Below are 113,965 nucleotides of genomic sequence, written 5' to 3'. Positions count from 1 at the left end.
GCGCGCGGATCGAGCCCTGGCGGGCGCGGCCGGTGCCCTTCTGCCGGTACGGCTTCTTGCCGCCGCCGCGAACCTCGCCGCGGGTCTTGGCCGAGTGCGTGCCCTGGCGCGCCGCGGCCAGCTGCGCCACCACGACCTGGTGGATCAGCGGCACGCTGGTCTTCGCGTCGAAGACCTCGGCGGGCAGGTCGATGTCGAGCTTGGAGGTCACTTGCCCGTCCCCTTCACTGCGTCGCGGACCAGCACCACGCCGCCGTTGGGACCGGGAACCGCGCCCTTGATGAGCAGCAGGTTCTTCTCCGCGTCGATGGCGTGGACGGTCAGGTTCTGCACGGTGGTACGGGCGTTGCCGTGCCGTCCCGCCATGCGGAGGCCCTTGAAGACGCGACCGGGGGTCGCGCAGCCGCCGATCGAGCCCGGCGAGCGGTGCTTGCGCTGCGTGCCGTGCGAAGCGCTGAGGCCCTTGAACCCGTGGCGCTTCATGACACCGGCGGTGCCCTTGCCCTTGCTCGTACCGGTGACGTCGATCTTCTGGCCGGCCTCGAAGACGTCGGCGGTGATCTCCTGGCCGAGTTCGTACCCGGTGGTGTCGTCCGCCCGCAGTTCGACGAGGTAGCGGCGCGGCGTCACGCCGGCCTTCTCGAAGTGACCCGTGCGCGGCTTGTTCACCTTGCGCGGGTCGATCTGCCCGAACCCGATCTGGACGGCGCTGTAGCCGTCCTTCTCCTGGCTCTTGAGCTGGGTCACGACACACGGCCCGGCCTGGACGACGGTCACCGGAACGATCCGGCCCTCATCGTCGAAGACCTGGGTCATGCCGAGCTTCTCGCCCAGGACGCCCTTCCTCTGCGTACTCATTCTCGGTGCGTCCCTCAGAGCTTGATCTCGATGTCAACGCCGGCCGGAAGGTCGAGCCGCATCAGCGAGTCGACCGTCTTGGGCGTCGGGTCGATGATGTCGATCAACCGCTTGTGCGTGCGCATCTCGAAGTGCTCGCGGCTGTCCTTGTACTTGTGCGGCGAGCGGATGACGCAGTACACGTTCTTCTCGGTCGGCAGCGGCACCGGGCCCGCGACCTTGGCGCCCGTCCGCGTCACCGTCTCAACGATCTTCTTCGCGGAGGTGTCGATGACCTCGTGGTCGTAGGCCTTGAGCCGGATGCGGATCTTCTGTCCCGCCATGGTGGCCTCGGTGTCCTTTGCTGTAGTGCCGCTGTTTACTTCATGGTCGTGACGCGGCGGCCCGGCTCGGGGTGCCCCAGCGGCCGGGCCGCCGCGCAACGAGTGGTCTTACTTGATGACCTTGGTGACGCGACCGGCGCCGACCGTCCGGCCACCCTCGCGGATGGCGAACTTCAGGCCCTCCTCCATGGCGACGGGCTGGATCAGCTCGACGCGCATCTCGGTGTTGTCGCCCGGCATGACCATCTCGGTGCCCTCGGGGAGGTTCACCACGCCGGTGACGTCCGTGGTCCGGAAGTAGAACTGCGGACGGTAGTTGTTGAAGAACGGCGTGTGGCGGCCGCCCTCGTCCTTGGACAGGATGTAGACCTGCGCCTCGAACTCGGTGTGCGGGGTGTTCGTGCCCGGCTTGATGACGCACTGGCCGCGCTCGACGTCCTCGCGCTTGATGCCGCGCAGGAGCAGGCCGACGTTGTCGCCCGCCTGGCCCTGGTCGAGCAGCTTGCGGAACATCTCGACACCGGTGACGGTCGTCGAGGTGGACTCCGGCTTGATGCCGATGATGTCGACGGTCTCGTTGACGTTGACGACACCGCGCTCGATGCGGCCGGTCACGACGGTGCCGCGGCCGGTGATCGAGAAGACGTCCTCGATCGGCATCAGGAACGGCTTGTCGGTGTCGCGCACCGGCTCCGGCACGTTCTCGTCGACGGCGGTCATGAGCTCGACGATGGACTCGGCCCACTTCTCGTCGCCCTGCAGCGCCTGGTAGGCGGAGACGCGGATGACCGGGACGTCGTCGCCCGGGAACTCGTACTCGGAGAGCAGCTCGCGGACCTCGAGCTCGACGAGCTCCAGGATCTCCTCGTCGTCCACCATGTCGCACTTGTTCAGCGCGACGACGATGTAGGGGACGCCGACCTGGCGGGCCAGGAGCACGTGCTCCTTGGTCTGCGGCATCGGGCCGTCGGTGGCGGCGACCACCAGGATGGCGCCGTCCATCTGCGCCGCACCGGTGATCATGTTCTTGATGTAGTCGGCGTGACCCGGGCAGTCGACGTGCGCGTAGTGGCGGGCCTCGGTCTGGTACTCGACGTGCGAGATCGAGATCGTGATGCCGCGCTCGCGCTCCTCCGGCGCCTTGTCGATGTCCTCGAACGGCGTGAAGGGGTTGAGGTCCGGGTACTTGTCGTGGAGCACCTTGGTGATCGCCGCGGTAAGCGTGGTCTTACCGTGGTCGATGTGTCCAATGGTGCCGATGTTCACGTGCGGCTTCGTCCGCTCGAACTTGGCCTTCGCCACTGGTTGCTCCTTGTTGCGATCCTCGGCCGTCTAGACGACCGCTTCGATGTACGTCCTGGTGATCTGTGTGGGCAGGCCCGGGTGCTTATTCGCCCCGCGCCTTGGCGATGATCTCCTGCGCCACGTTCGCGGGAACCTCGGCGTAGGAGTCGAACTGCATCGTGAAAACAGCCCGGCCCTGGGTCTTGCTGCGCAGATCACCCACGTAGCCGAACATCTCCGACAGCGGCACCAGCGCCTTGATGACGCGCATGCCGTTCCGCTCGTCCATGGACTGGACCTGACCGCGGCGGCTGTTGAGGTCGCCGATCACGTCGCCCATGTTGTCCTCGGGCGTGGTGACCTCGACCGCCATCATCGGCTCCAGCAGCGTGGGGGACGCCTTGCGGGCGGCCTCCTTGAACGCCATGGAACCGGCGACCTTGAACGCCATCTCCGACGAGTCGACCTCGTGGTAGGCGCCGTCCCGCAGGGTGACCTTGACCCCCACCATCGGGTAGCCGGCCAGGACACCGAAGTCGGCGGCCTCCTGGCAGCCCGCGTCCACCGACGGGATGTACTCCCGGGGGATGCGGCCGCCGGTGACCTTGTTCTCGAACTCGTAGCCGTCGGACCCGCCGCCGAGCGGCTCCAGGTCGATGATCACGCGGCCGAACTGGCCGGAGCCACCCGTCTGCTTCTTGTGGGTGTACTCGACCTTCTCGACCTTGCGGGTGATCGTCTCCCGGTAGGCGACCTGCGGCTTGCCGACGTTGGCCTCGACCTTGAACTCGCGCTTCATCCGGTCGACGAGGATCTCCAGGTGGAGCTCGCCCATGCCGGAGATCACGGTCTGGCCGGTGTCCTCCTCGGTGCGGACCTGGAAGGACGGGTCCTCCTCGGCCAGCCGCTGGATCGCGGTGCCCAGCTTCTGCTGGTCGGCCTTGGTCTTCGGCTCGATCGCGACGTGGATGACCGGCGCCGGGAAGTTCATCGACTCCAGGACGATCGGATCCTTGTCGTCGGACAGCGTCTCACCGGTGGTGGTCTGCTTGAGGCCCATCACCGCGACGATGTCGCCGGCGCCCGCGCGCTCGATCTCGGTGCGCTTGTTGGCGTGCATCCGGTAGATCTTGCCGATGCGCTCCTTGCGCTCCTTCACCGAGTTCATGACGGCCGTGCCCGACTCCAGCACGCCGGAGTAGATGCGCACGAACGTCAGCTTGCCCAGGTGCGGGTCGCTGGCGATCTTGAAGGCGAGCGCGGAGAACGGCTCGTCCTCGCTCGGCAGCCGCTTGAGCACCTTCTCCTCGTCGCGGACGGCGTGGCCCTCGATGGCCTCGACGTCCAGCGGGGAGGGCAGGTAGCGGACGATGCCGTCCAGCAGCGGCTGGACGCCCTTGTTCTTGAAGGCCGTCCCGCACATGACCGGGGTGAGCTTCGCGCCGACCGTCGCCCGGCGGATGCCGGCGTGGAGCTGCTCGACGGTGGGCTCCTCGCCCTCCAGGTACAGCTCCATGATCTCGTCGTCGTTCTCGGCGAGCGTCTCGACGAGCTTGTCGCGCCATTCGCGGGCCGTGTCGGCGTGCGACTCGGGGATGTCGAGCGTGTCGTACATCTCGCCGAGCTTGGCCTCCTCGTTCCAGACGAGGGCCTTCATGTTGACCAGGTCGATGACGCCCTTGAAGTCGGCCTCGGCGCCGATCGGGAGCTGCAGCGCGAGCGGCGTCGCGTTCAGCCGGTTCTCGATCATGTCGACGCAGCGGTGGAACTCCGCGCCGACCCGGTCCATCTTGTTGACGAAGCACATGCGGGGCACGTCGTAGCGGTCGGCCTGGCGCCACACCGTCTCGGACTGGGGCTCCACGCCCGCGACGCCGTCGAACACCGCGACCGCACCGTCCAGCACCCGGAGATTGCGCTCCACCTCGACGGTGAAGTCGACGTGCCCGGGGGTGTCGATGATGTTGATCGTGTGATCGGTCTCGTCCACGGCCCAGTGGCAGGTCGTGGCCGCCGACGTGATCGTGATGCCCCGTTCCTGCTCCTGCTCCATCCAGTCCATGGTGGCGGAGCCTTCGTGGGTCTCACCGATCTTGTAGCTCATCCCCGTGTAGTAGAGGATGCGCTCGGTCGTCGTGGTCTTGCCCGCGTCGATATGGGCCATGATCCCGATGTTGCGGACCTTGGCCAGGTCCACACCGGTTTTGGTAGCCACTGTCGTCCTCGCGTCGTCTCGTCGTTGCAGTTCGCCGGGGTTACCAGCGGTAGTGGGCGAAGGCCTTGTTGGACTCCGCCATCTTGTGCGTGTCCTCGCGCTTCTTGACAGACGCGCCAAGGCCGTTGCTGGCGTCGAGCAGCTCGTTCATCAGCCGCTCGGTCATGGTCTTCTCGCGGCGCTGCCGGGCGTACACCACCAGCCAGCGCAGGGCGAGCGTGGTGCTGCGGGCCGGCCGCACCTCGACGGGGACCTGGTAGGTCGCGCCACCGACACGGCGGCTGCGGACCTCCAGGGTCGGCTTCACGTTGTCGAGCGCGCGCTTCAGCGTGACGACCGGGTCGTTGCCGGTCTTCTCGCGGGCGCCCTCGAGGGCGTCGTAGACGATGCTCTGCGCGATCGAGCGCTTGCCGTCCAGGAGAATCTTGTTGATGAGCGCGGTGACCAGCGGCGAGTTGTACACCGGGTCAGCGATCAGCTGGCGCTTGCCAGCAGGGCCCTTGCGCGGCATCAGCTCTTCTCCTTCTTCGCGCCGTAGTGGCTGCGCCCTTGCTTGCGGTTCCGCACGCCCTGGGTGTCGAGCGCACCGCGGATGATCTTGTACCGAACACCCGGGAGGTCCTTCACACGGCCGCCGCGCACGAGCACGATCGAGTGCTCCTGCAGGTTGTGACCGACGCCGGGGATGTAGGCCGTGACCTCGATCCCGCTGGTCAGCCGGACACGGGCGACCTTGCGAAGCGCGGAGTTCGGCTTCTTGGGCGTCGTCGTGTAGACGCGCGTGCAGACTCCCCGGCGCTGGGGGCTGCCCTTGAGCGCGGGCGTCTTGTTCTTGGTCACCTTGTCCTGGCGGCCCTTTCGGACCAGCTGCTGGATCGTGGGCACCGCGTCTCCGTCTTCCTCGTACCGAGCCGGTAAGTCCTATTGCTGCAATCACCACCTCAGGCGAGGCTGTGACCTGCCGGTTTCCCGACCTCTCCGACCCCCGCGGTCGGGCGTGTCGTCACCCCACGGAAATACAACCGCGCGAAACCGACACAGACCGCCCGGCCCGTCTCAGGGCCGAATCAAGCCGGGGAGTAGATGCGGCGCTGGGGCTGGCCAACCGGCCTCGCCGACGCACACGCACAGTGGCCCGCAGAGCGGGCGCAAGTGAAGAGATTACCGACCCGCACGGCAAAGTGCAAAACAGGGAGCGCATTACCGTGCGCGCCCCCTGCGGCGCAAACCGCGGAGCGGTGGGGAGCCTTCTCCCCGCAGTGGTGAACGGCCGGACGCCGAAGGATGTTCCCGGCCCCGGGCCCAGGGCTCCGGAAGGGACACCCCTCGGCATTGTGTCCCACATCCCCGCTGCTAGGGAAGATGTAGACCAACTTTTACACCCTGCCCCGCCACGGCCGGCTTCCGCCGGGCCGGGCGAGGACGGCCGCGGCCCGGTTCACGAAGAACCGGGCCGCGGTGAGCGGGCGGGCCTCTTTACATCAGGAAGGCCACCACGACGACCACGAGGATCACGACCACGGCGACGCCGCCGATGACGAGCCAGAGCATGTTCTTGCCGCCCTTGCCCTCTTCGGAGCCGGTTCCGTAGCCGGGCTGCTGGCCGCCGTACTGGGCGGGCTGGCCCTGCTGACCGTACTGGCCGGGCTGGCCGTAGGGCTGCTGGCCGTACTGCTGGCCCTGGCCCTGCTGGCCCTGCTGGCCCTGCTGGTCGTACTGACCCTGCTGGTCGTACTGGCCGTAGGCCTGCTGCTGGTACGGCTGGCCGTACTGCTCCGGCTGGCCGAACCCGCGCTGCTGCTCAGCGGGCTGCTGGCCGTAGCCCTGCTGCTGGCCGTACTGCTGCTGCGGAGCCTGCGGCTGCTGCTGGCCCCACTGCTGCTGGCCGATGTCGAGCCGGGTGCTGTCGGCCGCGGCGGGCGTCTCGGCGGCGTGCCGGCCCTGGGACGGGTCGAACGCCTCGGTCGCACGGGCGTCCTCGACACCGCTCTCGGCGGGCGGGCCGTACAGGTCGTCCACCGAGGGCGAGGGACCGGACGAGTGCGACCCGGCGCCGAAGCCCGACTCGGGCGGCGGCACCATCATGGTCCGCTCGTGGTCGGCCTGGCCCTGCTGCGACTGGCCCTGCTGGGGCGCCTCGGGCGTCCACGGCTCGGGCGTGGACGGCGGCGTCGGCGCCTGCCACGGCTCGGCCGGCGGGTCCTGCCGGCGCTCGGGGCCGGTGGCGACCGGCACGTCGGTGCCCGGCGACCAGTGCAGCGTCGCCTGGTCGTCGATCGCGGGCCGCTGCGGCTGCTCGGGCTCGGGCGCGCCGGCACCGGGACCGGGGACGATCACGGTGCGGTCGCCGACGGCGTCCTGCGGGTCCTGCTGCTGCGGGGCCTGCTCACCGGACGGGGGCGGCGCGAACGCGCCGGGCTGCTGTCCGCCGTACTGGGGCGGCTGCTGCCCGTACTGCTCCTGGGGCGCGCCGTGCATCGGCTGCTGCGGGTACCCGGACTGCGGCGGCTGCTGGCCGTACTGCGGCTGGCCGTAGCCGGGCTGGGGCTGGCCGTACTGCTGCTGCTCCCCGGGCGGAACGTACTGCTGCGGGTCCTGCGGAGGCGTGAACCCGCCCGGCGCGGGCGGCTGGCCGTAGCCGGGCTGCGGCTGCCCGTACTGCGGCTGCTCCTGCGGGCCGCCGTAGGGCGGCGGGGGCGGGGGCTGCTCGCCGAACTGCCGCATCGGCTGCTCGACCATCGTGGGCGGCGCCGCGGGCGGGGCCGGGGGCGGCGCGGGCCGCTCGTCCTCGCGCGGCTCGGGCGGCTGCGCGCCCGCCGGGCCGGCCTGGCCGGCCTGGCCGCCGAGCTGCGGAGCCCCGAACACCACGGTGCGGTCGCCCAGCGGCCGCGCGGGGGGCTCCTGGCCCTCCACCGGGCCGGGCTGCCCCTCGTCCTCCGGCAACGGCCGCTGCGGTCCCTGCGTACCGTCGTTCTCGGTCATCGTCGGGCTCCTTCAGCGCCGTCGTCCCGGGGCTCCTCAGTCCCGGAAGCCCGGAGGCGCGCGGCGCATAACGCCGCCTCCGGACCTTCACCCTTGTCACCACGTGGCGGTCCTGCCAAGCGTGGGCGTTCTCGTCCACAGCCTGCCCCGATCGCCCGGGGGATCGCAAATCACCACCCCCTGATAGACGCCGGACATCGCCCGTACGTTCCGAACGGGGGCGTCCGCGCCCATCGCCCCGTCAGGAGTGCCCGAGGACCGCGTGCGGACGGTACGGGGCCTCCAGTCGCGCGACCTCCTTGTCGTCCAACTCCAGGCCCTCGGCGGCGATCGCGTCGTCCATGTGCGTGAGTTTCGTCGCTCCCACGATCGGCGCGGTCACCCCGGGACGGCCGAGCAGCCACGCGAGCGCCACCTGCGCCGCCGACACGCCGCGCTCGCCCGCGACCTCGCGCACGGCGTCGACGACGTCGAAGTCGTCGTCGGTGTAGAGGCCGTCGCCGAAAGCGTCGTTCTGGGACCGGACGGTCTTGCGCTCACCGCCCCGCTCCCGGTTCCCGGCGAGCATGCCGCGCGCCAGGGGGCTCCACGGGATGAGGCCCACCCCTAGGTCGGCGCAGAGCGGGTTCATCTCGCGCTCCTCTTCCCTATAGAGGAGGTTGTAGTGGTTCTGCATCGAGACGAACTTCGTCCAGCCGTGCTTCTCGGCGGTGTGCTGGGCCTTGGCGAACTGCCACGCGTACATGCTGGACGCCCCGATGTAGCGGGCCTTGCCCGACCTCACCACGTCGTGCAGGGCCTCCATGGTCTCCTCGATGGGCGTCCCGTAGTCCCAGCGGTGGATCTGGTAGAGGTCGACATAGTCGGTGCCGAGCCGCCGTAGCGAATCGTCGATGCCCGCCAGGATGTGCTTGCGCGACAGCCCCTTGTCGTTGGGGCCGTCCCCCATCGGCAGGCAGACCTTGGTCGCCAGGACGTAGTCGTCGCGCCGGGCGAAGAGCTTCGGGAGAAGGCGCCCGGTGATCTCCTCGCTCACTCCCAGCGAGTACACGTCGGCGGTGTCGAAGAACGTGACGCCGCCCTCGACGGCGCGCCGGACGATCGGCTCGGCCGCCTCCTCGTCCAGCGCCCATTTCCGCACCGCGGGGTCGCCGTAGCTCATCATCCCGAGGCAGATCCGCGAAACCTTCAGTCCGGTGGTGCCGAGCCGTACCTGTTGCATGGGCAACTCCTCTCAACCCCTCCACGGTGCCGCGCCGCCCCGCGTATCACCACCCCCGCCGGACGACTTCCGCTCCGGCCCCGGCACAGCGGCCGCAACCGGAGGGCGGGCTTCGGGATAGAGGAGGGTGTCAGCATCCTCTGCCCCCGGAGAAGCACTCCATGAAGACACGCACATGCACGCGGTGAGCCGTGCCGAGAGCGAGCTGGACGATTCCCGGATCGTCGCCGCGTCGCTGGACGACCCCGAGGCGTTCGGCGAGCTCTTCCGCCGCCACGCGCCGAAGCTGCACGCCTACATCAAGCGGCGCCTCGGCCCGGCGCTCGCCGACGACCTGGTGTCGGAGGCGTTCGCGACGGCGTTCCGGCAGCGGGCGAGGTTCGACGGGCGCCGGGAGTTCGGGGCCTGGCTGTGGGGCATCGCCGCCAACCTGATCGCCCGCCACCACCGCCAGGAGAGCCGCATGTACCGGGCGTTCGCCCGGACGGGGACCGACCCCGCCGAGGACGGCGTCGCCGACACCGCGAGCGACCGCGCGTCGGCCGCCGCGCTCGGTCCGGGGCTCGCGAAGGCGCTCGCGTCGCTGAACGCGCAGGAGCGCCACGCCGTCCTGCTGCTGGCGTGGGCGGAGCTGTCCTACGCCGAGATCGCGGCGGCGCTCGACCTTCCGCTCGGCACCGTCAAGGCCAAGATCCACCGGGCCCGGAGGAAGCTCCGCAAGGCCCTGCCCGAGGAGGAGACCCATGGATGAGATCGACGCGCTGCGGGGCATGCGGACGGCGCTGGCCGAGGAGGAGGGCCCGGAGCGCCTCGCCCTGCGCACCGACTGGCGGCACGGCCCCCGGGAGCGTTCCCGGCGCGGTCTGCGGATGCCGGTGATCGCGGTCGCGGCGACCACGGCCGTCGCCGCCGGGGCGGTCACCGCCGTCGTCCTGCAGCCGGGAGGGGACGCGCCCCCCGCTCCGCACGGGACCACGGCCATCACTCCCGGCAACGCGCTGCTGGTGGCCGCGACCAACGCGCAGAAGGCGCCCGCCGGGCGGTACTGGCACACCAAGACCGTCATGGGCGACGTCTACGCGGTCGGCAAGAGCGCCGCGAACCACTACCGGGTCGACTCCCGTCAGGGAAGCGAGGCGTGGATCGGCCGGGACGGGAAGGGACGCGTCTCGCACCTCGACTTCACCGACGTCCCGCTCACCGCCCGGGACAGGGCGAAGTGGGAGGCGGCGGGCTCGCCCGCGGAGATCGACATCCCGAACCCCGAAGGGCCGGACGGCACGGTCATCCTGGACATGTCGCCGCAGGACGGCACCGGGCACCACTGGATGCCGTCCGACGACCGGTACTTCGGCATGACGGCGGCGCGGATCGCCGAGCTGCCCACGGACGCGAAGGCGCTGGAGAAGGCCCTGCTCGGTCTCAAGGGCCACTGGCACGCCGTCTCCAAGGACGGTGAGAAGGAGGAGCCGATCCGCGCCTTGCGGGGGCAGGAGCGGACCCGGGCGCTGAGCGAGGTGGCCGGAACCCTGCTGTCCACCGCGCCCGCGCCGCCGGCGGTGCGCGCGGCGGTGTTCCGGCTGCTGGCGGACCTGCCCGGCGTCAGGGCCGAGGGCCCGACGACCGATCCGCTCGGCCGGCCCGGGATGGCGGTCTCGCTGCCGCTGAAGACGACCGCGCCGCTCGGGCTGTTCACCGCTCCGAGGCAGCTCGGCACCTACCGGCGCCAGTTCATCGTCGCCCCGGACGCCGGTTCCCTGCTGGCGATCCGCGACCTGGTGGTGACGCCGCCGCACGGCAGCCGGCCGCTCCCTCCGGGGGACGACGGCAAGCCACGCTCCCTGAAGGCGAGGAACATGCCCGACCGCTTCCACAAGCCCGGCGAAATGGTCGCGTACCAGGCGTTCGAGGTCGCCGAATGGACCGACGCGAACCCCCCGGCGAACTGATTCGCCCCGGCTGATTCCCCCGGCTGATTCTCACCGTCGAGGGCCCGTCCCGTCCGAGCGGGGCGGGCCCTCTTGAATGCCCCAGATATCCGCAAAGGTGCCGTTAAGAGCCGGTTGATCACGGTTTGCGCCCTCCATCCGGGAGGGCACCCTCCGATCACCAGGTCGGCAGCGCCGTACGGCCGACCGGGAGGGGGATCACATGACGACCAAGACCGCATCGCCCATGGCACGGGAGCGGCACCGGACCTCGGGGTGGCTCGCCTTCGCCGGCACGCTCGCCCTGGTGATCGGGGCGTTCAACGTCATCGACGGCCTGGTGGGACTGTTCAGGGACGACTACTACCTCGTCGGCCAGAACCAGATTCTCGTCTTCGACTACACGACGTGGGGCTGGATCTGGCTGATCATGGGAATCGTCCAGATCGCGGTCGGCGCGGCGATCCTGTCGGGGAAGATGTGGGCTCGCGCGACCGGGGTCTTCTTCGCCGTCGTCGCCGCCATCGGGCATCTGGCGTTCCTGCTCGCCTTCCCGCTCTGGTCGGTGCTGACGATCGCGCTGTGCGTCCTGCTGATCTACGCGCTCACCGCGCCGCCGCCGGGCGCGAAGGCCGGCTGACCGGGCGCCGCCGGGGCGTCCGGCACACCGAAGGGGCCCGTCCGGGATGGACGGGCCCCTTCGCCATGCGCGCCGAGTGCGCGCGGTATGCGCGGCGGGCTCAGGCGAACGCGTGGCACTCCACGGTGGCGCGGCGCTCGGTCATGCCCTGCTGGACGGCCGCGTTCACACACGCCTGCTGCTTCTCGCTGAGCTTCGGCCGGCCGCACTCGGTGACGCTGGAGTAGGTGCGGCAGTCCTGGCGCGCGCTCTGGTCCGGGGACGCCTGGGCGACGGCCGCGCCGCCCCCCACTCCCCCGACACCGACGACGGCGGCGATCAGTGCCCCGGTCATGACCCTCTTCATCTGCTCTTCTCCCCCGTCGCGTACATCTGGCAACGGGTGCCTTCATCCCCGGCCCCCAAGACCACAAAACCAGACAAAGAGGTAAAAAACGACGTTTGACCGCAGGTCAGCTGTGCGGCCCTCCCGGATCAGCGCGCGAACTCGGCGCGGACGCCCAGCAGCCGCACCGGCCGCCGCCCCGTGAACGCGGTGAGCGCGGCGAGTGCGGCCTGCTCGATCCGGTGCGGCTCGGCCGTCGGCGCCTCCAGCGTCCGGCCATGGGTCTGCGTGATGAACGGCGCGTACCGGACCTTGACGACGACCCGGACGACGTCCCTGCCGTCCTCGGCGACATCGCCGGCGACCCGCCGCGCCAGGCGGGACACTTCGCGGCGGACGTCGTCCCAATCGTCCAGATCATGCTGGAAGGTGGTCTCCCGGCCGCACGACCGCGGGACATGGGGCGCGTCGCTCACCGGCGACCCGTCCCGCCCCTGGGCCAGACGGACCAGCCACGGCCCGGTCGCGGGGCCGACCTCCCCGGCGAGGACGTCCGGGTCGGCCGCCGCGAGGTCGGCGACCGTGGCGATGCCGAGACCCCTGAGCCGCTTGGCGGTCTTCGCGCCGATGCCCCACAGCGCATCGGTCGGCCGGTCGCCGAGCATCTCGAACCACGTGTCCGCGGTGAGGCGGAAGACCCCGGCGGGCTTCCCGAAGCCGGTCGCCAGCTTCGCCTGGAGCTTGTTCTGCCCGATGCCCACCGTGCATTCGAGCCCGGTCGCCGCGCGCACCCGGTCGCGGGCCTCCCGCGCCACGGCCTCCGGATCGTCGCCGTCGACGGCCAGGAACGCCTCGTCCCAGCCGAGGACCTCGACCACCACGCCCAGACTCCGCAGCGCGTCCATCACCTGCCGCGATGCGGCCTCGTAGGCGCCCCGGTCCACGGGCAGGAAGACCGCGTCCGGGCAGCGCCGCGCCGCCGTCCGGAGCGGCAGCCCGGAGTGCACGCCGTACTCGCGCGCCTCGTACGAGGCCGTGCTGACGACACCGCGCTTCGCCGGATCGCCGTCCCCGCCGACGACGACCGGCCGCCCCCGAAGCTCAGGCCGCCGCAGCACCTCCACGGCCGCGATGAACTGATCGAGATCGACGTGCAGCACCCAACGAGCCACACCCCCTTGTCCCCCACCACCCCCAACACACTCACACCGCGCGCGGAACGAGCTTCACGGAGAGGGACGCGTCAAGGGCCCTCGCCAACCGATCGAGCACACGAATCGTCGGTTCCGCGCCTCCAGCCTCCAGCCGCGACAGCTGTGACTGGGTCATCCCACTCCGGCGAGCAAGCTCAACCTGCGTCAAACCCAGCTCCAGGCGCCGCTCCCTCACCGCCTTGCCGAGTTCGTAGGCATAGCGGGCCGCCTGGTACTCCTCGCTCTGCCGATCCTCATCGGTGACCACCAACCTGGAGTGCTCCCCAGCCATGGACCGTCTCCCACTCGTGCTATCGATCGTAAGTCTCGTGCGCCGCGCCATGCTCCGTCTCGCACAGCTTCTTGGCCCGCCTGGCCCGGTCCACCTCGGCCCACTCGTTCGGACGGGTCTTGACGAACACGGTGAGCAGTACCACCCGCCGACCCGGCGCCAACCGGTAGGTCACACGTGTCGCTTGCCTGCCAAGGTAAAACCTCAGCTCCCGTATACCGTCTCCCAGGTGCCGGGAGTACGGCTCGCCGAGCGTCCCGGCATTGTCGGCCAACAAATCGGCATAGAACATGACATGTCGATACTGGCCCAGCGGTAGACCGTCCAGCCAAGCGCGCACCTCGGGTTCCAGCTCGATCTCATATCGCCCGCTCATAGCGCGAACGCTATATTCATCAGATGCTATCAAGCTGAGGGTTTCACGAAAATCCCCACCTCTTCCCCGAGCGAGGCAGGCCCGAGGAACAGCGGTCGGAGACCCGGCTCGGGATGAGCCGCGCGCAGGCGACGCCCCTGGTCAGCCGGGGCGTCACTGAGCCGGTGGGCGAGCGGTGGTCCGGAATCGGGACGCCGAGGCGCGCGGCTGGTCCAGACGGCCGGCGGGCGGGCCGAGCTCGACGGCGCGCCAAGCCGCGCCGTGCGGAACACGGCCGAGAGGTCGGCCAGTCCACGGGGATGCCGGCACCCGCGTCGGACAACCCACGTGTCACCGGTCGACCTTCCAGGGCGCGTCCTCTGGTGGGACGCCATGGGCAACGATGTGCCGGACGATCCGGAACGCCTCCCCCAGCGGAACCGTGTCCTGATCGGGGTATTCGTCGTCCTGGCCGTTGGAGAGGAAGAACCCGTCACTCCAGCCGCCCACCCCGGGCCCGTGGCCGCCGGCACGGCGCTGGCCGCCCTCGACGACATGAGGGCGGCGCTGATCTGGGTACCGGACGCCGTGATCGCCCTGTGGACGGCGTCCGCCGCGGGCACCGCCGTCGCCGCACTGCGCATCGTCCGCGCACGGCGGCGCAATCCTTGAACGATTGAGCACCGCCGCCGGTGATCGCCCGCCGCCCGCGCGACCCTGGGCGGCGCAGCGGGCACGACCGCGAGGAACCGGTCCAGACGGGCGGGAATCACTGAGACACGTCTCGGTCGTGCCTGGTACCGGCGCGAACAGCGCTACCGGCCGAGTCCGCGCCTGATCGCCGTCGCCACGGGCGAGGGGTCGTCTGCATGCGACTGCCGCGCCGGGGTGAGCTCGGCTGCCCCGGGAAACGCGGCCTCGTCCCGGTGTTGGGCTGCCCGGCGCGTACCAGGAACGGATGGCACAGGTAGACGTCCCCGGCGTGGACGGTCGGCCGGTGCGCGGTGGCGGCGTCCGCCCGCCGGGCGATCCGTGCTCTCGCTCGGGTTCGAGGACGCGTGCCACGTCCAGGTGGGAGCCGGGGCGCAGGCGGGTCGGACCGTCGTCCGGGCCGACATCGGAGAGCAGGAAGAACATCAGCAGCGCGCGGTCAAGGGACGCGACGTTCGCGCGCCACGTCATGTAGTCGTCCTGCGTGGAACCGGGGCCGGGGAAGCTGACGTCGACGTGCCGGCCGTCGACCACGGCCGGTTCGCCGCCCGGGAAGCGGATCACGACCCGCCGAGGCTGGTGCGGGGCGTCCAGCGTCCCTGCCGACGAGGGCATCGAACGCGGCGTATTGGCGGCGGCCACGAACGGCGGCTGCGGGTGGTCCGGGCGGGCCGCGACCGTTTTCGGCGGGGCCTTCGAGGACGGCCGTGCCGCCGAGGGCTTCTCGGGACGCAGGCGCGCGAAAAGGCCCCTCCCGGGTGGAAGGGGCCTTGCCGCGTGTCGTCAGGCACGGGTGTCCGCGAGCCGGGACGCCGCCGGAGCGGCGTCCCGGGACGGGACGCTAGCGGTTGTACTGGCCGAAGTCGTACTCCTCCAGCGGCACGGCCTCGCCGGAGCCCTGACCGAAGGCGTACTCGGCGCCGTCGTCGTAGGAGCCGACGGAGTAGACCGCCGCCTTCGCCTCCTCGGTCGGCTCGACCCGGACGTTGCGGTACTGCGGCATGCCGGTACCGGCCGGGATGAGCTTACCGATGATGACGTTCTCCTTGAGGCCCAGCAGCGGGTCGCTCTTGGCGTGCATCGCGGCCTCGGTGAGCACCCGGGTCGTCTCCTGGAAGGACGCCGCCGACAGCCACGACTCGGTCGCGAGCGAGGCCTTGGTGATGCCCATCAGGACGGGGCGGCCGGCGGCGGGCGTGCCGCCCTCGGCCACGACGTTCCGGTTCGTCTCCTCGAAGATCGGACGCTCGACCAGGTCGCCCGGCAGCAGGTCGGTGTCGCCCGACTCGAGGATGTTCACCCGCTTCAGCATCTGGCGGACGATGATCTCGATGTGCTTGTCGTGGATCGACACGCCCTGCGACCGGTACACCTCCTGGACCTCCTGGACCAGGTGGAGCTGCACGGCGCGGGGGCCGAGGATGCGCAGCACCTCGTGCGGGTTGATCGCACCCGCGATGAGCTGCTGCCCGACGCCCACGGACTGGCCCTCCTTGACCAGCAGGCGGGACCGCATCGGCACCTGGTAGGCGATCTCGTCGGAGCCGTCGTCCGGGACGACGACGACCTTGCGGGCCTTCTCCGTCTCGTCGATCTTGACGCGGCCGGCGACCTCGCTGATCGGGGCCACACCCTTGGGGATGCGGGCCTCGAACAGCTCCTGGACGCGCGGCAGACCGTGCGTGATGTCGCCACCGGCCACACCGCCGGTGTGGAAGGTGCGCATGGTCAGCTGCGTGCCGGGCTCACCGATGGACTGCGCGGCGATGATGCCGACGGCCTCGCCGACGTCCACCCGCTTGCCGGTGGCCAGCGAGCGGCCGTAGCAGGCGGCGCAGACGCCGATCTTGGCCTCGCAGACCAGGGCGCTGCGGGTGCGGACCTTCTCCACACCGGCCTCGAACAGGCGCGTCACGACCGCGTCCGACAGGTCGGTGTCGGCCGGGTAGATGACCGTCCCGTCGACGACGACGTCCTCGGCGATCGTGCGGCCGGTGAGGCTCGTCTCCGTCGTCGGCAGCTTGATCACGCTGCCGTCCGACTGCCGCTCCACGATCTCGAACGGGATCGTGCGGTCGGTGCCGCAGTCCTCCTCGCGGACGATGACGTCCTGAGCGACGTCCACCAGGCGCCGGGTCAGGTAACCCGAGTCGGCGGTGCGCAGCGCGGTGTCGGCGAGGCCCTTGCGGGCGCCGTGCGTCGAGATGAAGTACTCGACGACCGACAGGCCCTCGCGGAACGCCGACTTGATCGGACGCGGGATGGTCTCGCCCTTCGGGTTGGAGACCAGGCCGCGCATGCCGGCGATCTGGCGGAGCTGCAGCGGGTTGCCGCGGGCGCCCGACTGGATCATCATCCAGATCGGGTTGTCCTTCGGGAACGCCTTCTCCATGTCCACCGCGACGTCCGCGGTGGCCTTGTTCCAGATCTCGATGAGCTCCTGCTTGCGCTCATCGTCGGTGATCAGGCCGCGGTTGAACTCCCGCTGCACCTTCTCGGCGCGCGCCTCGTAGCCGGCGAGGATCTCCTGCTTGTTCGGCGGCGTGATGACGTCGTCGATCGCGATCGTGACGCCGGACCGGGTCGCCCAGTGGAAGCCGGTGCTCTTCAGCGCGTCGAGCGCGTTGGCCACGGCGACCTTCGGGTACGTCTCCGCCAGCTCGTTGACGATCGCCGACAGCTGCTTCTTGCCGATCTCGTCGTCCACGAACGGGAAGTCGTCCGGCAGCGTCTCGTTGAAGATGGCGCGGCCGAGCGTCGTCTCCAGCCGGTACGGCTGGCCGGGCTCGTACCCCTCCGGCGCGATCCAGTCGCGCGGCGGCGGCATGTCCTTCAGCCGGATCTGGATCTTGGCCTGCAGGTCGAGCTCGCCCCGGTCGTAGGCCATGATCGCCTCGGCGGCCGAGCCGAACGCGCGGCCCTCGCCGACGGCGCCGTCCTTCTGCGTCGTCAGCCAGTACAGGCCGATGACCATGTCCTGGGTGGGCATGGTGACGGGCTTGCCGTCCGACGGCTTCAGGATGTTGTTCGTCGACAGCATCAGGATCCGCGCCTCGGCCTGCGCCTCGGCGGACAGCGGCAGGTGCACCGCCATCTGGTCGCCGTCGAAGTCCGCGTTGAACGCGGTGCAGACCAGCGGGTGGATCTGGATGGCCTTGCCCTCGACCAGCTGCGGCTCGAACGCCTGGATGCCGAGCCGGTGCAGGGTCGGAGCGCGGTTCAGCAGCACCGGGTGCTCGGTGATGACCTCTTCCAGGACGTCCCACACGACGGGACGCGCGCGCTCGACCATCCGCTTGGCGGACTTGATGTTCTGCGCGTGGTTGAGGTCGACCAGCCGCTTCATGACGAACGGCTTGAACAGCTCCAGCGCCATCTGCTTGGGCAGGCCGCACTGGTGGAGCTTCAGCTGCGGGCCGACGACGATGACCGAGCGGCCGGAGTAGTCGACGCGCTTGCCCAGCAGGTTCTGCCGGAACCGGCCCTGCTTGCCCTTGAGCATGTCGGACAGCGACTTCAGCGGACGGTTGCCCGGCCCGGTGACCGGGCGGCCGCGGCGGCCGTTGTCGAACAGCGCGTCGACGGCCTCCTGCAGCATCCGCTTCTCGTTGTTGACGATGATCTCGGGCGCGCCGAGGTCGAGCAGGCGCTTGAGCCGGTTGTTCCGGTTGATGACCCGGCGGTACAGGTCGTTCAGGTCGGAGGTCGCGAAGCGGCCGCCGTCCAGCTGGACCATGGGACGCAGGTCCGGCGGGATGACCGGGATGCAGTCCAGCACCATGCCGAGCGGGCTGTTGCGGGTGTTGAGGAACGCCGAGACGACCTTCAGCCGCTTGAGGGCGCGGGCCTTCTTCTGGCCCTTGCCGGTGCGGATGATGTCGCGCAGCTTCTCGGCCTCGGCGTCGAGGTCGAAGTTCTGCAGCCGCGCCTGGATGGCCGCGGCGCCCATGCCGCCCTCGAAGTACTTGCCGAAGCGGTCGCGCATCTCGCGGTAGAGCAGCTCGTCGCCCTCCAGGTCCTGGACCTTGAGGTTCTTGAACCGGCTCCACACCTCGTCGAGGCGGTCGAGCTCGCGCTGCGCGCGGTCGCGCAGCTGCTTCATCTCCCGCTCGGCGCCGTCGCGCACCTTGCGCTTCTGGTCGGCCTTCGCGCCGGCCTCCTCCAGCTCCGCGAGGTCGCCCTCCAGCTTCTGCTGGCGGGCCTCGACCTGCGCGTCGCGGGCCTGCTCGATCTGCTGGCGCTCCACCGAGATGTGCGCCTCCAGCGTGGGCAGGTCGCGGTCGCGCCGCTCCGCGTCCACGCTGGTGATCATGTAGGCCGCGAAGTAGATGATCTTCTCGAGATCCTTCGGGGCCAGGTCCAGCAGGTAGCCGAGGCGGGACGGCACGCCCTTGAAGTACCAGATGTGCGTGACCGGCGCGGCCAGCTCGATGTGGCCCATCCGCTCGCGCCGCACCTTGGCGCGGGTCACCTCGACGCCGCAGCGCTCACAGATGATGCCCTTGAAGCGGACGCGCTTGTACTTGCCGCAGTAGCACTCCCAGTCCCGGGTCGGGCCGAAGATCTTCTCGCAGAAGAGCCCGTCCTTCTCCGGCTTGAGGGTCCGGTAGTTGATCGTCTCCGGCTTCTTCACCTCGCCGTGCGACCACTGGCGGATATCGTCGGCGGTCGCCAGACCGATGCGAAGCTCGTCGAAGAAGTTGACGTCAAGCAACTGTTTTCCCCTTGAGTTCTCAGACCTCGTCGACGCTCATCGCGCCCTCGTTAGGACGGCGGGACAGGTCGATGCCGAGCTCCTCCGCGGCGCGGAAGACGTCCTCGTCGGTGTCGCGCATCTCGATCGACATGCCGTCGCTGGAGAGCACCTCGACGTTGAGGCACAGCGACTGCATCTCCTTGATGAGCACCTTGAAGGACTCGGGAATGCCGGGCTCGGGGATGTTCTCGCCCTTGACGATGGCCTCGTACACCTTCACGCGGCCGAGGACGTCGTCGGACTTGATGGTCAGCAGCTCCTGGAGCGCGTACGCGGCACCGTACGCCTCCAGCGCCCACACCTCCATCTCACCGAAGCGCTGGCCGCCGAACTGGGCCTTACCGCCGAGCGGCTGCTGGGTGATCATGGAGTACGGGCCGGTCGAGCGCGCGTGGATCTTGTCGTCGACCAGGTGGAGCAGCTTGAGGATGTAGATGTAGCCGACGGAGATCGGGTCGCGGTAGGGCTCGCCGGTGCGGCCGTCGAACAGCCGCGCCTTGCCGCCGGGCTCGACCATCCGGTTGCCGTCGCGGTTCGGCAGCGTGCTCGCGATGAGCCCGGTGACGTCGCTCTCCTGGGCGCCGTCGAACACCGGCGTGGCGGTATTCGTCCACGGCTCGGCCTGGTCGGCGCCGATGGCCTTCAGAGCGCGCTTCCACTCTTCGTCGTCGCCCTCGACCTTCCAGCCGCGGGAGGCGACCCAGCCGAGGTGGGTCTCCAGGACCTGGCCCACGTTCATGCGCCCGGGGACGCCCAGCGGGTTCAGGACGATGTCGACCGGCGTGCCGTCCTCCATGAACGGCATGTCCTCGACGGGGAGCACCTTGGAGATGACGCCCTTGTTGCCGTGCCGGCCCGCCAGCTTGTCGCCGTCGGTGATCTTGCGCTTCTGCGCGACGTACACCCGGACCAGCTCGTTCACGCCGGGCGGGAGCTCGTCGCCGTCGTCGCGGGAGAACACCCGGACGCCGATGACCTTGCCCTGCTCGCCGTGCGGCACCTTCAGCGAGGTGTCGCGGACCTCGCGCGCCTTCTCACCGAAGATCGCGCGGAGCAGCCGCTCCTCGGGGGTCAGCTCCGTCTCGCCCTTCGGGGTGACCTTGCCGACCAGGATGTCGCCGGGGACGACGTCCGCGCCGATGCGGATGATGCCGCGCTCGTCGAGGTCGGCGAGGACCTCCTCGGAGACGTTCGGGATGTCCCGGGTGATCTCCTCGGGGCCGAGCTTGGTGTCGCGGGCGTCGACCTCGTGCTCCTCGATGTGGATCGAGGAGAGGACGTCGTCCTGCACCAGGCGCTGGCTGAGGATGATGGCGTCCTCGTAGTTGTGGCCCTCCCACGGCATGAACGCCACGAGGAGGTTCTTGCCGAGCGCCATCTCGCCGTTGTCGGTGCACGGGCCGTCGGCGATGACCTGGCCGACCTCGACCCGCTGCCCCTCGTCGACGATGGGCTTCTGGTTGAAGCAGGTGCCCTGGTTGGACCGCTTGAACTTCGACACCCGGTAGGTCGTCCGCGTGCCGTCGTCGTTCATGACGGTCACGTAGTCGGCGGAGACCTCCTCGATGACGCCGGCCTTCTCGGCCGTGATGACGTCACCGGCGTCGGTCGCCGCGCGGTACTCCATGCCGGTGCCGACCAGCGGCGCCTCGCTGCGCAGCAGCGGGACGGACTGGCGCTGCATGTTGGAGCCCATCAGCGCGCGGTTGGCGTCGTCGTGCTCCAGGAACGGGATCATCGCGGTGGCGACCGAGGTCATCTGCCGCGCCGAGACGTCCATGTACTGGACCTCGCGGGCGGGGACCAGCTCGACCTCGCCGCCCTTGCGGCGGACCAGGATGCGGTCGTCGACGAAGGTGCCGTCGTCGTTCAGCAGGGAGTTGGCCTGCGCGATGACGTAGCGGTCCTCCTCGTCGGCGGTGAGGTAGTCGATCTGCTCGGTGACCACGCCGTCGGTGACCTTGCGGTACGGCGTCTCGACGAACCCGAACGGGTTGACCCGGCCGAACGCGGCGAGCGAGCCGATCAGGCCGATGTTCGGGCCTTCCGGCGTCTCGATCGGGCACATGCGGCCGTAGTGGGACGGGTGGACGTCGCGGACCTCCATGCCCGCCCGCTCGCGCGACAGACCACCGGGACCCAGCGCGTTCAGCCGGCGCTTGTGCGTCAGCCCGGCCAGCGGGTTGGTCTGGTCCATGAACTGCGACAGCTGGCTGGTGCCGAAGAACTCCTTGATGGAGGCGACGACCGGCCGGATGTTGATCAGGGTCTGCGGCGTGATCGCCTCGACGTCCTGGGTGGTCATCCGCTCGCGGACGACGCGCTCCATCCGGGCCAGGCCCAGCCGGACCTGGTTCTGGATCAGCTCGCCGACCGTGCGCAGCCGCCGGTTGCCGAAGTGGTCGATGTCGTCGACCTCGATCGGCACCGGGACGGCGCCGAGGGTGGCCTCCTCCTCGCCGGCGTGCAGCCGGACGAGGTACTCGACGGTCGCGACGATGTCGTCCTCGGTCAGCGTGCCCTGGCGCATGTCCAGGTCGAGGCCGAGCTTCTTGTTGATCTTGTAGCGGCCGACCTTGGCGACGTCGTACCGCTTCGGGTTGAAGTACAGGTTCTCCAGCAGCGTCTGCGCGGACTCGCGCGTCGGCGGCTCGCCCGGACGCAGCTTGCGGTAGATGTCGAGCAGCGCGTCGTCCTGGCCGGACGTGTGGTCCTTCTCCAGGGTGACGTTGATCGACTCGTAGGAGCCGAAGCGCTCGCGGATGCGCGCCTCGTCCCAGCCGAGCGCCTTCAGCAGCACGGTGACGGGCTGCTTGCGCTTGCGGTCGATGCGCACGCCGACGTTGTCGCGCTTGTCGATCTCGAACTCGAGCCAGGCGCCCCGGCTCGGGATGACCCGGCAGCCGTAGATGTCCTTGTCGGACGCCTTGTCGAGGGCGCGGTCGAAGTAGACGCCGGGCGAACGGGTCAGCTGCGAGACGACGACGCGCTCGGTTCCGTTGATGATGAAGGTGCCCTTCGGGGTCATGAGCGGGAAGTCGCCCATGAACACCGTCTGGCTCTTGATCTCACCGGTGGTGTTGTTGATGAACTCCGCCGTCACGAACAGCGGGGCGGAGTAGGTCATGTCCTTGTCCTTGCACTCCTCGACGGAGTACTTGGGCGGCTCGAACCGGTGGTCGCGGAACGAGAGGGACATGGTTCCGGAGAAGTCCTCGATGGGACTGATCTCTTCGAAGATCTCCTCCAGCCCCGACTGGGTCGGGACGCTCTTACTTCCGGCCTTCTGGGCCGCCTCGACCCGGGCCTTCCACCTCTCGTTGCCCAGCAGCCAGTCAACGGAGTTGGTCTGCAGTGCAAGGAGGTCCGGGACTTCGAGCGGCTCCTTGATGCGCGCGAAGGAGACGCGGTGCGGACCGGTTGCGGTATTCGAGGCGTTGCGCGAGGCTGCCAAGAGTGGTCCTTCCGAGGGCTCGCGGCGTAACTGACGACACGCACGCCAGACGATCCACGTCCGAGACCTGCTTTTTCGGGGTCTACGACAGACCCCCGCAGGGGTGCTCTCACACGTGGATAGTCAGAGGGCAGCGCAAAGGGGCAGTGTAGCCGACTGGTACACCGCTCGCAACTCTAGCGCCGCAGTATGCATCACGTTGCCATGGAGCATCGCCCCTCAGCGCCTCTCAGTCAAGAGCGGACTTGGACTTTTCGGGCCCTGACCTGCAGTGAGGAAGGTTACAGTTTAAGCCCGGGGGGGCGACCCCCTGGAACCCCCGTCAGCGACGCGGGCGATCCTCACGCCGCCGTTGCGGTTTTGCGTGCCCGTGCTGGTGGGGGCGGCGTCGCTGCGGTCGCCCGCGTCGCCCGGGCATGCCCGCTCCGGGCGCTGGAGCGCCCTCCGCGTGCCTGCCCGTGGGCGCCGCTCCTGTCTCCGGTAAGACTCAGATCCGACTCCAAGAGGGTCTGTCGTGACCCGTCCAAGAGGGGCCTTGGGATGCCGGCGAAGAGAGCACCCCGTGACCCGGTCTTCGGGGCACGGGGTGTGTCGTCTCTGGGGTGCTACGAGAGGACGGTGACCTCGGAGGCCAGCCACTTGCCGTCCTTCTTGACCATCGTCATCTTGATGCGGAGCGACTCCGGGAGGCGCTGCTCCTTGTCGTCCTTGGTGGCGGACGAGCGGTTGGCGTAAACGAGGGTCACGACCTTGTCGGGGGTCGCGCTCACGACGCCGACCTTCATCACCGTCGTGTTGGAGATCGCCTGCCGCTGGACCGCGACGGCCCTGAGCTGCTCGGCGAGCTTGCCGTACTGAGTGTGGAGCTTGCCCGTCGTCAGGGCGGACGCGGCCTTCAGGTCGGAGTCCAGCGTCCGGTAGTCGTAGGACGACATCTTCTGCGCCGTGTGGGACGACGCGAACGAGGCCTCCTTGACCGCCTGCTCGGTCGCCTTCTGCTCCTTGACCTTGAGGCCCAGCACGGTCGTGCCGACGCCGAGTGCGATCGCCAGCACGGCCAGGACGGCGATCACCGTCGGGAGGCCGAGGCGGGCCCGGCGAGGTTCGTCGTCGTCCTCGTCAGCCTCGTCGTCGTCTTCGTCGTCGACCTTGGTCGCCTCGGTCGCCTTCTTGAGCTTCGGGCGCTTCGGCTTCGCCGGCTCGTCCTCGTCCTCGGTCTCCTCGGCCTCGTCCGTGTCGGCTTCGGGGGGTTCCGGGGTGGTGGAGTCGTCTTCAGACGGCGCTGATTCGTCTTCTGACGGGGTTTCGGGGGTGGGGTCGACTTCGGAGAGCTTCCCCTTGCTCTGGGGCTTCTCGGGGGATTTGGGGGGCTCCTCGGCTTCGGCGGCCTCGTCGGCGGCTATCTGGGCCAGGCGGGCGGCCTCGCGGGCTCGCTCCGCGGCCTCCTCGGCCAGTTCGGCGGCCTTCGCCGCCTTCTCGGCCTTGGTGGCCTTGTCCGACTTGGCGTCCGACTTTTTCTCGGGGCGCTTGCCCCGGCCGAGCATCGTCACGGGACCATCTCCATGTCGGAAACGAGCCAGCGGTCACCGACCCGATCGAGGTCCATCAGGTACCTGTACTTGCGCGGGACGCCGTCCTTCACCTTGGGGTTGGTCACGACGCCGTCCAGGGAGACCATCACCTCGGCGGAGTCGCCGTCGATGGACACGACCGCGGCGGTGACGTCGGTGAGCGTCGACTTCGCACCGGTCTGGGTGAGCTGGTCGATCAGCGTCTTGGCCTGGGAGCTCAGGGTGTTCTTGAAGTCGCCGGTGGCGCCCGCCACGATGCGGTCGACGTCGCGCTGGGCGGTCGCCTTGTCGAGCGTCATCAGGTTGACGCCCATCTGCCGCGCCGACTGGATCGCCTTCGCGCGCTGGTCGGCGTCGTTCTTGTTGCGGAGGGAGACGACGCCGAGCCAGCCGGACGCGATGGCCAGGGCGACCACGACGGCGCCGAGCGTGATCGCGGTGACCATGGGCAGGCGGCCCCTCATCGTGTCCGCCTCACTGGCTCAACGGTCCGAGCAGGAGCCACTTCCACGAGGATTCCTCTCCCAGCTGACGGGTTCCGGCGCTGCGCGGCATGACGTATCGCTTGCCGTCGGGCCCGTAGACCGCACCGGTCGTTGGATCGTATCCAGCGAATTCCACTGAATCGGACGGATACGAAAGGATCAGTCGGCCGTCGGCGACCTGGCCCGTCGGGGCCGCGGCCGCGGCCTTCGTCTTGGCGTCGCTCTTGCCCTTGGCCTCGGTCTTCGGGTCGCCGGTGGCGCCGCCCTCGGGGAAGCCGGCGCCGGCGGTGGCACCCGCCGGGACCTGCGGGTACGGCAGGATCTCGTCCTTGGGGAAGTTGCGGGAGCCGCGCACCGCGGTGGGCGCGTCGTGCGGGGCCTTGCACCCGGCGTCCAGGGCCGGCTTCTTCCGGGACGTGTCCTGGGGCCAGCGGTGCTTGACCTTCTCGTAGCCCTCGGTGCACGGCGGCGGCGAGTCGATGTTGAGGTCGAGGCCCAGGTGCTGGGTCCCGTCGCCGGGCGTGACGGTGAACGCGCCGGCGACCGTCACCGGGTACAGGATGAACAGCGACCGGAGGCCCGCTTGGCGGGACGAGATGACCTGCCCGGTCGTGGTGAGGTTCGCCAGGAGGACGGGCAGCGTCGGCGCAAGCTGGTTGATGGCCTTGTGCGTCTCGTCCACGGCGCCCGGGACGCCGTCGATGGTCTTGCGCAGGGCCGGGTCGTCGTTGCGCAGGGACCGGGTGAGCTCGTTCAGGTTGCGGGCGAAGCCCTGGATGTTGGCGGCCTGCCCGCGCTGGGTGTCCAGGACGGTGACGCTGTTGTCCAGGAGCTGCTTGGTGTCGGGGTACGCCTCGTTCGCCGTCTTCAGCAGCCGGTCGGTGTCGTCCAGGATCGACTGGAGGTCCTCGGCGGAGCCGGAGAACGCCTTGTTCAGCTCGTCCACGATGACGCCGAGGTCCTTGGTGTTGACCGAACCGACGAGCGAGTCGACGTTGCGCAGCAGCTCGGCGGTCGACACCGGGAGCGTGGTGCGCTCCTTCGGGATCGTGTAGGCGGCGCCCTCGTCGAGGTAGGGCCCGCTCTTCCTGGTGGGCTCCAGGTCGATGTACTGCTCGCCGACCGCGGACCGGTTCGCCACGACGGCCTTGGTGCCCTCGCGCGGGATCCGCTCGCCGCGTTCGAGCAGCAGCTTCACCCGGATGCCGTCCTTGGTCAGCTCGATCGGCCCGACCCGTCCGACCGGGACGCCCCGGTAGGTGACCTCGGCGTTGGTGAACACGCCGCCGGAGTCGGTGAGGTCGACGTAGGCGACGTACTGCTTGCCGAGCAGGCCGCGGCCGAGGCCGATGTAGTTCACCGAGACGATCGCCACGCCGACGACCGTGATGACCGCGAACGCGATCAGCTGGATGATGACGCCGCGCTTGAGGATCACGACAGGCCCCCCGTCACCAGGGTCCGCAGACCGCCGTCATCGGAGCCGAGCGAGCCCGTCCGCTCCGGTGTCGGGGTACCGGACGTCTTCTTCGATGTCGGCGTCGTCTTGGGGGCCGGCGTTGACTGGCCGGGCAGCCCCGGGATCCCGCCGGCCGTCTGCGGCAGCACGCCGAGCGGCGAGTCGGGCAGCGTGACGTTCGGGACCTGCAGCATGCTGCGCATCTGCTGGCCGCTGCCGAGCATCCCCTCCAGGTCGGTGCCGCCGAGCAGGTTCCGGGCGATGGACTCGAAGTCCAGGTCGACGGTCAGCCGGACGTTGCCGTAGTCGCCCTCGATGGTGTTCTCGAACGTGGCCGGGAACGGGAAGGTGATCAGCGACTCCAGCGACCGCGGCAGGTCGTTGCCCGCCTTGTTCAGGTTCCGCAGGATCTTGTCGACGTCCTGGAGGTTCGCCAGCAGATCGGCCTTCGACCGGTTGATCACGTTGGTGGTGGTACGGCTGAGCTTGTCCAGCGCGACCAGCATCTTGGTGAGGTCGGCGCGGTTGCGGTCGAGGACGGCGATCGCGGGCCCCGTCTCGTCGATGGTGTCCTGGATCGTCTTGCGCTCGTCCGCGAGCTTGCCGGTCAGCCGGTCGATGCTGTCGAGCGCGCGGGTGATCGCGGCGCGGTTGCGGTCCAGCGTCCCGGCGAAGGTGTTGACCCGCTCCAGCACCGACCGGATCGTGCCGGTCCGGCCGTTCATCGCGGCCTGCAGCTCGTGGCTGATCGTGGAGACCTGCTCCAGGCCGCCGCCGTTCAGCAGCAGCGACATCGCCGACAGCACCTCTTCGATCTCGGTGCCGCGGGACGTGCGGTTCAGCGGGATCAGGTCGCCGGTGCCGAGCCGGCCGTTCGGGGCCTCGTACCTCGGCGGCTCCAGCTGCACGAACTTCTCGCCGAGGAGGCTGGTCTGGCCGACCGTCGCGATCGAGTTGTCCGGGAGGTTCACGTCCCGGCGCATCTTCACGGTGACGAGCGCGTGCCAGCCGCCCTGGCCGGGGGCGCCGCCCTCCAGCGTGATGTCCTCGACCTTGCCGACCGACACGTCGTTGACCTTGACCGCCGACTGCGGGACGAGGTCCAGCACGTTCGCGAACTCGATCTTGACGGTGACGGGGTTCGAGCCGAGGTCGGGGCCGCCGGGCAGCGGCAGCGACGAGACGCCGTTGAAGGAGCAGCCCGACAGGGCCGCCGTCGCCGCGATCGCGGCGGCGCCCAGCAGGCGGGCGCGGCGCACCGGCCGTCTCCTGGTCCTGCTCATCGGCCACCTCCCGGCAGCAGCGCGCTGAGATCACCGGGCTGGGTGCGCGTCGCGGTCTTGTTGGTCGTCGTGCCCGTCTTCGCGGTCTTGCCCGACTTGCTCGTCTTACTGGGCCTGCCGCCGGGGCCGTAGGCGTCCGGCGGGATCGGCACCGGGTCGTAGTGCGTCGTCAGCGCCGTGATCCAGGACAGGTCCAGGCTGAAGCCCGTCAGCGCCTTGCCGATGCCGTTGTACGGCTTGACGAAGTCGAGGCACTCCTTGGCGGGCGTGCCGACCGAGTACGCCAGCGAGCAGATCCAGTCGGCCAGGTCGTGGAACTGGCGGAAGTTGTTGCGGGTGTGGATGGTGCCGCTGATCGGGTCGTAGGCGCGGGCGAGGTTGTTCACGGCCAGCGGGCCGGCGGTGAGGATCTCGGCGAGCGCGTCCTTCTCCTTCACCAGCACCCCGGTGATCTGCGCGAGCTGCCGGACGTTCGCGGCCAGCTCGGTGCGGTTGTCCTTGACGAACCGCTGCACGTTCCGCAGCGTCGGGGCGAGGGTGTTGAGGGCCGCGCTCAGCTCCTCCTTCTCCCCCGCGAGCTGCCCCGACACGCCGTTGAGGTGGCCGGTGAACGACTTGATCTGCTGGTCGTTCGCCTTCATCGCGTCGGTGATGATCCGCAGGTTCTTGATCGTCTCGGCGACGTCGCCGCGGTCGGTGCTGAGCGTGCTGAGCGCCTTGGACGCGTCCGCGATCGTCGCCCGGATGTCGTCGCCCTGGCCGTCCAGGTTCGCGGCGCCGACCTCCAGCAGCCGCGACAGCGACCCCTCCTGGCCGTTCGCGCCGGGCGCGTTGGCGCCCTCGGGGCCGAGCGCCTTGGTCAGGTCGCTCAGGCTGCCGCTGACCTGGTCGACCTCGACCGGGACGGCGGTGCGGCTCGTCGTCAGCGTCGCGCCGTCGGCGAGGACGGCGCCGCTCTTGTAGACGGGCGTCAGCTGGATGTAGCGGTCGGCGACGAGCGTCTGGTTGATGATCACGGCCTGCGCGTCGGCCGGCACCTTGTACTTGGCGTCGTACTTCAGCTCGACCTTGACCGCGTCGCCGACCGGCTCGACCTTCGTGACCTCGCCGACCGGGATGCCGAGGATGCGGACGTCCGCGCCCTTGTACAGCCCGACGGTCTTGGTGAAGTAGGCCGTCAGGTGGCGCTGCTTCGGCTCCTGGAGGATCAGCAGGAGCGCGGCCACCAGCACAGCGACGGCGAGGATCGCGCCGCCGAGGCGAAGGATGGTTCCTGAGTTACGCACTAGTGACCTGCCTGCTCACGGGAGGAACGGCAACGGATTGTCGCTGTTGCCGGTCTGCGTCTGGTTGCCGGTCCGGCCGCCCTGCTTCTTCGTCGCGGTCCCGCCGTTGGACGGAGCGTCCTGGATCGACGCGGGGATCGGGAGGAGGTTCTGGATCCACGAGTCGAACCAGCGCCCGGTCCCGGTGACGTCCGAGAACTGCCGCGCGAACGGCGCGAACAGCTGGAGGATCCGGTCGAGGTTGTCCTGGTTCTTCAGCAGGACCCCGTTGACCTTCGCCAGGTTGTCCAGCATCGGCCGCAGCTGCTTCTCGTTCTCCTTGATCAGCGCGTTCACCTGCTGGGACAGGGTCACGGTGTTGATCAGCAGCTGGTGGATGACCGCGCGGCGCGCCTGCACGGCCTGCAGCACCTTGTCACCGTCCTGGACGAGCTTGGCGAAGTCCTGGTTGCGGTCGGCGAGCAGCTCGGAGACGTTCTTGGCCTTGCCGGCCAGCTCGTGCAGCTCGTCGTCGCGGGACGCGACCGTGTTGGACAGCCGCCGCAGGCCCTCCAGCGACGCCCGGACCTCCTCCGGCGAGTTCTTGAACGTCTCCGACAGCACGTCGAAGGACTTGGCGACCTGCTGGACGTCGATCGCGCCGACCCGCCGGCTCAGCTCGCTGATCGCGGGGACGACCTCGAACGGGGTGTGCGTCCGCTCGATCGGGATGTTGCGGGCGAGCCGGCCCTTCCCGCGCGGGGTCAGCTCCAGGTAGTGCGCGCCGAGGATCGTCTTGATCTTGATGCCGGCCTCGGTGCGGTCGCCGAGCCGCACGCCGTCGTCCACCCGGAAGGTGACCTTGACGTGGTCGCCGTCCAGGTCGAGCGCGGTGACCTTGCCGACCTTGACGCCCGCGATGCGGACCTCCTCGTCGGGCTTCAGCCCGGCGGCCTCCTTGAACGCGGCCGTGTGGGTCGTGCCGCCGGAGATGAGCGGGATGTTGTCCAGGTTCATCGCCAGCGCCAGCAGCACCGCGATGACGGCGAACGCGGAGAGCCCGATGGGGACCGGGTTGCGTTCCCGGAACGGGATCCTCATCTACTTGCACCTCGCGTTCTCGTTCACGATCGCCGGGGTCTGGTAGACCGGTCCGCCCGGCAGCCGCACCCGCGCGTCGAGGCCGCAGATGTACATGTTGAACCAGGACCCGTAGGAGGAGATGTTCACGAGCCCCTCCAGCCGCTTCGGCGACCGCTTGAGCCCGCCGTCGAGGGCGGCGCTGTTCGCGTCGAACGTCGCCGCGAGCCTGCTCAGCCCCGCGATGTCGTTCTTGATGCTCGGCCGCGCGTCCGACAGCAGGTCCTGCGTGGTGCCGGTCAGGTCGTTGATCGCCGCGACCGAGTCGAAGATCGCCTTGCGGTCGCCGGAGACGCCGCTGACGAAGCTGCGCAGGTCCCGCACCAGCCGGTCGACCTGGTCGTGCCGCTGGTCGATCGTGCCGAGCACGGTGTTGAGGTTGTCGATGACCTCGCCGATGACCTGGTCCCGGTCGGCGAGCGTGTTGGTCAGCGACGCCACGTGCGCGAGCAGGCTGTTGATCGTCCCGCCCTCGCCCTGCAGCACCTGGATGATCTGCATCGCCAGCGTGTTGACGTCCTTCGGCTCCAGCGCGCGGAACAGCGGCCGGAAGCCGTTGAACAGCGTCGTCAGGTCCAGCGCCGGCTGGGTCTGCGAGACCGGGATCGTGCCGCCCGGCTTCAGGTAGTCGTTGGCCTGCCCGGCGCCGTCGGTCAGCGCGAGGTAGCGCTGGCCCATCAGGTTCCGGTAGCGGATCTGCACCTGCGTGGTGGACGGCAGCCCCGCCTTGAACGGGCCGTCCTCCTCCACGGAGAACGTCACCTCGGCCTTGTCGCCCTTGTACAGCCGGATGTGCTCGATCTGGCCGACCTGGACGCCCGCCGCGCGGACGTCGTCGTTGTCCAGCAGCCCGGTGACGTCGGTGAAGATCGCCTTGTACTCGCGGGTGTCCCGGAAGCGCATGTTGGAGATCGTCATCGCCAGCACGCCGGTGGCCACCGAGGTGATGACCACGAAGGTCAGCAGCTTGATCGCCGCGCCCGAAGTCCTCACTTGATCGTCACCACCGATCCGTCCGAGAGCAGCGGCCCGAACATCAGCTCCGACACGTCCGACAGCTCATCGGCCCTGGTCCGCGTCAGCGGCCCGAGGACGCTCTTCAACTGCTCCTCGGGGGTCAGCGAGCCGGTGTCGACGAACACGTTCGACAGCGCCCGGCCGCGGGCGCCCCCGCCGCCGTTCGGGTCGTCGGGGTTCTTCCACCACAGGTCGTCCTGCGTGCCGTCCAGCGCCAGGTAGTCGGGGAACGGCGTCTTCGGGTTCGGCAGGCCGTAGCAGCGCGGGTTCCGCCGGTCCTTGGCCTCCGGCAGGTCCAGCGGGTTCTTGTAGCCCGGCCGCGGCTTCACGATCTCGATCGTCAGGTTGAAGGTCTTGGACCCGCCCCCGCCGGCGACCCGCTCGGCCTCCGGCTTGAGCTTCATCAGCCCGGCGAACACGCACGGCAGCGACGGCGAGTACCGGGCGACCAGGCTCGCGACGTCCCGGTTCGCGATGTTCACGCCGATGATCTTCGGACCGTTGTGCCGCATGAACACGTCGCCGTCCTGCGCCAGCGCGGTCGTCGCCGGGATCAGCTGCTCGATCGTCGCCTTCTTCGCGGTGATCGTGCGGCTGGTCACGTTGAGGTTCCGCAGCGTCTGCAGCAGGTCCGGCGCGGCCTGCGCGTAGATGTCGGAGACGTCCGCGAGGCCGTGCAGGTCGTGCACCAGCGTGCCGAGCTGCGGGTTGATCTTGCGGAGCAGGTCGTCGGCCTCTTCGAGGTTGCGGCCGATCTGGTCGCCGCGCCCCTGCAGCGCCGTCGCGAGCGCGTTCAGCGTCGCGTTCAGCTCCGCCGGCTTCACCGCCTGCAGCAGCGGCAGCAGGTCGTTCAGCACCTTGTCGATCTCGACGGCGGCCTGCGAGCGGTCCTGCTGGATGACCTGGCCGTCGCGGAGCCCGGCCGGGCCCGCCTGCGCCGGGATCTCCAGGTCCACGTACTTCTCGCCGAACAGCGTCTTCGGCAGCAGCCGCGCCTGCACGTTCCGCGGGATCAGCTTCGCCTTGCCCGGGTCGAGCGCGAGGTGCAGCGTGGCGCCGTCCGCCGTCGCGTCGGTGCCGCGCACCTCGCCGACGATCAGCCCGCGCACCTTCACGTCCGAGTGCGGCAGCAGCTGCAGCCCGGCCCGCTCGGCCTTCACCTTCACCTCGATCACGGGCGTGAACGCCTTGTTGTACAGGGCCACGGTCAGCGCCAGCAGCAGGACGATCACGACGATCATCGCGGTGCCGAGCACCCGGTAGCGCACACGTTCGCTCATCGCGCTACCCCGCGATCCGGACGGTGGTGGTGGTGCCCCAGATCGCCATGCCGAGCAGGAGGTCCGCCACGTTGATGACGACGATGCTGGTGCGCACCGCGCGGCCCACCGCGACGCCGACGCCCGCCGGGCCGCCGGACGCGTGGTAGCCGTAGTAGCAGTGGATCAGCATCACCAGCACCGCGAAAATGATCACTTTGCCGAAGGACCACAAGATGTCGTTCGGCGGTAGGAACAAATGGAAATAGTGGTCGTAGGTGCCGGTCGACTGGCCGTAGAACATCGTCACGATCACCCGCGTCGCGCCGTAGGAGGCGAGCAGGCCCACGATGTACAGCGGGACGACCGCGATCATCCCGGCCAGCATCCGGGTCGTGACGAGGAACGGCATCGACGGGACGGCCATGACCTCCAGCGCGTCGATCTCGTCGGAGATCCGCATCGCGCCGAGCTGCGCGGTGAAGCCGCAGCCGACCGTCGCCGACAGCGCGAGCGCCGACACCAGCGGCGCGATCTCGCGCGTGTTGAAGTAGGACGCGACGAACCCGGTGAACGCGGCCGTGCCGATCTGGTTCAGCGACTCGTAGCCCTGCAGGCCGACCTGGCTGCCGGTGAAGAACGTCATGAAGCCGACGATCACCACCGAGCCGCCGATGACGGCGAGGCCGCCCGTGCCGAGGCTCACCTCGGCCAGCAGGCGCAGCACCTCCGTGCGGTAGCGGCGCAGCACCCGGAACACCCAGGCGAACGCGCGAGCGTAGAACGACATCTGGTGGCCGAAGTCGTCCAGCCGCTCCAGCGGCGCGCTCACCACCCGGGAGACCGCCTTGCCCGTCTTTCCAGGGGCAGCCATCACATCCCCTTCGACGGGACGAACTGGAAGTACAGCGCGGAGATCACGAAGTTCTCCAGGAAGAGCAGCATGAACGTGATGACGACGGTCTGGTTGACCGCGTCGCCGACGCCCTTCGGCCCGCCCTTGGCGTTCAGTCCCTTGTAGGCGGCGACGAGGCCGGCCGTGATGCCGAACACGAACGCCTTGAACTCCGCCTGCAGCAGGTCGGGCAGCTGCGCGATCGCGTTGAACGACGCGAGGTAGGCGCCCGGGGTGCCGCCCTGCAGCATGACGTTGAAGAAGTAGCCGCCCATCAGGCCGACCACCGACACCAGCCCGTTCAGGAACAGCGCGACGAACGCGCACGCGAGCATCCGCGGGACGACCAGGCGGTGCAGGGGGTTGATCCCCAGCACCTCCATGGCGTCGATCTCCTCGCGGATCTTCCGGGAGCCGATGTCGGCGCACATCGCCGACCCGGCCGCGCCCGCGACCAGCAGCGAGGTGACCAGCGGGCTGGCCTCCCGGACGATCGCGACGACCGCGGTCGCACCGGTGTAGGACTGCGCGCCGAGCTGCCGGATCAGCCCGCCGACCTGCAGCGACAGGACGCCGCCGAACGGGATGGCGACCAGCATGGTCGGGACGACCGTGACGCTGACGATGAACCAGGCCTGCTGGATGAACTCGCGCCACTGGAACGGCCACTGGAAGGTCGCGCGGGCGGTGTCGAGGCATAGGGCGAAGAAGCGTCCGGGCTCCTTGACGACCACGTTTGCCGCGCCGTCCCCGATCTTGCGGAACGTCGCGGACGACCCGCCGGCCTTCCCCTCTGCCTGGTCCGCGCCGATACCAGGAGTGGACATCAGTACCCTGCACCACCCGCATGCCGGCCGGGCGGCGGGTTGCCGGGGAACTGGCCGCCGGGCCCGGCCGGGCCGGCGGGCGGCGGGCCGGGGGGCGGACCGGCGGGCCCGCCCGGGGCGGGGGCGCCGACGGGCGTCATGGACGCCACGTACCGCGGCCACTCCTCCACCCAGTTGCGGCCGAGGTCGTCGATGAACGAGCCGGGCGGCGGGGTGACGCCGTGCGCGGCGCACCACGCGCCGGGCGCGTGCATGCCGGCCCGGATCAGCCCGTTGGTCGGCATCTGCTGCGGCGGGATCGGCGGCAGCTTGCCCGAGTCGAGGCCCATCTTGGCCTCGGCCTCCAGCTCGGAGGCGTCCTTCTCCTCCGACATGCCGATCGGGCCGACCTTGCTGGCGTTGAGGAACTGCCGGACGACCGGCTCCTCGCTGGACAGCAGCATCTCCCGCGGCCCGAACATCGCCAGGTGGCGCTGGTACAGCAGCCCGATGTTGTCGGGGAGGGTGCGGGCGGTGTTGATGTCGTGGGTGACGATCAGGAACGTCGCGTTGATCTGCGCGTTCAGGTCGATGAACACCTGGTTCAGGAAGGCGGTGCGGACCGGGTCGAGGCCCGAGTCCGGCTCGTCGACGAGGAGGATCTCCGGGTCGAGGACGAGCGCGCGGGCGAGTCCGGCGCGCTTCTTCATACCGCCGGAGATCTCGCCGGGCAGCTTGTTCTCCGCGCCGAGCAGACCGACCAGTTCCATCTTCTCGAGAACGATGCGCTTGATCTCGGACTCGGACTTCTTGGTGTGCTCGCGCAGCGGGAAGGCGATGTTGTCGAACAGGTTCATGGAGCCGAACAGCGCGCCGTCCTGGAAAAGGACGCCGAACAGCTTCCGGGTCTCGTAGAGCTGCGACTCGGGCAGGTGGGGCAGGTCCCTGTCGCCGATCCAGATGTGCCCGCGGTCGGGCTTGAGCAGCCCGACGAGCGACTTCAGGAAGACCGACTTGCCGGTACCGGACGGGCCCAGAAGAACGGAGATCTCACCTGCGGGAATGGTCAGCGACACGTCCTGCCAGATCACCTGGCGGCCAAAGGACTTGGTCAGGCCCTCGACTCTGATCTCGACGCCCACTCGTCACCTTTCGTCCAGGCCGGGGGGAATCCCGAACCAATGAGCGAGTAGCACTCAGGCTCTTGCTGTCGTCACACGGCGTGTCCGCCGTGTTGCTACCGTCCGGTAGCCGCGCCGGGTTCCACTACCGTAGCGGGCCACCGTCCAAATGGAAGGGGTTCCGGTCCAGATCAGCGGCCAAATGCGACGTCGTAAGACAATCGTTACTTACGGCGTCTATGAGACTAGTGGTCCAAGAACCAGCCGCTCAAGCCCGGGGCACCGCCCGGTCGCCGGCCGCTGTACCGCACCCGGCGGCTGGGACGGGGACCGCCCAGTGTGACCACAGCGTCAGAACGGGACGGTACGCCGCCCGCCGATGGCCACACAACCCGTCGCGGCACACGCTTTTCCGCCGACCTTTATCACTCCGGCACAGGAAAACGGCGGCGGCTGAGCACAGTCTGAGCAACGTCGCCCGCCTGGAACGCGAAGGAGGCGGCCACCCCCGGAAGGGGTGACCGCCTCCTTGGAGAGCGGTGGAGCCGCGGGCTCCGGAGCTCTGGAGCCGTCCTACTTGACGGTGACCGTGGCGCCGGCCTTCTCCAGGGCCTCCTTGGCCTTGTCGGCGGTCTCCTTGTTGACCTTCTCCAGCAGCGGCTTCGGCGCGCCGTCGACCAGGTCCTTGGCCTCCTTGAGGCCGAGGCTCGTGAGCGTACGGACCTCCTTGATGACCTGGATCTTCTTGTCGCCGGCACCCTCGAGGATGACGTCGAACTCGTCCTGGGCCGGGGCCTCCTCGCCACCGGCGGCCGGGGCGCCCGGGGCGGCGGCGACGGCGGCGACCGGGGCGGCGGCCTTGACGTCGAAGACGTCCTCGAACTGCTTCACGAACTCGGAGAGCTCGAGAAGGGTCATCTCCTTGAAAGCGTCGAGCAGCTCGTCGGTGCTGAGCTTCGCCATGATGTTTCCTCCGCTATGGCTTGAAATCTCGGGTGTACGGAACCGCGGGTGCGCCTACTCGGCGGCGGCCTCGGCGGGCGCGGCCTCGGCGGGTGCCTCGGCCGTCTCCCCGGCCTCCTCGCGCTTGGCGCGCAGCGCCTCGGCGAGCTGGGCCGCCTGCGTCGGCAGCGCGTTGAACAGCGCGGCGGCGTTCGCCATCGAGCCCTTCATCGCACCGGCCAGCTTGGCGAGGAGAACCTCGCGCGACTCGAGGTCGGCGAGCTTGGTGACCTCGGCGGCGTCCATCGACTGGCCGTCGATGAAGCCGCCCTTGATCACCAGCATCGGGTTCGCCTTGGCGAAGTCGCGCAGGCCCTTGGCGGCCTCCACCACGTCGCCGCGCACGAACGCGATCGCCGACGGGCCTTCGAGCAGCTCGCGGAACCGCTCGTCGACACCGGCCTCGTTCGCGGCGCGCTTGGTCAGCGTGTTCTTGACCACGCGGAACCGCGCGTTCTCGCCGAGGTTGTCGCGCAGCTCCTTGACCTGCGCGACGCTGAGCCCGCGGTACTCGGTCAGCACGGCACCGCTGGAGCTCTCGAACTCGCTCTTGAGCTCGGCGATCGCCGCGTCCTTGTGGGCCTTGGCCATAGCCCTCCTTCCGATTACCTGGGTGGTCCGATCCGCGCCCGTCCGCAGCGAGGGGACTGGGGCGCCGATCCACCAAAAAACGCCCCGGCGCAGGCGCACGGGGCGTCCAGGCACGGCACGGAGGCCATGCGGAAGCTCTCGTCTCACCTACGCAGGCCGCCCGAACGGTGTCGGGTCCTTCGGTCACCTCACGGGGAGGTGACGACCGGCGGTCTTCGGCATCGAACAGAGTACGCGGCCGCCGCCGGACTTACCAAATCGGCGGAACGGCGGAGGGACCGCGTCCCGTGCGGGTCGCGGTCCCTCGTGGTCGAGCGGTCGGGCCGTCGGACGGTCGGGCCGCCGTCGGGCGGTCCGGGTCAGGCGCCGCCGAGGCCGCCGCCGAGCTTGCTCATGATCTCCTGGAAGTCGGTGACCTGGCTCGCCGGCGGCTCGGCGATGTCGACCGGCTTGCCGAAGTCGCGGTACTTCATCGTCATGGCCATCGTGCCCGCGGCCGTCTGGGACGACTTCATCTTCATCTGCCGCGGCAGCTGCTGCCCGTCGACCCAGAGGTCGAACTGCATGTCCTGCATACCGCTCTTGGCGAGGTTCTTGCGGTACGCCTCCTGCATCTCCGGGGAGAGCTTCGCGATCGCGTCCTCCATCCGGTAGGTGCCGGTGTAGTGGGTCGTCTCGACGCCGTCCACCGTCTCCTGGCCGACCTCGCGGGCGTCCTTCGACGCCGTCAGCATCTTCGTGTTCTGGACCGGGTCCATCTGCCGGGACTGCCGCAGCAGCTCGTCGATGTTCATGCCGGACTGCTTGCCCAGCTCGTCCAGCGACAGCTTGATCCAGGGCTTGGCGGACGCGTTGCCGCCGAGCGCCGACAGCATCGGCATCTTCATGTACATGTTGCGGCCGACGAGCCGCTGCTCCATACCGCCCATCGACTTGCCCGCGGCGGTCATGTCGGTGAAGTTCATGCTGTAGGCGAGGTCGGGCTTCGTCCGGTACTGCATGGTGCCGTTCATCGAGACGTCGCCGTCGGTGGCGCCCGTCATCTGCATCGACATGTCGGCCTTGAACGAGCTGACGTCGCCGGTCTTCTCCGCGGCCTTGCCGAGCACCTGCGCGGCCGTCAGCTTGATGTTCTTGCCGGCCTCGTCCACCTTCTGCCCGGCGTCCCCGAGGCAGCCGGTCATCGAGAGGGCGAGGCCGGTGGCCAGCGCCGTGGCGGCGGCGAAACGACGGATCATCGTGGGGGTTCTCCTTGGTCTTCTGGTCGCCCGGGCGCACGGGCCGATCGGTAGGTCAGACGCTGGAGAACTCGATTCGGTTCATCCCCTCCGGGGTGATCCGTCTTAGTTTCCGCCGAGCAGCGACCCGATCGTCAGCCGGCCCACCTGGTCGGCCGGCGGCGGGTTGACCGTGAAGGAGTCACCGTAGTCGCTGTAGAGGACGGTCGCCGAGCCGGTCTCGCCCTGGTCGCCGTTCGCCTTCGACACGATCTTGCGGGGCAGGTTGTCGCCGTCCGTCCACAGATCGAAGTTGATCTTGCCGTTGGCGCGGTCCTTCGGGAGCCACTTGCCCACCTTCTCGCGCGCCTGCGCGTCGAGGCGGTTCAGCGCGTCATCGATGGTGACCGTGCCCGTGTAGTGCGTCGTCCGCACGCCGTCGATCGTCTCCGTGCCGACCTTGCGGGCGTCCTTGGAGCCGGTGAACATCTTCGTCTGCTCGGCCGGGTCCACCTTCTGCACCTGGTCGACCAGGCCCTGGACGTCGAAGCCGGTCCGCTGCGACACCTGGTTCACGTCGATCTTCACCCACGGCTTGCCGCCGCTGACGAACTGGGCGAGCTGCGGGACCTTCGCGTAGAGCACGTTGCCGGTGAAGACCGCCTGGCCCTTGGCGCCGGGGACGCTCTGCCCGTTCCGGCTGAACTCGTCCAGCTTCGCGCTGAACTGCAGCGTCGGACGCAGCTGGAACTGCCCGTTGGCATGGATCTTGCCGGACTCGTTCCCGCTGTCGGCCACGGTGAGGTCGGCCTTGAACGTGTCGGCCTTCGCCGTCCGCTCGGACGTCTTGATCAGCGCCTGCCCGGCACTGAGCTTCATGTTCTCCGTGTTCGCCGACCCGTCCCCGTTGCATCCGGACAGGACGAGCGCGGCACCCACGGCGGTGCCGCCGGCCGCGACCACAAGTCGTCGGTTCATGAGGGTTGAGCCTCCCTTGTCGCCCTTCTGATGTTCCCAGTGTTCCGGGACATCAACTTCACGGGCATCCCCCGGTGGTACGAATGGGGGCCCCGCCGGTACGACCAACGGCGTAGCCCCCGCACTGCCGGACGCCGTGGCCGGACGGGGAAGCGGGAGGGCCGCCTCAGCGGTAGGAGGCGAAGGACATCGTCCCGTTGAGGGTCGCGCCGGGCGCCTGCGCGTTCATCTGGATCGACGTCGGCCGACCGCTGCTGTCGGCCCACAGGTCGAGGCCGCAGCCGGCGGAGTCGGGGATCGAGGCGCGGAACCGGGCCGCCGCGTCCTGCGGCAGCAGGGCGTACACGCTGCTCATCAGCGCCTGCGCCGTGAAGTGCGTCTTACCGGACGCGTCCGGCCCGCTCGCGGTCATTCCGGGCAGCGTCCCGATCATGAAGGTGAACTGCCGGGGGTCGGAGTCGTTCTGCAGCGCGCCGAGCTGCGCCGCGCTGAGCGTGGACTGCGTCCACTTCGCGCCGTCGTAGCCCTTGAGGACGTTCCCGCTCACGATCACCTTCTGGGTGATCTTGCTCAGCTCGCCGCCCTCGCTCGTCTGCGTGACGCCGGTGGCGCTCATCGCGAACGTGGGCCACAGCGTGAACGAGGCCGTCTCGACGGCGTGCTGGTAGTCGCCGTTCGACCCGAGCGTCACCTTCATCTCCGTCCTGCGGGTGAAGGAGTGCAGGTTGGGGTCCGGCTGGGGCGGTGCCGTGGGCAGCCCGTGCGCGCCGGGGTTCCCGCCGGCGGGGGCGCCGGGGCCGGGGGTGGCGCCGCCGGGCGCACCCGGCGCGGCGGACGGCGCGACCGTGCCCGCCGCGGCGCCGTTGGCGTTGGTCCGGTCCTGCTGCGCCATGGCGGCGGCCGGGGGCATCGAACCGGCGTCCTTCGCGGAGTCCCCGCCGACCTTGACCACCATCAGGATCGCGGTGGGCACGACGGCCACCGCGGTCACTGCGGCGATGGCGATGGCCCGGTCGGTTCGACGCTTCACAGGGACAATTCAACACCAAGTTCCCCGCAGGTAACAAAACATCCCAGGAATCGATTGTCCGCTTCCGGACCGCGATCTTTGTATCCGTCACGTCCCGTGCTAAGGGCGGTTCGCCGTGTCCCGTTCGATGAGCGCGTCGCGGAGGGCGGATTTGCGGATCTTGCCGGTGCCGGTGCGGGGCAGCGCGTCGGCGTACTCGATGCGGCGGGGCGTCTTGAAGCCGGCGAGGCGGGCGCGGCAGGCGGCGACCAGGTCGTCCTCGCTCGGCCGCACGCCGCCGGGGACGATCACCGCGCAGACGGTCTGGCCCCAGCGCGGGTCCGGCAGCCCGACCACCGCGACCTGCGCGACGCCCGGGACCGCGCGCAGGACGTCCTCGACCTCCAGCGAGGAGACGTTCTCCCCGCCGGTGATGATCACGTCCTTGATGCGGTCGACCAGGTACAGGTGGCCGCCGGCGTCGACGCGGCCGGCGTCGCCGGTGCGGAACCACCCGCCGGTGAACGCCTCGGCCGTCGCCTCCGGATCGTCCCAGTAGCCGGGCGTGACCTGCGGCCCCCGCACCGCGACCTCGCCGAGCGCGCCCGGCGGGAGCCGCGTGCCGTGCTCGTCGAGGATCGCGATCTCGGCGCCCGGCGCGGGACGTCCCGCCGACCCCGCCAGCTCCGGCCTCGTCGTGATCGCGGCACGGTGGTCGTCCGGTGACAGGAAGACCGCGTTCCCGGACAGCTCCGTCATCCCGTAGCCCTGGTTGAAGTCGCAGCCGAGCACCTCGTCGGCGCGGCGCAGCAGCGGGACCGGCATCGGCGCCGACCCGTAGGCGATCACGCGGATGCCGCCGCGCAGCACGTCCAGCGCCGCCGGGTCGTCCGCCGCGTACGCGAGCAGGTCCTCCAGCATCGTCGGTGCCAGCGACAGGTTCGTGATGCCGTGCCGGCGCGTCGCCTCCACGAGCGCGGCCGGGGTGAAGCGGCGCAGCACGACGGCATGGCGGCCGAAGAGATGGTGCAGGACCACCTGGTATCCGGCCACATGGCACAGCGGGAACGGCGTGCAGAAGACATCGCCCGGCCGCACGGGACGACCGGACGCCGTCGCCGCGATGCCCGCGAGCAGGCTCCGGTGCGTGAGCCGCACGCCCTTGGGACGGCCGGTCGTGCCGCTGGTGAACATCAGCCAGGCCACGTCGTCCGGGTCGGCACCGGACTCGGGGGCGGACGCCGGGCCGTCCCAGGGCAGGTCTTCGATGCCGGTCAGCGGCGGGTGGTCCGGCGGGAGACCGCCTTCGGCGGCGAGGCGGTCGAGCAGGCCGGGCTCGCCGAGGACGAGTTCGGCGCCGCTGCGGGCGATCTGGTCCGCCCACTCGCGCGGATGCAGCCGCTGGTTGAGCGGCACCAGGATGCGACCGTCACGCGGAACGCCGTAGTAGGCGGCGACGTACTCCAGGCGGTTGTGCGCCAGCAGCGCCACCCGCGTACCGGGCGAGCAGCGCGCCGAGAGGTGGGCGCTCAGTGCGTCCACGCGTGCGCGGAGTTCGCCGAACGTCCAGGTGGTGTCGTCCACCGACAGCGCCGGGGCATCGGGTGTGTCCGCCGCCGCCGCGGCGAGCACGTCGTAGAGCCGGCGCCGCGAACCGTCCATCACACTCATCGCCACCTCGGTGAATGTACCGACCGCGCGGCGGGCCGGGTCCGCGTGTACCGCTGGGTGGACGCGGGGACGGCGAAAGGGCGCCCCCGCCGCTGCGGGGACGCCCTTCCGATGAGGCGATCAGGCGGTCTCGAGCTCCGCCGTCAGGTTGCGGACCGCGTTCGGGTCCACCGGGATGCTCGGGCCCATGGAGGTCGTCAGCGACGCCTTCTTCACGTACCGGCCCTTCGCGGCGGACGGCTTGAGCCGCTGGATCTCGTCGACCGCGGCCGCGTAGTTCTCCACCAGCTGGCGCTCGTCGAAGGACGCCTTGCCGATGATGAAGTGCAGGTTCGCGTGCCGGTCGACCCGGAACTCGATCTTGCCGCCCTTGATGTCGGACACGGCCTTCGCCACGTCCATGGTGACGGTGCCGGTCTTCGGGTTCGGCATCAGGCCGCGCGGGCCGAGCACCCGGCCGAGCCGGCCGACCTTGCCCATCTGGTCCGGGGTGGCGACGACCGCGTCGAAGTCCAGGAAGCCGCCCTGGATCCGCTCGATCAGGTCGTCCGAGCCGACGATGTCGGCGCCCGCGGACTCCGCCTCCTGCGCCTTGGCGCCGACGGCGAAGACCAGCACGCGGGCGGTCTTACCGGTGCCGTGCGGCAGGTTGACGGTGCCGCGCACCATCTGGTCGGCCTTGCGGGGGTCGACGCCCAGCCGCAGCGCGACCTCGACGGTCGCGTCGAACTTGGTGACCGCGGTCTCCTTGGCCAGCTTCACGGCCTCGGCCGGGCTGTACAGCCGGTCCCGGTCGATCTTCTCGGCGGCGGCGCGGTAGCCCTTGCTGCGCTTCATGTCGTTCCTCCAGTGGAACTCGTGGTACGGGCCAGCGCCGGCCCTGCCACAGACGGGTGTTACTTGACGTCGATGCCCATCGACCGGGCGGTGCCGGCGACGATCTTCTCGGCGGCGTCCAGGTCCTTGGCGTTCAGGTCGGGCATCTTGGTCGTGGCGATCTCGCGGATCTGGTCGCGGGTCACCGAGCCGACCTTGGTCTTGTGCGGCTCGCCGCTGCCCTTGTCCACGCCCGCGGCCTTCAGGATGAGCTGCGCGGCCGGCGGCGTCTTGGTGACGAAGCTGAACGACCGGTCCTCGTAGATGGTGATCTCTACGGGGATGACGTTGCCGCGCTGGGACTCCGTGGCAGCGTTGTACTGCTTGCAGAAGTCCATGATGTTGACGCCGTGCGGGCCGAGCGCCGTACCGACCGGCGGCGCCGGCGTCGCCTGCCCGGCCTGCAGCTGGACCTTCACCAACGCGGCAATTTTCTTCTTGGGAGGCATGCCTCTCCCTCAATGTTCCGTTTCGCGGTGGTCCCGACTCCCGGACATCCGGGCAACACGGCGGGCGGAACATAACCGCCGCGTTGGGACCTTGGCCGACCCACATCCCCGCGTGCGCGGGGCTGGTGGTATCTCGCCTCAAAGACTCTGGGACGAACTCCGAACCCGTCCCCGCTGGGCGGGGACAACCCGTCCAGGATACGGGCTGCCAGGGGCAGCTTCGTCAGATCTTGGAGACCTGGTTGAAGCTCAGTTCGACCGGGGTCTCGCGGCCGAAGATCGAGACGAGCACCTTCAGCTTCTGCTGCTCGGCGTTGATCTCGTTGACCGTGGCGGGGAGGGTGGCGAACGGGCCGTCCATGACGGTGACGGACTCGCCGACCTCGTAGTCGACGGCGGCCGGGATCTTCGCCTCCGCCTTGGCGGCCTTGACGGCGCCCTCCTCCGGCTCGGGGGCCAGCAGGTTGGCGACCTCGTCGAGGCTCAGCGGGGACGGCTTGTTCAGCAGGCCGACGAAGCCGGTGACGCCCGGGGTGTTGCGGACGGCGGCCCAGGACTCGTCGGTCAGCTCCATCCGGACGAGGATGTAGCCCGGCAGGACCTTCTCGTTGACCTTCTGCCGCTTGCCCTGCTTGATCTCGGTGACCTCGTGCTGCGGGACCTCGATCTGGAAGATGTAGTCCTCCATGTTGAGGGTCTGCGTGCGGGTCTCGATGTTGGTCTTGACCCGGTTCTCGTAGCCCGCGTAGGAGTGCACGACGTACCAGTCGCCCGGCTGGAGGCGGAGCTGCATCTTGAAGTCGGCGTAGGGGTCGGCCGGCGGCTCGGGCGCGGCCTCCTCCTCGTCGTCGTCCTCGCCCTCGACGGCCTCGGCCAGGTCGGCGGCGTCCTCGGCGGGGTCGGACGCGGGGCCCTCGCCCTCCAGCTTCGTGTCCGCGGGCTCGCCGTCGCCGGCGGAGACGACCGCCTCGGCCGTCTCGTCGGCGGGCTCGGCCGCCAGGTCTGCCGCAGCAGCCGCAGCGGACTGGGCCTCTTCAACGGCCTCGTCGTAGGGCTGTGAGGACTCGGACACGGTGACTCTTTCTCTCGGTCTGCGGTGTTGGGACTTACCAGGTTACTGCGGGGGCGCCCGGTCGGCCGGGGGCCGCGGGCCGCGCGGCGTCAGCCGAAGATGGCGTAGACGCCCTTCTGCAGCCCGTAGTCGAAGCCGGAGACGATCGCGACCATGACCAGCACGAACACCAGTGCCGCGGTCGTGTACGTGATCAGTTCCCGCCGCGTGGGCCAGATGACCTTGCGCAGTTCGGCGATGACCTGGCGCACGAACAGCGCGGGCGAGGTCCGCCTGGACGGGGACTTCTTGCTGCCCTTGCCCTTGCCTTCGTCCTTGGCCTCGGGCTCGTCGCGGGTCTCAGTCGCCATTTGCCGCCGTTCACCTCATAGGTCGTGATCCAACCACCATGTGGTTGCCGCGCGGTCCCGTACCCTGCCACGGCGCCGCCGTGACGTTGACGGCACGGGTGCGCGCACCGCACCTCGCAGGGCAGGAGGGACTCGAACCCCCAACCGCCGGTTTTGGAGACCGGAGCTCTACCAATTGAGCCACTGCCCTTCATTCTCCGGCTAAGGAGAACACCCGACCATGGGATCGGGATGGTGCCGCGCCCCAGCTTACGGCCTACTGGCGGTGCCCGGGTCCGGACAGCCTCGTATACCGGTGACGCGTCACTTGGAGGGTGAGTCTACGTGCCGGAGGCCCCCGCGTCGAACCGATACCCGCGGTTCCTTCCACGGACGGCGGCGCGGCCCGTCCCGCCAGGGCGCATATATGGCTCAGGTCTCGGGAGTCGATCTGTAACGATGGGGGTATGAGCATCGACCGTCCTCGCATCTCCAAGCGCATCGCCGCGATATCCGAATCCGCCACGCTGGCCGTCGACGCCAAGGCCAAGGCGCTGAAGGCGGCGGGCCGCCCGGTCATCGGGTTCGGCGCGGGCGAGCCCGACTTCCCCACCCCGGACTACATCGTCGAGGCGGCGGTCGCCGCCTGCCGGGTGCCGCGCTTCCACAAGTACACGCCGGCGGGCGGGCTGCCCGAGCTGCGCACCGCCATCGCCGAGAAGACCGAGCGCGACTCCGGCTACAAGGTCGAGGCGAACCAGGTCCTGGTGACCAACGGCGGCAAGCAGGCGGTGTACGAGGCGTTCGCGGCGCTGCTCGACCCGGGCGACGAGGTGCTCGTCCCGACCCCGTACTGGACGACCTACCCCGAGTCGATCAAGCTCGCGGGCGGCGTGGCCGTGGACGTCGTCGCCGACGAGACCACCGGCTACAAGGTGAGCGTCGAGCAGCTCGAGGCGGCCCGCACCGGCCGGACGAAGGTGCTGCTGTTCGTGTCGCCGTCCAACCCGACCGGCGCCGTGTACACGCGGGACGAGATCGAGGCCATCGGCCGCTGGGCCGACGAGCACGGCCTCTGGGTCGTCACCGACGAGATCTACGAGCACCTCGTCTACGGGGACGCCGAGTTCCACTCGATGCCCGTCGTGGTGCCGGAGCTGGCCGACCGGACGCTCGTCCTGAACGGCGTCGCCAAGACGTACGCGATGACGGGCTGGCGGGTGGGCTGGCTGATCGGCCCGGCGGACGTGGTCAAGGCCGCGCAGAACCTCCAGTCGCACGCGACGTCCAACGTGGCGAACGTGTCGCAGGCCGCCGCGCTCGCCGCGGTCACCGGCGACCTGGCGGCGGTGGCGGAGATGCGCAAGGCGTTCGACCGGCGCCGCCAGACGATCGTGCGGATGCTGAACGAGATCCCGGGCGTCGTGTGCCCCGAGCCGGAGGGCGCCTTCTACGCCTACCCGTCGGTGAAGGCGCTGCTGGGCAAGGAGCTGCGCGGCAAGCGCCCGGAGACGTCGGTGGAGCTGGCCTCGCTGATCCTGGAGGAGGCCGAGGTCGCGCTGGTGCCGGGCGAGGCGTTCGGCACGCCCGGCTACTTCCGCCTCTCCTACGCGCTGGGCGACGACGACCTCGTCGAGGGCGTCTCCCGCGTCGCGAAGCTGCTGTCCGAGGCGAGCTGAGCCGCCCGGCTCCGATCGACCGGCTCGCACGCGAGCATGAGAACCGGCCCCGGGCTGCACATGCCCGGGGCCGGTTCTCCGCGGACGGGGCATGCCCGGCCCCGTCCCGGAGTGCCCGGACGGGACGTCTCCCGGCGGCCCCTCTCCGCCGCGACCGTCCCGCCAGAGCGCGGCTCTTACGGGCGCACGCCTTCCGCGATGCGCATGAGCTGCTGCTTCGCCGATCCGGCGGCGGTGACGGTGACACCGACTCCGGGCCGCGCCAGCCACGAGATCTGGCGCGCCGAGTCGGGACGGTCCCCGGTCAGCGCGGGCATCCCGCGGACGGACGTGCGTCCGGGGACGCCCGGTGTCCGCAGGAGGTCCGCCGGGCCGGTGAGCTTGCTCCCCTTGATCAGAGCGATCTCCACCCATCCGGTGTTCCCGCGCCAGGTGCACGTCGTGGTCTCGCGTCCGGCGTCATGGGTCACGGCGCACGGTGCGGCGGCGGCCAGGCCGTCCGGGATGTAGGTGACCCACTGCGGCAGCTCGCCGACCGCGTCCCCCACGCCGGGCCGCTTCGGCTGCGTCGAACCGCCGGACGAGGCGTGCGCCTCGGGTTTCGGTGAGGCTCCCGTCCCGGGCCCGCCCGCTGACGGTGGGGACACGGGCAGGCCCGGAGCGGGAGGTCGCTCCGGCGGCCGGGACGCCGTGACGGCGGTGCTGGGACGGGCCGTCTCGGAGTTCCCGGCCGGTGTGGCCCGGAACGACTGATAGGTGGGTACGAGGGCGAGCGCGGCGACGGAGGCGGCGGCCACGCCCGCGGCGGCGTGCATCCGCGCCTTCCGGCGCCGGTACCGCCGTTTGACGTCCGTGACGAGCGACGGCGACGCGGACGCCCCGGCCACCTGCTCGGCCATGGCCTTCCGCAGTTCACTCTCCAGATCCATCGCTCATCTCCCCAGTGGCGCCAGGTTCGTGTCGAGGCGCTCCCGGAGCCTGGCGAGCCCCCGGGACGCCTGGCTCTTGACCGTGCCGACCGAGCAGCCGAGCGCCCGCGCCGTCTCCGCCTCCGAGAGGTCCTCCCAGAAGCGCAGGACCAGGACCGCGCGCTGGCGCGGGCCGAGCTTGCGCAGCTCGTCCATCAGCGCCCCGCGCAGCTCGACGGCGTGGTTCGGCGATGCGGTCGGCGTCTCCGGGAGGCGCGCCATGTTGATCTCCCGGAGCACCTTCCAGCGGCGGGCGCGGCTGATCACGAGGTTGACCAGGATCCGGCGGACGTAGGGTTCCGGATCGCTGCCCGCCTCCAGCCGCCCCCAGTGCCGGTAGGCCTTCTCCAGCGCGGTCTGCAGGATGTCCTCGGCGTCCTGCCGGGCCCCGCACATCAACGCCGCGGTGCGCAGCAGGGCATCGCCGCGTGCCGCCACGAACTCCACGAACGACTCGTCGTCTCGACGCCCCACTGTGCTCCGTCCCGGCCGAGGGGTTCCGGTTGTTCCTCAGGTCGTCGGGTGAGCGGCCCCCGCGCCGGGGCCGCCCGCCCGGGTCTCGTGCTACTGCGCCTTGTGCAGCGCGGCGGTCACGTCCTGCAGCCCGCCGGCGAGGACGGGGCTGCCGTTGACGAACAGCGAGTAGCCGCTCGGGTCGAACAGCAGCACGCCGCCGCCGTTCGGGCTCTGCCAGCCGGCGACGCCGGCCACGGTGACCGGGGTGCCGCCCTCGGGCAGCTTCAGCGCCTGCCGGAGCTGATTCTGGGTCATGCCGGCGGGCGTCTTCAGGGTTTCGACGGTGAGCCACTGGCCGGCCTTGCCCGTCCACTTCTGGGTGACCGCGCAGATCTGCTGCTTGCGCAGCTCGGCGGCACCGGGAACGGACGAGACGTAGCGCAGGCCCTTCGGCAGCACGACAGCCTTCTCGACCGGCCCGCCGACCGTCACCGCGGGCCGCAGCCTGCTGCAGTCGAGCTTCGGCACGGCGGGCAGGCCCGGCTTGGCGGGGACGCGGGCGGACGGCTCGGCGGCGCGGGCGTTGCCCGGCACGTCCTTGGCGGACGGCGCGCAGGTCGGCAGGTTCGCCGGGACCTTGCCCTTCAGGTCGGGGGCCTGCGCGTCCGGGACCTTGGCGTCGGGGAGCTTGGCGTCGGGGAGCTTCGCGTCCGGGGCCTTGACGCCCGGCACCTCCGCCTTGGGCAGCTCCGCCCCCGGCGCACCGGGGCGGGGCAGGTTCTTGGTGGCAGGGTTGTCCTTGAGCTGCTGCTCGACCTGCTTCTTCGCCGCGGCGTCGGGGACCTTGACGTCCGGCAGGTCGGCGCCCTCGGGCAGCCCGGCCTTCGGCAGGTCGGACTTCGCCGGCAGGCACGTCGGCAGCGTGGTCGGCGCGGCGGCCGGCGCCTGGCGGGCCGCGGCCGGGGCCTTGGCGGCGCTCGACTGGAGGCCCGCCTCGTGGTGGGAGCCGGTCATCGCCCACGTCGCGCCGCCGCCGACGGCGACGGTGCCGACTGCGGACGCGGCGATCAAGGCGGCCTTCAGGGTGATCATGGTGTGTGTCCCTCTCTGCCCGTGTCTTTCCGCGGGGGGTGGCCCGTTTCTCTCTGGCGCCCCTCGTATACGCACGGTGCCCGGGCGGGGTTGCACGCGGTTCCAAAGTTTTTTCCGAGGTGCCCATGGACGGCATGGCCGCCTGGTGTCATGCGAGGTAGTCCGGTGTGGTGATACCGCGTGTACGGGGTTCGACCGGGCCTCTGATCCGGCAACATTGGCTCATGGAGGCCCGTACCGTTTCAGCCCGTCCGGCCGGGGACCAGTCGCCGGACCGCCCCTCGCCGAACCAGGGAGAGCCCGGCGCCGCGCGCCGCGCCGCCCGCCCGGACGTGGCCCTGCTCCCGAAGGCCCACCTGCACCTGCACTTCACCGGGTCGATGCGGCACTCGACCCTGGTGGAGCTGGCCGGCCTGCACGGCGTCCACCTGCCGGACGCGCTCGTCGACGACTGGCCGCCGAAGCTGCACGCGACCGACGAGCGCGGCTGGTTCCGGTTCCAGCGCCTGTACGACATCGCGCGCTCGGTGCTCCAGACTCCCGACGACCTGCGCCGCCTGCTGCGCGAGACCGCCGAGGACGAGGCGGCCGAGGGCTCGGGCTGGCTGGAGATCCAGGTCGACCCGAGCGGCTACGCGGCGAAGTTCGGCGGGCTGACCCCGACCGTGGAGCTGGTGCTGGACGCGGCGCGGGAGGCGTCGGAGGCGTCCGGCGTCGGCATCGGCGTGGTGATCGCGGCGAACCGGACCCGGCACCCGCTGGACGCGAAGACGCTCGCGCGCCTCGCCGTCGGCTACGCGGGCCGGGGCGTGGTCGGGTTCGGGCTGTCCAACGACGAGCGGCGGGGGCGCGCCTACGACTTCGAGGGCGCGTTCCGGATCGCCAAGCGCGGCGGGCTCCTGTCGGACCCGCACGGCGGCGAGCTGCTCGGCCCGGCGAGCGTCCGGGAGTGCCTGGAGACCCTCGACGCCGACCGGATCGGGCACGGCGTCCGCGCCGTGGAGGACCCGCGGCTGCTCGCGTCCATCGTCGACCGGGGCGTGACGCTGGAGGTGTGCCCGGCGTCGAACGTGGGGCTCGGGGTGGCGGCGACGGCGTCGGACGTCCCGGTGCGGCGGCTGTTCGAGGCGGGCGCGTCGATCGCGCTCGGCGCCGACGACCCGCTGCTGTTCGGGTCGCGGCTGGCCCGCCAGTACGACCTGGCCCGCACCGAGCACGGGTTCTCCGACGCGGAGCTGGCCGAACTGGCGCGGCAGTCGATCAGGGCGTCCGCGGCCCCCGACGACCTGCGGAAACGACTGCTCGCCGGGGTGGACGCCTGGCTCGCGGGCTAGCCGCGGGTCAGCCGTCGGAGGCGTCGGCGCGGGTGTCGGCGCGGGTTTCGGCGCCGCGCAGGCCCTCCGCCCAGGCGGCCGTCGAGGCGGGCAGATCGGGGCCTGCCGGGGCGCCGAACGCGGCCTGCACGTTCACCAGCAGCGCGGTCGCCAGGAACCGGGCGACCTCCTCCGGCGGCGCGCCGGACAGGTCGTGCACGAGCCGCCACAGCCGGGCCCAGCGGACGCGGCCGAGCCCGCGGACGTCCTCGTCCCGCACGGCGATCGCGTAGATCTTGAGCTGGAGGTGCGGGAGCGCGGGCGCGTCGCGCGGCAGCCGGGCGCACGCCTCCGCCATCGCGGCCATCGCGTCGCCGCCGCGCAGGCCGCCGGCGGCGTCCCGCAGGACGCCCTCGATGTCGTCGAAGCAGCGTTCGGCGGCGGCGAGGAACAGGGCGTGCTTGGACGGGAAGAGCCGGAACATGTAGGGCTGGGAGACGCCGACCCGGCGGGCGATCGTCCACGTGGACGTGCCGTCGTAGCCGCCGTGGGCGAACTCGGCCATCGCGGCCCGGATCGCGAGCTCGCGGCGTTGCGCGGCGCTCATCCTCGGGCTCATGCCGTCCAAGTTAGTGCCCGGAGGGGCGCCACATGCCGCGGCGTTCGAGGTGGGCGGTCAGCAGGTCCCCGGCGCGGACGACGTGGCCGCGCATCTCGGTGCCGGCCGCCGCGGCGTCCCCGGCGCGCAGCACGGCCAGGACCCGCTCGTGGTCGCGGACGGCGAGCGCGGGCCACCCGTCCAGCCGCCCGTACAGCCCGCGCGGGACGTACCGGGCGGCGGCCGCGAGCGACCAGGCGAGCTTCGGCGAGTCGGCGGCGAGGTTGATCCTCCGGTGGAAGAGGTGGTGGTACTCCTCCACAAGGTCGGGGCGGTGCGCGGCCTTGGCGCGTTCCATTGCGCGCTGGAGGCCGTCCAGTTCCCGGAGGATGCCGGTGCCGATCCTTGGGGCGGCGCGGGCGGTGAGTTCGGCGGCGATGCCCGCCTGCACCCAGAACAGGTCCTGGACGTCGCGCTCGGACAGCGGCGCGACGACGAACCCGCGTCTCGGCTCCAGCACGACGAACCCCTCGCTGCGCAGCGACTTCAGCGCCTCCCGGACGGGCGTGACGCTGATGCCGAACTCCAGCGCGAGCCGTTCCAGCCGCAGGTAGTCGCCGGGCCGGACCCGGCCGTCCATGATCAGCTCGCGGATGCGGGCGGCGGCCTCGTCGGCCAGCTGCGGCCGGGCGCCGAGCGCCCGCCGGGGCGGGGGAAGGGGGGCGGGTAGGGCCACGGGCGCACTTCCGTTCCGGGCCCTTCCGCGGCGGGCCCGCGGCCGACAAGGGGCCCTACCCTCCTTGGTTCCCGTTCCGTCAGGCGGCGATGCCCTCGGCGAGCAGGATGGCCCCGAAGACGGCGAACCCGGCCGCGGCGCCGTACTTGATGACGCGCTCGGGGAGCTTCCGGCCGAGCATCTGGCCGACGACGATGGCGAGCGCGTCGGCGGCGACCATGCCGATCGTCGAACCCGCCCACACGCCCGTCAGCGCGAGGAGGCCGCCGTGGTCGGCGGCGAGGGTGACGGTGGCGAGCATCGTCTTGTCGCCGAGTTCGGCGAGGAAGAACGCGCCGCCGACGGCGAGGATCGCCGATCCCGTGGCGCGGCGGGCCTTGTCCCGCTCGTCGTCGTCCAGCTCGTCCCCGCGCAGCGTCCACAGCGCGAAGCCGAGGAACGCGAGACCGGCCAGGATCGAGATGGGGCCGGTCGGGAGCGCGGCACCGAGCGCCGCGCCGAGCGCGACGCTGGCCAGGTGGACGATCGCGGTCGCGGCCGTGATGCCGACCAGCACGTGCCAGGCACGGAAGCGGGTGGCGAACGTCATGGCCATGAGCTGGCTCTTGTCGCCCAGTTCGGCAACGAAGATCACGGCCAGGCTGATGAGGAAGGCGGACACCGGATCCCTCTCGCTCGGATGCCGGGCGACGGGCGGCGGTTCGGGACGCGCGGCCTCGGCCCGGCATGACTGCCAGGCCGAAGGTCTCGTCCGCCGCGATCTGGATCGGGCCCGCGTGACCGGGCACCGTTCGGCGGCGCCAGTATGTCGATCACGCGATTGGGACTACTCCCCCTCGACGCCGTTCACCCTACCAACGCTTCACCGCACCGCGATGTCGGACACATCACACCAGCTCAGACGCCCTACCGACCCGAACACGCAACGCCCGCCCGGACCGGGCGCGCCCACTCGGCGGGTGAAGCCCGCCCGGACGGGTCACGCCCGCCCGGACGGGTCACGCCCGCCCGGACAGGTCACGCCCACTCGGACGGGGCGCGTCCGCTCGGTGGGTGACGCCTGTTCAGAGGGTGACGCCGATCATGACGGGTTCGTTGACGAGGGTGACGCCGAAGGCGGCGTGGACGCCCTCGCGGACCTCGCGGGCCAGGGCCAGGAGGTCGGCGGTGGTGCAGCCGCCCGGGTTGGTGAGGGCGAGCGTGTGCTTGGTGGAGATGCGGGCGGGGCCGCAGGCGTGGCCCTTGGTGAATCCGGCGCGGTCGATGAGCCAGGCGGCGGACGTCTTGACCCGGCCGCCGGCCTCCGGGTAGCGGGGGAACGTCGCGTCCGGGCCGAGGCGCTCGGCGACGCGGCGCTCCAGCTCGGCGAGCTGGGCGGCGTCGAGGATCGGGTTGGTGAAGAACGACCCGGCGCTGCGCGTGTCGGGGTCGGCGGCGTCCAGCACCATGCCCTTGCCGCGCCGCAGTTCGAGGACGGCGTCGCGGGCCTCCTTGAGCGCGACGCGGTCGCCCGGCTCGACGCCCAGCCTGCGGGCCAGTTCGGCGTAGGCGATCGGCTGCGACTCCTCGGCCTCGTGGAGCGCGTACGTCACGTCCAGGACGACGTACCGGTCGTTGCCCTTGAAGGCGCTGTGCCGGTAGGTGAAGCGGCAGGCGTCGCGGTCGAGGGCGACGACGGCGCCGGCCTCGCGGTCGTAGGCGCGGACCTCGACGATCGTCTCGCTGACGTCCTGCCCGTAGGCGCCGACGTTCTGGATGGGGGTCGCGCCGACGCGGCCGGGGATGCCGGAGAGGCACTCGACGCCGGCGAGGCCGTCGGAGACGCAGCGGGCGACGAACGGGTCCCAGTCCTCGCCGGCCTGGACGCGGACGTGGATGCGGCCGCCGTCGGCGGCGGTGCGCTCGGTGCCGCGGGTGCCGACGTGCACGACCGTGCCGGGGAAGCCGCCGTCCGCGACGACGAGGTTGCTGCCGCCGCCGAGCACGAGGACGGGCTCGCCCTCGTCGTCGGCCTTGCGGATCGCGGCGACCAGCTCCGCCTCGGTGGTCGCCTCGACGAAGCGCCGGGCGGGGCCGCCCAGCCGCAGCGTGGTGTATCCGGCCAGGTTCACGTCTTCGGCGAACACCGCCACGTCTTCCCCTCCCGTACGTGCCCCCCGGCCCCCGGCATCGGCCGGGGCGGACCCGGCCGATGCGGCGCGTCCGTCAGGCGAGCTTGACGACCGCCCTCGCGCGCGTGAGGACCTTCTGGTCGTTCGACCTGGCGGTGAGCGCCACGACGACCTTGTTGTCGTCCAGCTTCTCCTCCACCTTGCCGCTGATCTCCAGCGACGCGCCGCCCTCGTCGGGGACGACGACCGGAGAGGAGAACCGTACCCCGTAGTCGACGACGGCGCCCGGGTCGCCGGCCCAGTCGGTGACGAACCGGCCGCCCTGCGCCATCGTGTACATGCCGTGCGCGATCACGTCCGGGAGCCCGACGGCCTTCGCGAACGACTCGCGCCAGTGGATCGGGTTGAAGTCGCCGGACGCGCCCGCGTACATGACGAGGTTCGCGCGGTCGACCTTGTACGTCTGCGCGGGGATCTCGGTGCCGACCTCGACGTCGGCGTAGTTCACCTTGGCGGTCATCAGGCCCCCCGCTCCACGATCGTGTTGTAGGACTTGCAGACCAGCTCGCCCTCGGTCGTCGTGACGTCGGTCTCGATGACCATCTTCTCGTTGTTGCCGATCGACTTGATCTCGGTGATCGTCGCGGTGCAGGTCACGACGTCCCCGGCCCGGAGCGGGCGGGTGTACTCGAAGCGCTGCTCACCGTGCACGACCATCGCGTAGTTCAGCCCGAGCTCGGGGTCGGCGAGGCCGGCGTTGCCGAGCGAGACGACGATCGGGAAGGTGGGCGGGGCGATGACGTCGGGGTATCCGGCCGCCTTCGCCGCCTCCTGGTCCCGGTAGAGCGGGTTGTGGTCGCCGATCGCGTCCGCGAACTCGCGGATCTTCACCCGGCTGACCTCGTACGGCTCGCTGGGCGGGAAGCTCCGCCCGATGAAATCACGGTTGAGTGCCATGCAATCCGTCCCTCCAGGTCGAACGGGGCCGCGCTGCCCGGGCGCGCGCCTGGGCGCGCCGGTTCCGTCTTCGGTCGGACGGTAACAGAATGACGTTCAGCCCGCCCCCGCCGGGTCTCACTGGCGGGAACGGGCTGATGGTCGTCTGAGCAAGCGCGCGAAGAAGTCGCCGTCATGCCTGCCTTGCGGCGCCGTGCCGGCGGTCTCCCGGTGCGGTCTCCCCGGCGGCGGACGCCGCGTCGAAGCGGCTCGTCGTCAGCGCGGCGGGGTCGGTGCGGCGGGACGGTGCCTCGCCGTCCGGGGACCTCGGCCGACGGAGACCTCGGTCAGCGGGTCTCGCGGTGCGGGCGGTGGCACCGGCAGTTCGGGCAGTACTTCTTGATCTCGAGGCGGTCCGGGTCGTTGCGCCGGTTCTTCCGCGTGATGTAGTTGCGGTGCTTGCACTCCTGGCAGGCCAGCGTGATCTTCGGCCGGACGTCAGTGGCAGCCACGATGGAGTGCCTTTCTGGGTAAGGGACATGGATCTACGGACCGCGGCCGCCCGAGGAGGGCGGCCGGTGGTTCGACCCAGCCTGCTCACCCCCGGGACGGAGGTGAGAGACATGGGTAGTAGCGAGGGCCGGACTTGAACCGGCGACACAGCGATTATGAGCCGCTTGCTCTGCCTGACTGAGCTACCCCGCCGTGATGGTCGGTGTGGACCGGATTGCAAGGATACCGGATGCTCACCGAACCCTGGAAACACGAAAACCCGGATCGAGATCGGGGTTTCGGTTTCGCGGGTTCCGCTGGACCGCCTCCCAGGTTACCGGGTGCGCCGGTGGGCTGCGAAACGTCCTGCTGGAACCGGTGGGACGGTACCACAGGGCCAGGTATGGAGCGAATCAGCGCGTTCCGGCGCGGGCGGCTCGACGGCCCCGGGGCGGCGTGCCGGTCCCGGGCACCGCGATGGTCCCCGGGGACGACGAAGGCCGCCGTCCGATGGTGCCGGATGGCGGCCGGTATGCCGTGAGCCCCTTTACGGAATCGAACCGTAGACCTTCTCCTTACCATGGAGACGCTCTGCCGACTGAGCTAAAGGGGCCTGCGTCGTTCGCGCAGTGAAACCATACACGGCCCGGGCGGGTGTTGCGAACCGGATTGGGCCGCCGGTGTCCACGCTGGTCAGCCGCCTGCCCGGCGGCCTGACCGGCGGCTCGGCCGGCGGCCGGGTCGGCGGCCCGGTCAGCGCAGCAGGTTGCGGGCGATGACGAGCTGCTGGATCTGGCTCGTCCCCTCGTAGATGCGGAACAGCCGGACGTCGCGGTAGAAGCGCTCGACGGCGACGCCGCGCATGTAGCCCATGCCTCCGTAGACCTGGACGGCCCGGTCGGCGACGCGTCCGACCATCTCGGAGCAGAAGTACTTGGCGCAGGACGGCCCCTGCTTGGTGTCCTCGCCGGCGTCGTAGGCGCGGGCCGCTTCCAGGACCATGGAGCGTCCGGCGTACAGCTCGGTCTGGGAATCGGCGATGAGCCCTTGGACGAGCTGGTATTCACCGATGGTCTTTCCGCCCTGGCTGCGTTCCCTGGCGTAGGCGACGGTCTCGTCCAGGATCCTCTGGGCGAGGCCGACGCAGACGGCGGCGATGCTGAGTCGCCCATGGGCGAGGGACGCCATGGCCGTGCGGAAGCCCGTCCCCTCGGTGCCGACCATGGCGTCGGCGGGAACGCGCACGTTGTCGAAGAAGACCTCGGCCGTGTGGGCGCCGCGCTGGCCCATCTTCTGGTCGGACGGGCCGACGCTCAGGCCGTCCGCGCCCTTCTCGACCAGGAACGTGGAGATGCCGCGGGAGCCGGCGCCGCCCGTCCTGGCGAAGACCATGAAGACGTCGGCCTCGGGCGCGTTGGTGATGAACCGCTTCGCGCCGCTGATGACGTAGTCGTCGCCGTCGCGCGCGGCGGTCGTGCTGAGCGTGCTCGGGTCGGAGCCGGCCTCGGCCTCGGTGAGCGCGAACGCGCCGATGACCTCGCCGGACGCGAGTTTCGGCAGCCAGGCGTCCTTCTGCGCGTCCGTCCCGGAGTTCACCAGGACCTGCCCGGCGATGCCGTTGCTGGTGCCGAACATGGACCGGAACGCGGGGCTGGCGTAGCCGATCTCGAAGACGAGGCGGACCTCCTCGCTCAGCGACAGGCCGAGCCCGCCGTACTCCTCGGGCAGCGCGTACCCGAACAGGCCCATGTCGCGGGACGTGCGGCGCAGCGCCTCCGGGATCGCGTCGGTCTCCTCGATCTCCTCCTCGCGGGGGACGACCTGGTCGCGGACGAAGCTGCGGACGGCCGTGAGCACGTCGGCGAAATCCTGTGACTCCATGGGCCCATTCTAGAATCAGATTCCAAGATGGGGGCGGAGTTCCCGGGTTGTCGTACCGCTGTGCCAGGGTGATCACCCATGCCGCTCCAGCATGTCGTCGACGACATCGTCCGGGCCGCCGTCGCCGAGGACCAGGCGTTCGGCGGGCTCCTCCCGCAGCTCATGCAGGCGTCCCAGACCGCCGCCCCCGCCGAGATGAACGCCGCGCTGCCCCGGCTCGCCGAGGGCATCGCGGAGGCCCCGCCGAACCTCGGCGGCTTCCTCGCGATCGTCTCCGGCGCCTGGATCGAGAACGGCGCCGACCCCGCGCCGGTCCGCCCGGCCGTCGTCCAGCGGATCACCGAGGTCACCGCCGCCGCGCTGGCGTTCGCGAACGCGTGGGAGGAGGCGACCGGGGGCGAGCCGCCGCCCGACATGGAGGGCCAGCCGTCCCAGCAGGTCTTCGGCACCGTCGCGCCGGCCCTCGGCGACGGTGCGGTGGTCGCGATGATGGCATGGTTCGCGCTGCCGAAGTACGCGCTCGCCGGGTGCACGGTGCTGCAGATGGCGCCGCTCGTCCGGGCGTCGCTGGACGACCGCGACTTCCGCGTCGGGGTCGCCGGGCAGGCCGCCCGGCATCTCGGGCAGATGGACCACTACCAGGCGCTGCTGCGCGTCCTGGACGGCGAGCGGCTCCTCGTCCTCGACCGCGCGAGCGGCAAGGGCTGGACGGTCGTGATCAGCGGCATCGGCGACAACTTCCAGCTGCACACGCTGCTCGGCGGGGCCCTCATCGGCCGTCCGGGCGGGCTGACCGGGGAACGGCCGGCGCCGGAGATCCTCGCCTGCTTCCTGAACGCGGACGTCCCGCCGGGGCCGCCGGTCGTGTCCAGCCCGTGGAACCTCGTCGACGCGCACGGCGAATGGATCTGGAACGAGGGCGTGCCCGCCGACATCCCGGAGGTGAACGGGACCCGCGTCGTCGTGATCGACCCGCCGTCCTACCAGCGGTCGTTCCCGGCCGGGCGGCGCTTCCCGCTGATGCCCGCCACGCTGCGCGTCGAGGGAATGCACCTGCCGGAAGACCTCGGCGAATGGTGGCCGCACATCAAACCGGCGACGCGCTGAGCGGTCCGTGACCGCCGGCGGCGGCGTTCAGAAGCGGACGAAGACGGCGGTGGCGTCGTCGTACTGCTTGCCGCGCGGCTTGGTGCCCGTCGCCTCGGCGGCCCTGGTCCTGCGGACGAGTTCCGTGGGGCCCTCCTCGTCGAGGAGTTGGAGCAGGTCGTCCCACTCCATGTGGCCGAACCGCTCCACGAGCCTGGACGCGCCGTCGCTCAGCACCGCCGCCCTCTTCAGGCCCTCGACCGGGACCTCCCCGGTCAGCCCCTCGTACGCGGCCTCCGGTTTCGTGCTCGCCACCCAGAACCCGCCGGGGCTGTTGCGCGACTCGCGCACGCCTTCGAGGGTGTAGCTCGGCAGGTGGTCGACCCGGTCGTCCCGGAAGACCCGGACCTCGCCGACGTCCACCACGATCGGGGAGTCGGCGAGGACGAACCACTCCACCACCGCATCGCGGCGCCGGAGCAGCGACACCGTCGCGGACGGGCTGTCGGGGTTCAGCAGGTCGCACGTCCCGGTGTGCGCCTCCCCCGTCACCTTGATCGCCTCGGCGACCAGGTCGGGCAGCGGCTTGCCGTCCTCCAGCGCGAGCAGCGCCGCGACCTGGCCGCCGAGCCTGCGCACCAGCCACGCCGGGTCGTGCCGGCACCCGCTGTCCACCCCCGGCGGCGCCGTCGCCCCGTCCAGCAGCACGACCCAGCCGGGGCCGGCCGCCACGAAGTCCTCGTTCTCCCGTCCGGGCGTCGCCTCACTCACATAACTCACCTGCACAGATGCAGGTCTACCCGGTGAACGGCCGGGCGGGGGACGCTAGACCAAACCCGCACACCCCGTCCCGCCGACCTGCTGCTTTGCGGTATCGGACGCGATCGTGGAATCGCCGCGTTCGCGCGGGGGCGTTTGCGGGGCCGCCGTCACCGGTTGCGCGTCCCCTCCGGGACGAGGAGTTTCGGATCGTCGGCGAAGAAGTGGAGCGTCCGCGCCTCGGCCCGTTTGCCCAGCGGCCGGACGACCGTGACCGGCTCGTGCAGTTCCACGACGACATTGGTCTGGGACGCCACCGCCACCGACAGGCGGCCGTCCACGATCCTGACCATGCCCGTCTCGTTGAAATTGCGCGCCACGCGCATCGAGGCGATCCGGTCGCGCGGAACGCGCAGGTCGAAGAAGGCTCCGTATCTGATGCGGAGTTCCTCGTCCGACAGCACGTGCGGGCGGGTGACGCACGCGGCGATGACCGCGAGGACGATCAGAATCGAGTACAGGTCGACGACGAGAATGACCATGCGGAGGGCGTCGGGCGCATCGATGCCCCGAAGGAGCATCTCCACGGCGGCGGTCTCCACGACCATTGCGAAAAGGAATGACAACTGCAGGGACAGTTGGCCGCCCGAATACGCCACCCCGACCGCGTCCGGCGGCACCCCGTTCCGCCGCCGGGTGACGAACAGTACGAGGCTGACCAGCCCTTTCGTGTCGAAGGACACGATGCGGCGCACCGGCTCGGGCAGCAACCGCTCAACGTCGCGGAACGCGGCCCACCAGCCGGCTCCGTCGCGCCGCGCTTCCCTGACCAGCCGCCCCGCCACCACGATTTCCAGAAGGAGTGCCGCGAGAACGGCGCTTTCTCCCGCAATGACGACCGGACGCGGCAATGCAACACCCGAGATGAGCAAGACGAAGACGACCAGCTCCCCCGGAACTATCGCGTACAGGACGCCCCTCGCAGCCCTCAGCACGTCCGCTCCCGCAGGATTCCCAACAGCCGCCGGAAGACTTCGCGCTGCGCCGCGGACAGCTCGTCCATCCATTCGGTGTCCGTTCCCTGCTCGACCATGAGGGCCGCCAATTCCTTCGGCAGGTAATCGGCGAGTTCCTCGGCGAGCGCGGTGATCCGCGGGTCGTGGGGCGGCGCGTCCGCGATCTCGTCCAGCCGCGCGTAGATCTCCGCGCCCCGCCTGGCCGCCTCCGGCTCGGCGAGCGGACGCAGCATCTCGGCGAACTCCGCCCGCGCCCGCGGATCCGCCGCGGTGTCGACCAGCGCGAGGAGCCCTTGGTCGAGTTCGGCGAACCGCGACCCGCGCGGCAGTTCCCGCAGGACCTCCGCCATCTCCGGCGACACGGCGGAATCCGGTCGCAGCTCGGTCTCGGCCAGCAACGCCGCCAGCCGCGCCCGCCTGGCTTGGATCGCCTCCTGCTGGCGGGCGAGGTCCGCGTCCAACTCGACGAGCACCTCGCGAAGCTCACGGCCCTGCTCGTCGGCCAGGACGTCCCGGATCTCGTCCAGGGACAGGCCCAGCTCCGTCAGCCTCCGCACCCGCGCGAGGACCACCGCGTCCCGCAACCGGTACTCCCGGTACCCGTTCGCACGCCGCTCCGGCTCGGGCAGCAGCCCGAGATGGTGGTAGTGCCGCACGGTCCGAGTCGACACCCCGACCAGCGCGGCGAGTTCACCGATCCGCATGCGCCCATTACAAACGTTGCCGCAACGTCAAGGTCAACCACCCCGCACCTCACCCGGCCCAGGTACGCGCCGGCCGGGTTCGCGGACGGCGGGGCCGAGGGGTTGGTCAGGCGATGACGGACGCTATGGCGACGAACAGTTCCTCGCCGCTTTCGAGTTCGACGCTGAACATGCCCGTCTCGTCTTCCACGACGGCCGTTCGGACGGCGCCGGGGAAGTCTCCGGCGGCCGCGACGAGGTGGTCACGGAGCTCGGCGATCGTCTCTCTGCCCACGGAAGCCTCCCAGCGGCACCGACATATGACGATCTTTCCGCACACCCGCTGTTCCGAACCCTCGCTTCTGTCGATGGAGAGGGGCGGTGTGCGGTGCTGGGCGGTGCTCTGCGGTGCGCGGTTGTGGCTCGCCGCAGCCGACGTTGATCACCCTGCGTGGTCATGGTCCTGTGGAGCACGGGTCTTCTGGGGTCGGTTTTGGGACATTTGGGCGCCGGGTCGCGAGTCGCCGCGCCTGCGGAGGCGTGATCATCGATCCGCTGATCAGAGGTGGTGGAGCGGAGGCGCCCGCCTCCTCGGGCCGAGTTTCGGCCCGATCGATATGACCGCTTCCGGTCAGCGATCTTTGTATCCATGGCCGGTCTCTGGCCGGTTCCGAGAGGTCTCCGCGCGGGTCGGCCGCCACCTGGCGCGTCCCGACCCGGGGGGCATGTTTACGCAGGTCAGCGGCAACATAGCGGGTGAAGGACCCGGAAATTTGGTCCATGACTCAGCGTGATCGAGCGTCCCCGCGAGAGATCCAGTGGGCCGCCGCGGACCGCCCGTCTCACCTCATCAGCCACATGTCGCTCATCTGTGCTTTACCTCGCTGATGGCGTAAAAGCCCTTGTCAGCGCGTTACCGTGCCATCCGTCCGGGAGAGCAGCGTGGGGGCGATCGAGCGCCGGAGGGGAGTGGTCCGTGGCACGTCATGGTCGGCGTTCGCGCGCCCTCGCGGCCGTCACCGTCGGCTTGGCGGGTCTGGTCGCGGCGGCGTTCCTGGCGTTCCAGGCGGTCCGCGAACACCCGGCGACCGCCGCTCCGCCGCTGCCCCCGCCGTCCGCGTCCACCGCGCCCGGTACGGCGAGCCCCGCGGCGTCCCCGGCCATGGCGCGGTCGGTGCCGCTCCGCCTGGAGGTGCCGCGGATCGACGTCCGGACGCCGCTGATGAAGCTGGCCAAGAACCCCGACCAGACCGTCGAGACCCCGCCGCTGAGCCGTGCGCAGGAGGCCGGCTGGTACCGGCTCGGCGCCGCCCCCGGCAGCCGGGGCGCGGCGGTGATCATCGGGCATGTGGACACGGCGAGCGGGCCCGCGATCTTCTACCGGCTCGGCGACCTGCGTCCCGGCGACCAGGCCCGCGTGCTCCGCGCCGACGGCCGCACCGCCGTGTTCCGGATCGACTCGGTCGAGCGCGTCGAGAAGGACCGCTTCCCCACACAGCGGGTCTACAGCGATCCCGGCTACGCGGCGATCCGCCTGATCACGTGCGGCGGACGCTTCGACCGGGGCAGCGGCCACTACACCGACAACGTCATCGCCTACGGTCACCTGGTGCGGTCCGAGGGGACGCGCTGACATGCCCGCGACGTTCGACCCCGCGGCCTTCGCCAACTCCGAATGCACCGTGACGATCCCCGACCGGGCCGTCCCCGGGGGTCGCCACCGGATACCGCACGCAGGGACCGGGCGCCCGGCCGTCCCGCCTCGGACGGGACATCTGACGTCGGCGACGGCGTGGGGCTCCGGTTCCCCGACCGAGACGATGCCGGACGATGCCGCCCCCTTGGTCGTCCCGCCGTCGCGCGCTGTCGTGGCACCGCCGCCGGTACGGCCTCGGCATAATCCACCGGTTCGCCCACCAGCCCGCCCGCCGGTGCGCCCGCCGACTCATCCTCCGGCTCGGCCGTCGCGGCGTCCGTCCGATGAGCGGGATCGTGCCCGGCCGGCACCGGCGCCTGCCGCCGAGCGCCGTCCCAAGGGGAAGGACGGCAAGCGGAACCTGCCGCGCATCCCGGTGGACGCGATGCGCGTGACGGTGCTCGTCCCGGCGCACAACGAGGCCAAGCAGATCACCGAGACGATCGCCTCGCTGCGCCGCCAGGAGCGTCCGCCGGACCACATCGTCGTGATCGCCGACAACTGCACCGACGCCACCGCCGCGTTCGCGCAGCTGTGCGGCGTCGAGATCGTCGGGACGCGCGGCAACGAGCACAAGAAGGCGGGGGCGCTGAACCAGGTCCTCGACCGGCTGCTGCCGATCCTCGGCCCGGAGGACGCGGTCATGGTGATGGACGCCGACTCGGCCCTCGACCGCGGCTTCATCCGGCACGGCCTCGAGTACCTCGCCGACGGACGCTACGCCGCGGTCGGCGGAACGTTCACCGGCAAGCCGGGCGGCGGCGCCGTCGGCATGTTCCAGCGCAACGAGTACGCCCGCTATGCGCGCGATGTCCGGCGTCTGCAGGGCAAGGCGCTGGTCCTCACGGGGACGGCCACCATCTTCCGGGCCACGACCCTCCAGGAAGTCGTCGCGGCCCGCCGTTCGGAGCGCCTGCCCGGCCTCCCGCACGTCTATGACGTCCGGGTCCTGACCGAGGACAACGAGCTGACCCTGGCCATCCTGCACCTGGGATTCCGCATCCTGTGCCCGCCGGAGTGCACGCTCACCACCGAGGTCATGCCCACTTGGCGGCAGCTCGCCCAGCAGCGCCTGCGCTGGAAGCGCGGGGCCCTGGAGAACCTCGTCGACTACGGCTGGACGCCGATCACCCGCCCCTATTGGGGACGGCAGTTGCTCTCCCTGATAGGCATCCTGGTCATCACCGCCTATCTGTCGTCGCTCGCCTATTCGGCGATCTGGCTGGGCGGCATTCAGATCAGCCCGATCTGGGCCGCCATCACGGTGATCTTCATGGTGGAGCGCGTGGTCACCGTCCGGCAGCGCGGCAAGGTCCAGATGGCCCTCGCCGGCGCCATCGTCGTCGAAATGGTCTTCGACGTCTTCCTCCAGATCGTCCAGGCCCGTGCTTTCTGGCAGGCCGCCTGGCGCAAAGAAAGGAAATGGTAGGTCATGTACAACAACCCCCCGATCGGCGGCGTGGCCGCCGGCTTCGGCGGCGCCGCCGCGGCGTCCCCGTGGCTCGGCATGCAGGCCCTGTGGCTCGGCCTGGCCCTGTTCACCCTGGTCTCCGCCGGCCTCGCCGTGAAGCGGATCCTGCCCGCTCGCAAGGGCTGACCATCCCGGACGGCCGGGGCCCCCGCAGCCCCGGCCGGCTCGGACACGGCGGTCCCGGGCCGAATGGGCGGAGCGTTCCTGGGCCGGAACGGGCTACGATCCGTCGCTCATGAGGCCGATGTCGACTTCGCGGGAATTGCGGCTGGCGGGCGGAACGGCCCTTGCCGCGGCGAGTGCGCTACTGGCACTCGGGTGGGCGCGCAAGAACCTGGTGGTCGTCACTGTCCAAGGCACCAGCATGTTGCCCACATTGCAGGACGGCGATCGCGTGCTGGTGCGGCGCCGGCCCTTGGCACAGGTGCGGCAGGGAGATGTCGTCGTCCTAGAACCGCCGTTGGACGGCCCTTACCTCCCCGGCCCGGCCGGCCCCGATGGCCGAATCTGGAACGTCAAGCGGGCGGCCGCCCTCCCCGGCGACACGCTGCCTCCCGGCATTCCGAACGATCTCGGCGCCGCCGGCACGGTACCGCCCGGGGCGCTCGCGGTGCTGGGCGACAATCCCGACAGCATCGACTCCCGTCACCGGGGCCTGTTCTCCGGTGACCGGCTACTGGGCGTCGTGGTGCGCCGCCTGAATGTCACGCAGCGCCCGAGTCAACGGCCGGAGCCGTGGCAGATGGCGACAAGATCACGGGACGTTTGATCGCAGAGTGCACAAGGCGATACCGCCGGACGGCCGCCCCCTTGCCGGAAATGATCAACGTGATTAGCTTCGGCCTTGGCGGGCGTGATCATCTTCGCGCGACGCGCCGCCGCTCAGAATACGCAGCCGGAGCGATCCGGCTCGACCTGAGGAGTTCCTCATGATCCGTGCACTCAACCGTCTCGGCGACCGGATGCTCGGTCGCGTCCTGCCGAACACCACCGCCCGAGCCGAGCCCTGCTGGTGGACCAACACGGGTCTGCGCTGCTGCATCTACGCAGGCAAGACCTACTGCAGCCACTAACGACCACCTGCCGCCTTGCAGTACGTCGCGCTGACCGCCCGCTGCGCCCTGGGGCTGATCTTCCTCGTCGCGGTGTCGGGCAAGGTCCGCAGCCGGGACGCCTTCCGGGACTTCCGGCTGTCTGTACCTGGTCTGGCCCCCGGCCTGCCCCCCATGGCGACGTCCGTCGCCGTGGTCGCGGCGGAATCGGCGGCCGTCGTACTCCTGGCACTCCCCTGGACGGCGCCGGCCGGCCTCGCGCTGGCCGGCGCCGTTCTGCTCGCGTTCGCCGCGGGAATCCACCGCGCGCTTCGCGACGGCCGCCGTGCGACCTGCCGCTGCTTCGGCACCCGTCCGTCCCCCATCGGCCGCGCGCACGTCGTGCGAAACCTCGCCCTGACCGCGGTCGCTCTCGGCGGCCTGGCCGCGCAGTTCGCGACTCACGGTCCGGTGCACCCCGCCGGCGCCGTGATCGCGGTGGCGGGCGCGGCCGTGCTCACCCTGGTGTCCGTCTTCTTCGACGAACTGGCCGACCTGCTGATCGCGCCGTCCGCACGCATTCCGCGATGACGCGTCCCGGCACCATCACGAGGGAGCATCGTTGCCCTATCTCGTCGCGGGCGTCGTCTTCGTCGGCGTCCTCTGCGCGTTCGACCTGGTCCTGACGCTGGCGGTCGTCCGCCGCCTCCGCGAGCACGCAGCCCTGCTGAACTCCGGACGTGCCCAGGCCCCGTTCACCCCGGTCGGCACCGCATTGCCCGAGTTCACGGCGTCCACCCTGGACGGAACGACCGTCACCCGCGCCTTCTTCACCGGTCCCACGATCGTCGGCCTCTTCTCCACCACCTGCGCCGGATGCCGGGAGACGCTGCCCGATTTCACCGACCAGATCAGAGGCTCAGATTCGCGGCACGTCCTAGCGGTGATCGAAGGCGAACAAGCCGAAGCCGAGCCTTTCATCACCGCACTCTCCCCACTCGCCACCGTGGTGGTCGAACCCGTGAGCGGCCCGGTGAACACGGCTTTCGGACACCCGGCGACCCCGAGCTTCTACGTCGTCGATGAGGACGCGGTCGTAACGTCCTCAACACTCACTCCGGCCGGACTGCCGGTACCGGCCCGCACGTGAGCCGACGGGGGACGCGCACCGCCGTAGTCGCCGCGCTCGCCTGGCGAGCGCACCGGACGGCGACGGCCGCGTCAGTGCTCCTCGCCGTCCTCACCGGCCTGGCGCCGGTGGCGATGGCTTGGCTGACGAAACTCGTCCTGGACGCCCTGGCCGGCGACGGCGACCGCTCCGCCCTCCCGGGCCTCGCCGCCGGGCTCGCCGCCTGCGGACTGTGCGTCATCGTCCTGCCGCACGCGTCCACCTACGCGCAGGCCCAACTGCGCCGGGCGGTGCGCGCCCTGGTCGTCGACCGCCTGTTCCGGGCGGTGAACTCCCACGCGGGCCTGCGCCGCCTGGAAGACCCAGCGTTCCAGGACACCCTGCGCCTAGCGCATGAATCCAGCCAGAACGCCCCCGACCGCCTGATCCTCGGCTCGCTCACCATCGCCCAGTCGATCATCACCATGTCGGGCTTCGTCGGCACCCTCCTGGTGATCAACCCGCTCCTGGTCCTGGTGATCTTCCTGGCGGCGCTGCCGTCGATCTGGATCCAGCTCGGCCTGAGCCGGGAACGGGCCCGCACAATGTGGAAGATCAGCCCCGGCATGCGCCGCGAAGTCTTCTACGGGGAACTGCTGACCCGGCCAGAGGCCGCCAAAGAGGTGCGACTGTTCGGCCTGGGCGACTTCTTCCGCCGCCGCATGCTGGACGAGGTCCGCGCGACCAACGAGGCCGAACGACAGGTAGACCTGAAAACCCTGCGCAGCCAGGGCCTACTCGCCCTGGTGGGCAGCGCCGTGGCAGGCGGCGGCCTGGTCTGGGCAGTACTAGCGGCCTCGTCCGGCGACATCACCGCAGGCGACGTGACGATGTTCATCGCTGCGGTAGCCGGCGTCCAGGCGTCACTGACGTCGATAGTCGACCGCTGGGCCGACGCGCACAACGCCCTACTCCTCTTCGGCCACTTCACCACAATCGTGGACGCGGCCCCCGACATGCCCGCGCTTTCCGCCGCTCGTCCCGTCCCGCCGCTGCGGCATGGGCTCGAACTGCGGGACGTGTGGTTCCGCTACAGCGACGAGCATCCCTGGATTCTGCGCGGCGTCGACCTGCACATCCCATTCGGCCGATCCGTCGCCCTAGTAGGCGTGAACGGCGCAGGCAAGAGCACACTAGTAAAGCTCCTATGCCGCCTCTACGACCCTGACAAGGGCGCCGTCCTCTGGGACGGCATAGACCTGCGCGACATGAATCCAGCCGAACTCCGCTCCCGCATCGGCGTCGTCTTCCAGGACTTCATGGAATACGACCTGACCGCATCGGAGAACATCATGCTGGGCGACCTGGGCAGCAGCGACGACCAGATCGAGGCCGCCGCCCGCACTGCCGGCGTCCACGACGCGGTCGAAGCGCTGCCGCGCGGCTACGACACGATGCTCAGCAAGATTTTCGGCGGCCACGACGAGGGCGCCGGCGTCGCCCTGTCAGGCGGCCAGTGGCAGCGCCTGGCCCTAGCCCGCGCCTTCCTGCGCCGAGACCGCGACCTGCTCCTCCTGGACGAACCAAGCTCAGGGCTGGACGCAGAAGCCGAACACGCCGTCCACGAGTCCCTACGCCGCCACCGCCAAGGCCGCACGAGCGTCCTGATCTCCCACCGCCTAGGCGCAGTCCGCGAAGCCGACCTGATCGCCGTCCTCTCCGACGGCAAGATCACCGAACGCGGCCCGCACGAGGCCCTGATCGCCCTGAACGGCGAATACGCCCGCCTCTACACCCTCCAGTCCAGCGCTTACGCCCCTCGCTGAGCCAGTCGTCCACCGGGAGTACCGCTGGTAGGTTGTCCGGGTACCCCAGGATGTGATCATGGACGACGTCGCGGCGCGGCGGAACGCACGGAGCCGGAACCGTCCGGCGAAGGTGAGCGTCTGTTCCGCCGGCTTCGGCATTGCGGCACTGGCGAACTTCGCCACCGGCATCGCCTGGATCAGCCCCGCGGTCTTCGTGGGGATGACCGCGCTGTGCGCACTCGTGGCGATCATCTCCGGACACATGGGCCGCTTCCGAGGCCGCCGCCTCGCCGGAGACGGCCGCGGCACGGCCCTACTCGGACTGGTCCTGGGCTGGCTGCTCATCATCGTCTGCCTACTGGCGACCATCGCAGCACTGGGCCTCATCGCCGGCCTCGCCGTCCTAACAGACGCCGCCAACTCCAAATAGCAGCCAGCGACAATCAAGCACTGCAAAACAACACCACACGCACCTGCCATCCCCACAGCCTCTACGCCGGCCACACCGCGACAGCCAGGCACAAACGCGAAACGCCCGCACCGGCGACACGCCCAGGACGACAACCAAAGCGCCAGGACTTCCCTACCGCTCCCCATAAACGCCCAACAGCCACCGGGGGAGACCTGAAGATATGCCAGAACCCGACGAGTTACCCGAACGCGCCCTCGCAGCGTCACATTGTCACCCTAAAACCACACTGACCTGCCAGTTCTCCCCCAGGCAACCTAATTGCGACACAGGTTCAGCCAGGCCGCAGTGACGTTCTCGCCGTGAGCCCAACACGACGAAGGGCCCCACCGTGTCGATGGGGCCCACACAACCGCTTACAGGCGGTGCCAGTCGCGAACGATCTCATAGATCAGCCGCAACAGCGAGACCAAGGCTCCGAGAGCCACCGGAGATCGCCACCGAAGGCGGTCGTCTCTTTGATTCCGCTCTGAGGGCATAGCCGGCTCCTTCTCCTCGGCGTGGGCGACCCTCTTTGACGCCCCCCCGCAGGGCGGGATCCGCACCACATCACCGACGATTCGGCAGCCGTCTCGGCCCTCTACTTCCTCAGGCTACGACGGTTCGCCGCCCATGCCTATCCCGAGCTTCGACCGAATCAGCATCGGGACGGATGCCGTTCTAGGCACAAGCAAGATCAGGGCCGAGCTGATCCCCTCGGTCACCTGCGATGTCGAGGAACAAGGCGACCCGCCCATAGGCCCGACCGCACCGGTTGGACGCCCACCGTCCGCACGGGCCAGCAGAATGCCGGTCAGGCACCCGGCGGCCGGACGACCACCCAGCACTCTGGACGGCCGCCGCCGTCGTCAGTGACGGCGAGTCTTCGACCAGGTCGAACCCAAGGGCTGCGGCGATGACCTCGATGGCTTGATCTCAGCCGTCCACAATGATCACGCTCAGGACCAGTCGCCCCCACGTGAAAGTACCCAGCAGCTGCGGCTTACGGGACGCCGTGGGCTCTGGCAGGCGGCATTAAAACGTCGCAGCCCGTTGCCACTGACCACCGGACGTCCTCTTCCAGAACCGGTGCACTCGGCGATGTCAAGGGGAAGGTTCTCGTTGATCCGGACGGGATGTCGCGGCGAGGAGATACCCACGGCGGACAAGGTAGTTCGCTTCGCCGGTCGGCACGCCGAGCAACTCCGCGACGTCCGCCGGCGATTCGGCGTGTCCGGTGGTGATCTCGCGCTTGGCCCCAGGCCAAGGAAGAACCTCGGCGTCGAACACGCCGCGGGCGCCCTTGGTCTCGCGCCTCCGCGGTCATAGGGGCAGGTGACCATGGTTCCCCATCCCTGCAAGGACGGACCATGCCTACGTCCACGAGTAGCTGCAATAGAACGGCGGTATCGCGACGTCCCGAGGACAACAACTGGGGTGCACGACCCGACCCTGTGTTCCGTGACTGTCCCGTGAACGGCCGGCAATCGCCGAGAGCAGCGGAAGCCTCCGTGCCCGACAAAACAGCCCCCGACCGCGTTGACGCTGGTCAGGGGCTGTCTCTGCTGGTGTGGCGGGTCCAGGATTCGAACCTGGGTAGGCTAAGCCGACGGATCTACAGTCCCACCGCCAAACTCGTCTGACGTGCTGTTACTCGCGTGTATCACTGGACCTCGGCACGCATTCGGCATCCGCGAGCATCTTCGATCGAGCATGGTGTGAGCTGCAGGCATCGGCGAAGGCGGCACCACGTGCCGACCTCCTCAATTTGATCAAATAACTGCCATGGCGACAGGAGTGTGGGCAAGTCTCGTCGCAGTGGCGGGGACGCTGCTGGGATCACTGATGACCCATCTGTTCCAGCGTCGAAACACCGAACGAGCCGACTGCTGACGCGTGAGCGGCAATGGAGAGATGAGCGTTCGGCCGCTTACGGCGCCTTCGCCGGCGCGGTCGTCGACTACCGACGTGCGCAAACTGGCCAGGTCTTCGGGCGCCTGGAGGAGCCGAACGGCTCAGCTCATCTAGAGGCTCACGCGGAGTCACATCGTCTAAGATCAGCCGCTGAGCGGGAGTTCTTTCGTGTTCGGCTGGTGTCTAATGATCCAGAGCTCACACGTTGCGCTGAGCAGGCGTTGGAACTAACTGCTGTGGTTCACTACGCCGATACAAAGGAGCAAGTGAGGGAACGCGGAGGGCGCGCAGAGCAGTAACTCTGCGAATTCATCACAGCTGCCAGCGCTAAGGCGCGTGTCGCCTGAGACTGCGGCTGCGAGGTCTCGCCAGAACGGACGCTCCCGACGAAAGCGGCCGTCGTTGCAGGCACTTACAGTCCCTGGGCAAAACCGGTTTATCACGAGTCAGCCGAACAACATCCATAACCGTCCAGCTTCGTCCACTGGCCTGCTGGGGCACCCTCCGGGACACCCTTGAGTTCCGCCTCCGTCCAAGCGAGTCCAGACCCGCCGTTAGCACCCGCATTAGCAAGCCAGAGCACTCCGTGCCGACCGGTCCGGTGCTCGTCCGCGCGAACGGCGACCAAGGTGTGACAGACCGTCTCGCGCGAACGAGCACTCCGGCTCGCGGGGGGCTGCGAAGCCCCCGCTTCGGACTCGTCCAACCCACCTGGTCGTAGGGCGCCGCTTGGCGGTGGTCTAGCAAGAAGCACGGAACTGCAATCCGAATCAGATTCGAAGGTGCCGACACGTCGGAAGCACGTCGCCACCTGGTTACCTCCACTCAGACAATTGATCATGTGATGTTTGACAATCTAGTCAGATCCCGAGGTGCACATCGGCACAGCACCCACCTACTTGGCATTGTTGGAAAACGGGGTGCGTGTCGACAGCTGATGGACAATAATCGTCACCATGTGGGCATACCTAACCTGCGTCGTTGCTGGCGCCGTTGGGGCCGCGGTCGTTCGTTGGGCGTGGCTCCGATCGTCACATGCACAAAGAGCACTAAACCGGACACTGCGACAGAAAGCGGTACCCACCTCGCTGGCACGCGAACTGACAGAAGCTCGGGCCTGCTACAACGCCAAAGCATTCACGGCAACGGTAGTCATGGTGCGTCGAACACTGGAGGCGATCTGCGCGGATAAGGGGTACTCCGAGAAGACGCTCACCCTTTCTTTGAAAAAGATGGCGGAGGAAGGAGAGCTGGATCCCCAGATCTGCGACTGGGCGCATGAGCTGCGAACCCTCGGCAATGAAGGCGCCCACTTTACAGGCAACCAGTTGAGCCGCGCGGATGCGTCGGACGCGCTAGCGCTGGCCCGTGCAATGTTCGAATACCAGTACGTAATGACTGCTCAATTCGAGAAGCTTATCGAGCGGAGAAAGAGCAGCGCTCCCGCCTAACGTGTTTTTCGGCTCGACACGCAGGATGGAGGACGGGCGACGCGGCGCGGCGGGACCGGACCGGAGAGGCCGCATGCCCGGCGCATCGGGGCGGGCGACCGCTGGCGGCGCGTAGCGACGCCCTTGAAGACGTATAGACAGTTCTCATCCGGTCGGCGGGTTGCCCGGTTGACCTGGGGTTCTTAGGTGCCTTGGCCGCCGATGGTGGGGCCCGCCGGCCAGAGGGACTCTAGGTCGCTTGGGGCTAGCGGGTCTCGGTAGGCGGCCTGGAGGACAGTCGTCCTGGTGGGCTTGTCGGCGTCGGCTAGGTTGGCGAACCAGTCGATGCCGGCGGGATAGGCCCACAGGTAGGAGCGAAGTTGCGGGTTGGCTCCCCGGTCGGCGAGGAGGTCGGCTATGGCGGCTTCCTTGATCCACGGCATGCGGAAGCGGGCATGGTCGGCCAACTCGGCGATGCTCGCGCCGTCGTTGAGGGCTAGGTGCAGCTCGGCGCGCACGAGTTGGTTGTAGTGGTCGAAGCGGGTGCGGGTGGCGAGTAGCTCGTCGTCTGGGGCGATGAAGAGCGGTAGTGCCTGGGCGAGTCCTTCGAGGAGGACTTGTTGCGGGGCGTGCACCGACATCAGGCGTACCCAGGGGACATCTTCGGCGGCGGCTCGGGCTGACCAGCTCGCGCCTTGTAGGCCGTGGCCGAGTACCTCGTGTAGGGCGAATTGGCGGGCGGCGACCTTGGTGAAGCTGGCGCGGCGGAGGTTGACGCGTAGGCGGACCTTGTCGCCGGCGCCGTCCAGCCAGTACGCCCAGTAGGCGTCCACCTCGGCGGTCTCGATGGTGAGGTTGAACGGGGCCGCGCTGCCGGTCGCCTGCCGGACGGCCTGTTCATAGTCGTCGGCGGCCTGGCGGATCGCGTCGGGTGCCTCGTCGGTCTCGATGGGGCCTTCGACGGCGTTGAGGTCGCGGGCGGTGTCGGGTCCCCACTGGATGCCCAGGGCGGTCAGGGCTCGGCGGGCCTGGTCGCCTCGGTGGGTGATGTAGCCGTCCTGCCACCCGGCGGCCGGGCATCCCTGGGTCGCCTGGACGTAGTCGTTCAGCGGCCGGTGCTCGCCGAGCAGTGCGCCCAGGTATGCCAGGTCGGCCGTCAGGCGGGCGGAGAGGCGGGTGGCTCCGGCCTGGGTGGCGCGGGTGTGGAGGTCGGTGAGGCGTTCGTAGACGGCTAGGCGGCTGGCGGCCGGTTCGGTGGGTGTGGTGGTGGGGGCACAGTCGAAGTCGATGACGGCGACTGATCCGCGGCCGGTCTCGTAGGCGTGCCAGGCTCGTAGGGTCGATTCGATCTCGTCACGCAGGTTCACGGATCGGCTCCCAGCGCAGCGTCACGAACTGGTTCGGGCGTAGGTGGTCACGGGTCAATGACATGACGGCGTCCTGGCCGTCGATGTCCCAAACGAGGCTATCTGTGGCGCGCGGCGTTGCCGGACGTTGATCTCGTAGCGGCGGCAGTAGCGGGGCATCGCCGCGCGCCAGTAGTGGTTCAGGTCGAACTTGCCGCCCTCGCAGACGTAGCCGACGCGCGCCCACTCCCCCGGCTGTAGCGGCGGTGAGATCTGAAAGGCAACTTGGCGAGGTTGGTCGTGTCATGGATGCGCTGGATGGCGATACGCCGGTCAATGTCGGGAACGGGCTTGATGACCAGGGGGCCGGTGGTGTGCTCGAACCACACTTCGCGCGACATGCGGGCCTGCGGCTTCAACATCCCGGCCGGGGCCGGCTGTTCGTCGGGCCGCGTGGCGGGATCATGACTGACCGGACGTACCTCGGGGCCTGGCACAAGGCGAGGGCGGCGGCGCTGAGCGAGCGTGAGGCAGCCTCGCCGTTGGCCAAGACGCCGTACGACCTCCGGCATGCGGCCGTGTCGACGTGGCTCGGTGCAGGCGTCCCTCCGGCTCAAGTCGCGGAGTGGGCGGGGCATAGCGTCGCCGTCCTGCTGCGCGTCTACGCCAAGTGCGTCGCCGGTCAGGAGGGGGACGCCAAGCGCCGAATCAGTGAGGCGACCAGGGCGAAGACGCCTTAGAACTTCGGCACGTATTCGGCACAGAGGGCCGTAGGAGGCCGTTAACGATCAGAGACAGCCGGACATGACGAGAACAGCCCCTGACCGCGTTTGCCCTGGTCAGGGGCTGTTTCTGCTGGTGTGGCGGGTCCAGGATTCGAACCTGGGTAGGCTAAGCCGACGGATTTACAGTCCGCTCCCATTGGCCACTCGGGCAACCCGCCGCGCGATGGCACTGGAAAGAATAGCGGACGTCGGGCGTGGGTGTGACATCGAGGCGCGGGGTCGGGGGCGTGGGCTTGATCGTTTGGAGTCGATACGCTCTGGGGATCGGGAAGTTGCTGCTGAGGGGATGTGTGGGCCGTGGCCGACTCCAGCTTTGACATCGTCAGCAAGCTCGACCGGCAGGAGGTCGACAACGCGTTGAACCAGGCCGCCAAGGAGGTGGCCAACCGGTTCGACTTCAGGAACGTGGACGCGGGGATCAAGTGGTCCGGTGAGTCGATCGAGATCCAGGCGAACACCGAGGAGCGGGCCAACGCGGTGCTGGACGTGCTGAAGGACAAGCTCGTCAAGCGGGGCATCTCGCTGAAGGCGGTCGACCCGGGTGAGCCGAAGCTGTCCGGGAAGGTGTACAAGCTGGGCGTGGGGCTCAAGGAGGGCATCGCCCAGGAGGACGCCAAGAAGATCGGGAAGATCATCCGGGATGAGGGGCCGAAGGGTGTGAAGGCCCAGATCCAGGGGGACGAGCTGCGGGTCAGCTCGAAGAAGAAGGACGATCTGCAGGAGATCATCGCGCTGCTCAAGGGCAAGGATCTCGATGTCGCCCTGCAGTTCGTCAACTACAGGTAGTTCTCGTTGAGAGCGCGCCGGCCCTCTCCCCCGCAGAAGGGGCCGGCGTGCTCTCGTGTTCTATGACGCGGGCGGGGCCGGAGTGGTTCGGTCTTTTTAGCGGCGGCCGGCCATGCGTTCCAGGCGGGCGATGCGGTCGGCCGTGGGCGGGTGGGTGGAGAAGAGCCTGCCGATGCCGGCGCCTGTGAAGGGGTTGGCGATCATCAGGGAGCTGGTGGTCGCGAGTTCGGGATCTTGGGGCAGGGGCATCGCGCGGGTTCCGGCGTCGATCTTGCGGAGGGCGGAGGCCAGGGCCAGGGGGTCGCCGGTCAGGCGGGCTCCGGCGGCGTCGGCGGAGTACTCGCGGGTGCGGGAGATCGCCATCTGGACGACCATGGCGGCCACCGGGCCCAGGACGAGCATCAGGAGCGCGCCGAGGATGCCGGGGCCGTCGTCGTCCTCGGAGCGGCCGATGGGGAGGAAGATCGCCAGGTGGGAGAGGTAGGTGATCACCGTGGCGATCGCGGCGGCCACGGAGGAGATCAGGATGTCCCGGTTGTAGACGTGGGACAGCTCGTGGCCCAGGACGGCTCGCAGTTCCCGTTCGTCCAGGATGTGCAGGATGCCGCGGGTGCAGCAGACGGCGGCGTTGCGCGGGTTGCGGCCGGTGGCGAACGCGTTGGGCTGGCGGGTCTCGGAGATGTAGAGCCGCGGCATCGGCTGGCGGGCGGACGTTGAGAGTTCCCGGACGAGCCGGTACAGCATCGGGGCCTCGACCTCGCCGACCGGGTGGGCGCGCATGGAGCGCAGCGCGATCCGGTCGCTGAAGAAGTACGCGACGCCGTTGGTGCCGAGGGCGATCACCAGCGCGATCGTCAGCCCCGTTCCGCCGCCGAACGCCCATCCGGCGACGAGCATCAGGGCGGACAGCGCGGCGATCAGTGCTGCCGTCTTGACGCCGTTACTACGCAATTCCGTCTGCCTCCCCGTCGACTCCGGCATGAACATCAACGGTTTGACCTGGGTGAACGTTCCCGGTCAGGTGGCCTGCGACACCGTCTGCAGGACGATCTGCGGGGCCGCCGACAAGACGATCGCGCCGGCCGCGGTCGCGATGATCGCGGCGCGGGCGGGCGGGCCCGGCGCGACCTCGTGCTCGTCCGAGGGCGACGGCGTGAACAGGCGGACGGCCCAGGCCAGGTAGTAGTACAGCCCGATCACCGTGTTGATCGCCATGACCACCGCAAGCCAGGTTACGCCGCCCGCGACCGCGGCGCGGAAGACGACGACCTTGGCGAACAGCCCCATGACGCCGGGCGGCAGTCCGGCGAGGCAGATCAGGAAGAAGGCGAGGGCGGCGGCGGTGGCGGGGCTGCGGCGGGCCAGGCCGCGGTAGTCGTCCAGCGTGCGGCGGCGGTGGTAGGCGATGACGACGGCGAACGCGCCCATGTTCATGACGGCGTAGAGCGCGACGTAGGCGGTGGTGGCGGCGACGGCCTCGGGGAGGCGGTGCGAGCCGACGGCCAGCGGCGCGAGCATGTAGCCGGACTGGGCGACGGACGACCAGGCCAGCAGCCGGATCGCGGTCCGCTGGCGGAGGGCCAGCAGGTTGCCGAGGGTCATGGTGAGCGCGGCCAGGACGGCGATCACCGGCCCCCACACGTGCCCGTACGCGGGCAGGCCCAGGGCGAGGACGATCGCCAGGCCCGCGAAGCCGGCCGCCTTCGACACGACGGACAGGAACGCGGCGACGGGCAGCGGGGCACCCTGGTAGACGTCCGGGGCCCAGAAGTGGAACGGGACGGCGGCGACCTTGAACGCGAACCCGGCGAGGACGAGGAAGGAGCCGACCGAGGCGACCGGGTCCAGCGAAGCGGGCAGCCGCGACAGGGCGGGCGCTATCCGGTCCAGGTGCATCGCGCCGGTCGCGCCGTAGACGAGGCTGATCCCGAACAGCATGATCGCCGTGGAGACGACCGAGACCAGGAACAGCTTCAGGGCCGCCTCGGACGCCGTCCCGTCGTAGCGGCGGAGGGCCGTGAGTGCGAACACCGGCAGCGACAGGGTCTCCAGCGCGACCACGAGGAGGACGAGGTCGCGGGCGGCCACCAGCGCCAAGGCGCCTATGACGGCGGAGAGCAACAGGAAGTGGTACTCGCCTACCGGCATCTTCGAGTCGGTGATCTCGCGCAGCGACAGTAGGACGACGACCACGGCGGCGCCTAGGACGATCCCCTGGAAGAGGAGGGTGAAGTCGTCCGCGACGTAGGAGCAGGAGCGGGGGCCGCCCGAGCGCAGGCCGTCCGGGAGGCAGAACGTGGCGCGGCGGTCGCCGGAGGCCAGGGCGATCACGGCGGTCAGCGCCGCCAGCAGCGATCCGGCCGACAGCAGGGAGAGGACGCGGCGCGGCACGTCGAACGCGTCCGCCAGCAGGAGGCCGATCGCGGCGACGGCGAGGATCAGCGGCGGCGCGATCGCCGCGTAGTCGATGCCCTGGATCATCAGCCGCCTCCGAAAAGTGCGCGGACGGGAGCGGTGGTCACGTCCAGCAGGGTCTTCGGCCAGAGGCCGACGAGGAGGGTGAGCGCGACCAGCGGCACCCAGGCCGCGTACTCCTGGACGGAGACGGCGGCGACCGGGCCGTGCGGCCCCTCCGCGGGGGCGGGCCCGTGGGTCAGCTTCGCGAGCATCCGCAGGAAGTAGGCGGCGGTGAGCACGGCGCCGAGCGCGGCGACGGCCATGAACGTCACGAAGGTCTCGCGGGGCAGGTCGGCGTGCGGGCGGTACGCGCCGATCAGCGCGAGCACCTCGCCCCAGAAGCCGGCGAGGCCGGGCAGCCCGAGCGACGCGACGGACGCGAACGTCAGGATCGAGGCCAGCCGGGGCGACGTGCCGAGCATGCCGCCGCCGATCGCGGCCATGTCGGTGGTGGCCCAGCGCTCCTTGACCGACCCGGCGAGGAAGAACAGGAGGCCGGTGATCAGGCCGTGGGCGATGTTGCCGAACAGGGCGGCGTTGATCCCGACCGGGGTGAGGGTCGCGATGCCGAGCAGGACGAAGCCCATGTGCCCGACGGACGAGTAGGCGATCATCCGCTTGAGGTCGCGCTGGGCGAGGCAGGCGAGGGCGCCGTAGATGATCCCGATGACGGCGAGGAGGCCGAGCCACGGCGCCCAGAACGCGGCGCCGTCCGGGGCGAGGGGCAGGGCCACGCGCACGAGCCCGTAGGTGCCCATCTTCAGCAGCACGCCGGCGAGCAGGACGGATCCGACGGTCGGCGCCTCGGTGTGCGCGTCCGGCAGCCAGGTGTGCAGCGGCCACATCGGCGCCTTGACGGCGAAACCGACGCCCATCAGCGCGAACGCCGTGATCTGGACACCGCGTGTCAGCCCGGATCCGTGCCGGTCGGCGAGCGCGGTCATGTCGAGCGTGCCGGACGTCGCGCCGACCAGCAGCATCCCGGCGAGGAGGAGGCCGGAGCCGAGCAGCGTGTAGAGGATGAATTTGTAGGCGGCGGCGCGGCGTCCCGTCCCGCCCCACAGCATGATCACCACGTACATGGGGACGAGGACGGTCTCGAAGAACACGAAGAACAGCACGAGGTCGAGGGCGACGAACGTGCCGAGCATCCCGATTTCGAGGACGAGCAGGAGCGCGGTCAGCAGCCGGATCCGGCCGCCCTCGGGCGGGTGCCGCAGCGTGTAGAGGAAGCACAGGAACGTCAGCAGCGCGGTCAAGACGACGAGGGGGAGTGAGATCCCGTCGACGCCGAGGTGGAAGCGCAGGCCGATCGCGGGCGCCCAGGGCCGGTCGATCTCCAACTGCATGAGGGACGTGGCGCCGAAGTCGAACGCGGTCAGCGCCGAGACCGCGACGAGCAGCGTCGCGGCCGACACCGCCGTGCCGAACGCGCGGACGGCGAAGTCGGTGCGCAGGAACCGGTTCGCCGGGACGAGCAGCGCCAGCGCCCCGAACAGCGGGATCGCCATCATCAGCACGAAGATCACAGGAGGATCACCACCCCGGCCACGATGACGACGACGCCGGCGAGCAGGCCGGTGAGGTAGGTCTGCGGGTTGCCGTTCTGCGGGAAGCGGAACAGCTCCGCAAGGTGGCGCGCACCGCGTCCCGTCCCGACGACGGCGGCGTCCACTCCGGAGCGGTCGAACGCCACGACGTAGCGCGCGAGTGCCTTGACCGGACGGACGATCGCCGCCGCGTACAACTCGTCCACGAAGAAGCCCCGCGCAAAGACCAGACGGACCGGCCCAAGCGCGCGCGCCGGATCCAGTGCCGGGTCACGGTTCCACACCAGGAAGGCGGCACCCGCCCCAAGCGCCACCAGCAGGACGCTGAGCAACGACGCCCCGAGATGGGGACGCAGTTCCGAAGCCCCGAGCCCGAAGAATCCGAGGATCGCGGCGGGGGCGGCCAGCGCCGCGACCGTCCACGTCAAGAAACGCGACGGGTCGCGCACCTCGTACGACCCGCGCGTCTCGCCGAAGAACGTCATCAGCCACGTGCGCATCGCGTAGGCCGCCGTCAGGGCGACCGTGACCAGCAACCCCAGATACACCAGCCACGCCACCCCGCCCGGCACGTGCACGGCCGCGACGGCGGCGGACGCGGAGAAGACGGCCGACTCGCCGCCGTGCAGGGCCGAGTGCTGGGCGGCCTCGATGATGGAGTCCTTGGAGAACCAGCCGCTGAACGGCGGGACGCCCGCGAGCGCGGCCAGGCCGACCGTCATCGCCCCGAACGTGATGGGCATGTCGCGCCGGAGACCGCCGTAGTCACGGAGCATGGTGGAGCCGGCCGTCACGATGACACAGCCGGCAGCGAGGAACAGCAGGGCTTTGAACGCGCCGTGCGTGAGCAGGTGGAAGACCGCCGCGGATTTGGCGCCGACGGCCAGCCCGGCGCCCATCACCGCCAGTTGGCTGATCGTCGAGTACGCCAGGACGCGTTTCAGGTCGTCCTGGGCGAGGGCCGCGCACGCCGCGCCGACCATGGAGACCACCGCGATGACGCCCAGGCCGGCGAGCGCGCCGGGAGCCGCCGCGAACACCCCGTACACGCGGGCGACGACGTAGACCCCGGCCGCGACCATCGTCGCCGCGTGGATCAGCGCGCTGATCGGGGTCGGGCCCGCCATCGCGTCCGGCAGCCAGGTGTGCAGCGGGAACTGGGCGCTCTTGCCCGCGACCCCGGCGAGCAGCAGCAGCGCCGCCGCGGTGACCGTCGAGCCGGGGAGCTGACCGGCCCGCGCGGCGATCTCGGTGATGTCGAACGTCCCGGCGCCGACGCCGAGGACGATCACGCCGATCAGGAAGCCGACGTCGCCGAGCCGCGTGACGAGGAACGCCTTGACCGCCGCCCGCGAGTTCGCCCGCTCCTCCCAGTGGTGCCCGATCAGGAAGTACGAGCAGATGCCCATGACCTCCCAGCCCACGTACAGCAGCAGGAGGTCGCCCGCGTAGACGACGAGCAGCATCGCGGACGTGAACAGCGAGATGAACGCCGCGTAGGACGAGTACCGCCGGTCGCCGCGCATGTAGGCGACCGAGTACACCTGGACGGCGAGGGCGACGCAGCAGACCATGAGCGCGACCACGGCGGACAGGCCGTCCACCTGCAAACCGACCTCGATCGGCACCGATCCCGTGTCAACGAGGGTGAGCGTGCCCGTCCGCGAACCCGGGTCACGCCACACGACGAACGCGACGATCGCCGACAGCACCGCCGAGATCGCGACCGGGACGCACGCGATCGCGCCTGGGCCGCCTCCCGGGACACCGCGCAGAAGCCTGGTGAGGGACGGCCCGAACAGCATCCCGGCGAACGCGGCGAGGAACGGCGCCAGGGCCACCAGCGAGGCGAGCCAGATCATTGGGCGTCGACCGCCTCGGGCTCCGGTTCCGGCTCGGCCGGACGACGCGGCGGAGCGCCCCCGTCCTCCGCCAGCGTCCGCAGCCGGTCGACGTCGATCATCTTCCGGTTCCGGAACACCAGCAGGACGATCGCCAGCCCGAGCCCGATCTCCGCTGCCGCGATCACGATGGTGAACAGCGTGAGGACCTGGCCGCCGTGCAGCCTGTCCTGGTACCAGACGTCGAACGTGACGAGGTTCAGGTTGACCGCGTTCAGCATCAGCTCGACCGACATCAGCACGAGGATCGCGTTGCGGCGCGCCAGCACCCCGTACACGCCGACGGAGAACAGCAGCGCGGCGACGACCGTCGGATAGGCCAGATGCATCAGCCCTCCTCCTCCCCCGGCCCGGGCGCCTCCGGGCCGATGTCGGAGCGCGACAGGACGATCGAGCCGACCAGCGAGGCCAGCAGCAGCACCGACAGCACCTCGAACGGCAGCACCCACGTCCGGAACACGGCGGCGCCGAGCTCCTCCGCCGACCCGCCGCCCGCGCGCAGCGGCATCCGCTCGTCCCGGAACCCGATGACCATCACCGCGACCAGGACGGCGGCGGTGCCGGCGGCGACGGCGAGCGCGGCCCACCGGTTGCCGGAGTCGAGGTCGGCGGACTCCCCGATCGGCGCCCGCGTCAGCATGATCCCGAACAGCAGCAGCACCACGATCGCGCCGACGTAGATCAGGACCTGCACCCAGGCGACGAACTCCGCGGTCAGCACGAGGTAGCCGCCCGCGAGCGCGCCGAACGACACCACCAGCCACAGCGCCGCGTGGACGAGCCGCCGCGTCGTCACGACCAGGATCCCGGAGCCGACCGCGACCACGCCGAGCAGCGTGAACACGACCTCCTGCCCGCTCACCGGCCCGGACCCCGGCGCGCCGCGCGGGCCGCCGCCTTCTCCGCCGCGGCGATCTCCTTCGGCGGTTCGGCGGACGGGTCGTGGGCCTGCGGCGGCGGGACGGTCCACATCCATTCGCGGAGCCGCTCCTTCTCGTGGGTCAGCTCGGCGATGTCGTACTCGGCGTACTCGAACTCCGGCGACCAGAACAGCGCGTCGAACGGGCACACCTCGATGCAGATCCCGCAGTACATGCACAGCGCGAAGTCGATCGCGAACCGGTCGAGGACGTTGCGGGTCCGGGGACGTCCGCCGCCCTCGGCCGGGAGGGTCTCCTTGTGGGAGTCGATGTAGATGCACCAGTCGGGGCATTCGCGGGCGCACAGCATGCAGACGGTGCAGTTCTCCTCGAACAACGCGATGACGCCCCTGCTGCGCGGGGGCAGATCGGGTTGCACTTCGGGGTATTGACGCGTTATGGACCGCCGCGTCATCGTCCGCAACGTGACCGCCAGCCCCTTGGCCAGCCCGCCTCCTGGTAGCCGTCCCACGCGCCCCATGATTGCGTACGTCGGGGCCCGGGGGAACGCGATGGGCTCGGCATTCGTCTTACCTGCAGTAGGCCGTGTGGTATGTGGCGCGCTTACGGGCAGGGAGGGGATGTGAGCCAGCACGCAGACCGCCCGTTCGATCCCGAGCAGGGCCGCCGGCCGCGTCCCGCCCCCGGGCACCCGCACCAGGGGCACACGCAGCCGAACCGGCGGCCGGCGCCGCGGGCGTACGGGCCGTCCGGGTGGCGCGCTCCCGGTGCCCCGTTCCCCGGCCCGCCCTTCCCGGGGCCGCCGGTTCCCGGGCCGGTCTCCCCACCGGTGCCGCCTACGGCTTCGGACGCCACCAGCGGCGTCCTGTGGGCCTTCGTGCCGTTCATCACATTGGGCTACGGGACGCCGTTCTCGTTCCTGTACGCGGCCATCCGGCGGGGTTCGTGGGGGCTCGGCGCCACCGCCGCCGGGTACGGGGCGGGCACGGCCGCCGTCCTGACGCTGATGCAGTCCGGGAACGCGGCGCTCACCGTCCTCGGGTCGTTCGTGGCGATCCTGCTGTGGCTGGCCGGCACCGGGCACGCCTTCGCGGTCCGGACGTCCGTCTTCCGCCGCGAGGCGCCCCGCAACCGGCAGAACGAGCGCGCGATCGAGTACGCCAAGTACCGCCGGATGCTGCGCGAGGAGGCCCGCGCGCTCGCCGCCGACGACCCGGCGCTGGCCCGCGAACTGCGGATCGGCCGTCCCGACGCGCCGCGCAGCTACGACGACGGCGGCCTCGTGGACGTCAACGGCGCGCCGCGCGAGATCATCGAGGCGCTGCCCGGCATGACCCCGGAGATGGCCGAGCGCGTCGTCCGCCGCCGCGAGGAGCACGGCGGGTTCGTGTCCGCCGAGGAGATGGCGGTGGACGCCGACATCCCGGCCGACGTCCTCCCCCTCATGGCCGACTACACGATCTTCCTGCGCTGACCTTCCCGCGCCGGCCTTCCCGCGCCGACCCGTCAGAGTGCGACGCTGAGGACGCCGGTCAGCGCGAGCTGGGCCAGCGACAGCGGGACGAGCCACGCCCACGCGAGCTTCTGCAGCTGGTCCTCGCGCATGCGCGGGTAGCTGACCCGCAGCCAGATGACGCAGAACGCCAGCACGGCGATCTTGAGCAGCGTCCAGAGCCAGCCCAGCTCGGTGTTCAGGAACGGGCCCTTCCAGCCGCCCAGGAACAGGACGGCCGTGAGCGCGCACAGCACCACGATCCCGGCGTACTCGGCGAGCAGGAACAGCGCGAACCGCAGCCCGCCGTACTCGGTGTACGGGCCGAAGATGATCTCCGAGTCGGCGACCGGCATGTCGAACGGCGGGCGGCGCAGCTCGGCGAGGCCCGCGACGAAGAACACCACGGCGCCGACGGCCTGCCACGGCAGCCACCACCAGCGCCACTCGTCCACGATGCCCGGCAGCGACAGCGTGCCCGCCGCCATCGCCACCGACGACGCCGCGAACACCATCGGCAGCTCGTAGGACATCAGCTGCGCGGCCACCCGCATCCCGCCGAGCAGCGAGTACTTGTTCGCCGACGCCCAGCCCGCCATGATCGCGCCGATCACGCCGACGCCCATGACGGCGAGCGCGAAGAAGATGCCCGGACCGAGGTCGAGCGCGACCTGGCCGCCCGGCCCGACCGGGATCACGAGCAGGACCAGCAGGTACGGGACGAGCGCCACGCCCGGCGCCAGCTTGAACACCCACCGGTCGGCGTCGCGTGGGACCACGTCCTCCTTCTGCGCGAACTTGACGCCGTCGGCGACGAGCTGCGCCCAGCCGTGGAAACCGCCCGCGTACATGGGGCCGAGGCGGCCCTGCATGTGCGCCATCACCTTGTGCTCGGCCTGCCCCACCAGCAGCGGAAGCAGCGCGAACGCCGCCGCGACCAGGGCCAGCTTGACGACGATCTCAAGCATTCGGCCCCCAGTCCTCGGGCACGCCAGGCGGGCGGACGCGGCGGCGGCTCGGGGCGCCGTGGCCCGACTCGCCCGGCTCCTTGGCGCCCGGCCACGGTTTCGCGACGCGGGCGGCGAGGACGAAGTCCTTGCGGAGCGGATGGCCCTCGAAGCCGTCCGGCAGCAGCAGCGGGACGAGGTTCGGGTGGCCCTCGAACAGGATCCCGAACATCTCCGCCGTCTCGCGCTCGTGCCACGCGGCGCCCCGGTAGACGCCCGTCGCCGTCGCCAGCACCGGGGCCCGCCGCGGGACGCGGGTCCGGACCAGCAGGTGGTGGCGGCGCTCCAGCGAGTACACGTGGACGACGACGGCGAAGCCGTCCTCCAGCTCGTCCACGCCGGTCAGCCAGTCGAAGAAGCCGCAGGACAGGTCGTCGCGCGCGAAGGCCAGCGCGTCGACCCAGTGCTCGGGCGGGACCCCGACGGCGAGGCCGCCGGACGTCTCCTCCGTGCTGACCTCGTCGCCGAACCGGGCCGTCCAGGCGTCCGCCAACCCGGCGGTCACCGCTCGCGCCCGATCCGGTCGTCGTGGTCGTCGTCATCGTCGTCGACCAGGCCCGGGATGATCGACGGGTCGTGGTCGACCGACCGGACGGGGCGCGTCTCCGTCTCGTCCTCCAGGGGCGGGACCGGGCGGGTCACCTCGTCGGCCGACGCCTCGTCGGCCGGGACCTCGTCGGCCGGGAGCGCCTGGACGGGGAGCGTCTCGTCGTCGGGGCGCACGGGCTCCGGTTCCGGTTCGGCGGGGACGTCGCCGAGGTGCCGGACGGGCTTCGTCTCGTCCTCGGCGCCCTCGCCCTCCCGGCGGGCCTCCTCGCCCATGACGTCCCAGTGCTCGAACGTCTCCTCCTCGTCCGGCGGCGGCGGAGGCGGCTGGAGGGGGCGGCGCAGCACGGTCGCCGACAGCGGGCGCGGCGCGGGCGGCGGGCTGAGCGGGTCGCCGCCGGTGTAGCGGTCGCCGAGCGACTCGGCCGCGATCTTCTCCTGCAGGTGGACGATCCCGTGCAGCAGCGCCTCCGGGCGGGGCGGGCAGCCGGGCACGTACACGTCCACCGGGATGATCTGGTCGACGCCCTTGGTGACGCAGTAGGAGTCCCAGTACGGCCCGCCGCAGTTGGAGCAGGCGCCGAACGAGATCACGTACTTCGGCTCGGGCATCTGCTCGTACAGGCGCCGCACGGCGGGCGCCATCTTGTCGCTGACGGTGCCGGAGACGACCATCAGGTCGGCCTGCCGCGGGCCGGGCGCGAACGGGATGACGCCGAGCCTGATGAAGTCGTGCCGGCTCATCGACGTCGCGATGAACTCGATGGCGCAGCAGGCCAGGCCGAAGTTGAAGACCCACAGCGAGTAGCGGCGGCCCCAGTTGAGCACGAACTTGATCGGCTTGGGCGCGAGCCGCGACAGCGGCCCGACGCTCGGCGGCGGTAGATCGATGGTGCCCACAGCGCCATTGTTACAGCGCGGACGGGATCACACCCAGGAGAGGACGCCCTTCTTCCCCGCGTACGCGAGCCCGGTCGCGAGGAAGGCGAGGAAGACGAACATCTCACCGAGCGTCGTCGCCCCGTAGCCGGGATCGGAGAAGACCGTCGCCCAGGGGAACAGGAACACCGCGTCCACGGCGAACACCACGTACAGGTAGGCGAAGACGTAGTAGCGCACGTAGGAGTGGGCCCAGCCCTCGCCCACCGGGTCGACCCCGCACTCGTACGTGGTCAGTTTCTCCGCCGTGGGACGATCCGGACGCAGCATCCGGTTCGCGGCGAGCGCTCCGCCGACGATCCCCGCACCCACGAGGAGTAGGACGACCACAACGACATATGTGTCGAAATAGTTATGCACCAGATCCTCCTCGTATGCGTCTCATCCAGTATCCCCGGGCCCAGGGTCAGGGGAGTGTGGCGTCGTACCTCCACCCCGGAGGAGCACGATGTCATGCTTTTGCTGCACACTAGGCTTGCATTGGGTCAGGTTGACCTGGAAGGACGTGACCGGATGAGCAACCCCCCGCCTCCCCCTGGCTGGGAATCCCCGGGCGGCGCCTCCTGGCCGCCCCCGCCGCCCCCGGCGGGGCCGGGCGGCCCCGGTCCGAGCGGCCCCCGCGCGCCCGGCGGCCGGGGCGCGCCGCCCCCGCCCGGCGGATTCGGCGGGCCCGGAACCCCGCCGCCCTTCTTCCCGCCGCCCCCCGGCGCCCCGATGGGCCCCGCCATGCCGCCGCCGAGGCGCGGCGGAGGCGGCGGGCTCATCATCGGGCTCATCGGCGGCGGCCTGGTGTTCCTCATCATCATCGCCGTGGTGGTGTACGCGGTGACCGTGAGCGGCGGCAAGTCGCCCGAGGAGAAGCTGACCGCGGCCGCCAGCAGCATGGCCACGGCCCGCGCCGTCACCCTGAAGGGCACCTTCAGCGGCTCCAAGACCCTGCGCGGCGAGCTGAACGTCACCAAGGGCGGCCGCGCGATGGGCGACGTCACCTGGGGCGGCGACAGGGTCACCGTGCTCTCCGCGGACGGCAAGCTGTTCGTGAAGGCCGACAAGTCGTACTGGGAGAAGGAGATCACCACCGACGATCCCTTCTACCTGAAGGCCGGCCAGCAGTGGGGCCGGCTGGACGACGACGAGCTCGACATCGACTTCCGGCGGCAGCTGACGCCGTCGGTGCTGGCCTCCAAGCTCCGCACCGCCAGGACGTCCCGGGTCAAGCCGATCGAGACCACCTGGCAGGGCAAGAAGGCCCTGAAGTTCAGCACCTTCTCCTCCACCATCTACATCACCGACGAGGACGACGCGGAGCTGCTGCGCTACGAGGCGACCTCGCCGCGCGTCACGGTGGACGTCACCCCGAAGAGCTCCGGTGACGCCTCGTCCCTCATCTCCGACATGCGCTCGAGCATGGGCGAGCTGAAGGACTCCTTCAACGGCTCGGCCCGGCCGTCGGTCGACGAGTGGAAGAAGGGCGGCTGCAACAGCAGCACCGGCTGCACCGTGCAGGCCAGGATCCGGCCGCCGTTCGGTGTGGACAAGCCCGTCACGATCGACGTCCGGTTCCGGATCACCGCCGGCACGCTGACCGGCAGGGACCTCGGCAACTGCACGACCCAGATCACCATCACCGGCACCACGTCGCAGTGGGCGAGCTGCCGGGTCGCCACCAGCGCGTGGCGGAGCTGGGCCAAGGGCACCGGCGGCACCTTCTACAAGCACGCCGAGTACAAGGTGATCGGCGCCACGTCCGCGGAGGTCCAGGCCCTGCAGAACGGCCTCGCAAGCGAGTGAGCCGCAGGTGAGGCGCACGGCGCGCGGCGCCGCGCGCTGATCCGCGGCGAACCGGGCGCCCGGTGGTGCTCTCCCCGTCCGGGGGAAAGCACCACCGGGCGCCCTTATGCTCTTGAGGACGCCCTCCAGTGCCCCGGCGGCCGCCCACCACCCCCCGGACCGGTCCCGAGCCTCGCCGGCACCCTCTGGGGACGCATCCGAATCCCTTGCTTTGTGTCTGACGGTCGGGCCGAAACCGGGCCCCGGAAGTGAGCAGAGTGAGCCCCGAGTGAGCGCAGAACAGGACGAGCCTTCACAGGCGTCCTCCGCCCCGCCCCATCCCCCCGTCCCGGCCGGCGGCACCCCCGCCCCGGGCACCCCCCTGCCACCGGGCGCCGTCCCCCCGGACGCCTACGCCCACATGCCCACCCCACCCCCCGCCCCCGCACAACCCACGGGCCCCGGCGGCCCGGCACAGCACGCCGGCCCTGGCGCACCAGGTGGGCCGGCACAGCCGGGCGGCTTTGCTCCGGCAGGCGGTTCCGGCATGCCCGGCGGGGGCGTTGCGCCGGGTGGGGGCGGGCCGCCTGGGCGGGTCATGCCCGGGAAGGGCGGGCGGCAGGGGGCCGGACGCGGGCGGCGGGGCATGGTCGTCGCGGGTGCGGCGGCCGTCGTCGTGGTCGCGGCCGGTGCCGTGGCCGGGGTCGCGCTCGGCGGAGGCGACGAGCCGGTGAAGAAGAAGCCCACGCCGACCGTGTCGGCGCCGCCGCCCGCGTGGACGCTCGCGGCGGGCCGGGAGCTCACGTCCGGGACGGGCGTGCGCTACGACGGCACCATCACGCTGAAGGGGCAACCCGTCCAGGCGCATCTCCGCGTGACGCCCTCGGGTTCGGTGACCGGGCGGATCACCGCGGGCACCCTCACCGCGGACGTCGCCGCGATCGACGACGTCACCTATCTCAAGGCGGGCCTCGCGTTCTGGCGCGCGTACGCCGCCGAGATCGCGCATCCGGAGTACTACGCGGACCGGTGGTCGAAGGCGCCCGCGTCGATGCCCGGCTTCGACGTGCCGGGCGTCCTCGGGCCCAAGTCCATCGCCAAGGCGCTGCGGAAGGCGTCGGGGAACCCGCCGACGGAGGACGTGAACGGCGTCCGGGCGTACCGGATCACCACGTCCGCCGCCGACTACCTGGTCACGGCGGCGGCCCCGTACCGGCTGCTGTCGGTGCGCGCCGCCGGGCAGAACGAGCCGCGGTTCACCGCCGCGCCCGTGGCGGCGCCCGCGACCCTGTTCACCGAGCTGCGCCCGAGGGTCGCCGCGCTCGGCGGCGCGCCCGACCCGAACCTGCACTTCACGCCCGGGGCGCTGACGTTCAGCAACTGCGACCAGAACACCAACGGCTGCACGGTGAGCCTCCCCGCCGCGCTGACCTCCCCCCAGGGGGCGGTGCCGGACGGCGCGCGGGCCGCGCTGCGGGCGTCGATCACGTCCAGGGGCACGCCGCTCGGGTCCTGCCGGGCCTCGGGGCCGGTGCAGGCCGACCGGTCGCTGACACTGCGCTGCACCGTGACCAGCAAGCTGTGGCGGAACTGGATGAAGAAGGCGCTCGACAACCCCGGCTCGTACCCGTACGAGGCGTCCGCCCGCGTCGTCGGCGAGGCGCTGGACAAGGCGGACGTCCCCGAGCTGCTCGCGCAGGTCGACCGCGAGCGCAGGGCGGTGCTCAAGCGGGCGAGCGCCACGCCCGATCCGGCCACGTCCGGCCCCGCCACGCCGGGCGGGCCGACGGCCGAGCGGTCCGACGGCCCCGAAATCGCCACATCACGGTCACCAGGACGTCCCTAGCGTCCCGGGCGCCCCGCCCCTGGACGCGCGGTCCAGGGGCGGTGCCGCCCGGCTCGATCCGCGCTGTCTACACTTCGCATCGTGAACTCCACGCCCCTGGGGAGCCGCGGCTCCTCGACGAGCCCCGCGCGGCGGCTGGTCCGGCGACTGCACGTCGACCTGTGCCGGCAGCGCAGCAGCCTCTGTTCCGGGATGAACTAGGGCACCGCCCCAGGTCGTACCTTCCGGTGAGCGGTCGTCCCGATAACACCATCCGATCCCGGACATACCATGAAGGCAAGCCTAAGTAGCATCACGATCCCGGGTGCCTCCCCCGGGACGGTGCTGCCCGTCGAGGAGGTCTTCCTCTGTGACCAAACAGGTCCAGCAACTCGACCGCGTCATCATCCGATTCGCCGGAGACTCCGGCGACGGCATGCAGCTGACCGGTGACCGCTTCACCCAGGAGACCGCGGCGTTCGGCAACGACTTGTCGACGCTGCCGAACTTCCCGGCCGAGATCCGCGCCCCGGCCGGGACGCTGCCCGGCGTGTCCAGCTTCCAGCTGCACTTCGCCGACCACGACATCCTCACCCCCGGGGACGCGCCCAACGTACTGGTCGCGATGAACCCGGCCGCCCTCAAGGCCAACCTCGCGGACCTGCCGCGCGGCGCCGACCTCATCGTCAACACCGACGAGTTCAGCAAGCGCAACCTCGCCAAGGTCGGGTACGAGACCAGCCCGGTCGAGGACGACTCGCTCGCCGAGTACCGCGTGCACGCGCTGCCGCTGACCTCGATGACGGTGAAGGCCCTTGAGGACTTCGACATCTCCAAGAAGGACGCCGAGCGCGCGAAGAACATGTTCGCGCTGGGGCTGCTGTCCTGGCTGTATCACCGTCCCACCGAGGGAACACTCGGCTTCCTGGAGCGCAAGTTCGCCAGCAAGCCCGAGATCATGAAGGCGAACATCGCGGCCTTCCAGGCGGGCTGGTCCTACGGCGAGACCACCGAGGCGTTCTCGGTGCAGTACGAGATCAAGCCTGCCGAGCACGAGCCCGGCCTGTACCGCAACATCACCGGGAACCTCGCGCTCGCGTACGGGCTGGTCGCCGCGGGCGTGCAGAGCGGGCTGCCGATCTTCCTCGGCTCGTACCCGATCACCCCGGCGTCCGACATCCTGCACGAGGTGTCCAAGCACAAGAAGTTCGGTGTGCGGACGTTTCAGGCCGAGGACGAGATCGCCGCGGTGGGAGCGGCGCTCGGCGCCTCGTTCGGCGGGTCGCTCGGCGTCACCACGACGTCCGGTCCGGGCATCGCGCTGAAGAGCGAGACGATCGGCCTCGGCGTCGCGACCGAGCTGCCGCTGCTGGTCATCGACGTGCAGCGCGCGGGCCCGTCCACCGGCATGCCGACCAAGACCGAGCAGGCCGACCTGCTGCAGGTCATGTACGGCCGCAACGGCGAGGCGCCGGTCCCGGTGATCGCGCCGCAGTCCCCGTCGGACTGCTTCTACGCGGCGATCGAGGCGGCCCGGATCGCGGTCACGTACCGCACACCGGTGATCCTGCTGTCGGACGGCTACCTCGCCAACGGCTCCGAGCCGTGGAAGCTGCCGGACGTGGCGGAGCTGCCGAAGATCGAGCCGAACTTCGCCGCGCCGTCCCAGGAGGACTTCCAGCCGTTCAAGCGCGACCCGGAGACCCTCGCCCGCCCGTGGGCGATCCCGGGCACGGCGGGGCTGGAGCACCGGATCGGCGGCCTGGAGAAGGCCGACGGGTCCGGCAACATCTCCTACGACCCGGCCAACCACGACACCATGACCCGGCTCCGCCAGGCCAAGGTGGACGGCATCGCCAACGATGTCGAGCCGCTCGCGGTGGACGACCCGTCCGGCGCGGCCCGCGTCCTCGTGCTGGGCTGGGGCGGGACGTACGGGGCGATCTCCGCGGCCGTCCGGCGGGTCCGCTCGACCGGCCGGAACATCGCGCAGGCGCACGTGCGGCACCTCAACCCGTTCCCCGCGAACCTGCCCGAGGTGCTGCGCTCCTACGACAAGGTCATCGTCCCGGAGATCAACCTCGGCCAGCTCTCGATGATGCTGCGCGCCCGGTTCCTCATCGACGTGATCGGCTACAACCAGGTCCGCGGCCTGCCCTTCAAGGCGGAAGAGCTGCAGGGCGTCATCCAGGATGTGATCGACAGTGAGTGAGAACGGCTCCCCCAACGGGAACGGCGCCGTCAACGGGAACGGGCACGCGAACGGAAACGGCAGGTCGCTGCTCTCGCTCGTCCCGAAGACCGACCAGAAGCAGTCGATGAAGGACTTCAAGACCGACCAGGAGGTGCGCTGGTGCCCCGGGTGCGGTGACTACGCGATCCTCGCGGCCGTCCAGTCCTTCCTGCCGGAGCTCGGGCTGCGCCGGGAGAACATCACGTTCATCTCGGGCATCGGCTGCTCGTCGCGGTTCCCGTACTACATGAACACCTACGGGTTCCACTCGATCCACGGCCGCGCGCCGGCGATCGCGACGGGGCTCGCCACGTCCCGGCCGGACCTGTCGGTGTGGGTGGTGACCGGGGACGGCGACTCGCTGTCGATCGGCGGCAACCACCTGATCCACGCGCTGCGCCGCAACGTCAACCTGAAGATCCTGCTGTTCAACAACCGGATCTACGGGCTGACGAAGGGCCAGTACTCGCCGACGTCCGAGCTCGGCAAGATCACCAAGTCGACGCCGATGGGGTCGCTGGACGCGCCGTTCAACCCGCTGTCGCTCGCGATCGGCGCGGAGGGCACGTTCGTCGCCCGGACGATCGACTCGGACCGCAAGCACCTGCAGTCGGTGCTGCGGGCGGCGGCGCAGCACCGCGGCACCGCGCTCGTGGAGATCTACCAGAACTGCAACATCTTCAACGACAACGCGTTCGAGCCGCTGAAGGACCCGGACGTCCGCGACGACATCACCGTCCGGCTGGAGCACGGTGAGCCGATCGTGTTCGGAGCGGACCGCTCCAAGGCGCTGCGCCGCACCCCGACCGGTTCGTTCGAGGTCGTGAACGTGGCGGACGTGCCCGCGTCGGAGATCGCCGTGCACGACGCCCACAACCCGGACCCGTCGCAGGCGTTCGCGCTGTCGCGGCTGGACCAGCCGGCGTTCGAGCACACCCCGATCGGCATCTTTCGGGACGTCGACCGGCCGTCCTACGACGAGCTGATGCGGGCCCAGCTCGACGAGGCCGTCGAGAAGCAGGGCGCGGGCGACCTCGCCGCGCTGCTCGGCTCCGGCGACACCTGGCGCATCGACTGACCGTCCCGTTTGATCACCTTTGCGCAGGCCCGGCCCCGGTTCGTCCGGGGCCGGGCTTTTTCGCGCGTATTGAACGCGTGCTCACGGGGCACTGTCGAACATGACGACCACGGGACGATTCGCGGCGGTCTTCCGGCGAGACACGATGCGGGACGGCGTCTCAGGCTGAGAGACTGGCGGAGATCATGGAGCCGGGGAGGTGACGATGCGGGTCATTCCGCGCCGCAACAAGGATCGTCCGCGCGACCGGGCGCCCGCGCCGTCCTCCGCTCCACCCTCCTCACCTCCCGCTGAGCAGGATTCGGGCGAGCAGACCTCGGCGTCCACCGCGCCGTTGGAGGCCGGCGACACGCGGCCGCTGCCCGCGGGGCGCGGCGGCGATCCGGCGGCGGCACCGGCTCAGAAGGGCCTCCGGGGCGGGACGAGCGTCCAGGACGCGCCGGAATCCCGGGACGCGGCGCGGCCGGAAGCGGCCAATACGACACAGCCGGAAGCGGCCACGGCAGCGCAGCCGGAAGCGGCCACGGCGGTGCTGCCGGCCGCGGGCGGCGAAGCGGCCCGGCGGCGCGCCCGCGCGGCCGAGCGGCAGCGGCGGGCGGCGGAGGTCAAGCGGAGCCGCGCGGGGCGGCGGCGCCCCGTCCGGTCGCGGCCGATCGCGCCGGCCAAGGCCGCCGACCAGCACCGGTCCGCGCTGCTGGTGATGGTGCTGACGCTGGGGCTGCTCATCGCGGCCGTCGTGGTGACCGGCGGGCTGATCGCGTCCTCGATGCGGACCCGGCCGGTCGCGCTGGCCGCGCCGCTGCACATCTACCCGGTCGCGCAGGCGAGCCCCGGCCCGTGCCCGGCCGGGACGCGGGGCATCACCGGGCAGGCCGCCACCGGTCCGACGTGCTACCGCCTCACCCAGGGCATCGCGATCCACAAGGTCGCCGACCTGCGCATCCAGAAGTCGCGGGTGAAGCCCGGCGGGTACGACGTGGCGCTGACGCTGCGGCCGGTCGACCGGGAGGCGTTCGCGCGGCTGACCCGGGCGACGGTCGGGCGCGACCTCGCGTTCGTCGTCCGCGACAGGCTCGTCACGCTGCCCCGCGTCGACATGGCGATCACCGACGGGAAGGTCGTGGTGACCGGCTCGCCGGACAAGGCGGCGGCGAAGAAGCTCGTCCGCGACCTCAAGGGCCGCTAGCCCCCGGCCGGAGCCTAGCCCTCCGGGAGTTCCTCGCCCTGGACGGCCTGGATCTCCAGTTCGACGCGCAGGCTCTCGCCGACCAGCGCGACGCCCGCCTCCAGGATCTGGTTGAACCGGATGCCGAAGTCGGCGCGGCGCAGCTCGGCCGTGGCGCGGAACGCGGCCCGCACGCCGCCCCACGGGTCCGAGCCGCTGCCGAGGTAGGTCATGTCGAGGTCGACCGGCTGCGTGATCCCGTTGAGGGTGAGCCGGCCGTGGACGGTCCAGCGGTCGGGCCCTGCCGCGGTCAGCCCCTCGCCGTCGTAGGCGATGACGGGGTTGACGTCGGCGTTCATGAAGTCGGCCGAGCGCAGGTGGTCGTCGCGCATCTTGTTGCCGGTGTCGATGGACGCGGCCTCGATGCGCGCGGTGACCCGCGACTCCTCGGCCGGCTCGGCGACCTCGATCCGCCCCTCGAACGCGGCGAACCGGCCGCGGACGCTGGACAGGCCGAGGTGCTGCGCGACGGCGCCGACGGTGGAGTGCGCGGGGTCGATCGTCCACGGGCCGGGCGCCGGAAGCTCGGTGCCGCCGGCCCGCCCGAGCACGATCCGCCCGACGTCGGCGGTGCCGGACGTGGACACGATCAGCGTCGCGGCGGCCGGCTGGAAGCCCGTCGCCGTCACGATCACCGTGTACGTCCCGGCGGGCAGCGGACCGGCGGCGAGCACGCCGTCCTCCCCGGTCCGCTCCCGCGCGACCTGGTTGCCGGCCAGGTCGGTCACCGTGACGATCGCGTGCCGCACCGCCCAGCCGTCCTTCGTCCGCACCGTCCCGCGCAGACCTCGTTCAGCGTCCATCAACGACCTTCGTGTCGGGGGCCGGCCACCACCGGACGGCCCTGGATCGCGCCCGTCCTCCGCCGTGGAGGCGATCATTCGCCGGGGTAGCCGAGCGTCACGTCGTGCTCGTCCAGCCCGCTGCCCGAAAGCGACAGACCGGTGGCGACCGGAGGATATCCGGACGCGATCACCGTGTACTGGCCGCCGGTCAGGTCGGTGAAGGCGTACTCGCCGTCCGGGCCGGTGATCACCATCGCGATGACGTTGCCCGCCGCGTCGACCAGCGTGACCCGGGCCTCGGCGACCGGGTCGCCCGCCTCGGTGCGGATCGTCCCGCGGATGCGGGCGCCGGGCGGCATCTCCACGTCCTGCCGGGACTGCCCGTTGCCGACCACGTCCACCGGCAGCGCGACCGGGCGGTGCGCGGCGGCGGACACGGCGAGCGTGTAGGTGCCGGACGTGATGTCCTTGAACAGGTAGTTCCCGTCGCCGTCGGTGCGTCCGGTGCCGACGACGTCGCCGCGCACGTCGGTGACCACGACCATCGCACCCGCGATCGGCGTGCCGTCGCCGCTGCGGACCGTCCCGGCGAGGCCGCCGTTGCCCGCGAGCAGCAGGTCGAACTCCACCGGCCTGTCGCCGACGACCAGCGTCGCGGCCTGCGGCTCGTGCTCGCCGGTCGCGGCGATCAGCACGTAGCTGCCGGGGCCGGGGGTCGGCAGCGCGTACCGGCCGTCCTCGCGGGTGATCGAGCGGGCGAGCTGGTGGCCGTCCACGCCGATGAGGGTCAGCGCGGCGGACGCGACGGGCAGCCCGTCGCCGGTCCGCACGGTGCCCTGGACGGGGACGCCGCCGTCCTGCCCGCCCTGCCCGTTCTGCTGCGCGAGGAGCTGCGCCTGCGCCGCCGGGTCGGACGCCGCCGGCGCCTGGGCGGGCGCGGCGACCGCGGTGAGCGGCGCGTCCGGGGCATGGCCGTTCTCGCGCGCGTGCCGCCCGCCGACCGCGCCGACCGCGCCGACCGCGTTGGCCGCGTTCGCGGCGCCGATCGCGCCGACCGCGCCCGTCCGCGCGACCGGGGACGGGGGACGGACGACGCCGTCCTCGGCCGGAACACCGTCCTCCGGAGGCTTCTTGGCCCCCTTGCCGCGGTCCGCCGACCCGCGCAGCGGCAGCTCCTTCAGCGCGAGGACCGCGAGGAAACCGATCACCGCGACCGGGACGCCGACCAGGAAGACGGCCTCCATCGCCTTGGTGAACGCCTCGGTGATGATGCCGTGCACCGGCTCGGGCAGCTTCTGGATCTCCTCGGGCGAGCCGAGGCTGCCCGCCGTGCCGGACGGCATCGGGATGCCCGCCCGGTGGAAGCCGGACGCGATCTCCGCCGCCACCCGGTTGGTCAGGATCGCGCCGAACGCGGCCACGCCCATCGCGCCGCCGAGGTTGCGGAAGAACGAGACGCCGGACGTGGTCGAGGCCAGGTCGGCGGGCGCGGCGGCGTTCTGCGCGGCGAGGATCAGGATCTGCAGCGTCAGGCCCATCCCCACGCCGAGGATCGCGAGGTCGGCGCCGATCACCACCTCCGAGGAGTCGGTGTGCAGCCGCGACAGCAGGAACATCCCGGCCGCGACGCACGCCAGGCCGATCACCGGGAAGATCTTGTAGCGGCCCGTCCGGGTCACGATCTGCCCGGACCCGGTCGAGGTGATCAGCATGCCGAGCACGAGCGGCAGCGTCATCAGCCCGGACGCGGTCGGGCTCATCCCCTTCACGATCTGCAGGTACTGCGGCATGTAGATCATCGCGCCGAACATCGCCATGCCGACGCAGATGGAGATGAACGACGTCAGCAGGAACATCCGGTTCCGGAACAGCCGGGGCGGCAGGATCGGGTCGCGGGCGATGCGCTCGGCGACGACCGCGAGGACGAGCAGGACGGCCGCGCCCCCGAGCAGGATGTAGGTCCACTGGGAGTTCCACTCGAACTCCGTCCCGCCCATGGACAGCACGAGCATGAGCAGGGCCGCGCTGCCGGTGATGGTGAACGCGCCGAACACGTCCACGCGGGTGTCGCGCTTCACCTTCGGCAGCTTCAGCACGCGCTGGATGACGAAGAACGCGACGACGGCGAGCGGGACGCACACGTAGAAGGTCCAGCGCCAGCCGAGCGCGTCGGCGTCCACGATGAACCCGCCGAGCAGCGGGCCGGCGACCGTCGCGACGCCGAACACGGCGCCCATGTAGCCGGCGTAGCGGCCGCGCTGCCGGGGCTCGACGACGTCCCCGAGGATGACCTGGGCGAGCGCGGACAGGCCGCCGACGCCGAGGCCCTGGAACGCGCGGGCCGCGATGAGCTGGCCGATGTTCTGCGACAGCCCGGCGCCCACGGAGGCGAGCACGAAGACCAGCAGTGCGGTCTGGAACATGAGCTTGCGCCCGGCGATGTCCGACAGCTTGCCCCACAGCGGGGTCGAGGCGGTCATCGTGAGCAGCGACGCGCTCGCCACCCAGGCCAGCTGGTCCTGGCCGCCGAGGTCGCCGACGATCGTCGGCAGCGCCGTGGCGACGACCGACGTCGAGATCATCGACGTCAGCATCGCCATCATCAGCCCGGCGAGGATCTCCAGGATCTGCCGGTGCGTGTACTGCGGTCTAGCGGGCTCGGACGCCGCCGGGCCGTGCGACGTCACGCTGGTCTGTGCCACCCTGCCCCCATACGTACGGGTAATACCTGTGCCGTGCATGTATCCTAGGTAGACGCTTGTTTACTTGCAACTCGTTGGATACTGAACACTGACCGTTACCGACAGGCCAGGGATGGGGATGCGGGTCGAGGACGAGCGCACGCTCACCGGTGCGAGCCGGGACGCGGGCCGGGACGCGGGCAGGGCAGGCGGCCGGGCCCGGCGGCCGCGGCGGGACCGGGAGGCCACCGAGCGGCGCATCCTGGAGGCCGCCCGCGACCTGTTCGGGGAGCACGGCTACGACGGTGTCACCGTCCGGGAGATCGCGTCGCTCGCCGAGGCGAACGTCGCGCTGGTCAACCGGTACTTCGGGTCGAAGGCGGCGCTGTTCGGCGAGGTCCTGGCGGGCGAGTCGGTGATCCGCGGCGTCATCGCGGGCGACCCGGCGGGGCTGCCGCGCCGGCTCGCCGAGCACTTCGTCCGGCAGATCGACCAGCGCTCGGTCACCGCCATGTCCCGGATGCTCGACCGGTCGGCGGGCCAGCCCGAGGTCAAGGAGATCCTGCTCCGCTACCTGGAGGACGTGATCGTCCAGCCGATCATCGGGCAGCTCGACGGGCCGGACGCCCGCGCCCGCGCGCTGCTCGCGTCCACGATCATCATGGGCGGCGGGCCCGTCCGGCGGCTGTTCGGCCTGGACGACCTGCGCGCCGCCGACCCGGCCGAGGTCACCGACCGGCTCACCGCCATGTTCACCGCCGCGCTCGCCCCGCCCGTACGCCACCGGGCGTAGCCGGCGCGGCGGAGATCGTCTCCGGGTCGGAGACCCGCGCGGCGCACCGCGCATAGGGTTGCTGACCATGAGGCTGGGGGGCGCTGTCCGGGCGCGGTGGGGCAGGACGGGACGGGCCGCGCGCTGGACGGCGGCCGGCGCGGCGGTCGTGCTCGCGGGCGGCGCCGCCGCCTGGGGGCTCGGGGCCGGCGACGCGCCGCGCGTGCGGACGTCCGAGCAGCGCATCGCCGTGGTGGACGGGCCGGAGAACGACCAGCGCGTCGTCCTCGACACGACGTTCTACCGTCCGGTGGGGCGGTCGAAGGGGCCGGCGGTCATGCTGGGGCACGGCTTCGGCGGCTCGAAGCGGGAGGTGGCGGGCGAGGCCCGCGAGCTGGCCCGCGCCGGGTACGCGGTGCTGGCCTGGTCGGCGCGCGGGTTCGGGCGCTCGACCGGGGAGATCGCGCTCAACTCCCCCGACTACGAGGTCAAGGACACCCGGCAGCTCATCGACTGGCTCGCGAAGCGGCCCGAGGTCGTCCTGGACGCGCCGGGCGACCCGCGCGTCGGCATGGCCGGGCAGTCGTACGGCGGCGCGATCGCGCTGATGACCGCCGCCCACGACCCGCGGGTGGACGCCATCGCGCCGCAGATCACCTGGAACGGCCTCGCGGACGCGCTGTTCCCGTCCGCGACCGGCGCCGGGCCGGCGGAGGGCGTGTTCAAGAAGCTGTGGGCGGGGGTCTTCTTCACGAGCGGCGCGGGCCGGACGGCCTGCGGTCGCTTCCTGCCGTCCTTGTGCGCGATGTACCAGGAGGTCGCCGAGACGGGCCGCCCGACCGCGTCGGCGATCGAGACGCTGCGGCGGTCGAGCCCTGCTTCGGTCGCCGGCCGGATCCGGGTGCCGACGCTGCTGGTCCAGGGGCAGACCGACTCGCTGTTCCCGCTGGACCAGGCCGACGCGAACGCCCGTGCCATCGCCCGGAACGGCGCGCCGGTGTCGGTGGTGTGGTTCCAGGGCGGGCATGACGGCGGCGATCCGGAGACCGAGCGGGTCGAGGGGCTGGTGCGCGACTTCTTCGACGCACGGCTCCGCCGCTCGGGGCCTGCCGATCTGGACAGTTTCACGGTGACGCGGGCGGGCGGGCTCGACTCGTCCACGCAGCGGGTCGTCGTGGAGGAGGCGACGACGTCGCGGTACCCCGGGCTCTCCGATCATCCGGTCGGCATGCCGCTTTCCGGGCGGGAGCAGACGATCTTCAACCCGGCGGGCGGGTCGCCGGCGTCGATCTCTTCGGCGCCGGGGCTCGGGGCGCTGTCCTCGCTGGGCTCGCTGGGCGGGTCGGTGCCGTCCGACATGCCGGGACAGACCGCCACATTCGACACTGCTCCGCTGGACCATCCGGTGCGGCTGACCGGGGCGGCCACGGTCCGCCTCAAGGTGCAGGGCGACGGGCCGCTGTTCGCGAAGCTCTACGACGTCTCGCCGGGTGGAGGCGCGGCTCCCGCTCGGCGGCTCGCGGCGCCCTTCCGGGTCTCGGGCGGGTCGTCGGGCGGCGCGTCGGAGGTCACGGTGACGCTCCCGGCGATGGACTACCGGTTCGACCGCGGCCACCGCCTGCGCCTCGTCATCGCGACGACCGACATGGGCTTCGCCACGCCTGCCGCGCCTTCGTCCTACAAGGTGCAGGCGGTGTCGCCGCTGAGCGTCCCGACCGTCCCCTCGTTGGCGACGGCGCCCGCGCCGTTGCCCGCGTGGGTGTGGGCTCTGCCGGTGGCGGGGCTCGCCGTAGCGGCCGGCGTCCTCGTGCCCGGACGCCGCAGGCGCGGCTCGTCCGCGGACAGCGACGTCCCGCTGGAGATATCGGGCCTGACGAAGGCGTACAAGAACGGTCATCTCGCCGTGGCCGACCTGTCGTTCCGTGTCGAGAAGGGGCAGGTGCTCGGGCTCCTGGGACCGAACGGTGCGGGGAAGACGACGACCCTGCGCATGCTCATGGGCCTGATCCACCCTGACTCGGGCGAGATCCGCATCTTCGGTCAGCGCGTCACTCCCGGAGCAGCCGTCCTGTCCCGCCTTGGGTCCTTCGTAGAGGGGCCCGGGTTCCTTCCCCACCTCTCCGGCCGCGACAACCTGGACCTGTACTGGCGCGCGACCGGCCGCCCCCTGGACGAGGCCCACCTGGACGAGGCGCTCCAGATAGCCGACCTGGGTTCGGCACTGGACCGGGCGGTGCGCACCTACTCGCAGGGAATGCGGCAGCGTCTCGCCATCGCCCAGGCCATGCTCGGGCTGCCGGACCTCCTCGTCCTGGACGAGCCGACCAACGGCCTCGACCCGCCCCAGATCCGCGAGATGCGGGAGGTGCTCGTCCGGTACGCGGCCGCCGGGCGGACCGTGATCGTCTCCAGCCACCTGCTGGCCGAGGTCGAGCAGACCTGCACGCACGCGGTCGTCATGGCGGGCGGGCGCCGCGTCGCGGCCGGTCCGGTCAGCGAGATCACCGGCTCCGGCCGCCGCCTGGAGGACGCGTTCCTGGAGATCATCGGAGAGGCGCCATGACGACCTACGACGTCCGGCGGACGCTGCCCCTGCGGGTCGAGGCCGTCCGCCAGTTCCGGCGCCGCCGGACCCTCGTCGCGTTCGGGATCCTGCTCGTCCTGCCCTGGGTGCTGGTGCTCGCGTTCAAGCTGGGCGGCGACCCGGGCCCGGACGGCGTCCCCAGCCTGGTCGACGTCGCCACGTCGTCCGCGCTGAACTTCGCCCTGTTCGCCCTGTTCGTCTCGACTGGCTTCCTGCTGGTGGTGGCCGTGGCCCTGTTCTGCGGCGACACGGTGGCGAGCGAGGCGGGCTGGTCGTCGCTGCGCTACCTGCTGGCCGCGCCCGTCCCGCGCGCCCGGCTGCTCCGCCAGAAGCTGGTCGTCGCGCTCTCCTACGCCGTCGTGGCGGTCGTCAGCCTGCCGCTGATGTCCCTCGCGGCCGGGACGGCGGCCTTCGGCTGGGGCGACGTCGAGCTGCCCACCGGCGGCACCGTCCCGGTGAGCACCGCGCTCGGGCGCATGGCGATCATCGTCGGCTACTCCCTGATCGCCCAGCTGGTCGTCGCCGCCCTCGCGTTCCTGCTCTCCGTGACCACCGACTCGCCGCTGGGCGCGGTCGGCGGCGCCGTCGGCCTGGTCATCGTCAGCAACATCCTGGACGCCGTCACCGCGCTCGGCTCCTGGCGCGACTTCCTCCCGACCCACTGGATGTACGCGTGGATGGACGCCCTCCAGCCGCAGATCCAGTGGACGGGCATGGCGAAAGGCTCTGCGATATCCGTTACCTACGCGCTGATCCTTTTCGCGCTGGCGTTCCGCCGATTCCGATCGCGCGACATCGTCTCGTGAATTTTCCGCACGCATTGTGATCGTCCGGCGACACTGCGCCGACATCATCTTCCTGAAAATCGGTCGAACTGGCAGTGTTCGTCGCATAAGCTCAGCGAACCTTGCCCGCGCCGGTCGCGTCGCATGAGGTGACGACGATTAAGTCGGTCCCGTTGGGGGGAGATGATCACCATGGCACGGCAGCAACTCATCAAACGCCCCAAGCCCCCACGTCCACCGAGCCAGCCCGACCTGAGGACGCCCTCCGGCCGCCTGCTCCCCTACTGAAGCCGCGCCAGGAACCTCTCCCGCTCGACCACCGCACGCTCGATCCGGCCGATTCCCACGACGCCCCGCGCGTCGACGGCCCTGACACCGAACACCAGCCGCCGACCGTCCACCTCTTCGAGCTCAGCCTCCACGGTCACCCGCGCGCCGACCGGGCTGGCCGCGCGGTGCTCCAGTTCCACGCGCGTCCCGACGGACGTCCGGCCGTCCCCGAGGCGGTCTCCGAGGGCCTCGACGGTCGCCGCCTCGGCGAGCGCCAGCAGCCGGGGCGTCGCGAGGACGGGAACGTCCCCGCTGCCCGCCGCGACGGCCGTGTCCGCGTCGCCCACGACAATGGACACCTGCCCGTGCAGTCCCGGTTTCACAGCTCGCGCTCCAGCCGCGCCGCGACCTCCCGGTACCGGCTCACCGGCACGAGATGCACCCCGTCGAAGGCTCCGCTGTCCCTGATGGCGAGGACCTGCTCGCACGCCGCCGCGACGCCCGCCGCCCGGTCCCGTTCGACGGCCTCGACGAGTTCCGCCGGGATATCGATGTCGGGAATGGCCGCGGCCAGATTCCGGGCCATTCCGGCGCTCGCCAGGACCATGACCCCCGCGTAGACGGGCCCGTCGACCCCGACGCTCTCCCGCCACCGCACCAGGCTCTCGACCGAGTAGCTGACCTGGACGAACGTGAAGTCGGCGGCCCGCTTCCACGCGGGCACGCTCCGCAGCCCGGACGTCACACCGACCCGGAACGGCCCGCATCCGGCGAAGACCTCGTCCTCGCTCGCGGCGCGGGCCTCCTCCATCATGGCCCGGACGGTCAGCTCACTCGTCCGTCCGCCGGCGCGGGGCTTGTCGCCGTAGACGAAAAGGAACCGCTCGACTCCATAAGCGGCGGCGGTGAGCAGATCCCTGCGGAATCCGAGCAGATTGCGGTCCCGCGAGTTCAGGCAGGCGATTCCCCGCGCGCCCATGGCCTGGACCTCATGGGCGACGGCCACGCTGGACACGGTCGCCCGTCCAATGTGGTTGTCGGGAATCAGGAACGAGTCGGCGACGGGGCTCAGCACCCCGATCTGGTGCCGGACCTTCTGCAGATCGGGCCGAGTAGGCGGCTCGACCTCGCACACAACTTCGAACCCCACGCCCGCCCCTTAGTCGCCGCGCTCCAACCACCCTTAATCTACGGGACGCCCTCCCGGCCGCGCCGCACTAGGGAAGCGGGCGGATCGTCTTCGCGATCTCGTCCAGTTCCTTGATCTCCTCGCCGGGCTTCATCCCGAAGGTCACCCCGCAGACCCTGTCGCCGGGCACCAGCACCCGGACCTGGACGGCCCGCGCGGCGATCGCGGCCTTCACCGTGTAACCGACCTTCACCGCGGGCATCCCGCCGATCGTCAGCGTGCTGGACTCGATGTCCTCCGCCCCCATGCGGGCCAGCCCCGCCTTGGTGACGAGCTCCAGCTGCTCGGCCGTGACTCCCCCGTTCGGCCCGCAGAGGCCGCTGATGTTGTTGATGTAACCGCCGGAGGCACCGGCCGTGTCGACCACATAGAGCAGGGTCTTCCCCTCCAGCTGGGCCGCGCCTCGCTCGATCGCCTCCGCCGAGGCGCCGGAGACCCCGGCCTTCCGCAGGGACTCCGCGATCTCGCCCGCGTTGACGTCGACCTTGATCCAGCGCTGGGGAACGGCGATCGACAGCCCGACCTCCGGACTCTCGATCCTGTGCCATCCGTCCGGTACGGCCGGAGCGGACGCGGCGGCGCTCTTCGTCTCCCCGGCCGCGCCATCGCCACCGGAGGAGCAGCCGCCCAGAACGGCGGAACTCAGCACGACGGCAACGATCAACGCACGATTCATTCACTACCTCGCCAGGGGGATGCCGCGCGCCGACCGGCACACGAAGAAGCGTCAACACCCTAGACCGGCCCGCCGTTTTGTTTCCGCCCATTTATTCGGCCGCGCAGCCGGATACTGGGCCCCGCGACCGGACGAACACGCCCACCGCGCTGACCAGCACCGAACGCTTTCCGCCTCCCGATGGCAATTCCCCGGTGCAAGGCGGTCCAGACACGAGGAGGGTCATGACATCTGATCCGAATGATGCGGAGTTGATCGCCCGGTCGCTCGACGGCGATGAGGACGCCTTCGTCGAGGTCGTCCGGAACCACGAGGCGGCCGTCGGGGCCTACCTCGCCCGCCGGGTCGGCCGGGAGCAGGCCGAGGACCTGCTCGGCGAGGTGTGGGTGGCGGCGCTCGCGTCCCGCGCGGCCTACGACCGCGCGTTCCCCGACGCCCGCCCGTGGCTGATCGGCGTGGCGCACAACATGCTCCGCCGGCACTGGCGCTCGCGCCGCCCCGAGCAGCCGCGGGCGGACGTCGCCGGCACCGCGTCCGGCTGGGACCCGTGGGCCGCCGTCGACGACCGCGTCGACGCCGAGCCGGTGCTGCGCCGCGCCCTGGCCCTGCTCGGACCGCAGCAGCGGGAGATCGTGACCCTGGTCGCCTGGGAGGACCTGACCGTCGCCGACGCGGGACGGGCGATCGGCATACCGCCCGGGACGGCGCGCCGCCACATGCACGAGGCGCGCATGGTGCTGCGGAACGCGCCGGGGATGGCCGCACTGCTGAACGACCACGACACGGTGAAGGAGGCCCACTGATGGTCGACGAATTGGACCTGCTGCGAAACATGAAGGACGTCGAACCGCTGCAGCCGCGCGCCTACGAGGAGGCAAGGGCCGCTCTCGGCTCGGCGATGGCCGCACCGGAAGCACCGACCCGGCGCGCCCGATGGGGGATGCGCCGCAAGGTGGGAGTCGGCGCCGCCGCCTTGATCGCCGCATCCGCCGCGGCGGCACTGGTCGTCACGTCCACGTCGCCGTCCGGCGCCCCCCGTACGACACCCGCGCCGGCAGCGGCGGCGAACCCGATCCTGACCAAGCTCGTGGCGGAGATCTCCCCCATGCAGCCCGAGTCGTCGGGCGACGCGACGCTGACCGTCCGCAACCTGTTGCCGACCAGCGACAAGGTGACCGACTACGGCATCGACCTGTACACCGACGACGGCACCTACTACTGGGGGAACGACAGCACCGACCTGCGGCGCGCCCTCACCCACAACGGAGGCGACACCGGGTTCAAGCGCGGCATAGCCGTGGCGCTCTACGCGGTGAAGGGCGACCTCGGCACCGCCCGCGCGCGGATGTCCGTCGCCAACCTCCCCCCGGGCACCGACCTGGAGGAGGCGGAGCGCGCAAGCGAGCGGACAAAGATGGAGAAGCTCAAGGCCGCCGCCAAGGCGCGGGGCGAGAAGTACGTCCCGCCGAAGCCGCTGACCGCCGAGCAGCAGAAGGCCATCACCGACAACCACATCTGGTCGAACGCGATCGCCGCGCTGATCGCGGCACCGAAGAACCCCCAGGTCCGGGCCGGCGTGCTCCGCATCATGGCCACGATGCCGAAGGTCGAGGTCACGAAGACGACCACGGCGGGCCACCCCACCCTCACCCTGATCGACACCTGGGCCGACACCGGAGGCGAAAAGCTGGTGATCAACGCCCGCACCGGCCAACCGGTGGCCCTGACCAGCAGTGCCGCAGGCGTCCCCGACCGCACGATGTACTACCACACGACCCGCGTGAAGCTAGCCGACATAAAGGCCGGCAAGTTCTAACCCCGTGCGGGCCGCCCACTCCGGCGGCCCGCACACCGCTCATGTGCATCGCACGAGCCATTTGCGTTCCGTTCTCGCGGGCGACCGTCCCCGTAGGTTGGCACGTTCACCGGTCCGAGGGGCGGCGGCCGGCCCGTGGAGGTCGTGCGGGTGCCGGGGTCAGGAGTGTTTGGTTGGTTGGGGGGTTACGAGTAGGGTTCGCGGGTGGTCAGGCGGGGGATGGCGTTCGGGGTCGGCGCCTATGCGTTGTGGGGGCTGTTTCCGCTGTACTGGCCGCTGCTGAAGCCGGCGGGGGCGGTCGAGATCCTGGCGCACCGGATCATGTGGTCGCTCGTCGCGGTCGCGGCGGTGCTGGCGGTGCGGCGGACGTGGGTGCGGGGGCTGACGGCGCGGCAGATGTGGCTGCTGGTCGCGGCGTCGGTGGTGATCAGCGTCAACTGGGGGACCTACATCTACGCCGTCAACAGCGGGCGGACGATCGAGTCGGCGCTGGGGTACTTCATCAACCCGCTGATCAGCGTGGTGTTCGGAGTGGTCGTCTTCCGGGAGCGGCTGCGGCCGGGGCAGTGGGCGGCGGTCGGGCTGGGGGCGGTGGCCGTCGTCGTGCTGACGGTGGACTACGGGCGGCCGCCGTGGATCGCGCTGGTGCTGGCGCTCGCGTTCGGCGTTTACGGGCTGCTCAAGAAGACCGCGGCGGTGCCCTCGGCCGAGAGCCTGGCCGTCGAGACCGCCGTGATGTTCCTGCCGGCCCTCGTCTTCGTGGTCGCGCTGGAGGGACGGGGAGAGGCGGCCTTCGGACATCAGGGGATCGGGAACGTGCTGCTGCTGGTGGGGGCCGGGATCGTCACCGCCGTCCCGCTCATGCTGTTCAACTCGGCGGCGATCAGGCTGCCGCTGACGGCGGTGGGCATGCTGCAGTACCTGACGCCCGTGCTCCAGTTCGCGATCGGCGTGTTCGTCCAGCATGAGGAGATGCCGCCGAGCCGGTGGGCGGGGTTCGCGCTGGTGTGGCTCGCGCTGGTGGCGCTGACATGGGACGGGCTCAGGGCCGGACGTCGCGAAGCGGCCCCCGAGGCGGTCGGAACGGGCTAAAGTGCCGCACGTCAAATGCCCGGATTCGAGGAGTCCCGTTGCGTCTGGTCACCGTCACCGTGTTGGGTTCGGCACTCGTGGCGGCCGGGATGCTCGCACCGGCGACGGGCGAGGCGACCGCGACCGGACGGCACGACGTCGCGGTGGAGCCGGGCATGGTAAGGCCTGGCGATCGCGTCCGGGTCGAGGTGCCGGGGTGCGCGGGCCGGGCGCGGGTCGTGTCCGAGGCGTTCACCGGACGGGCCGTGGGCGGTACCGCGACCGTGAAGCAGGACGTCGCGCCGAGCACCTACGCGGTCGTGGCGCACTGCGGGTCACGGACGGTGACCGGCGAGGTGCGGGTCGCGGGGCGGCTCGCGTGGCCCGACCTTCTGCCTAGCGGCCGTAACCACGAGTGATTGCGGTCAGTGGCCTTCTTGCTCACGATGTGAGTGTCACGCTGCGTGTTCACCTTCTGACGTAACGCCCCCTTGCCGCGACCACCTGCGCGGACGCTGTCAAGATCGCTCGACAAGCGGGACAACCCCTCCGGCAAGTGATGGACGTCACCCGGAATGGGCTGATATTTCTTCCTTCTCCCCCCTTGATCGTGTTAATTGATCATGTGATACTTCCACGGAAATCTACAAATCGCCCAAGCCTCGCATACGTCTCTAATCGCCCCCTCTGCTCCCGCCGCACCACCCGCCAGGTGTCGACGGCATCGGCAGAGGGTCGATTGCTTTAATCCCACATGGGGGGCAGTCGGAAGTGTCCGTTGACGTTGGTGCCGCGCCCGTCCGCAGAGCGAAGAACTTCCCGCTCTACCGCACGGTCTCCCGGCTCATGCGCGACCCGCTGCGGGAGATCCTCCGCATCAGCACCGCCGCCGGCGGCGAGATCGCGCGGTTGGACCTCGGCGCATCGCATCCGTACCTCGTGACCCACCCCGACGACGTCCAGCAGGTCCTGCGCAAGCAATCGGAGAACTTCGTCCGGGACGGGACGTTCTGGCGCCCCCTGCACGGCCTCTTCGGCGACAGCATCATGTCCGAGTACGACGAGTGGGAGCTGAGCAAGCGCATCCTGCAGCCGGCGTTCTCGACCCGCACCATCAGGTCCCTCAGCGACCACATGGCGCTGGCCATCAACGAGGCGGTCGGGCAGCTGGACGTCCCCGCGCGCGAGGGCCGGCCCATCGAGGTGCTGCCGGAGATGGGGCGCATCGTCCACGAGACCGTGATCAAGGTGCTGTTCGGCGACAAGATCCGGCAGGCGGAGGCCGACCGGATGATCCCGGCGATGGAGCGGCTCGCCACCTCGATCGCGTTCCGCTTCCTGCTGCCGTTCGTCCCGAAGTCGATCCCGCTGCCCGGCGACCGCGCGTTCGCCGAGGGGCTCCGGATCATGGACGAGACCCTGCACGAGCTCGTCGACCGGTTCCGCTACGACGCGGGCGAGGGCTACGACATCTTCACCGTGCTGTGCCAGGCGCGGATGACCGAGGGCAGCGGCCTCGGCGACGGCTGGGTCCGCGACAACCTGCTCGCCATGTGGGCCACCAGCACCGAGACCACGACCGTGGCGCTGACCTGGCTGTGGCCGCTGCTCGCGCGGCACCCCGAGGTGGTCGAGCGGCTCCGCGCCGAGATCACCGAGGTGGTCGGGGACGAGGACGTCCGGCCCGAGCACCTGCGCCGGCTGCCGTACGTGCAGCAGGTCGTCCAGGAACTGCTGCGGCTGTACCCGGTCGGGTGGATCTTCCCGCGGATCGCCCTCGCCGACACCGCCATCGGCGGCGTCCCGGTCAAGGCCGGGCAGACCGTGCTGACCAGCCCGTTCCTCACGCACCGCCTCGCATCGGTCTGGGACCGGCCGCTGGAGTTCGACCCCGGCCGCTTCACCGTCGAGGCGAACCGCACCCGGCACCGCTACGCCTACTATCCGTTCGGCGGCGGCCCGCACCAGTGCATCGGACGGCACGTCTTCAACATGGAGGCCGAGCTGATCCTCACCGCCATCCTGAGCCGGTACCGCCCGTCGCTGCTGCCGACGGACGGCCCGGTGGAGGCGCGGATCGGCGCGACCCTGCGGCCGAACCAGCCGCTGTACCTGAAGCTGGAGCCTGCGGGGCGGTCGCGATGACGGAGACCGCGTCCGGGGAACTCACCGAACCTCCCCATCCGGGCCGCCCGCGGAGCCGGGTCACGCCCGCCCTCGAAGCGGGGACGATCTGCGCCGTCGCGGGCCAGGCGCAGCGGCAGATGCGCGGCTGGGCCGCCGAGCACCCCGCGCTGTACGACGCGAAGGCGTTCGATCCCGCGCTGTTCAGCACGCTCGCGCTCGCGGCGGCGTTCAGCGGACCGGGGCTCGGCGCCGAGCGGCTGCGCATGGCCAACCGCGTCTGCCTGTGGTGCTTCGGCCTCGACTGGCTGATCGACTACGCCGCGTCGTCCCGCGCGGAGGTCGCGGACCTGGTCCGGCGGTGCGCGGCCATCGCGGACGGCGCGCCACCCGCGGACGGTGCCTCGGACGGGGCCTCCCCCGAGGACGAGCTGGCGCGCTTCCTCGCCGACGTCCGCGACGAACTGGCGGCCGCACCGGCGTACCCGGGGCTGCGGGACGTCTGGCGGGACGAGCTCCAGCGCATGCTCGACGCGATGGCCCTCGAATGGGACTGGAAGGCCGCGCGGGAGAAGGGCGAGCCGGGACCGTCCTTCGAGGAGTACCTCGCGAACGCCGACAACCTGGGGTTCTCGTTCGTGTTCGCCTCGCACTGGATCGCGTCCGGGGGCGGCGGGAACGTTCCGGCGGTGCGCGAGGCGAGCCGGGCCGTCCAGCGGGTCATCCGGCTGCTGAACGACCTCGGCACCTACGAGCGCGACCTCCAGTGGGGCGACCTGAACGGCCTGCTCCTCGACCGGACGCGCGCGCAGGTGGAGGAACGGATCGGGGAGCTGACCAGTGAGGCCCGCACGCTGCTCCATGGCGCCGCGAAGGACGTCCCGGAGCTGGCGCGCTACATGGAACGGCAGATGGACTTCTGCGCGGGCTTCTACGGAGTGACCGACTTCTGGGGCACGTTGTGAGCGTCGACGACCGTCCTGTACCGATGACCGCCGTTCCGTCCCCGCGCGTCCCGGGGCATGCCGATGCCGACACGGTCGACGCCGCGCGGGAGCTGATCGAGGGCCTCGTCGCCTACCCGTGGGGGCAGGTCTCGCCGTCGGTGTACGAGACCGGCCGGCTGGTGACGCTCGCCCCATGGCTGAACGGCCACGGCGAACGCCTCTCCTACCTCGTCGAGTCGCAGCGTCCGGACGGCACCTGGGGCGCACCGGCCACCGGGTACGCGCTCGTCCCGACGCTGAGCGCGGTCGAGGCCCTGCTCGCCGAGCTGACCCGCCGGAGCGGTGCGGACGACGGCCCGCTGGTGCGGTCGGCCGCCGCCGGGCTGCGGGCCATCGACGAGCGGATGTGCGGGCCGTCCGGCGCGTCCGTGGACCTGCCCGACCTGCCCGCGATCGAGCTGATCGCCCCGTCCCTGACCCAGCGGATCAACGCGTCGCTGGCGCGGCTGCGCGACCGCCCCGTCCCCGGGCTCGCCGAGTGGGCGGGACGCGAACTCGGCGCCCCGGCCGGGCTGGACGGCGCCAAGCTCGCCTTCGTTCGCGCGCTGCTCGGCTCCGGCGCGGACGTCCCGCAGAAGCTCCTGCACGCCCTGGAGATCGCCGACGACGGACCGGCCGGCCCCGCGGGGCTGCGGCCGGAGCCGACCGGCACGATCGGCGCGTCCCCGGCGGCGACCGCGGCCTGGCTGGGCGGGCGGGCGGCGGACGACCCGAGCAGCCCCGCCCGCTGGTACCTGGAGACCGTGGTGGCGCAGCACGGCGGGCCCGTGCCGTGCGGCTTCCCGCTGACGGTGTTCGAACGCGGCTGGGTGCTGGCGTGGCTGATCCGCGCGGGCATCCCGGTCACCGTCCCGCCGGAGCTGGTCCTCAGCCTGACCGCGCCGCTCGGCCCGGCGGGCACCCCGGCGGCGGAGGGCCTGCCGGCGGACGCCGACACCACCGCCGGCGCCCTGTACGCCCTGGCGCTGCTCGGCGCCCACCACCGGCCCGACCCCCTCTTCGCCTACGAGACCGACACCCACTTCTGCACATGGCAGGGCGAGGAGGGCGCGTCGGTCACCACGAACGCGCACGTGCTGGAGGCGTTCGGGCAGTACCTCGACGCCTGCGAGCGCACCGGCGGAGCGCCCGGCGCGGACGTCGCCCGCTACGCCGCGACCGTCGCGAAGGCCGCGGGCTGGCTGCGCGGGCAGCAGCGCCCGGACGGGAGCTGGGACGACCGCTGGCACGCCTCCCCGCTCTACGCGACGGCGTGCGCCGCGATCGCGCTGGCGCGCTTCGGCGGGGGCGACTCGGCCGGCGCGGTCGACGCGGCCCGGCGGTGGGTCCTCGGATCGCAGCGCCCGGACGGCTCGTGGGGCCGCTGGGACGGGACGCCGGAGGAGACGGCGTACGCGGTGCAGCTCCTGCTGCTGACCGACCCGTCCCCCGGCGCGGCCGTGCGGGACGCGGTCGCGCGCGCCGTCCCGCACCTGCGCCGCTCCCTGAGGAACGCCGATCCCGGCGAGCCGGACGAGCCGGCGCTCTGGCACGACAAGGACCTCTACCGGCCCGCCGCGATCGTCCGGGCGGGGACGCTGGCGGCCCTGCATCTGGCCCGCACGGCGGCCGCGTCCGCGCCCGCGGACGGGCAGGCGTCCGTGCCCGATGTTTCGCCGAGGTGAAATCGGCCACACTCGACCGACCCGACACGCGCACCAAATGCGACAAAGTGTTCGGCGTTGACGATTCACCTTGAGGCGTTATGGTCATGTTGCTAGTCTTCTAAGCCGTATGGAACGGCGGCCTACCGTCGCCCCTGCACCCTCCACACAGCGCGACCCGCCCGGCTCTTACTACCGGCCGATGCGGGTTGCGAGCCATTTCACATATTGTTGGGGCGATAGTAATGCGCTTCCGCAACTCGCGCCTGAGAACCAAGATCACGGCCCTGTTGCTCTCCCTCGTGGCACTCTGGGTTTTCGCCGCGTGGGTGACGCTGCGCGAAGGTGTCAACCTGCTCGGCGTCAGCACGCTGGACACCGCCCTCGCGCAACCGACCGACCCCCTGCTCGCCGACCTGCAGCGCGAGCGCAGACTGTCGATGGTGCAGATGGCGAGGCCCAGCGCCGCCGCCAAGGCGGCGCTGAAGGCGCAGCGCCGGGAGACCGACAAGACCCGGGCGGAGGCCGTCGAGCTGGCCCGCGGCGGCAACGTCGGGCGCTTCGGCGGCAACACCCTCGAACGGCGCGTCGACGAGATGCTCGACCGGTTGAAGTCGGTGAACGACGCCCGCCGCGCGGTCGACGCCGGCTCGACCGACCGGGGCCGGATCGCGGCCGGATATTCCGAGGTCGTCGAGTCCATTTTCCGGGTCTACGATTCGCTGGCCACGCTGGACGACAAGGATTTCGCCCGCGACACCCGCACGCTCCTTGAGCTCAACCGCATGTGGGAACTGCTTTCCCAGGAAGACGCATTGATGGCGGGCTCGCTGGCGACCGGCCGCATCACCCAGCCCGAGCTCATCACGTTCACCCAGACGGTCGGCACCCGGCGGTACAACACCGCGCAGGCGCTCATCACCATTCAGGACTCCGACCGCACCCTCCACGCGGGCCTGACGAAGAACGCGAAGATCAGCACGATCCAGTCCCTCGAAGACGAGATCATGCAGAACCGCCGGACCTTCGCCGCGAAGACCTCGCAGCAGAACGGGCAGAGCGGGCAGCAGGCCGGCCAGCAGGGCTCGCAGCAGTCCGCGCAGAACCGCGGCGCCTTCCGGCCCCCGATCACCGCCCAGCAGTGGGACGCCGTGGCCGAGCCCGCGCTCGCCGAGATGCGCCACCAGATCCAGTCGTCCGGTGACCGGCTGGTCGACCGCGCCACCCCGATCGCCACCGGCGTCATCATCCGGCTGGCGCTCGCCGGCGGTCTCGGGCTGATCGCCGTCATCGCGTCCATCATCGTGTCGATCACCACCGCCCGCGCGCTCGTCCGGCAGCTCGAACGGCTGCGCAACGCCGCCTGGGAGCTGGCCGAGCAGCGGCTGCCCGGCGTCGTCGAGCGGCTCGGGCACGGCGAGAAGGTCGACGTCGCGCTGGAGGCGCCGCCGCTGCGGTTCGGCAGCGACGAGATCGGGCAGGTGGGACGCGCGTTCAACGCCGTCCAGGAGACCGCGATCCGCACCGCCGTCGAGCAGGCCGAGCTGCGCCGCGGCATCCGCGACGTCCTGCTCAGCCTGGCCCGCCGCACCCAGACGCTGGTGCACCGGCAGCTCACCATGCTCGACACGATGGAGCGCCGCCGCGACATCGACGTCAAGGAGCTGGAGGAGCTGTTCCGGCTCGACCACCTCGCGACCCGCATGCGCCGCAACGCCGAGAACCTGATCGTGCTCTCCGGCGCCCTCCCGGCCCGCGGCTGGCGCAACTCCGTCCCGATGGTGGACGTCATCCGCGCCGCGGTCGGCGAGGTCGAGGACTACACCCGCGTCACCGTGCTGCCGTTCGGCCCGGTCGAACTGGCCGGACGCGCCGTCGGCGACGTCACCCACCTGCTGGCCGAGCTGATCGAGAACGCGGTCTCGTTCTCGCCGCCCGACACGGTCGTACAGGTCGGCGGCCACCTCGTCGCGAGCGGCTTCGCCATCGACATCGAGGACCGCGGCCTCGGCATGACCGACGACAAGCTCGCCGAGATCAACGAGCGCATCGCGAACCCGCCCGACTTCAACCTGCAGAGCTCGGTCCAGCTCGGCCTGTTCGTGGTCAGCAAGCTCGCCGAGCGCTACAACCTGCAGGTGTCGCTGAAGCGGTCCGCGTACGGCGGCACCACCGCGGTCGTCGTCCTCCCGCGCGAGCTCATCATCGAGCAGGGCCCGGCGCCCGTCGCCGCCGGCACCACCACCCAGAACGGGCTGGAGGTGCGCCGCCCGGCCGCCGTCGGCGCCGCGTCCGGCCCGTCCGCCGGGCGGGCGGTGCCCGCCGGCGCCACGGCGACGCTCCCGCAGGCCGGCACCGGCCCGCAGCCGGCCGGGCCCGCGCTCGTCGCGGTCCCCGCGCCCTCCCCCACACCGGCGCCCTCGCCCGCACCGTCCGCGCCGCCCGCGCGGACCCCCGGCGGGGACGGCGCCCCTGAGGCAGACCCCGAGGCCCCGGGGACCGAGCCGCCCGCACGGCACACCGATGTGCCCGCGGACGGCGAGCGTCCCGCCACCACCCAGCCGGAGGACCAGCCACCCGTGCCCGACATCTCCATCACACCGTCCGGCCTGCCCGTCCGGGTGCCGCAGGCGAACCTCGCCGAGCCCCTGCGCGCCGATGAACCCGTCGTCGCCGACGAGCCGGAGGAACAGGAGGATCCGGGCCGCTCCCCCGCGGAGATCAAGCGGATCATGGGCTCCTACCAGCGCGGCACCCGGCGCGGCCGGTCCGACGCCGCCCGGTCCGGCCCACCCCCCGCGCAGGAGGGCGGCGCGGCCGAAGAACCCGCGCCCGAAAGCGGTACGGCTCCCGGCAACAACGCAGCGGAAGGCGAGAAAGATCAGTGACACAGAAGACCGGTTCCTCCTCCGATCTGGGCTGGTTGCTGGACGACCTGGTCCACCGGCTGCCGCACACCCGCAACGCGGTGGTGCTGTCGGCCGACGGCCTGCTCATGGCGTCCTCGGAGGGCATGACGCAGGACGACGGTGAGCACCTCGCCGCCGTCGCCGCCGGCATCCAGAGCCTCGCCAAGGGCGCCGGGACCCGGTTCGGCGGCGGTCCCGTCCGGCAGACGATCGTGGAGATGGCCTCGGCGTTCCTGCTGGTCACGGTCGCCGGGAAGGGCGCCTGCCTGGCCGTCCTCGCCGAGGAGGACGCCGACGTCGGCCTGATCGCCTACGAGATGGCGATGCTCGTCACCGCCATGGGCCACCACCTGACCTCGCCCGCGCGCACGGAGTCCGCCGGGGAGGGACGGCCGGCATGATGCCCCCCGAGGATCCCTCGCCGCCGGAACCGTGGGCGGACGATCCGGCGCCGCGGCCCGCACCCGACCGGTACCTCGACGACCAGGCCGGTCCGATGGTCCGGCCGTACGTGATGACCAGCGGCCGCATCGAGCCGACCCGCGGCAAGTTCGACCTGATCACGCTGGTGGTGGCGGTCGGACCGGAGCCGGAGGGCGCGATCGGCCTCGGTCCCGAGCACCTCGCCATCATCCGGCTCTGCCAGAGCGTCATGTCGGTCGCCGAGCTCACCGGCCACCTCGACCTGCCGGTCGCGACCGTGCGGGTGATGCTCGGCGACCTGCTCGACAAGGGGTTCGTCTCCATGCAGGAACCCGAACCGGAGGCGGACATGCACGACATCAGGCTCTACAAGGCGGTGATCGATGGTCTCCGGGCCCTCTAGGGGCGTGCGCGCCCGCCGGCTCCCCACCGCGGTCAAGATCGTGATCGCGGGCGGCTTCGGGGTCGGCAAGACCACGATGGTGGGCACGGTCTCCGAGACCAAGCCGCTGCGCACCGAGGAGATCCTCACCGACCAGGGCGTCGGCGTGGACGACGTCTCCGGCGTGGAGCGCAAGAACACCACCACGGTCGCGATGGACTTCGGCCGCATCACGATGCGGAACGAGTACGTCCTCTACCTGTTCGGAACCCCGGGCCAGGA

General features: G+C 70.7%; 108 protein-coding genes and 4 tRNA genes (2 of these 112 cut by a window edge). 39 read left to right on the top strand and 73 right to left on the bottom strand.

Annotated features, from left to right (window positions below):
* The 9 genes from rplD to ABFX46_RS15205 form a co-directional block, all read right to left on the bottom strand.
* Positions 1-211 carry the 5' portion of a 50S ribosomal protein L4 gene (gene rplD / locus ABFX46_RS15245; protein WP_346042696.1) on the bottom strand. Its footprint begins 392 nt before the window's first position, so the window shows 211 of its 603 coding nt (coding positions 1-211); it begins with the start codon at positions 209-211; the stop codon falls past the left edge of the window.
* Positions 208-858: a 50S ribosomal protein L3 gene (gene rplC, locus ABFX46_RS15240; RefSeq protein WP_131942721.1), complete on the bottom strand. Its 651-nt coding sequence runs from the start codon at positions 856-858 to the stop codon at positions 208-210. Before rplC ends, rplD begins: the two co-directional genes overlap by 4 nt.
* A gap of 14 nt (positions 859-872) precedes the next feature.
* Complete coding sequence (gene rpsJ / locus ABFX46_RS15235; protein WP_018657599.1) at positions 873-1,181, bottom strand: 30S ribosomal protein S10; 309 nt, start codon at positions 1,179-1,181, stop codon at positions 873-875.
* Positions 1,182-1,289: 108 nt separating this feature from the next.
* Positions 1,290-2,483 carry an elongation factor Tu gene (gene tuf / locus ABFX46_RS15230; RefSeq protein WP_301173918.1) on the bottom strand — a complete coding sequence of 398 codons (1,194 nt, stop codon included), beginning with the start codon at positions 2,481-2,483 and terminating at the stop codon, positions 1,290-1,292.
* Between the two features lie 85 nt (positions 2,484-2,568).
* On the bottom strand, positions 2,569-4,680 hold the full coding sequence (gene fusA / locus ABFX46_RS15225; RefSeq protein WP_346042692.1) for an elongation factor G: 2,112 nt from the start codon (positions 4,678-4,680) through the stop codon (positions 2,569-2,571).
* Positions 4,681-4,720: 40 nt separating this feature from the next.
* A complete protein-coding gene (gene rpsG / locus ABFX46_RS15220; RefSeq protein ID WP_021597494.1) occupies positions 4,721-5,191 on the bottom strand; it encodes a 30S ribosomal protein S7 in 471 nt (156 codons plus the stop codon).
* Entirely contained in the window at positions 5,191-5,565 is a 375-nt protein-coding gene (gene rpsL, locus ABFX46_RS15215) for a 30S ribosomal protein S12 (protein ID WP_089324469.1), read from the bottom strand. The genes rpsG and rpsL overlap by 1 nt, the downstream gene beginning before the upstream one ends.
* Before the next feature lie 591 nt (positions 5,566-6,156).
* Positions 6,157-7,662: a hypothetical protein gene (locus tag ABFX46_RS15210; RefSeq protein WP_346042690.1), complete on the bottom strand. Its 1,506-nt coding sequence runs from the start codon at positions 7,660-7,662 to the stop codon at positions 6,157-6,159.
* Between the two features lie 241 nt (positions 7,663-7,903).
* Positions 7,904-8,884 carry an aldo/keto reductase gene (locus tag ABFX46_RS15205; protein WP_346042688.1) on the bottom strand — a complete coding sequence of 327 codons (981 nt, stop codon included), beginning with the start codon at positions 8,882-8,884 and terminating at the stop codon, positions 7,904-7,906.
* A 184-nt stretch (positions 8,885-9,068) separates the two neighbouring features.
* On the opposite strand from ABFX46_RS15205, the gene ABFX46_RS15200 reads away from it, so the two are divergent.
* From ABFX46_RS15200 to ABFX46_RS15190, 3 genes are all read left to right on the top strand, one after another.
* On the top strand, positions 9,069-9,635 hold the full coding sequence (locus ABFX46_RS15200) for an RNA polymerase sigma factor (RefSeq protein ID WP_428831259.1): 567 nt from the start codon (positions 9,069-9,071) through the stop codon (positions 9,633-9,635).
* Positions 9,628-10,833 carry a CU044_5270 family protein gene (locus ABFX46_RS15195; protein ID WP_346042685.1) on the top strand — a complete coding sequence of 402 codons (1,206 nt, stop codon included), beginning with the start codon at positions 9,628-9,630 and terminating at the stop codon, positions 10,831-10,833. Before ABFX46_RS15200 ends, ABFX46_RS15195 begins: the two co-directional genes overlap by 8 nt.
* Positions 10,834-11,035: 202 nt before the next feature.
* Positions 11,036-11,452, top strand: coding sequence for a DUF7144 family membrane protein (locus ABFX46_RS15190; protein WP_163054837.1), 417 nt, complete (start codon positions 11,036-11,038; stop codon positions 11,450-11,452).
* 100 nt (positions 11,453-11,552) lie between these two features.
* Here the strand turns inward: ABFX46_RS15190 and ABFX46_RS15185 are convergent, their stop codons facing one another.
* The 4 genes from ABFX46_RS15185 to ABFX46_RS15170 all read right to left on the bottom strand — a co-directional run bounded on the left by ABFX46_RS15185 (position 11,553) and on the right by ABFX46_RS15170 (position 13,638).
* Complete coding sequence (locus tag ABFX46_RS15185) at positions 11,553-11,786, bottom strand: hypothetical protein (protein ID WP_346042683.1); 234 nt, start codon at positions 11,784-11,786, stop codon at positions 11,553-11,555.
* A gap of 140 nt (positions 11,787-11,926) precedes the next feature.
* A complete protein-coding gene (locus tag ABFX46_RS15180; protein WP_346042682.1) occupies positions 11,927-12,949 on the bottom strand; it encodes a DNA polymerase IV in 1,023 nt (340 codons plus the stop codon).
* 31 nt (positions 12,950-12,980) lie between these two features.
* On the bottom strand, positions 12,981-13,262 hold the full coding sequence (locus tag ABFX46_RS15175) for a helix-turn-helix domain-containing protein (protein WP_346042681.1): 282 nt from the start codon (positions 13,260-13,262) through the stop codon (positions 12,981-12,983).
* 19 nt (positions 13,263-13,281) lie between these two features.
* The gene (locus ABFX46_RS15170) at positions 13,282-13,638 is read right to left on the bottom strand and encodes a type II toxin-antitoxin system RelE/ParE family toxin (RefSeq protein WP_346042679.1); all 357 of its coding nucleotides are present in this window, start codon (positions 13,636-13,638) and stop codon (positions 13,282-13,284) included.
* Positions 13,639-14,010: 372 nt separating this feature from the next.
* Here ABFX46_RS15170 and ABFX46_RS15165 point away from each other — a divergent pair, with 372 nt between their 5' ends.
* A complete protein-coding gene (locus tag ABFX46_RS15165; RefSeq protein WP_346042678.1) occupies positions 14,011-14,289 on the top strand; it encodes a hypothetical protein in 279 nt (92 codons plus the stop codon).
* Between the two features lie 880 nt (positions 14,290-15,169).
* Here the strand turns inward: ABFX46_RS15165 and ABFX46_RS15160 are convergent.
* The 24 genes from ABFX46_RS15160 to ABFX46_RS15045 form a co-directional block, all read right to left on the bottom strand.
* Positions 15,170-19,042 (bottom strand): DNA-directed RNA polymerase subunit beta', encoded by a 3,873-nt coding sequence (locus ABFX46_RS15160; protein WP_346042676.1) that lies wholly within the window; start codon positions 19,040-19,042, stop codon positions 15,170-15,172.
* Between the two features lie 19 nt (positions 19,043-19,061).
* On the bottom strand, positions 19,062-22,538 hold the full coding sequence (rpoB, locus tag ABFX46_RS15155; RefSeq protein ID WP_346042674.1) for a DNA-directed RNA polymerase subunit beta: 3,477 nt from the start codon (positions 22,536-22,538) through the stop codon (positions 19,062-19,064).
* 605 nt (positions 22,539-23,143) lie between these two features.
* Positions 23,144-24,088, bottom strand: coding sequence for a hypothetical protein (locus ABFX46_RS15150; RefSeq protein WP_346042672.1), 945 nt, complete (start codon positions 24,086-24,088; stop codon positions 23,144-23,146).
* Positions 24,085-24,573, bottom strand: a complete 489-nt coding sequence (locus ABFX46_RS15145) for a hypothetical protein (RefSeq protein ID WP_346042670.1) — start codon at positions 24,571-24,573, stop codon at positions 24,085-24,087. Before ABFX46_RS15145 ends, ABFX46_RS15150 begins: the two co-directional genes overlap by 4 nt.
* A gap of 10 nt (positions 24,574-24,583) precedes the next feature.
* Complete coding sequence (locus ABFX46_RS15140; RefSeq protein WP_346042669.1) at positions 24,584-26,032, bottom strand: MCE family protein; 1,449 nt, start codon at positions 26,030-26,032, stop codon at positions 24,584-24,586.
* The gene (locus tag ABFX46_RS15135) at positions 26,029-27,336 is read right to left on the bottom strand and encodes an MCE family protein (protein ID WP_346042667.1); all 1,308 of its coding nucleotides are present in this window, start codon (positions 27,334-27,336) and stop codon (positions 26,029-26,031) included. The genes ABFX46_RS15140 and ABFX46_RS15135 overlap by 4 nt, the downstream gene beginning before the upstream one ends.
* The gene (locus ABFX46_RS15130) at positions 27,333-28,622 is read right to left on the bottom strand and encodes an MCE family protein (protein ID WP_346042666.1); all 1,290 of its coding nucleotides are present in this window, start codon (positions 28,620-28,622) and stop codon (positions 27,333-27,335) included. Before ABFX46_RS15130 ends, ABFX46_RS15135 begins: the two co-directional genes overlap by 4 nt.
* Before the next feature lie 15 nt (positions 28,623-28,637).
* Positions 28,638-29,702, bottom strand: a complete 1,065-nt coding sequence (locus tag ABFX46_RS15125; RefSeq protein WP_346042665.1) for an MCE family protein — start codon at positions 29,700-29,702, stop codon at positions 28,638-28,640.
* Positions 29,703-30,734, bottom strand: a complete 1,032-nt coding sequence (locus tag ABFX46_RS15120) for an MCE family protein (RefSeq protein WP_346042664.1) — start codon at positions 30,732-30,734, stop codon at positions 29,703-29,705.
* Positions 30,731-32,038 (bottom strand): MCE family protein, encoded by a 1,308-nt coding sequence (locus ABFX46_RS15115; RefSeq protein WP_346042662.1) that lies wholly within the window; start codon positions 32,036-32,038, stop codon positions 30,731-30,733. Before ABFX46_RS15115 ends, ABFX46_RS15120 begins: the two co-directional genes overlap by 4 nt.
* Positions 32,039-32,042: 4 nt before the next feature.
* Positions 32,043-32,891 carry an MlaE family ABC transporter permease gene (locus ABFX46_RS15110; RefSeq protein WP_346042661.1) on the bottom strand — a complete coding sequence of 283 codons (849 nt, stop codon included), beginning with the start codon at positions 32,889-32,891 and terminating at the stop codon, positions 32,043-32,045.
* Positions 32,891-33,739: an MlaE family ABC transporter permease gene (locus ABFX46_RS15105; RefSeq protein WP_346042659.1), complete on the bottom strand. Its 849-nt coding sequence runs from the start codon at positions 33,737-33,739 to the stop codon at positions 32,891-32,893. The genes ABFX46_RS15110 and ABFX46_RS15105 overlap by 1 nt, the downstream gene beginning before the upstream one ends.
* The gene (locus ABFX46_RS15100) at positions 33,739-34,860 is read right to left on the bottom strand and encodes an ABC transporter ATP-binding protein (protein WP_346042658.1); all 1,122 of its coding nucleotides are present in this window, start codon (positions 34,858-34,860) and stop codon (positions 33,739-33,741) included. The genes ABFX46_RS15105 and ABFX46_RS15100 overlap by 1 nt, the downstream gene beginning before the upstream one ends.
* 552 nt (positions 34,861-35,412) lie before the next feature.
* Positions 35,413-35,802 carry a 50S ribosomal protein L7/L12 gene (gene rplL, locus ABFX46_RS15095; RefSeq protein ID WP_346042657.1) on the bottom strand — a complete coding sequence of 130 codons (390 nt, stop codon included), beginning with the start codon at positions 35,800-35,802 and terminating at the stop codon, positions 35,413-35,415.
* A 54-nt stretch (positions 35,803-35,856) separates the two neighbouring features.
* On the bottom strand, positions 35,857-36,432 hold the full coding sequence (rplJ, locus tag ABFX46_RS15090) for a 50S ribosomal protein L10 (RefSeq protein WP_346042655.1): 576 nt from the start codon (positions 36,430-36,432) through the stop codon (positions 35,857-35,859).
* A 359-nt stretch (positions 36,433-36,791) separates the two neighbouring features.
* Entirely contained in the window at positions 36,792-37,670 is an 879-nt protein-coding gene (locus ABFX46_RS15085) for an SCO4651 family lipoprotein (protein ID WP_346042653.1), read from the bottom strand.
* Positions 37,671-37,775: 105 nt separating this feature from the next.
* On the bottom strand, positions 37,776-38,627 hold the full coding sequence (locus ABFX46_RS15080) for an SCO4651 family lipoprotein (RefSeq protein WP_346042652.1): 852 nt from the start codon (positions 38,625-38,627) through the stop codon (positions 37,776-37,778).
* A gap of 166 nt (positions 38,628-38,793) precedes the next feature.
* Positions 38,794-39,657, bottom strand: a complete 864-nt coding sequence (locus ABFX46_RS15075; protein WP_346042650.1) for a hypothetical protein — start codon at positions 39,655-39,657, stop codon at positions 38,794-38,796.
* Positions 39,658-39,756: 99 nt separating this feature from the next.
* A complete protein-coding gene (locus tag ABFX46_RS15070) occupies positions 39,757-41,307 on the bottom strand; it encodes a class I adenylate-forming enzyme family protein (RefSeq protein ID WP_346042728.1) in 1,551 nt (516 codons plus the stop codon).
* Between the two features lie 120 nt (positions 41,308-41,427).
* Positions 41,428-42,144 carry a 50S ribosomal protein L1 gene (rplA, locus tag ABFX46_RS15065; protein ID WP_131944051.1) on the bottom strand — a complete coding sequence of 239 codons (717 nt, stop codon included), beginning with the start codon at positions 42,142-42,144 and terminating at the stop codon, positions 41,428-41,430.
* A 59-nt stretch (positions 42,145-42,203) separates the two neighbouring features.
* Positions 42,204-42,632, bottom strand: coding sequence for a 50S ribosomal protein L11 (gene rplK, locus ABFX46_RS15060; RefSeq protein WP_131944052.1), 429 nt, complete (start codon positions 42,630-42,632; stop codon positions 42,204-42,206).
* A 223-nt stretch (positions 42,633-42,855) separates the two neighbouring features.
* Positions 42,856-43,704, bottom strand: a complete 849-nt coding sequence (gene nusG / locus ABFX46_RS15055; RefSeq protein ID WP_346042648.1) for a transcription termination/antitermination protein NusG — start codon at positions 43,702-43,704, stop codon at positions 42,856-42,858.
* 89 nt (positions 43,705-43,793) lie between these two features.
* Positions 43,794-44,054 carry a preprotein translocase subunit SecE gene (gene secE, locus ABFX46_RS15050; protein WP_131944053.1) on the bottom strand — a complete coding sequence of 87 codons (261 nt, stop codon included), beginning with the start codon at positions 44,052-44,054 and terminating at the stop codon, positions 43,794-43,796.
* Between the two features lie 117 nt (positions 44,055-44,171).
* Positions 44,172-44,244 (bottom strand) — tRNA-Trp (locus ABFX46_RS15045).
* A 256-nt stretch (positions 44,245-44,500) separates the two neighbouring features.
* On the opposite strand from ABFX46_RS15045, the gene ABFX46_RS15040 reads away from it, so the two are divergent.
* Positions 44,501-45,712, top strand: coding sequence for a pyridoxal phosphate-dependent aminotransferase (locus ABFX46_RS15040; RefSeq protein WP_346042646.1), 1,212 nt, complete (start codon positions 44,501-44,503; stop codon positions 45,710-45,712).
* Positions 45,713-45,888: 176 nt separating this feature from the next.
* Here ABFX46_RS15040 and ABFX46_RS15035 read toward each other — a convergent pair whose 3' ends face one another.
* The 3 genes from ABFX46_RS15035 to ABFX46_RS15025 form a co-directional block, all read right to left on the bottom strand.
* Positions 45,889-46,641, bottom strand: coding sequence for a hypothetical protein (locus ABFX46_RS15035; protein ID WP_346042645.1), 753 nt, complete (start codon positions 46,639-46,641; stop codon positions 45,889-45,891).
* Between the two features lie 3 nt (positions 46,642-46,644).
* A complete protein-coding gene (locus ABFX46_RS15030; protein ID WP_346042643.1) occupies positions 46,645-47,154 on the bottom strand; it encodes a SigE family RNA polymerase sigma factor in 510 nt (169 codons plus the stop codon).
* 90 nt (positions 47,155-47,244) lie between these two features.
* Positions 47,245-48,228 (bottom strand): hypothetical protein, encoded by a 984-nt coding sequence (locus ABFX46_RS15025; RefSeq protein ID WP_346042642.1) that lies wholly within the window; start codon positions 48,226-48,228, stop codon positions 47,245-47,247.
* A gap of 224 nt (positions 48,229-48,452) precedes the next feature.
* Between ABFX46_RS15025 and ABFX46_RS15020 the strand changes: the two genes are divergently transcribed.
* The gene (locus ABFX46_RS15020) at positions 48,453-49,562 is read left to right on the top strand and encodes an adenosine deaminase (protein ID WP_346042640.1); all 1,110 of its coding nucleotides are present in this window, start codon (positions 48,453-48,455) and stop codon (positions 49,560-49,562) included.
* A 7-nt stretch (positions 49,563-49,569) separates the two neighbouring features.
* Here ABFX46_RS15020 and ABFX46_RS15015 read toward each other — a convergent pair whose 3' ends face one another.
* From ABFX46_RS15015 to ABFX46_RS14970, 10 genes are all read right to left on the bottom strand, one after another.
* Positions 49,570-50,160, bottom strand: coding sequence for a TetR/AcrR family transcriptional regulator (locus ABFX46_RS15015; RefSeq protein WP_346042639.1), 591 nt, complete (start codon positions 50,158-50,160; stop codon positions 49,570-49,572).
* Positions 50,161-50,170: 10 nt separating this feature from the next.
* Positions 50,171-50,875, bottom strand: coding sequence for a GntR family transcriptional regulator (locus ABFX46_RS15010; RefSeq protein ID WP_346042637.1), 705 nt, complete (start codon positions 50,873-50,875; stop codon positions 50,171-50,173).
* Between the two features lie 79 nt (positions 50,876-50,954).
* On the bottom strand, positions 50,955-51,536 hold the full coding sequence (locus tag ABFX46_RS15005; protein ID WP_346042635.1) for a TMEM165/GDT1 family protein: 582 nt from the start codon (positions 51,534-51,536) through the stop codon (positions 50,955-50,957).
* Between the two features lie 403 nt (positions 51,537-51,939).
* The gene (locus ABFX46_RS15000; RefSeq protein ID WP_346042633.1) at positions 51,940-53,007 is read right to left on the bottom strand and encodes a UDP-N-acetylmuramate dehydrogenase; all 1,068 of its coding nucleotides are present in this window, start codon (positions 53,005-53,007) and stop codon (positions 51,940-51,942) included.
* 73 nt (positions 53,008-53,080) lie between these two features.
* Positions 53,081-53,506: a MaoC family dehydratase gene (locus tag ABFX46_RS14995; RefSeq protein ID WP_346042632.1), complete on the bottom strand. Its 426-nt coding sequence runs from the start codon at positions 53,504-53,506 to the stop codon at positions 53,081-53,083.
* Positions 53,506-53,943 carry a MaoC family dehydratase N-terminal domain-containing protein gene (locus tag ABFX46_RS14990; protein ID WP_163058092.1) on the bottom strand — a complete coding sequence of 146 codons (438 nt, stop codon included), beginning with the start codon at positions 53,941-53,943 and terminating at the stop codon, positions 53,506-53,508. Before ABFX46_RS14990 ends, ABFX46_RS14995 begins: the two co-directional genes overlap by 1 nt.
* Positions 53,944-54,269: 326 nt before the next feature.
* On the bottom strand, positions 54,270-54,434 hold the full coding sequence (gene rpmG / locus ABFX46_RS14985; protein WP_067629315.1) for a 50S ribosomal protein L33: 165 nt from the start codon (positions 54,432-54,434) through the stop codon (positions 54,270-54,272).
* Positions 54,435-54,553: 119 nt separating this feature from the next.
* Positions 54,554-54,627: transfer RNA gene (locus ABFX46_RS14980), tRNA-Met, on the bottom strand.
* Positions 54,628-54,954: 327 nt separating this feature from the next.
* A tRNA-Thr gene (locus ABFX46_RS14975) sits at positions 54,955-55,027 on the bottom strand.
* Between the two features lie 140 nt (positions 55,028-55,167).
* Positions 55,168-56,295 (bottom strand): acyl-CoA dehydrogenase family protein, encoded by a 1,128-nt coding sequence (locus tag ABFX46_RS14970; protein WP_346042629.1) that lies wholly within the window; start codon positions 56,293-56,295, stop codon positions 55,168-55,170.
* 78 nt (positions 56,296-56,373) lie between these two features.
* Between ABFX46_RS14970 and ABFX46_RS14965 the strand changes: the two genes are divergently transcribed.
* Positions 56,374-57,402: a hypothetical protein gene (locus tag ABFX46_RS14965; protein WP_346042628.1), complete on the top strand. Its 1,029-nt coding sequence runs from the start codon at positions 56,374-56,376 to the stop codon at positions 57,400-57,402.
* A gap of 27 nt (positions 57,403-57,429) precedes the next feature.
* On the opposite strand, the gene ABFX46_RS14960 is transcribed toward ABFX46_RS14965, so the two are convergent.
* The 4 genes from ABFX46_RS14960 to ABFX46_RS14945 all read right to left on the bottom strand — a co-directional run bounded on the left by ABFX46_RS14960 (position 57,430) and on the right by ABFX46_RS14945 (position 60,134).
* A complete protein-coding gene (locus ABFX46_RS14960) occupies positions 57,430-58,152 on the bottom strand; it encodes a protein phosphatase 2C domain-containing protein (protein ID WP_346042626.1) in 723 nt (240 codons plus the stop codon).
* Between the two features lie 158 nt (positions 58,153-58,310).
* Positions 58,311-59,135: a hypothetical protein gene (locus ABFX46_RS14955; protein WP_346042625.1), complete on the bottom strand. Its 825-nt coding sequence runs from the start codon at positions 59,133-59,135 to the stop codon at positions 58,311-58,313.
* Entirely contained in the window at positions 59,129-59,860 is a 732-nt protein-coding gene (locus tag ABFX46_RS14950) for a MerR family transcriptional regulator (protein WP_346042623.1), read from the bottom strand. The genes ABFX46_RS14955 and ABFX46_RS14950 overlap by 7 nt, the downstream gene beginning before the upstream one ends.
* Before the next feature lie 106 nt (positions 59,861-59,966).
* Positions 59,967-60,134, bottom strand: coding sequence for a hypothetical protein (locus ABFX46_RS14945; protein ID WP_165965380.1), 168 nt, complete (start codon positions 60,132-60,134; stop codon positions 59,967-59,969).
* A gap of 681 nt (positions 60,135-60,815) precedes the next feature.
* Between ABFX46_RS14945 and ABFX46_RS14940 the strand changes: the two genes are divergently transcribed.
* From ABFX46_RS14940 to ABFX46_RS14900, 9 genes are all read left to right on the top strand, one after another.
* Complete coding sequence (locus ABFX46_RS14940) at positions 60,816-61,472, top strand: class F sortase (RefSeq protein WP_346042621.1); 657 nt, start codon at positions 60,816-60,818, stop codon at positions 61,470-61,472.
* 448 nt (positions 61,473-61,920) lie between these two features.
* The gene (locus ABFX46_RS14935; RefSeq protein WP_346042726.1) at positions 61,921-62,964 is read left to right on the top strand and encodes a glycosyltransferase family 2 protein; all 1,044 of its coding nucleotides are present in this window, start codon (positions 61,921-61,923) and stop codon (positions 62,962-62,964) included.
* Positions 62,965-62,967: 3 nt separating this feature from the next.
* The gene (locus ABFX46_RS14930; RefSeq protein ID WP_163058077.1) at positions 62,968-63,132 is read left to right on the top strand and encodes a hypothetical protein; all 165 of its coding nucleotides are present in this window, start codon (positions 62,968-62,970) and stop codon (positions 63,130-63,132) included.
* A 118-nt stretch (positions 63,133-63,250) separates the two neighbouring features.
* The gene (locus tag ABFX46_RS14925) at positions 63,251-63,775 is read left to right on the top strand and encodes a S26 family signal peptidase (protein ID WP_346042620.1); all 525 of its coding nucleotides are present in this window, start codon (positions 63,251-63,253) and stop codon (positions 63,773-63,775) included.
* Between the two features lie 160 nt (positions 63,776-63,935).
* Positions 63,936-64,079: a hypothetical protein gene (locus ABFX46_RS14920; RefSeq protein WP_203596673.1), complete on the top strand. Its 144-nt coding sequence runs from the start codon at positions 63,936-63,938 to the stop codon at positions 64,077-64,079.
* A gap of 15 nt (positions 64,080-64,094) precedes the next feature.
* On the top strand, positions 64,095-64,628 hold the full coding sequence (locus tag ABFX46_RS14915) for a MauE/DoxX family redox-associated membrane protein (protein WP_346042618.1): 534 nt from the start codon (positions 64,095-64,097) through the stop codon (positions 64,626-64,628).
* A 31-nt stretch (positions 64,629-64,659) separates the two neighbouring features.
* Positions 64,660-65,187 (top strand): TlpA family protein disulfide reductase, encoded by a 528-nt coding sequence (locus ABFX46_RS14910; RefSeq protein ID WP_346042617.1) that lies wholly within the window; start codon positions 64,660-64,662, stop codon positions 65,185-65,187.
* Entirely contained in the window at positions 65,184-66,971 is a 1,788-nt protein-coding gene (locus ABFX46_RS14905; RefSeq protein WP_346042616.1) for an ABC transporter ATP-binding protein, read from the top strand. Before ABFX46_RS14910 ends, ABFX46_RS14905 begins: the two co-directional genes overlap by 4 nt.
* A gap of 58 nt (positions 66,972-67,029) precedes the next feature.
* Positions 67,030-67,383: a hypothetical protein gene (locus ABFX46_RS14900; RefSeq protein WP_346042614.1), complete on the top strand. Its 354-nt coding sequence runs from the start codon at positions 67,030-67,032 to the stop codon at positions 67,381-67,383.
* A gap of 1,122 nt (positions 67,384-68,505) precedes the next feature.
* Here ABFX46_RS14900 and ABFX46_RS14895 read toward each other — a convergent pair.
* The gene (locus tag ABFX46_RS14895) at positions 68,506-68,691 is read right to left on the bottom strand and encodes a hypothetical protein (protein ID WP_346042613.1); all 186 of its coding nucleotides are present in this window, start codon (positions 68,689-68,691) and stop codon (positions 68,506-68,508) included.
* A 1,580-nt stretch (positions 68,692-70,271) separates the two neighbouring features.
* On the opposite strand from ABFX46_RS14895, the gene ABFX46_RS14890 reads away from it, so the two are divergent.
* Entirely contained in the window at positions 70,272-70,766 is a 495-nt protein-coding gene (locus ABFX46_RS14890; RefSeq protein ID WP_346042611.1) for a DUF4145 domain-containing protein, read from the top strand.
* 182 nt (positions 70,767-70,948) lie between these two features.
* Here the strand turns inward: ABFX46_RS14890 and ABFX46_RS14885 are convergent, their stop codons facing one another.
* Positions 70,949-72,112, bottom strand: a complete 1,164-nt coding sequence (locus tag ABFX46_RS14885) for a hypothetical protein (RefSeq protein WP_346042610.1) — start codon at positions 72,110-72,112, stop codon at positions 70,949-70,951.
* Between the two features lie 284 nt (positions 72,113-72,396).
* On the opposite strand from ABFX46_RS14885, the gene ABFX46_RS14880 reads away from it, so the two are divergent.
* Positions 72,397-72,831, top strand: coding sequence for a hypothetical protein (locus ABFX46_RS14880; protein WP_346042609.1), 435 nt, complete (start codon positions 72,397-72,399; stop codon positions 72,829-72,831).
* Between the two features lie 121 nt (positions 72,832-72,952).
* Here ABFX46_RS14880 and ABFX46_RS14875 read toward each other — a convergent pair.
* A tRNA-Tyr gene (locus ABFX46_RS14875) sits at positions 72,953-73,034 on the bottom strand.
* A gap of 139 nt (positions 73,035-73,173) precedes the next feature.
* Here ABFX46_RS14875 and ABFX46_RS14870 point away from each other — a divergent pair.
* Positions 73,174-73,662, top strand: coding sequence for a YajQ family cyclic di-GMP-binding protein (locus ABFX46_RS14870; protein WP_346042607.1), 489 nt, complete (start codon positions 73,174-73,176; stop codon positions 73,660-73,662).
* Between the two features lie 96 nt (positions 73,663-73,758).
* Here the strand turns inward: ABFX46_RS14870 and htpX are convergent, their stop codons facing one another.
* From htpX to ABFX46_RS14835, 7 genes are all read right to left on the bottom strand, one after another.
* Positions 73,759-74,613: a zinc metalloprotease HtpX gene (gene htpX / locus ABFX46_RS14865; protein WP_346042725.1), complete on the bottom strand. Its 855-nt coding sequence runs from the start codon at positions 74,611-74,613 to the stop codon at positions 73,759-73,761.
* A gap of 66 nt (positions 74,614-74,679) precedes the next feature.
* Positions 74,680-76,143: an NADH-quinone oxidoreductase subunit N gene (locus ABFX46_RS14860; protein WP_346042606.1), complete on the bottom strand. Its 1,464-nt coding sequence runs from the start codon at positions 76,141-76,143 to the stop codon at positions 74,680-74,682.
* Complete coding sequence (locus ABFX46_RS14855; RefSeq protein ID WP_346042604.1) at positions 76,143-77,648, bottom strand: complex I subunit 4 family protein; 1,506 nt, start codon at positions 77,646-77,648, stop codon at positions 76,143-76,145. The genes ABFX46_RS14860 and ABFX46_RS14855 overlap by 1 nt, the downstream gene beginning before the upstream one ends.
* Entirely contained in the window at positions 77,645-79,531 is a 1,887-nt protein-coding gene (locus tag ABFX46_RS14850) for an NADH-quinone oxidoreductase subunit 5 family protein (protein ID WP_346042603.1), read from the bottom strand. The genes ABFX46_RS14855 and ABFX46_RS14850 overlap by 4 nt, the downstream gene beginning before the upstream one ends.
* Positions 79,528-79,899 (bottom strand): NADH-quinone oxidoreductase subunit NuoK, encoded by a 372-nt coding sequence (gene nuoK, locus ABFX46_RS14845; RefSeq protein WP_346042601.1) that lies wholly within the window; start codon positions 79,897-79,899, stop codon positions 79,528-79,530. The genes ABFX46_RS14850 and nuoK overlap by 4 nt, the downstream gene beginning before the upstream one ends.
* Entirely contained in the window at positions 79,899-80,432 is a 534-nt protein-coding gene (locus ABFX46_RS14840; RefSeq protein WP_346042599.1) for an NADH-quinone oxidoreductase subunit J family protein, read from the bottom strand. The genes nuoK and ABFX46_RS14840 overlap by 1 nt, the downstream gene beginning before the upstream one ends.
* Positions 80,429-80,962, bottom strand: a complete 534-nt coding sequence (locus tag ABFX46_RS14835; RefSeq protein ID WP_424923519.1) for a NuoI/complex I 23 kDa subunit family protein — start codon at positions 80,960-80,962, stop codon at positions 80,429-80,431. The genes ABFX46_RS14840 and ABFX46_RS14835 overlap by 4 nt, the downstream gene beginning before the upstream one ends.
* Before the next feature lie 111 nt (positions 80,963-81,073).
* Between ABFX46_RS14835 and ABFX46_RS14830 the strand changes: the two genes are divergently transcribed.
* Positions 81,074-81,925, top strand: a complete 852-nt coding sequence (locus ABFX46_RS14830) for a ComEA family DNA-binding protein (RefSeq protein WP_346042597.1) — start codon at positions 81,074-81,076, stop codon at positions 81,923-81,925.
* Between the two features lie 32 nt (positions 81,926-81,957).
* Here the strand turns inward: ABFX46_RS14830 and ABFX46_RS14825 are convergent, their stop codons facing one another.
* Genes ABFX46_RS14825 through ABFX46_RS14810 form a run of 4 tightly spaced genes read right to left on the bottom strand, consistent with a single transcriptional unit; the run spans position 81,958 to position 84,795 of the window.
* Positions 81,958-82,911, bottom strand: coding sequence for a complex I subunit 1/NuoH family protein (locus ABFX46_RS14825; protein ID WP_346042595.1), 954 nt, complete (start codon positions 82,909-82,911; stop codon positions 81,958-81,960).
* The gene (locus ABFX46_RS14820; RefSeq protein WP_346042593.1) at positions 82,904-83,455 is read right to left on the bottom strand and encodes an NADH-quinone oxidoreductase subunit C; all 552 of its coding nucleotides are present in this window, start codon (positions 83,453-83,455) and stop codon (positions 82,904-82,906) included. Before ABFX46_RS14820 ends, ABFX46_RS14825 begins: the two co-directional genes overlap by 8 nt.
* Complete coding sequence (locus ABFX46_RS43515) at positions 83,452-84,396, bottom strand: NADH-quinone oxidoreductase subunit B (protein WP_428831258.1); 945 nt, start codon at positions 84,394-84,396, stop codon at positions 83,452-83,454. Before ABFX46_RS43515 ends, ABFX46_RS14820 begins: the two co-directional genes overlap by 4 nt.
* 27 nt (positions 84,397-84,423) lie before the next feature.
* A complete protein-coding gene (locus ABFX46_RS14810) occupies positions 84,424-84,795 on the bottom strand; it encodes an NADH-quinone oxidoreductase subunit A (protein ID WP_131945455.1) in 372 nt (123 codons plus the stop codon).
* 153 nt (positions 84,796-84,948) lie between these two features.
* Here ABFX46_RS14810 and ABFX46_RS14805 point away from each other — a divergent pair, with 153 nt between their 5' ends.
* The 5 genes from ABFX46_RS14805 to ABFX46_RS14785 all read left to right on the top strand — a co-directional run bounded on the left by ABFX46_RS14805 (position 84,949) and on the right by ABFX46_RS14785 (position 92,527).
* On the top strand, positions 84,949-86,226 hold the full coding sequence (locus ABFX46_RS14805; RefSeq protein ID WP_346042591.1) for a hypothetical protein: 1,278 nt from the start codon (positions 84,949-84,951) through the stop codon (positions 86,224-86,226).
* Positions 86,227-86,803: 577 nt separating this feature from the next.
* Positions 86,804-88,051: a hypothetical protein gene (locus ABFX46_RS14800; RefSeq protein WP_346042590.1), complete on the top strand. Its 1,248-nt coding sequence runs from the start codon at positions 86,804-86,806 to the stop codon at positions 88,049-88,051.
* A 349-nt stretch (positions 88,052-88,400) separates the two neighbouring features.
* On the top strand, positions 88,401-90,242 hold the full coding sequence (locus ABFX46_RS14795; protein WP_346042588.1) for a 2-oxoacid:acceptor oxidoreductase subunit alpha: 1,842 nt from the start codon (positions 88,401-88,403) through the stop codon (positions 90,240-90,242).
* Entirely contained in the window at positions 90,235-91,341 is a 1,107-nt protein-coding gene (locus ABFX46_RS14790) for a 2-oxoacid:ferredoxin oxidoreductase subunit beta (protein WP_346042587.1), read from the top strand. The genes ABFX46_RS14795 and ABFX46_RS14790 overlap by 8 nt, the downstream gene beginning before the upstream one ends.
* Positions 91,342-91,546: 205 nt before the next feature.
* The gene (locus tag ABFX46_RS14785; RefSeq protein WP_428831263.1) at positions 91,547-92,527 is read left to right on the top strand and encodes a SecDF P1 head subdomain-containing protein; all 981 of its coding nucleotides are present in this window, start codon (positions 91,547-91,549) and stop codon (positions 92,525-92,527) included.
* 14 nt (positions 92,528-92,541) lie between these two features.
* On the opposite strand, the gene ABFX46_RS14780 is transcribed toward ABFX46_RS14785, so the two are convergent.
* Positions 92,542-93,369 (bottom strand): YceI family protein, encoded by an 828-nt coding sequence (locus ABFX46_RS14780; RefSeq protein WP_346042583.1) that lies wholly within the window; start codon positions 93,367-93,369, stop codon positions 92,542-92,544.
* A gap of 74 nt (positions 93,370-93,443) precedes the next feature.
* Positions 93,444-96,053 (bottom strand): MFS transporter, encoded by a 2,610-nt coding sequence (locus ABFX46_RS14775; protein ID WP_346042581.1) that lies wholly within the window; start codon positions 96,051-96,053, stop codon positions 93,444-93,446.
* A 118-nt stretch (positions 96,054-96,171) separates the two neighbouring features.
* Between ABFX46_RS14775 and ABFX46_RS14770 the strand changes: the two genes are divergently transcribed.
* From ABFX46_RS14770 to ABFX46_RS14760, 3 genes are all read left to right on the top strand, one after another.
* A complete protein-coding gene (locus ABFX46_RS14770) occupies positions 96,172-96,825 on the top strand; it encodes a TetR/AcrR family transcriptional regulator (protein ID WP_346042579.1) in 654 nt (217 codons plus the stop codon).
* A gap of 67 nt (positions 96,826-96,892) precedes the next feature.
* Positions 96,893-99,367, top strand: a complete 2,475-nt coding sequence (locus tag ABFX46_RS14765; RefSeq protein WP_346042577.1) for an alpha/beta fold hydrolase — start codon at positions 96,893-96,895, stop codon at positions 99,365-99,367.
* Positions 99,364-100,194: an ABC transporter permease gene (locus ABFX46_RS14760; RefSeq protein ID WP_346042576.1), complete on the top strand. Its 831-nt coding sequence runs from the start codon at positions 99,364-99,366 to the stop codon at positions 100,192-100,194. Before ABFX46_RS14765 ends, ABFX46_RS14760 begins: the two co-directional genes overlap by 4 nt.
* A gap of 260 nt (positions 100,195-100,454) precedes the next feature.
* On the opposite strand, the gene ABFX46_RS14755 is transcribed toward ABFX46_RS14760, so the two are convergent.
* From ABFX46_RS14755 to ABFX46_RS14745, 3 genes are all read right to left on the bottom strand, one after another.
* Positions 100,455-100,790 carry a thioesterase family protein gene (locus tag ABFX46_RS14755; RefSeq protein ID WP_346042574.1) on the bottom strand — a complete coding sequence of 112 codons (336 nt, stop codon included), beginning with the start codon at positions 100,788-100,790 and terminating at the stop codon, positions 100,455-100,457.
* A gap of 32 nt (positions 100,791-100,822) precedes the next feature.
* On the bottom strand, positions 100,823-101,593 hold the full coding sequence (locus ABFX46_RS14750; protein ID WP_346042572.1) for a methylenetetrahydrofolate reductase: 771 nt from the start codon (positions 101,591-101,593) through the stop codon (positions 100,823-100,825).
* Positions 101,594-101,660: 67 nt separating this feature from the next.
* Positions 101,661-102,281 (bottom strand): hypothetical protein, encoded by a 621-nt coding sequence (locus ABFX46_RS14745; RefSeq protein WP_346042570.1) that lies wholly within the window; start codon positions 102,279-102,281, stop codon positions 101,661-101,663.
* 251 nt (positions 102,282-102,532) lie between these two features.
* On the opposite strand from ABFX46_RS14745, the gene ABFX46_RS14740 reads away from it, so the two are divergent.
* The 11 genes from ABFX46_RS14740 to ABFX46_RS14690 form a co-directional block, all read left to right on the top strand.
* Positions 102,533-103,111: an RNA polymerase sigma factor gene (locus ABFX46_RS14740; protein ID WP_346042569.1), complete on the top strand. Its 579-nt coding sequence runs from the start codon at positions 102,533-102,535 to the stop codon at positions 103,109-103,111.
* On the top strand, positions 103,111-104,124 hold the full coding sequence (locus ABFX46_RS14735; RefSeq protein WP_346042568.1) for a hypothetical protein: 1,014 nt from the start codon (positions 103,111-103,113) through the stop codon (positions 104,122-104,124). The genes ABFX46_RS14740 and ABFX46_RS14735 overlap by 1 nt, the downstream gene beginning before the upstream one ends.
* A gap of 219 nt (positions 104,125-104,343) precedes the next feature.
* Complete coding sequence (gene rarD, locus ABFX46_RS14730) at positions 104,344-105,216, top strand: EamA family transporter RarD (protein WP_428831262.1); 873 nt, start codon at positions 104,344-104,346, stop codon at positions 105,214-105,216.
* 38 nt (positions 105,217-105,254) lie between these two features.
* Entirely contained in the window at positions 105,255-105,614 is a 360-nt protein-coding gene (locus tag ABFX46_RS14725) for a hypothetical protein (RefSeq protein ID WP_346042565.1), read from the top strand.
* Positions 105,615-105,966: 352 nt separating this feature from the next.
* Positions 105,967-107,340, top strand: coding sequence for a cytochrome P450 (locus ABFX46_RS14720; protein WP_346042563.1), 1,374 nt, complete (start codon positions 105,967-105,969; stop codon positions 107,338-107,340).
* Positions 107,337-108,284 carry a terpene synthase family protein gene (locus tag ABFX46_RS14715; RefSeq protein WP_346042562.1) on the top strand — a complete coding sequence of 316 codons (948 nt, stop codon included), beginning with the start codon at positions 107,337-107,339 and terminating at the stop codon, positions 108,282-108,284. Before ABFX46_RS14720 ends, ABFX46_RS14715 begins: the two co-directional genes overlap by 4 nt.
* A 23-nt stretch (positions 108,285-108,307) precedes the next feature.
* Complete coding sequence (locus ABFX46_RS14710) at positions 108,308-109,990, top strand: prenyltransferase/squalene oxidase repeat-containing protein (protein ID WP_346042560.1); 1,683 nt, start codon at positions 108,308-108,310, stop codon at positions 109,988-109,990.
* 281 nt (positions 109,991-110,271) lie between these two features.
* Positions 110,272-112,857 carry a sensor histidine kinase gene (locus ABFX46_RS14705; protein WP_346042558.1) on the top strand — a complete coding sequence of 862 codons (2,586 nt, stop codon included), beginning with the start codon at positions 110,272-110,274 and terminating at the stop codon, positions 112,855-112,857.
* Positions 112,854-113,279, top strand: a complete 426-nt coding sequence (locus ABFX46_RS14700) for a roadblock/LC7 domain-containing protein (protein WP_131942549.1) — start codon at positions 112,854-112,856, stop codon at positions 113,277-113,279. The genes ABFX46_RS14705 and ABFX46_RS14700 overlap by 4 nt, the downstream gene beginning before the upstream one ends.
* A complete protein-coding gene (locus tag ABFX46_RS14695; RefSeq protein ID WP_131942548.1) occupies positions 113,276-113,704 on the top strand; it encodes a DUF742 domain-containing protein in 429 nt (142 codons plus the stop codon). Before ABFX46_RS14700 ends, ABFX46_RS14695 begins: the two co-directional genes overlap by 4 nt.
* On the top strand, positions 113,685-113,965 hold the beginning of the coding sequence (locus ABFX46_RS14690) for a GTP-binding protein (RefSeq protein ID WP_163061218.1). Its footprint extends 328 nt past the window's final position; the window shows 281 of its 609 coding nt (coding positions 1-281); the start codon lies at positions 113,685-113,687; its stop codon lies off the right edge, out of view. The genes ABFX46_RS14695 and ABFX46_RS14690 overlap by 20 nt, the downstream gene beginning before the upstream one ends.

This window comes from Actinomadura chokoriensis, from assembly GCF_039529475.1.
GTDB classification, from domain to species: domain Bacteria; phylum Actinomycetota; class Actinomycetes; order Streptosporangiales; family Streptosporangiaceae; genus Spirillospora; species Spirillospora bangladeshensis.
The sequence above is the reverse complement of the archived record's forward strand: the minus strand, read 5'-3'. Positions and strand labels throughout refer to the sequence as shown.

What these genes read in the sequence shown, in the direction of transcription:
- ABFX46_RS14925 (WP_346042620.1), top strand. Translation starts at nt 63,251, where the DNA reads ATGTCGACTTCGCGGGAATTGCGGCTGGCGGGCGGAACGGCCCTTGCC.
- ABFX46_RS14735 (WP_346042568.1), top strand. Translation starts at nt 103,111, where the DNA reads ATGGTCGACGAATTGGACCTGCTGCGAAACATGAAGGACGTCGAACCG.
- rpsG (WP_021597494.1), bottom strand. Translation starts at nt 5,191, where the DNA reads ATGCCGCGCAAGGGCCCTGCTGGCAAGCGCCAGCTGATCGCTGACCCG.
- ABFX46_RS15035 (WP_346042645.1), bottom strand. Translation starts at nt 46,641, where the DNA reads ATGGATCTGGAGAGTGAACTGCGGAAGGCCATGGCCGAGCAGGTGGCC.
- rplK (WP_131944052.1), bottom strand. Translation starts at nt 42,632, where the DNA reads ATGCCTCCCAAGAAGAAAATTGCCGCGTTGGTGAAGGTCCAGCTGCAG.
- ABFX46_RS15070 (WP_346042728.1), bottom strand. Translation starts at nt 41,307, where the DNA reads ATGAGTGTGATGGACGGTTCGCGGCGCCGGCTCTACGACGTGCTCGCC.
- ABFX46_RS14740 (WP_346042569.1), top strand. Translation starts at nt 102,533, where the DNA reads ATGACATCTGATCCGAATGATGCGGAGTTGATCGCCCGGTCGCTCGAC.
- rplL (WP_346042657.1), bottom strand. Translation starts at nt 35,802, where the DNA reads ATGGCGAAGCTCAGCACCGACGAGCTGCTCGACGCTTTCAAGGAGATG.
- ABFX46_RS14970 (WP_346042629.1), bottom strand. Translation starts at nt 56,295, where the DNA reads ATGGAGTCACAGGATTTCGCCGACGTGCTCACGGCCGTCCGCAGCTTC.
- ABFX46_RS14880 (WP_346042609.1), top strand. Translation starts at nt 72,397, where the DNA reads ATGGATGCGCTGGATGGCGATACGCCGGTCAATGTCGGGAACGGGCTT.
- ABFX46_RS15115 (WP_346042662.1), bottom strand. Translation starts at nt 32,038, where the DNA reads ATGAGCGAACGTGTGCGCTACCGGGTGCTCGGCACCGCGATGATCGTC.
- ABFX46_RS15105 (WP_346042659.1), bottom strand. Translation starts at nt 33,739, where the DNA reads ATGTCCACTCCTGGTATCGGCGCGGACCAGGCAGAGGGGAAGGCCGGC.
- rpsJ (WP_018657599.1), bottom strand. Translation starts at nt 1,181, where the DNA reads ATGGCGGGACAGAAGATCCGCATCCGGCTCAAGGCCTACGACCACGAG.
- ABFX46_RS14780 (WP_346042583.1), bottom strand. Translation starts at nt 93,369, where the DNA reads ATGGACGCTGAACGAGGTCTGCGCGGGACGGTGCGGACGAAGGACGGC.
- ABFX46_RS14990 (WP_163058092.1), bottom strand. Translation starts at nt 53,943, where the DNA reads ATGGCACTCAACCGTGATTTCATCGGGCGGAGCTTCCCGCCCAGCGAG.
- ABFX46_RS14900 (WP_346042614.1), top strand. Translation starts at nt 67,030, where the DNA reads ATGGACGACGTCGCGGCGCGGCGGAACGCACGGAGCCGGAACCGTCCG.
- ABFX46_RS14695 (WP_131942548.1), top strand. Translation starts at nt 113,276, where the DNA reads ATGATGCCCCCCGAGGATCCCTCGCCGCCGGAACCGTGGGCGGACGAT.
- ABFX46_RS14950 (WP_346042623.1), bottom strand. Translation starts at nt 59,860, where the DNA reads ATGCGGATCGGTGAACTCGCCGCGCTGGTCGGGGTGTCGACTCGGACC.
- rarD (WP_428831262.1), top strand. Translation starts at nt 104,344, where the DNA reads ATGGCGTTCGGGGTCGGCGCCTATGCGTTGTGGGGGCTGTTTCCGCTG.
- ABFX46_RS14825 (WP_346042595.1), bottom strand. Translation starts at nt 82,911, where the DNA reads ATGCTTGAGATCGTCGTCAAGCTGGCCCTGGTCGCGGCGGCGTTCGCG.
- ABFX46_RS15195 (WP_346042685.1), top strand. Translation starts at nt 9,628, where the DNA reads ATGGATGAGATCGACGCGCTGCGGGGCATGCGGACGGCGCTGGCCGAG.
- rplJ (WP_346042655.1), bottom strand. Translation starts at nt 36,432, where the DNA reads ATGGCCAAGGCCCACAAGGACGCGGCGATCGCCGAGCTCAAGAGCGAG.
- ABFX46_RS15170 (WP_346042679.1), bottom strand. Translation starts at nt 13,638, where the DNA reads ATGAGCGGGCGATATGAGATCGAGCTGGAACCCGAGGTGCGCGCTTGG.
- ABFX46_RS14785 (WP_428831263.1), top strand. Translation starts at nt 91,547, where the DNA reads ATGCGGGTCATTCCGCGCCGCAACAAGGATCGTCCGCGCGACCGGGCG.
- ABFX46_RS14765 (WP_346042577.1), top strand. Translation starts at nt 96,893, where the DNA reads ATGAGGCTGGGGGGCGCTGTCCGGGCGCGGTGGGGCAGGACGGGACGG.
- secE (WP_131944053.1), bottom strand. Translation starts at nt 44,054, where the DNA reads ATGGCGACTGAGACCCGCGACGAGCCCGAGGCCAAGGACGAAGGCAAG.
- ABFX46_RS14935 (WP_346042726.1), top strand. Translation starts at nt 61,921, where the DNA reads ATGCGCGTGACGGTGCTCGTCCCGGCGCACAACGAGGCCAAGCAGATC.
- ABFX46_RS14920 (WP_203596673.1), top strand. Translation starts at nt 63,936, where the DNA reads ATGATCCGTGCACTCAACCGTCTCGGCGACCGGATGCTCGGTCGCGTC.
- nuoK (WP_346042601.1), bottom strand. Translation starts at nt 79,899, where the DNA reads ATGCATCTGGCCTATCCGACGGTCGTCGCCGCGCTGCTGTTCTCCGTC.
- ABFX46_RS15125 (WP_346042665.1), bottom strand. Translation starts at nt 29,702, where the DNA reads ATGAGGATCCCGTTCCGGGAACGCAACCCGGTCCCCATCGGGCTCTCC.
- ABFX46_RS14890 (WP_346042611.1), top strand. Translation starts at nt 70,272, where the DNA reads ATGTGGGCATACCTAACCTGCGTCGTTGCTGGCGCCGTTGGGGCCGCG.
- ABFX46_RS14760 (WP_346042576.1), top strand. Translation starts at nt 99,364, where the DNA reads ATGACGACCTACGACGTCCGGCGGACGCTGCCCCTGCGGGTCGAGGCC.
- ABFX46_RS14770 (WP_346042579.1), top strand. Translation starts at nt 96,172, where the DNA reads ATGCGGGTCGAGGACGAGCGCACGCTCACCGGTGCGAGCCGGGACGCG.
- ABFX46_RS15210 (WP_346042690.1), bottom strand. Translation starts at nt 7,662, where the DNA reads ATGACCGAGAACGACGGTACGCAGGGACCGCAGCGGCCGTTGCCGGAG.
- ABFX46_RS14800 (WP_346042590.1), top strand. Translation starts at nt 86,804, where the DNA reads ATGCCCGGGAAGGGCGGGCGGCAGGGGGCCGGACGCGGGCGGCGGGGC.
- ABFX46_RS15165 (WP_346042678.1), top strand. Translation starts at nt 14,011, where the DNA reads ATGGGCAACGATGTGCCGGACGATCCGGAACGCCTCCCCCAGCGGAAC.
- ABFX46_RS15020 (WP_346042640.1), top strand. Translation starts at nt 48,453, where the DNA reads ATGGAGGCCCGTACCGTTTCAGCCCGTCCGGCCGGGGACCAGTCGCCG.
- ABFX46_RS15085 (WP_346042653.1), bottom strand. Translation starts at nt 37,670, where the DNA reads ATGATCCGTCGTTTCGCCGCCGCCACGGCGCTGGCCACCGGCCTCGCC.
- ABFX46_RS14965 (WP_346042628.1), top strand. Translation starts at nt 56,374, where the DNA reads ATGCCGCTCCAGCATGTCGTCGACGACATCGTCCGGGCCGCCGTCGCC.
- ABFX46_RS15025 (WP_346042642.1), bottom strand. Translation starts at nt 48,228, where the DNA reads ATGATCACCCTGAAGGCCGCCTTGATCGCCGCGTCCGCAGTCGGCACC.
- ABFX46_RS15145 (WP_346042670.1), bottom strand. Translation starts at nt 24,573, where the DNA reads ATGAGGGGCCGCCTGCCCATGGTCACCGCGATCACGCTCGGCGCCGTC.
- ABFX46_RS15205 (WP_346042688.1), bottom strand. Translation starts at nt 8,884, where the DNA reads ATGCAACAGGTACGGCTCGGCACCACCGGACTGAAGGTTTCGCGGATC.
- ABFX46_RS15135 (WP_346042667.1), bottom strand. Translation starts at nt 27,336, where the DNA reads ATGAGCAGGACCAGGAGACGGCCGGTGCGCCGCGCCCGCCTGCTGGGC.
- ABFX46_RS14850 (WP_346042603.1), bottom strand. Translation starts at nt 79,531, where the DNA reads ATGATCTGGCTCGCCTCGCTGGTGGCCCTGGCGCCGTTCCTCGCCGCG.
- ABFX46_RS15015 (WP_346042639.1), bottom strand. Translation starts at nt 50,160, where the DNA reads ATGAGCCCGAGGATGAGCGCCGCGCAACGCCGCGAGCTCGCGATCCGG.
- ABFX46_RS15190 (WP_163054837.1), top strand. Translation starts at nt 11,036, where the DNA reads ATGACGACCAAGACCGCATCGCCCATGGCACGGGAGCGGCACCGGACC.
- ABFX46_RS15175 (WP_346042681.1), bottom strand. Translation starts at nt 13,262, where the DNA reads ATGGCTGGGGAGCACTCCAGGTTGGTGGTCACCGATGAGGATCGGCAG.
- ABFX46_RS15185 (WP_346042683.1), bottom strand. Translation starts at nt 11,786, where the DNA reads ATGACCGGGGCACTGATCGCCGCCGTCGTCGGTGTCGGGGGAGTGGGG.
- rplC (WP_131942721.1), bottom strand. Translation starts at nt 858, where the DNA reads ATGAGTACGCAGAGGAAGGGCGTCCTGGGCGAGAAGCTCGGCATGACC.
- ABFX46_RS15080 (WP_346042652.1), bottom strand. Translation starts at nt 38,627, where the DNA reads ATGAACCGACGACTTGTGGTCGCGGCCGGCGGCACCGCCGTGGGTGCC.
- ABFX46_RS15110 (WP_346042661.1), bottom strand. Translation starts at nt 32,891, where the DNA reads ATGGCTGCCCCTGGAAAGACGGGCAAGGCGGTCTCCCGGGTGGTGAGC.
- ABFX46_RS14930 (WP_163058077.1), top strand. Translation starts at nt 62,968, where the DNA reads ATGTACAACAACCCCCCGATCGGCGGCGTGGCCGCCGGCTTCGGCGGC.
- ABFX46_RS14995 (WP_346042632.1), bottom strand. Translation starts at nt 53,506, where the DNA reads ATGACCGCCAAGGTGAACTACGCCGACGTCGAGGTCGGCACCGAGATC.
- ABFX46_RS14715 (WP_346042562.1), top strand. Translation starts at nt 107,337, where the DNA reads ATGACGGAGACCGCGTCCGGGGAACTCACCGAACCTCCCCATCCGGGC.
- rplA (WP_131944051.1), bottom strand. Translation starts at nt 42,144, where the DNA reads ATGAAGCGCAGCAAGGGCTACCGCGCCGCCGCCGAGAAGATCGACCGG.
- ABFX46_RS15040 (WP_346042646.1), top strand. Translation starts at nt 44,501, where the DNA reads ATGAGCATCGACCGTCCTCGCATCTCCAAGCGCATCGCCGCGATATCC.
- ABFX46_RS14805 (WP_346042591.1), top strand. Translation starts at nt 84,949, where the DNA reads ATGAGCAACCCCCCGCCTCCCCCTGGCTGGGAATCCCCGGGCGGCGCC.
- ABFX46_RS14710 (WP_346042560.1), top strand. Translation starts at nt 108,308, where the DNA reads ATGACCGCCGTTCCGTCCCCGCGCGTCCCGGGGCATGCCGATGCCGAC.
- ABFX46_RS14860 (WP_346042606.1), bottom strand. Translation starts at nt 76,143, where the DNA reads ATGATCCAGGGCATCGACTACGCGGCGATCGCGCCGCCGCTGATCCTC.